The 111,563-nt window shown below is 62.9% G+C and carries 112 protein-coding genes and 1 tRNA gene (1 of these 113 running past the window's edge); 70 read left to right on the forward strand and 43 right to left on the reverse strand.

Annotated features, from left to right (window positions below):
* The first annotated feature begins 260 nt into the window (after positions 1 to 260).
* From FS665_RS06210 to FS665_RS06220, 3 genes are all read left to right on the forward strand, one after another.
* Positions 261 to 824: a GNAT family N-acetyltransferase gene (locus FS665_RS06210; RefSeq protein WP_145185004.1), complete on the forward strand. Its 564-nt coding sequence runs from the start codon at positions 261 to 263 to the stop codon at positions 822 to 824.
* An 11-nt stretch (positions 825 to 835) separates the two neighbouring features.
* Positions 836 to 1,375, forward strand: coding sequence for a hypothetical protein (locus FS665_RS06215; protein ID WP_145186385.1), 540 nt, complete (start codon positions 836 to 838; stop codon positions 1,373 to 1,375).
* Positions 1,376 to 1,469: 94 nt separating this feature from the next.
* Positions 1,470 to 1,766 (forward strand): lysozyme inhibitor LprI family protein, encoded by a 297-nt coding sequence (locus tag FS665_RS06220; RefSeq protein WP_145186388.1) that lies wholly within the window; start codon positions 1,470 to 1,472, stop codon positions 1,764 to 1,766.
* Positions 1,767 to 1,810: 44 nt separating this feature from the next.
* Here the strand turns inward: FS665_RS06220 and mnmH are convergent, their stop codons facing one another.
* Positions 1,811 to 2,932, reverse strand: a complete 1,122-nt coding sequence (mnmH, locus tag FS665_RS06225; RefSeq protein WP_145185007.1) for a tRNA 2-selenouridine(34) synthase MnmH — start codon at positions 2,930 to 2,932, stop codon at positions 1,811 to 1,813.
* A complete protein-coding gene (selD, locus tag FS665_RS06230; RefSeq protein ID WP_145185010.1) occupies positions 2,932 to 3,966 on the reverse strand; it encodes a selenide, water dikinase SelD in 1,035 nt (344 codons plus the stop codon). The genes mnmH and selD overlap by 1 nt, the downstream gene beginning before the upstream one ends.
* A gap of 186 nt (positions 3,967 to 4,152) precedes the next feature.
* Here selD and FS665_RS06235 point away from each other — a divergent pair, with 186 nt between their 5' ends.
* The 4 genes from FS665_RS06235 to phnE are packed head-to-tail and all read left to right on the forward strand — an operon-like array spanning position 4,153 to position 7,386.
* Positions 4,153 to 5,007 carry a putative selenate ABC transporter substrate-binding protein gene (locus FS665_RS06235; protein WP_145185013.1) on the forward strand — a complete coding sequence of 285 codons (855 nt, stop codon included), beginning with the start codon at positions 4,153 to 4,155 and terminating at the stop codon, positions 5,005 to 5,007.
* Entirely contained in the window at positions 5,004 to 5,801 is a 798-nt protein-coding gene (locus FS665_RS06240) for a phosphonate ABC transporter ATP-binding protein (protein WP_145185016.1), read from the forward strand. Before FS665_RS06235 ends, FS665_RS06240 begins: the two co-directional genes overlap by 4 nt.
* A complete protein-coding gene (locus FS665_RS06245; RefSeq protein ID WP_145185019.1) occupies positions 5,795 to 6,622 on the forward strand; it encodes an ABC transporter permease in 828 nt (275 codons plus the stop codon). Before FS665_RS06240 ends, FS665_RS06245 begins: the two co-directional genes overlap by 7 nt.
* Positions 6,619 to 7,386: a phosphonate ABC transporter, permease protein PhnE gene (phnE, locus tag FS665_RS06250; RefSeq protein ID WP_145185022.1), complete on the forward strand. Its 768-nt coding sequence runs from the start codon at positions 6,619 to 6,621 to the stop codon at positions 7,384 to 7,386. The genes FS665_RS06245 and phnE overlap by 4 nt, the downstream gene beginning before the upstream one ends.
* A gap of 14 nt (positions 7,387 to 7,400) precedes the next feature.
* Here phnE and FS665_RS06255 read toward each other — a convergent pair whose 3' ends face one another.
* Complete coding sequence (locus FS665_RS06255; protein WP_145185025.1) at positions 7,401 to 8,291, reverse strand: bestrophin family protein; 891 nt, start codon at positions 8,289 to 8,291, stop codon at positions 7,401 to 7,403.
* Positions 8,292 to 8,612: 321 nt separating this feature from the next.
* Here FS665_RS06255 and FS665_RS06260 point away from each other — a divergent pair, with 321 nt between their 5' ends.
* Complete coding sequence (locus tag FS665_RS06260) at positions 8,613 to 9,635, forward strand: diguanylate cyclase (RefSeq protein WP_306102574.1); 1,023 nt, start codon at positions 8,613 to 8,615, stop codon at positions 9,633 to 9,635.
* A gap of 11 nt (positions 9,636 to 9,646) precedes the next feature.
* On the opposite strand, the gene FS665_RS06265 is transcribed toward FS665_RS06260, so the two are convergent.
* Positions 9,647 to 10,270 (reverse strand): serine protease, encoded by a 624-nt coding sequence (locus FS665_RS06265; protein WP_256675024.1) that lies wholly within the window; start codon positions 10,268 to 10,270, stop codon positions 9,647 to 9,649.
* 389 nt (positions 10,271 to 10,659) lie between these two features.
* On the opposite strand from FS665_RS06265, the gene FS665_RS23880 reads away from it, so the two are divergent.
* On the forward strand, positions 10,660 to 10,782 hold the full coding sequence (locus FS665_RS23880) for a winged helix-turn-helix domain-containing protein (protein ID WP_145185031.1): 123 nt from the start codon (positions 10,660 to 10,662) through the stop codon (positions 10,780 to 10,782).
* A 14-nt stretch (positions 10,783 to 10,796) separates the two neighbouring features.
* Positions 10,797 to 11,729 (forward strand): Fic family protein, encoded by a 933-nt coding sequence (locus FS665_RS06275; protein ID WP_218570360.1) that lies wholly within the window; start codon positions 10,797 to 10,799, stop codon positions 11,727 to 11,729.
* A gap of 19 nt (positions 11,730 to 11,748) precedes the next feature.
* Here FS665_RS06275 and FS665_RS06280 read toward each other — a convergent pair.
* Positions 11,749 to 11,833, reverse strand: a tRNA-Leu gene (locus tag FS665_RS06280).
* Positions 11,834 to 11,940: 107 nt separating this feature from the next.
* On the opposite strand from FS665_RS06280, the gene queA reads away from it, so the two are divergent.
* The 6 genes from queA (at position 11,941) to FS665_RS06310 (ending at position 18,006) form a co-directional block, all read left to right on the forward strand.
* Entirely contained in the window at positions 11,941 to 12,990 is a 1,050-nt protein-coding gene (gene queA, locus FS665_RS06285; RefSeq protein ID WP_145185034.1) for a tRNA preQ1(34) S-adenosylmethionine ribosyltransferase-isomerase QueA, read from the forward strand.
* 14 nt (positions 12,991 to 13,004) lie between these two features.
* Positions 13,005 to 14,120, forward strand: a complete 1,116-nt coding sequence (gene tgt, locus FS665_RS06290) for a tRNA guanosine(34) transglycosylase Tgt (protein WP_178108308.1) — start codon at positions 13,005 to 13,007, stop codon at positions 14,118 to 14,120.
* Positions 14,121 to 14,162: 42 nt separating this feature from the next.
* Positions 14,163 to 14,498: a preprotein translocase subunit YajC gene (yajC, locus tag FS665_RS06295; RefSeq protein WP_056795769.1), complete on the forward strand. Its 336-nt coding sequence runs from the start codon at positions 14,163 to 14,165 to the stop codon at positions 14,496 to 14,498.
* Between the two features lie 65 nt (positions 14,499 to 14,563).
* Positions 14,564 to 16,426: a protein translocase subunit SecD gene (gene secD / locus FS665_RS06300; protein ID WP_145185041.1), complete on the forward strand. Its 1,863-nt coding sequence runs from the start codon at positions 14,564 to 14,566 to the stop codon at positions 16,424 to 16,426.
* 10 nt (positions 16,427 to 16,436) lie between these two features.
* The gene (gene secF, locus FS665_RS06305) at positions 16,437 to 17,345 is read left to right on the forward strand and encodes a protein translocase subunit SecF (protein ID WP_145185044.1); all 909 of its coding nucleotides are present in this window, start codon (positions 16,437 to 16,439) and stop codon (positions 17,343 to 17,345) included.
* A 118-nt stretch (positions 17,346 to 17,463) separates the two neighbouring features.
* Positions 17,464 to 18,006 (forward strand): glycine zipper 2TM domain-containing protein, encoded by a 543-nt coding sequence (locus tag FS665_RS06310; RefSeq protein WP_145185047.1) that lies wholly within the window; start codon positions 17,464 to 17,466, stop codon positions 18,004 to 18,006.
* A gap of 77 nt (positions 18,007 to 18,083) precedes the next feature.
* Here the strand turns inward: FS665_RS06310 and suhB are convergent, their stop codons facing one another.
* Entirely contained in the window at positions 18,084 to 18,902 is an 819-nt protein-coding gene (gene suhB, locus FS665_RS06315) for an inositol-phosphate phosphatase (protein WP_145185050.1), read from the reverse strand.
* Between the two features lie 151 nt (positions 18,903 to 19,053).
* Here suhB and trmJ point away from each other — a divergent pair, with 151 nt between their 5' ends.
* The 21 genes from trmJ to FS665_RS06420 all read left to right on the forward strand — a co-directional run bounded on the left by trmJ (position 19,054) and on the right by FS665_RS06420 (position 37,680).
* Positions 19,054 to 19,815, forward strand: a complete 762-nt coding sequence (gene trmJ, locus FS665_RS06320) for a tRNA (cytosine(32)/uridine(32)-2'-O)-methyltransferase TrmJ (protein WP_145185053.1) — start codon at positions 19,054 to 19,056, stop codon at positions 19,813 to 19,815.
* A 3-nt stretch (positions 19,816 to 19,818) separates the two neighbouring features.
* On the forward strand, positions 19,819 to 20,604 hold the full coding sequence (gene cysE, locus FS665_RS06325; RefSeq protein ID WP_145185056.1) for a serine O-acetyltransferase: 786 nt from the start codon (positions 19,819 to 19,821) through the stop codon (positions 20,602 to 20,604).
* Positions 20,605 to 20,782: 178 nt separating this feature from the next.
* On the forward strand, positions 20,783 to 21,274 hold the full coding sequence (gene iscR, locus FS665_RS06330) for a Fe-S cluster assembly transcriptional regulator IscR (RefSeq protein ID WP_145185059.1): 492 nt from the start codon (positions 20,783 to 20,785) through the stop codon (positions 21,272 to 21,274).
* A 45-nt stretch (positions 21,275 to 21,319) separates the two neighbouring features.
* On the forward strand, positions 21,320 to 22,534 hold the full coding sequence (locus FS665_RS06335) for an IscS subfamily cysteine desulfurase (RefSeq protein WP_145185062.1): 1,215 nt from the start codon (positions 21,320 to 21,322) through the stop codon (positions 22,532 to 22,534).
* A gap of 46 nt (positions 22,535 to 22,580) precedes the next feature.
* Positions 22,581 to 22,967 (forward strand): Fe-S cluster assembly scaffold IscU, encoded by a 387-nt coding sequence (gene iscU, locus FS665_RS06340; RefSeq protein WP_010452756.1) that lies wholly within the window; start codon positions 22,581 to 22,583, stop codon positions 22,965 to 22,967.
* Between the two features lie 35 nt (positions 22,968 to 23,002).
* Positions 23,003 to 23,326: an iron-sulfur cluster assembly protein IscA gene (gene iscA / locus FS665_RS06345; protein ID WP_145185065.1), complete on the forward strand. Its 324-nt coding sequence runs from the start codon at positions 23,003 to 23,005 to the stop codon at positions 23,324 to 23,326.
* An 8-nt stretch (positions 23,327 to 23,334) separates the two neighbouring features.
* The gene (gene hscB / locus FS665_RS06350) at positions 23,335 to 23,856 is read left to right on the forward strand and encodes a co-chaperone HscB (protein WP_145185067.1); all 522 of its coding nucleotides are present in this window, start codon (positions 23,335 to 23,337) and stop codon (positions 23,854 to 23,856) included.
* 42 nt (positions 23,857 to 23,898) lie between these two features.
* Positions 23,899 to 25,761: a Fe-S protein assembly chaperone HscA gene (gene hscA, locus FS665_RS06355; protein WP_145185070.1), complete on the forward strand. Its 1,863-nt coding sequence runs from the start codon at positions 23,899 to 23,901 to the stop codon at positions 25,759 to 25,761.
* Between the two features lie 3 nt (positions 25,762 to 25,764).
* The gene (gene fdx / locus FS665_RS06360; RefSeq protein ID WP_027913689.1) at positions 25,765 to 26,106 is read left to right on the forward strand and encodes an ISC system 2Fe-2S type ferredoxin; all 342 of its coding nucleotides are present in this window, start codon (positions 25,765 to 25,767) and stop codon (positions 26,104 to 26,106) included.
* Positions 26,107 to 26,116: 10 nt separating this feature from the next.
* A complete protein-coding gene (gene iscX / locus FS665_RS06365) occupies positions 26,117 to 26,317 on the forward strand; it encodes a Fe-S cluster assembly protein IscX (protein ID WP_145185073.1) in 201 nt (66 codons plus the stop codon).
* A gap of 89 nt (positions 26,318 to 26,406) precedes the next feature.
* A complete protein-coding gene (ndk, locus tag FS665_RS06370) occupies positions 26,407 to 26,832 on the forward strand; it encodes a nucleoside-diphosphate kinase (RefSeq protein ID WP_128322646.1) in 426 nt (141 codons plus the stop codon).
* A 28-nt stretch (positions 26,833 to 26,860) separates the two neighbouring features.
* Positions 26,861 to 28,006, forward strand: coding sequence for a 23S rRNA (adenine(2503)-C(2))-methyltransferase RlmN (gene rlmN, locus FS665_RS06375; protein WP_145185076.1), 1,146 nt, complete (start codon positions 26,861 to 26,863; stop codon positions 28,004 to 28,006).
* Between the two features lie 13 nt (positions 28,007 to 28,019).
* Positions 28,020 to 28,781: a type IV pilus biogenesis/stability protein PilW gene (pilW, locus tag FS665_RS06380; protein ID WP_145185079.1), complete on the forward strand. Its 762-nt coding sequence runs from the start codon at positions 28,020 to 28,022 to the stop codon at positions 28,779 to 28,781.
* Positions 28,778 to 29,785, forward strand: coding sequence for a RodZ family helix-turn-helix domain-containing protein (locus FS665_RS06385; RefSeq protein WP_145185082.1), 1,008 nt, complete (start codon positions 28,778 to 28,780; stop codon positions 29,783 to 29,785). The genes pilW and FS665_RS06385 overlap by 4 nt, the downstream gene beginning before the upstream one ends.
* Positions 29,786 to 29,788: 3 nt before the next feature.
* A complete protein-coding gene (ispG, locus tag FS665_RS06390; protein WP_145185085.1) occupies positions 29,789 to 30,898 on the forward strand; it encodes a flavodoxin-dependent (E)-4-hydroxy-3-methylbut-2-enyl-diphosphate synthase in 1,110 nt (369 codons plus the stop codon).
* 24 nt (positions 30,899 to 30,922) lie between these two features.
* A complete protein-coding gene (hisS, locus tag FS665_RS06395) occupies positions 30,923 to 32,212 on the forward strand; it encodes a histidine--tRNA ligase (RefSeq protein WP_145185087.1) in 1,290 nt (429 codons plus the stop codon).
* A gap of 39 nt (positions 32,213 to 32,251) precedes the next feature.
* Positions 32,252 to 32,890, forward strand: coding sequence for a tetratricopeptide repeat protein (locus FS665_RS06400; RefSeq protein WP_145185090.1), 639 nt, complete (start codon positions 32,252 to 32,254; stop codon positions 32,888 to 32,890).
* Positions 32,891 to 34,033: an outer membrane protein assembly factor BamB gene (gene bamB / locus FS665_RS06405; protein WP_145185093.1), complete on the forward strand. Its 1,143-nt coding sequence runs from the start codon at positions 32,891 to 32,893 to the stop codon at positions 34,031 to 34,033.
* 116 nt (positions 34,034 to 34,149) lie between these two features.
* Entirely contained in the window at positions 34,150 to 35,613 is a 1,464-nt protein-coding gene (gene der, locus FS665_RS06410) for a ribosome biogenesis GTPase Der (protein WP_145185096.1), read from the forward strand.
* Positions 35,614 to 35,752: 139 nt separating this feature from the next.
* Positions 35,753 to 36,901: a pyridoxal phosphate-dependent aminotransferase gene (locus tag FS665_RS06415; RefSeq protein WP_145185099.1), complete on the forward strand. Its 1,149-nt coding sequence runs from the start codon at positions 35,753 to 35,755 to the stop codon at positions 36,899 to 36,901.
* Positions 36,889 to 37,680, forward strand: a complete 792-nt coding sequence (locus FS665_RS06420; protein WP_145185101.1) for an amidohydrolase — start codon at positions 36,889 to 36,891, stop codon at positions 37,678 to 37,680. The genes FS665_RS06415 and FS665_RS06420 overlap by 13 nt, the downstream gene beginning before the upstream one ends.
* A gap of 65 nt (positions 37,681 to 37,745) precedes the next feature.
* Here FS665_RS06420 and FS665_RS06425 read toward each other — a convergent pair whose 3' ends face one another.
* Together FS665_RS06425 and FS665_RS06430 are read right to left on the reverse strand one after the other, a co-directional pair.
* Positions 37,746 to 40,301, reverse strand: a complete 2,556-nt coding sequence (locus FS665_RS06425) for a sulfite reductase flavoprotein subunit alpha (RefSeq protein ID WP_145185104.1) — start codon at positions 40,299 to 40,301, stop codon at positions 37,746 to 37,748.
* A 115-nt stretch (positions 40,302 to 40,416) separates the two neighbouring features.
* Entirely contained in the window at positions 40,417 to 42,708 is a 2,292-nt protein-coding gene (locus FS665_RS06430) for a TonB-dependent siderophore receptor (RefSeq protein ID WP_145185107.1), read from the reverse strand.
* A gap of 220 nt (positions 42,709 to 42,928) precedes the next feature.
* Here FS665_RS06430 and FS665_RS06435 point away from each other — a divergent pair, with 220 nt between their 5' ends.
* The 3 genes from FS665_RS06435 to FS665_RS06445 all read left to right on the forward strand — a co-directional run bounded on the left by FS665_RS06435 (position 42,929) and on the right by FS665_RS06445 (position 44,988).
* Positions 42,929 to 43,609: a Fe2+-dependent dioxygenase gene (locus tag FS665_RS06435; protein WP_145185110.1), complete on the forward strand. Its 681-nt coding sequence runs from the start codon at positions 42,929 to 42,931 to the stop codon at positions 43,607 to 43,609.
* Between the two features lie 3 nt (positions 43,610 to 43,612).
* Entirely contained in the window at positions 43,613 to 44,368 is a 756-nt protein-coding gene (locus tag FS665_RS06440; RefSeq protein WP_145185113.1) for a tetratricopeptide repeat protein, read from the forward strand.
* An 89-nt stretch (positions 44,369 to 44,457) separates the two neighbouring features.
* Positions 44,458 to 44,988 (forward strand): hypothetical protein, encoded by a 531-nt coding sequence (locus FS665_RS06445; protein ID WP_145185116.1) that lies wholly within the window; start codon positions 44,458 to 44,460, stop codon positions 44,986 to 44,988.
* Between the two features lie 50 nt (positions 44,989 to 45,038).
* Here FS665_RS06445 and FS665_RS06450 read toward each other — a convergent pair whose 3' ends face one another.
* The 5 genes from FS665_RS06450 to FS665_RS06470 form a co-directional block, all read right to left on the reverse strand.
* On the reverse strand, positions 45,039 to 46,202 hold the full coding sequence (locus FS665_RS06450) for a type III PLP-dependent enzyme (protein WP_145185119.1): 1,164 nt from the start codon (positions 46,200 to 46,202) through the stop codon (positions 45,039 to 45,041).
* 471 nt (positions 46,203 to 46,673) lie between these two features.
* Complete coding sequence (locus FS665_RS06455; protein WP_145185122.1) at positions 46,674 to 47,831, reverse strand: betaine/proline/choline family ABC transporter ATP-binding protein; 1,158 nt, start codon at positions 47,829 to 47,831, stop codon at positions 46,674 to 46,676.
* Positions 47,828 to 48,481, reverse strand: a complete 654-nt coding sequence (locus FS665_RS06460; protein WP_145185125.1) for an ABC transporter permease — start codon at positions 48,479 to 48,481, stop codon at positions 47,828 to 47,830. Before FS665_RS06460 ends, FS665_RS06455 begins: the two co-directional genes overlap by 4 nt.
* Positions 48,478 to 49,392, reverse strand: coding sequence for a glycine betaine ABC transporter substrate-binding protein (locus FS665_RS06465; RefSeq protein ID WP_145185128.1), 915 nt, complete (start codon positions 49,390 to 49,392; stop codon positions 48,478 to 48,480). Before FS665_RS06465 ends, FS665_RS06460 begins: the two co-directional genes overlap by 4 nt.
* 13 nt (positions 49,393 to 49,405) lie before the next feature.
* Positions 49,406 to 50,092 (reverse strand): ABC transporter permease, encoded by a 687-nt coding sequence (locus tag FS665_RS06470; RefSeq protein WP_178108302.1) that lies wholly within the window; start codon positions 50,090 to 50,092, stop codon positions 49,406 to 49,408.
* A 470-nt stretch (positions 50,093 to 50,562) separates the two neighbouring features.
* On the opposite strand from FS665_RS06470, the gene FS665_RS06475 reads away from it, so the two are divergent.
* Positions 50,563 to 52,146 carry a peptide chain release factor 3 gene (locus FS665_RS06475; protein ID WP_145185132.1) on the forward strand — a complete coding sequence of 528 codons (1,584 nt, stop codon included), beginning with the start codon at positions 50,563 to 50,565 and terminating at the stop codon, positions 52,144 to 52,146.
* A 131-nt stretch (positions 52,147 to 52,277) separates the two neighbouring features.
* Here FS665_RS06475 and FS665_RS06480 read toward each other — a convergent pair whose 3' ends face one another.
* From FS665_RS06480 to FS665_RS06495, 4 genes are all read right to left on the reverse strand, one after another.
* Positions 52,278 to 53,357 carry a polyamine ABC transporter substrate-binding protein gene (locus FS665_RS06480; RefSeq protein WP_145185133.1) on the reverse strand — a complete coding sequence of 360 codons (1,080 nt, stop codon included), beginning with the start codon at positions 53,355 to 53,357 and terminating at the stop codon, positions 52,278 to 52,280.
* Positions 53,358 to 53,408: 51 nt separating this feature from the next.
* Positions 53,409 to 53,750 carry a cupin domain-containing protein gene (locus FS665_RS06485; protein ID WP_145185135.1) on the reverse strand — a complete coding sequence of 114 codons (342 nt, stop codon included), beginning with the start codon at positions 53,748 to 53,750 and terminating at the stop codon, positions 53,409 to 53,411.
* A 29-nt stretch (positions 53,751 to 53,779) separates the two neighbouring features.
* Positions 53,780 to 55,186, reverse strand: coding sequence for an FAD-binding oxidoreductase (locus tag FS665_RS06490; protein WP_145185137.1), 1,407 nt, complete (start codon positions 55,184 to 55,186; stop codon positions 53,780 to 53,782).
* A gap of 63 nt (positions 55,187 to 55,249) precedes the next feature.
* Positions 55,250 to 56,050, reverse strand: a complete 801-nt coding sequence (locus FS665_RS06495) for an AraC family transcriptional regulator (protein WP_145185139.1) — start codon at positions 56,048 to 56,050, stop codon at positions 55,250 to 55,252.
* Between the two features lie 213 nt (positions 56,051 to 56,263).
* On the opposite strand from FS665_RS06495, the gene FS665_RS06500 reads away from it, so the two are divergent.
* A complete protein-coding gene (locus FS665_RS06500; protein ID WP_145185141.1) occupies positions 56,264 to 57,163 on the forward strand; it encodes a hypothetical protein in 900 nt (299 codons plus the stop codon).
* Positions 57,164 to 57,302: 139 nt separating this feature from the next.
* Here FS665_RS06500 and FS665_RS06505 read toward each other — a convergent pair whose 3' ends face one another.
* The 9 genes from FS665_RS06505 to FS665_RS06545 all read right to left on the reverse strand — a co-directional run bounded on the left by FS665_RS06505 (position 57,303) and on the right by FS665_RS06545 (position 68,883).
* Positions 57,303 to 58,271, reverse strand: coding sequence for a peptide ABC transporter ATP-binding protein (locus tag FS665_RS06505; protein ID WP_145185143.1), 969 nt, complete (start codon positions 58,269 to 58,271; stop codon positions 57,303 to 57,305).
* Entirely contained in the window at positions 58,271 to 59,239 is a 969-nt protein-coding gene (locus tag FS665_RS06510; RefSeq protein ID WP_145185144.1) for an ABC transporter ATP-binding protein, read from the reverse strand. The genes FS665_RS06505 and FS665_RS06510 overlap by 1 nt, the downstream gene beginning before the upstream one ends.
* A 10-nt stretch (positions 59,240 to 59,249) precedes the next feature.
* Complete coding sequence (locus tag FS665_RS06515; protein WP_145185147.1) at positions 59,250 to 60,176, reverse strand: ABC transporter permease subunit; 927 nt, start codon at positions 60,174 to 60,176, stop codon at positions 59,250 to 59,252.
* Between the two features lie 9 nt (positions 60,177 to 60,185).
* On the reverse strand, positions 60,186 to 61,196 hold the full coding sequence (locus FS665_RS06520) for an ABC transporter permease subunit (RefSeq protein ID WP_145185151.1): 1,011 nt from the start codon (positions 61,194 to 61,196) through the stop codon (positions 60,186 to 60,188).
* A gap of 74 nt (positions 61,197 to 61,270) precedes the next feature.
* Positions 61,271 to 62,866, reverse strand: a complete 1,596-nt coding sequence (locus tag FS665_RS06525) for an ABC transporter substrate-binding protein (RefSeq protein ID WP_145185154.1) — start codon at positions 62,864 to 62,866, stop codon at positions 61,271 to 61,273.
* 70 nt (positions 62,867 to 62,936) lie between these two features.
* Positions 62,937 to 64,316 (reverse strand): OprD family porin, encoded by a 1,380-nt coding sequence (locus FS665_RS06530; protein ID WP_145185157.1) that lies wholly within the window; start codon positions 64,314 to 64,316, stop codon positions 62,937 to 62,939.
* A 129-nt stretch (positions 64,317 to 64,445) separates the two neighbouring features.
* Positions 64,446 to 66,038, reverse strand: coding sequence for an ABC transporter substrate-binding protein (locus FS665_RS06535; protein ID WP_145185160.1), 1,593 nt, complete (start codon positions 66,036 to 66,038; stop codon positions 64,446 to 64,448).
* Positions 66,039 to 66,191: 153 nt separating this feature from the next.
* Positions 66,192 to 67,817, reverse strand: a complete 1,626-nt coding sequence (locus tag FS665_RS06540; protein ID WP_145185163.1) for an ABC transporter substrate-binding protein — start codon at positions 67,815 to 67,817, stop codon at positions 66,192 to 66,194.
* A 349-nt stretch (positions 67,818 to 68,166) separates the two neighbouring features.
* Entirely contained in the window at positions 68,167 to 68,883 is a 717-nt protein-coding gene (locus FS665_RS06545; RefSeq protein WP_145185166.1) for an SIMPL domain-containing protein, read from the reverse strand.
* 203 nt (positions 68,884 to 69,086) lie between these two features.
* Here FS665_RS06545 and FS665_RS06550 point away from each other — a divergent pair, with 203 nt between their 5' ends.
* The 4 genes from FS665_RS06550 to FS665_RS06565 all read left to right on the forward strand — a co-directional run bounded on the left by FS665_RS06550 (position 69,087) and on the right by FS665_RS06565 (position 73,430).
* On the forward strand, positions 69,087 to 70,343 hold the full coding sequence (locus tag FS665_RS06550) for an ATP-binding protein (RefSeq protein WP_145185168.1): 1,257 nt from the start codon (positions 69,087 to 69,089) through the stop codon (positions 70,341 to 70,343).
* On the forward strand, positions 70,343 to 70,903 hold the full coding sequence (locus FS665_RS06555) for a response regulator transcription factor (protein WP_145185171.1): 561 nt from the start codon (positions 70,343 to 70,345) through the stop codon (positions 70,901 to 70,903). Before FS665_RS06550 ends, FS665_RS06555 begins: the two co-directional genes overlap by 1 nt.
* Positions 70,904 to 71,073: 170 nt before the next feature.
* A complete protein-coding gene (locus FS665_RS06560) occupies positions 71,074 to 72,015 on the forward strand; it encodes an AEC family transporter (RefSeq protein WP_145185173.1) in 942 nt (313 codons plus the stop codon).
* A 56-nt stretch (positions 72,016 to 72,071) separates the two neighbouring features.
* Positions 72,072 to 73,430: an amino acid permease gene (locus FS665_RS06565; protein ID WP_145185175.1), complete on the forward strand. Its 1,359-nt coding sequence runs from the start codon at positions 72,072 to 72,074 to the stop codon at positions 73,428 to 73,430.
* A 47-nt stretch (positions 73,431 to 73,477) separates the two neighbouring features.
* On the opposite strand, the gene FS665_RS06570 is transcribed toward FS665_RS06565, so the two are convergent.
* The 5 genes from FS665_RS06570 to gatC form a co-directional block, all read right to left on the reverse strand.
* On the reverse strand, positions 73,478 to 74,521 hold the full coding sequence (locus FS665_RS06570) for a calcium/sodium antiporter (protein WP_145185177.1): 1,044 nt from the start codon (positions 74,519 to 74,521) through the stop codon (positions 73,478 to 73,480).
* 60 nt (positions 74,522 to 74,581) lie between these two features.
* Positions 74,582 to 74,956: a septal ring lytic transglycosylase RlpA family protein gene (locus FS665_RS06575; RefSeq protein WP_178108303.1), complete on the reverse strand. Its 375-nt coding sequence runs from the start codon at positions 74,954 to 74,956 to the stop codon at positions 74,582 to 74,584.
* Positions 74,957 to 75,066: 110 nt separating this feature from the next.
* The gene (gatB, locus tag FS665_RS06580) at positions 75,067 to 76,512 is read right to left on the reverse strand and encodes an Asp-tRNA(Asn)/Glu-tRNA(Gln) amidotransferase subunit GatB (RefSeq protein ID WP_145185179.1); all 1,446 of its coding nucleotides are present in this window, start codon (positions 76,510 to 76,512) and stop codon (positions 75,067 to 75,069) included.
* Positions 76,513 to 76,523: 11 nt separating this feature from the next.
* The gene (gatA, locus tag FS665_RS06585; RefSeq protein WP_145185181.1) at positions 76,524 to 77,975 is read right to left on the reverse strand and encodes an Asp-tRNA(Asn)/Glu-tRNA(Gln) amidotransferase subunit GatA; all 1,452 of its coding nucleotides are present in this window, start codon (positions 77,973 to 77,975) and stop codon (positions 76,524 to 76,526) included.
* 15 nt (positions 77,976 to 77,990) lie between these two features.
* Positions 77,991 to 78,278 carry an Asp-tRNA(Asn)/Glu-tRNA(Gln) amidotransferase subunit GatC gene (gatC, locus tag FS665_RS06590; protein WP_145185183.1) on the reverse strand — a complete coding sequence of 96 codons (288 nt, stop codon included), beginning with the start codon at positions 78,276 to 78,278 and terminating at the stop codon, positions 77,991 to 77,993.
* 205 nt (positions 78,279 to 78,483) lie between these two features.
* On the opposite strand from gatC, the gene mreB reads away from it, so the two are divergent.
* The 8 genes from mreB (at position 78,484) to tldD (ending at position 89,606) form a co-directional block, all read left to right on the forward strand.
* Complete coding sequence (gene mreB / locus FS665_RS06595; protein ID WP_003255163.1) at positions 78,484 to 79,521, forward strand: rod shape-determining protein MreB; 1,038 nt, start codon at positions 78,484 to 78,486, stop codon at positions 79,519 to 79,521.
* A 192-nt stretch (positions 79,522 to 79,713) separates the two neighbouring features.
* Positions 79,714 to 80,736, forward strand: a complete 1,023-nt coding sequence (mreC, locus tag FS665_RS06600) for a rod shape-determining protein MreC (protein ID WP_371921243.1) — start codon at positions 79,714 to 79,716, stop codon at positions 80,734 to 80,736.
* Positions 80,736 to 81,224 carry a rod shape-determining protein MreD gene (gene mreD, locus FS665_RS06605; protein ID WP_145185187.1) on the forward strand — a complete coding sequence of 163 codons (489 nt, stop codon included), beginning with the start codon at positions 80,736 to 80,738 and terminating at the stop codon, positions 81,222 to 81,224. The genes mreC and mreD overlap by 1 nt, the downstream gene beginning before the upstream one ends.
* 31 nt (positions 81,225 to 81,255) lie before the next feature.
* The gene (locus FS665_RS06610) at positions 81,256 to 81,888 is read left to right on the forward strand and encodes a nucleoside triphosphate pyrophosphatase (RefSeq protein WP_145185189.1); all 633 of its coding nucleotides are present in this window, start codon (positions 81,256 to 81,258) and stop codon (positions 81,886 to 81,888) included.
* A 54-nt stretch (positions 81,889 to 81,942) separates the two neighbouring features.
* On the forward strand, positions 81,943 to 83,400 hold the full coding sequence (gene rng, locus FS665_RS06615; protein WP_145185191.1) for a ribonuclease G: 1,458 nt from the start codon (positions 81,943 to 81,945) through the stop codon (positions 83,398 to 83,400).
* Positions 83,401 to 83,488: 88 nt separating this feature from the next.
* Positions 83,489 to 87,298 (forward strand): YhdP family protein, encoded by a 3,810-nt coding sequence (locus tag FS665_RS06620; RefSeq protein WP_145185193.1) that lies wholly within the window; start codon positions 83,489 to 83,491, stop codon positions 87,296 to 87,298.
* Between the two features lie 14 nt (positions 87,299 to 87,312).
* A complete protein-coding gene (locus FS665_RS06625; RefSeq protein WP_145185195.1) occupies positions 87,313 to 88,164 on the forward strand; it encodes a carbon-nitrogen hydrolase family protein in 852 nt (283 codons plus the stop codon).
* Positions 88,165 to 88,166: 2 nt separating this feature from the next.
* Positions 88,167 to 89,606 carry a metalloprotease TldD gene (tldD, locus tag FS665_RS06630; RefSeq protein WP_145185199.1) on the forward strand — a complete coding sequence of 480 codons (1,440 nt, stop codon included), beginning with the start codon at positions 88,167 to 88,169 and terminating at the stop codon, positions 89,604 to 89,606.
* Between the two features lie 76 nt (positions 89,607 to 89,682).
* Here tldD and yjgA read toward each other — a convergent pair whose 3' ends face one another.
* Entirely contained in the window at positions 89,683 to 90,204 is a 522-nt protein-coding gene (gene yjgA, locus FS665_RS06635) for a ribosome biogenesis factor YjgA (protein ID WP_027920225.1), read from the reverse strand.
* A 108-nt stretch (positions 90,205 to 90,312) separates the two neighbouring features.
* Here yjgA and pmbA point away from each other — a divergent pair, with 108 nt between their 5' ends.
* The 6 genes from pmbA to FS665_RS06665 all read left to right on the forward strand — a co-directional run bounded on the left by pmbA (position 90,313) and on the right by FS665_RS06665 (position 95,551).
* On the forward strand, positions 90,313 to 91,659 hold the full coding sequence (gene pmbA, locus FS665_RS06640) for a metalloprotease PmbA (protein ID WP_145185202.1): 1,347 nt from the start codon (positions 90,313 to 90,315) through the stop codon (positions 91,657 to 91,659).
* 115 nt (positions 91,660 to 91,774) lie between these two features.
* Positions 91,775 to 92,176 carry a FagA protein gene (locus FS665_RS06645; protein WP_145185205.1) on the forward strand — a complete coding sequence of 134 codons (402 nt, stop codon included), beginning with the start codon at positions 91,775 to 91,777 and terminating at the stop codon, positions 92,174 to 92,176.
* Complete coding sequence (locus FS665_RS06650) at positions 92,169 to 93,545, forward strand: lyase family protein (protein WP_145185208.1); 1,377 nt, start codon at positions 92,169 to 92,171, stop codon at positions 93,543 to 93,545. The genes FS665_RS06645 and FS665_RS06650 overlap by 8 nt, the downstream gene beginning before the upstream one ends.
* Positions 93,546 to 93,571: 26 nt before the next feature.
* Complete coding sequence (locus FS665_RS06655) at positions 93,572 to 94,033, forward strand: hypothetical protein (protein ID WP_145185211.1); 462 nt, start codon at positions 93,572 to 93,574, stop codon at positions 94,031 to 94,033.
* Between the two features lies 1 nt (position 94,034).
* Positions 94,035 to 94,646 (forward strand): superoxide dismutase, encoded by a 612-nt coding sequence (locus tag FS665_RS06660; RefSeq protein WP_145185212.1) that lies wholly within the window; start codon positions 94,035 to 94,037, stop codon positions 94,644 to 94,646.
* An 11-nt stretch (positions 94,647 to 94,657) separates the two neighbouring features.
* Complete coding sequence (locus FS665_RS06665; RefSeq protein ID WP_145186400.1) at positions 94,658 to 95,551, forward strand: ZIP family metal transporter; 894 nt, start codon at positions 94,658 to 94,660, stop codon at positions 95,549 to 95,551.
* A gap of 47 nt (positions 95,552 to 95,598) precedes the next feature.
* On the opposite strand, the gene FS665_RS06670 is transcribed toward FS665_RS06665, so the two are convergent.
* From FS665_RS06670 to FS665_RS06715, 10 genes are all read right to left on the reverse strand, one after another.
* Positions 95,599 to 95,871: an HPr family phosphocarrier protein gene (locus FS665_RS06670; RefSeq protein ID WP_145185215.1), complete on the reverse strand. Its 273-nt coding sequence runs from the start codon at positions 95,869 to 95,871 to the stop codon at positions 95,599 to 95,601.
* Positions 95,872 to 95,891: 20 nt separating this feature from the next.
* A complete protein-coding gene (gene rapZ / locus FS665_RS06675; RefSeq protein WP_145185218.1) occupies positions 95,892 to 96,746 on the reverse strand; it encodes an RNase adapter RapZ in 855 nt (284 codons plus the stop codon).
* Positions 96,747 to 96,748: 2 nt separating this feature from the next.
* Entirely contained in the window at positions 96,749 to 97,213 is a 465-nt protein-coding gene (gene ptsN / locus FS665_RS06680; RefSeq protein ID WP_145185221.1) for a PTS IIA-like nitrogen regulatory protein PtsN, read from the reverse strand.
* 12 nt (positions 97,214 to 97,225) lie between these two features.
* A complete protein-coding gene (gene hpf / locus FS665_RS06685; RefSeq protein ID WP_003255135.1) occupies positions 97,226 to 97,534 on the reverse strand; it encodes a ribosome hibernation-promoting factor, HPF/YfiA family in 309 nt (102 codons plus the stop codon).
* Between the two features lie 78 nt (positions 97,535 to 97,612).
* A complete protein-coding gene (locus FS665_RS06690) occupies positions 97,613 to 99,106 on the reverse strand; it encodes an RNA polymerase factor sigma-54 (protein ID WP_145185224.1) in 1,494 nt (497 codons plus the stop codon).
* 173 nt (positions 99,107 to 99,279) lie between these two features.
* Positions 99,280 to 100,005, reverse strand: coding sequence for an LPS export ABC transporter ATP-binding protein (lptB, locus tag FS665_RS06695; protein WP_145185227.1), 726 nt, complete (start codon positions 100,003 to 100,005; stop codon positions 99,280 to 99,282).
* The gene (lptA, locus tag FS665_RS06700) at positions 100,006 to 100,530 is read right to left on the reverse strand and encodes a lipopolysaccharide transport periplasmic protein LptA (protein WP_145185230.1); all 525 of its coding nucleotides are present in this window, start codon (positions 100,528 to 100,530) and stop codon (positions 100,006 to 100,008) included.
* Entirely contained in the window at positions 100,517 to 101,089 is a 573-nt protein-coding gene (lptC, locus tag FS665_RS06705) for an LPS export ABC transporter periplasmic protein LptC (protein ID WP_145185232.1), read from the reverse strand. The genes lptA and lptC overlap by 14 nt, the downstream gene beginning before the upstream one ends.
* An 8-nt stretch (positions 101,090 to 101,097) precedes the next feature.
* Positions 101,098 to 101,622, reverse strand: a complete 525-nt coding sequence (locus FS665_RS06710; RefSeq protein ID WP_145185235.1) for an HAD family hydrolase — start codon at positions 101,620 to 101,622, stop codon at positions 101,098 to 101,100.
* Positions 101,623 to 101,636: 14 nt separating this feature from the next.
* Positions 101,637 to 102,611 (reverse strand): KpsF/GutQ family sugar-phosphate isomerase, encoded by a 975-nt coding sequence (locus tag FS665_RS06715; protein ID WP_145185237.1) that lies wholly within the window; start codon positions 102,609 to 102,611, stop codon positions 101,637 to 101,639.
* A 247-nt stretch (positions 102,612 to 102,858) separates the two neighbouring features.
* Here FS665_RS06715 and FS665_RS06720 point away from each other — a divergent pair, with 247 nt between their 5' ends.
* From FS665_RS06720 to hisC, 10 genes are all read left to right on the forward strand, one after another.
* On the forward strand, positions 102,859 to 103,668 hold the full coding sequence (locus FS665_RS06720; RefSeq protein WP_145185240.1) for an ATP-binding cassette domain-containing protein: 810 nt from the start codon (positions 102,859 to 102,861) through the stop codon (positions 103,666 to 103,668).
* Positions 103,668 to 104,465, forward strand: coding sequence for a lipid asymmetry maintenance ABC transporter permease subunit MlaE (mlaE, locus tag FS665_RS06725; protein WP_145185243.1), 798 nt, complete (start codon positions 103,668 to 103,670; stop codon positions 104,463 to 104,465). The genes FS665_RS06720 and mlaE overlap by 1 nt, the downstream gene beginning before the upstream one ends.
* Positions 104,465 to 104,950 carry an outer membrane lipid asymmetry maintenance protein MlaD gene (gene mlaD, locus FS665_RS06730; protein WP_145185246.1) on the forward strand — a complete coding sequence of 162 codons (486 nt, stop codon included), beginning with the start codon at positions 104,465 to 104,467 and terminating at the stop codon, positions 104,948 to 104,950. The genes mlaE and mlaD overlap by 1 nt, the downstream gene beginning before the upstream one ends.
* Before the next feature lie 9 nt (positions 104,951 to 104,959).
* Positions 104,960 to 105,607 (forward strand): phospholipid-binding protein MlaC, encoded by a 648-nt coding sequence (locus FS665_RS06735; protein WP_145185249.1) that lies wholly within the window; start codon positions 104,960 to 104,962, stop codon positions 105,605 to 105,607.
* The gene (locus FS665_RS06740) at positions 105,604 to 105,906 is read left to right on the forward strand and encodes a lipid asymmetry maintenance protein MlaB (RefSeq protein ID WP_145185252.1); all 303 of its coding nucleotides are present in this window, start codon (positions 105,604 to 105,606) and stop codon (positions 105,904 to 105,906) included. Before FS665_RS06735 ends, FS665_RS06740 begins: the two co-directional genes overlap by 4 nt.
* A gap of 118 nt (positions 105,907 to 106,024) precedes the next feature.
* On the forward strand, positions 106,025 to 106,264 hold the full coding sequence (locus tag FS665_RS06745) for a BolA family protein (protein WP_133326357.1): 240 nt from the start codon (positions 106,025 to 106,027) through the stop codon (positions 106,262 to 106,264).
* A 23-nt stretch (positions 106,265 to 106,287) separates the two neighbouring features.
* Positions 106,288 to 107,553 carry a UDP-N-acetylglucosamine 1-carboxyvinyltransferase gene (gene murA / locus FS665_RS06750; protein ID WP_145185255.1) on the forward strand — a complete coding sequence of 422 codons (1,266 nt, stop codon included), beginning with the start codon at positions 106,288 to 106,290 and terminating at the stop codon, positions 107,551 to 107,553.
* A 103-nt stretch (positions 107,554 to 107,656) separates the two neighbouring features.
* Positions 107,657 to 108,292: an ATP phosphoribosyltransferase gene (gene hisG / locus FS665_RS06755; protein ID WP_145185258.1), complete on the forward strand. Its 636-nt coding sequence runs from the start codon at positions 107,657 to 107,659 to the stop codon at positions 108,290 to 108,292.
* A gap of 126 nt (positions 108,293 to 108,418) precedes the next feature.
* The gene (hisD, locus tag FS665_RS06765) at positions 108,419 to 109,744 is read left to right on the forward strand and encodes a histidinol dehydrogenase (RefSeq protein WP_145185261.1); all 1,326 of its coding nucleotides are present in this window, start codon (positions 108,419 to 108,421) and stop codon (positions 109,742 to 109,744) included.
* Between the two features lie 2 nt (positions 109,745 to 109,746).
* The gene (gene hisC / locus FS665_RS06770; protein WP_145185264.1) at positions 109,747 to 110,796 is read left to right on the forward strand and encodes a histidinol-phosphate transaminase; all 1,050 of its coding nucleotides are present in this window, start codon (positions 109,747 to 109,749) and stop codon (positions 110,794 to 110,796) included.
* 8 nt (positions 110,797 to 110,804) lie between these two features.
* Here hisC and FS665_RS06775 read toward each other — a convergent pair whose 3' ends face one another.
* Positions 110,805 to 111,563, reverse strand: the 3' portion of a protein-coding gene (locus FS665_RS06775) for an alkaline phosphatase family protein (protein WP_145185267.1). The gene runs 447 nt beyond the window's last position; only the last 759 of its 1,206 coding nucleotides appear in the window; its start codon lies off the right edge, out of view; it ends in the stop codon at positions 110,805 to 110,807.

The following is a 111,563-nucleotide window of genomic DNA, read 5'->3' on the forward strand; positions in this document are numbered from 1 at the left end:
GTTTCGGGCCAATTTAACCCGGGGAATTTGCGCGCGTACGCCCTGGCGCCTGGCGCGATATCGCGTCGTACCCCAAGGCGGTCGCGCGCTTCCGCCACAGGCGTCACCGGCCCGAAACAAACGTAGGAGCGAGCGCAGCTCGCGATGCGCCGCGCGGGCGGCGCTCGATATCCGCCCCACCACAACCCCCAAGACATACACCCGCAGCCCCCACATCACGTTAAACTGTCATCTCCCCAGCAATGGACAGGAGATCCGGCGTGACCCCACCCCGCAGTTTTCCGACTGACCTCTGCCTCGACAGCCCACGCCTGCAACTGCGGCCGATGCGCCACGCCGACGCCGCGCAATGGCTGACGATCATGGCCGACCCCGAGGTCATGCGTTACTGGCACCATGCCCCCTGGCAAAACCTGGCCGAAGCCGAAAGCGCCCTGGCCGCCGACCGCGAGGCCTACACCAACGGCGACCAGCTCAAGCTCGGCATGTACCGCCGCGACAACGGCGAATTGATCGGCATGGTCCAGCTGTTCAACATCGACGAAATCTCGCGCCGTGGCGAAATCGGCTACTGCCTGGCCAGCGCCGTGCAGGGCAGGGGCTACATGGACGAAGCGCTGACCTGCTTCATCGACTACATCGCCCACACCCTGCACATGCGCCGCCTCGAAGGCGAGATCGACCCACGCAACCAAGGCTCGGCGCGTACCTTGGAACGTCAGGGCTTCGTACTCGAAGGCACGCTGCGGGCGCGTTGGTGCGTGGCTGGCGAGCTGACCGACTCGGGTATCTATGGCCTGCTGCTGGAACCTCCCGTCGCATGAGCGTATCCCGCCTGCCTGGGTTCTACCTTACGCTTAGCCTTGCTCTGTACCTGCTTAGCCTGGCCTTCGACGGCGCCCTGATGAGCGCCGGCCGACACATGCCCGCCCTGCAGATGTTCCTGTACGGCCCCTGGGGCATTCCCTTCGGGATGTTCCAGTGGTTCGCCAATCCACTTTTGGCGGTAGCGATCCTTTGCCATCGGCGCTTTCGTCGGCTGGCGCTGCTGCTTGGGCTGGGCGCGTTGTACCTGGCCGCTAGCAGTTTTGCCATCGAGCGCCTGCCGAACAACATCAGCTACGAGTTCACCGATCGTACGGGCTTCGGTGCAGGTTTCTATCTGTGGTTGACGGCGATTGCCCTATTTTGCGCAGGCCAGGCGTGGCAGTGCTGGAAGGCGCGCAGTCGCGACGACGTTCTGGGTTGGAATTGGCTGGATGTCGCCTTGATCGCGGCGCTGGCAGCGACCGCTTACGCCGCCACGCAGATGCCAGCTATACAATTCGAACCGGGTAGGGTGTTGATGCCCTCGGCGCCCATCCAAACGTTGTGAGGAGTTTGCCGTGACTAGGTCACTATTTGCATTGCTGGCTGTCATCGCGCCGCTGGCACAGGCCGATGACCAATCATCGTCTTACCGCGAGTGCATGGACAACGCCTCCAGCACGCTGGCCATGAGCAGTTGCATCCAGGCCGAGACCCGACTTCAGGACCAACGCCTGAACCGGGCCTACAAGCAACTCACCAGCACACTCGAATCAGGGCCGAAAAAGAGCTTGCGCGATGTGCAGCGGCAATGGATCGCCTACCGCGACGCCAACTGCGCATTCCATGTAAAGGCCAGTGGCGGCAGCATGGCGCAGTTGGAAGGCGGGATGTGCATGATGAACATGACCCGCGAGCGTGCGGCGGAGCTGGAGCGGGTGCTCAGCCCCGGGCAGTGATCTGCAATGAAGCGGCTATGGGTTTACGTGGTTTACGCCAGCGCTCAGATTGACGGCGATTTTGCTTCGCGTTGGGCGCGGGCCTTGAGGTATTCGCGCACCTCCACGCCATCCCCGGCGAACTCGATTCGCTCAGCCTTGGCATCGCGCTGATACGCGTACATCGGGTCGTAGTATTCCTTGAGCAACCCTTCGATCCAGCCCCGGTGCAGGTCTACCGCGCCGGAGCGCAATTGCTCATCCAGGGCCTGGTTGAGCAGCGCTGACAGCCGCTGATAACGCTCACCGCCCAGACGTTTGTGAATGTTGCTCATGCTTTGCGTCATGCGTGCGGCAAAGCGCAGGCGCCCGTCCTGCGGGCCATGCACGTCGATGAATTCGGCGCTGAGGTTGATCACGTAATCACGCAAGATGCGCTCGACCCGGTTGTCGAAGCTGTCTTCCAGCCATACCAACGGATAGTGCTGCATGCCCTGGTACAGCTCCAGCGGCACGGTACAGCTGCCGACAATGCGCCCTTCGTCTTCCAGCACGAACTGGTCGATGCCGCGGGCGCGCTTTTTCAGCAGATCGATGGCCAGCTTGTTCTCGAAGTCGATCTGCGCCGGCTGTGCAGTGGCGCGTTTGCCGAAGCTGGAGCCTCGATGGTTGGCGTGACCTTCAAGATCGAGCACGTTGCTCAGTTGGTGCAGCACGTCGGTCTTGCCGGTGCCGGTCAGGCCCCCGACGAGCACGAAATCACACTGCGCGACGGCCTGCAGGGTGGTTTCCAGCAGGAACGTGCGCATGGCCTTGTAGCCGCCTTTGATGCGCGGATAGTCGATGCCTGCCTCATCGCGCAGCCACTGCTGCACAATCAGCGAGCGCAGCCCGCCGCGGGCGCAGTACAGGTAACCCTCGGGGTGCGCCTTGGCGAAACTGGCCCAGGCATGCAGGCGCTCGCGTTTGGTCGCGCCGCTGACCAGCTGGTGGCCGAGGGTGATCGCCGCGGCTTGCCCTTGCTGCTTGTAGCAGGTACCGACCTTTTGCCGCTCAATGTCGGTCATCAACGGCAGGTTGACGGTGCCAGGGAAGGCGCCTTTGGCGAATTCCACTGGCGCGCGCATGTCCATCATTGGCGTGTCGGCGAGAAACAGCTGGCGAAACTCGGTGCAGTCGTGGCGCATCAATGCACCTCGACCGCGTGACGCTGTCGCTCGACCAATTGGCCGATGGGCGACAGATGCAAGCCAAGTTCGGCAGCCACGGCAAGGAATTCGGCGTCACCCTGTTCGCTGACTGCCACCAGCAGACCACCGCTGGTCTGCGGGTCGCACAACAGGTGTTTCTGCTCGTCGCTCAGCGCGCCGAGCTTGTGCCCATAGCTGTCGAAATTGCGCAGCGTGCCACCAGGGATGCAACCTTCGGCCAGGTAGTGCTCGACGCTCGGCAGGCGCGGCACGGCAGCGTAGTCCAGTTGAGCGGTAAGCCCACTGCCTTCGGCGAGTTCTACCAAGTGACCCAGCAAACCGAAGCCGGTCACGTCGGTCATCGCCTTGACCCCGTCGAGTTTGCCGAAACGGCTGCCGGGCGTGTTCAAGGTGCACATCCAGTCGCGCGCCAGGCCCTGGTCCTGCTCGCGCAGCTTGGCCTTTTTCTCGGCAGTGGTGAGAATGCCGATGCCCAGCGGCTTGGTCAGGTACAGGCGGCAGCCTGCGGTTGCCGTGTCGTTGCGCTTGAGGTGGCGCTTGCTCACCACGCCGGTCACTGCCAGGCCAAAGATCGGCTCGGGGGCGTCGATGGAGTGGCCGCCGGCCAAGGGGATGCCCGCCTCGGCGCACACCGCCCGGCCGCCCCGGATCACCTCACGGGCAACCTCTGGCGGCAGGACATTGACCGGCCAACCGAGAATGGCGATGGCCATCAACGGATCGCCGCCCATGGCATAGATGTCGCTGATCGCATTGGTCGCGGCGATGCGTCCGAAATCGTACGGATCATCCACGATCGGCATGAAGAAGTCGGTGGTCGAGACCACGCCGCGTTCGTCGTCCAGGGCGTACACCGCGGCATCGTCACGCGAGGCGTTGCCGACCCACAGTTTCGGGTCCAGGGCCTGGGTACCGCTTTCGGCCAGGATGACGTCCAGCACCTTGGGGGAAATCTTGCAGCCACAGCCGGCGCCGTGGCTGTACTGGGTCAGGCGAATCGGCTCGCTCATGGTTACCTCGGCAGGTCAATTTGTTGCGCGATTGTAGCAAAGCTGGCCTTTGCGCCTGCGCCTCTTATAATTCCCCGCAGTTGCTAGCGGTAAGTGACAAGCTGCAAGCCGCAAGTCGAAGCATCGCCCATTGTCATTCTTGTAGCTTGAAGCGCATCGCTTGAAGCTGCTCCATGGAGAAGCCCCATGCTCGTACGTCCTCTGGCGCTTGCCGCCGGCCTTGTGCTGTCGTGCTGTGCGGTTGTCGCGCAGGCTGCCGATACCTTGCGCGTCAGCGCCATTCCCGACGAAGCGCCGACCGAACTGCTGCGCAAGTTCGAGCCGCTGGGCAAGTACCTGTCCGAGCAGTTGGGCATGCAAGTGAAGTTCGTGCCGGTGGCCGACTACCCGGCAGTGGTCGAGTCGCTGGCCAGCAATCGCCTCGACATGGCCTGGCTGGGCGGCTTCACCTTCGTCCAGGTCCACCTCAAGGACCCGACTGCCACGCCGCTGGTGCAGCGCGAGCAGGATGCGCAGTTCACCTCCAAGTTCATCACCGCCAACCCGGCCGTCACTAGCTTGGCCGACCTCAAGGGCAAGTCGTTCGCCTTCGGTTCGATCTCATCTACCTCTGGCAGCTTGATGCCGCGTTATTTCATGCTCAAGCAGGACAACATCAAGCCTGAAGGCTATTTCAGTCGCGTGGCCTACTCTGGCGCCCACGATGCCACCGTGGCCTGGGTCCAGGCCGGCAAGGTCGATGCCGGTGTACTCAACGCCAGCGTCTGGCAGAAGCTGGTCGATGCCGGCAAGGTCGACACCAGCAAGGTCAAGGTATTTGCCACTACCCCGACCTACTTCGACTACAACTGGACCGTGCGCGGCAACATGGACCCGGCGCTCAAGGACAAGATCAAGCAGGCGTTTCTCAGCCTCGACCCGGCCAACCCGCAGCACAAGGCGATTCTTGACCTGCAAGCCGCCAGCCGCTTCATCGAGACCCAGCCTGAGAACTACCTCGGCACCGAGCAAGCCGCGCGCGAGGCCGGCTTGCTCAAGTGACTATCGAGCTACAGGGCGCCGGCCTGCGCCATGGCCAGGTGCGCGCGCTGGACGCCATCAGCTTGCGCATTGGCCAAGGCGAACGCGTGGCCGTCATCGGCCCGTCGGGGGCTGGCAAGTCCAGCCTGTTGCAGCTGATGGCCACCGCGCTCAAACCCAGCAATGGGCAACTGCAGGTGCTCGGTGAGCAGCCCTGGGCCCTGTCTGCCGCAGCCCGCCAGCGCCTGCGTGCGCGCATCGGCCTGGTTCATCAGGCGCCGCCTTTGCCGCCGCGCCAGCGCGTGGTGACGGCGGTGTTGGCGGGCCGCCTGGGGCAGTGGGGCACCTTGCGCGGCTTGCTCAATCTGCTTTGGCCCACCGATGTGCCCGGGGCACGCCAGGTGCTTGCCGAACTGGGCCTGGCCGACAAGCTGTTCGTGCAGTGCGGGCAGCTCTCCGGTGGCCAATTGCAGCGGGTCGGTATTGCCCGGGCGCTGTATCAACGGCCGCAGGTGCTGCTGACCGACGAGCCAGTTTCGGCGATGGATCCGGTGCTGGCCGAACACAGCCTGGCGCTGCTCAATCGGCATGCGCTGGCCCACAACGTTACGCTGGTGGCCAGTCTGCATGCGGTGGACTTGGCGCTGGCCCATTTTCCCCGTGTGATCGGTATCCGCGATGGCCAGGTCGCCTTCGACTGCGCGGCCGAGGCGGTCAGCGAGCCGTTGCTGCAGGCGCTGTATGCCAATGAACACCTGGCTTCGCCCATCGCGCCCGAGGGCGCGGCGCTGACGGTACAGATCCCGCGATGCTGAAAACCGATGCGCGCGATCCAGCCAGCGTGCCCCGGCTGTTGCTGACCCTGTTGGCGATTGCTGTGCTGTGGCCCGGCTTGCACCTGAGCGAACTGAACCCTGGCGTGCTGGTGCAAGCGGACAACCGTCAGCAGATCGCCAGCTTCACCCGCGGCTTCTGGCCGCCGGCGCACAGCGGCGAATTCCTCCAACTGCTCTACGCATCCACCTTGCAGACCCTCGCCGTGGCCACTGCCGGCATGGCGCTGGCGTTGTTGCTGGCGATTCCCGCCAGCCTGCTGGCCAGCCGCGCGCTGTCGTTGCGCGCCGCTAGCGACGGCGGCCGCGCTGGCGCCTGGTCGCGCCTGCTGCGCCTGCCGGTGCGCGGTATGCTGATCTTTCTGCGCAGCGTGCCGGAGATCGTCTGGGCACTGTTGTTCGTGCGCGCCGTGGGCTTGGGGCCGACCGCCGGCGTGCTGGCCATCGCCATCACCTACAGCGGCATGCTTGGCAAGGTCTACGCCGAGATCTTCGAGTCGGTCGATCAACGCCCCGCACATGCCTTGCTGCAGGCGGGCAGCGGTCGGTTGACGGCGTTTTTCTACGGCATCTTGCCCAGCGCAGCGGCCGAGGTGGTGTCCTACAGCGTGTACCGCTGGGAATGTGCCGTGCGCGCCTCGGTGGTGATGGGCTTCGTCGGTGCTGGCGGGCTTGGCCAGCAGATTGATCTGTCCATGCGCATGTTCGCCGGGGGCGAGGTGGCCAGCATGTTGCTGGCGTTCCTGGTGCTGGTGATGCTGGCCGATCTGCTCAGCCGCTTCCTGCGCGGGAGGCTGGCATGAATCGGCTGATCAATGCAGCCGTGCTGCTGGGCATCCTGGCGGCGGTGCTGGCGTCATTCAGCTACCTCGAGTTGGACTGGCATGCCGTGATCGGTGACGGCGGGCTCGGGCAGATGGGCGAATACGCTGCGCGCTTCCTGCAGCCGGACCTGTCCGTCGAGCACCTGCAGGCGGTGGGCCGCGGCGCCGTGGAAACGCTGGCCATGTCCGGTATGGGCACCTTGCTGGCGATGCTCCTGGGCCTGCTGTTGGCGTTGCCGGCGGCGGGGCGTTTCGGTTGGCCGCTGCAGTCGCTGGCGCGCTTGCTGCTCAACGCCTTGCGGGCGATCCCGGAACTGGTGTGGGCGGCGCTGACAGTATTGGCGGCGGGCCTGGGACCGAATGCCGGCACCCTGGCGCTGGCGCTGCACACTGCCGGGGTGCTGGGGCGCCTGTTTGCCGAAGCGCTGGAAAACGCACCCGAAGCACCCGCTGCGGCGATCCGCCTGCAGGGTGGCGGGCAAGTCGCGGCGTTCTGCTTCGGAACCCTGCCGAACCTGTGGCCGCAGCTGCTCGCCTACAGCCTGTACCGCTGGGAGAACAATATCCGCATGGCCAGCGTGCTGGGCTTCGTCGGCGCGGGCGGCCTGGGGCAGCTGCTCTACACCACACTGAGCCTGTTCCAGGAGGCGCAGGCCAGCACGGTAATCATCGCCATGCTGGTGCTGGTCTTGCTGGTCGATGCCTGTAGCGACGTGCTGCGCCAGCGCTACGTGCGGGCTTGATCGACCCGCCGCCATTACTGCACCACTTCGCCACACTGGGCCTCGCGCTGCATCGACTCGAGGTTGCGCTCGATGGTTTCGCAGATCGCGTCCATCTTGATCTGGTGCTCACTGGTGCGAAACGGGCTTTGCAGGTCGGTGCCGATCCGCTCGATCGCCAGCAGCATGAAGCCCACCACGGTGGATGCCAGCGGCGTGAACCAGCCCAGCGATTCGACCAGTCCCACCGGCACGATCAGGCAGAACAGCGTGATGAACAGGCGCGGGAAATACACATACGGGTAGGGCAGTGGCGTATTGGCGATGCGCTCCATACCGCCTTGGGCATTGGACAAGTCGACCAGGGTCGATTCCAGGCGCGCCAGGCGAATGCTGTCGAGCCGGCCGGCCTGGTATTCGCGGGCCAGCAGCGCTGCCGAACCGCTGAGAATGTCGTTGGCGAAGTTGTTCGAGCGGTTGCGCCGTTCGAACTCACCAGGCGGGATGAAAGCCATCAGCTCATCGGGGCACGCCTCGCCCTTGAGGTGCGCCGCCAGGCAGTTCACATAGGCAATATGCCGGCGCAGCAGCGTTGCCTTGACCGGGTTGAGTTGATCGGCCGGATCATCGATCAAGGTCAGCGTCTGCCGGGCAAAGCTGCGCGAGCTGTTGACCAGCGCGCCCCACAACGTGCGCGCTTCCCACCAGCGGTTGTAGGCGCTGCTGTTGCGAAAGCTGACCAAGACCACCAGCGCGGAACCGAGCAAGGTCAGCGGGATCAGCGGCAGGCTGAATTGGCTGTCGAGAAACAGCATGAAGTCGATGGTGACCAGCACGTCCCAGAGCAACAGCCACAGCAGCGACCAGCCGATGTAGCCGAACGTCTTGACGACCAGGCGATATTTGCGGGCGATGACGTCTTTCACGCGAGGGGCCTCGAAGAATCGCGGGGATGATGGATCGGACGTCGAGGGCGGGGGAAGGTTCGCGCAGTGATGTTGCAAGAGGTTGGGCAGGGCAATCGGATGAACCTGAGGAGCTCCTCGCAGGTGACAGGATTGCATGCTCGGCTCGCATTTCGTCCGCCAGGTTTGGTGCCCGCGATCGAGTGATGGCACAATGCCTTCTCCGCCGAACCGTCAGGCGCTATCCGTCTGACTGCCTGTCCGGCGCCTCCAGGACAGCAATTTCTCGGTGATCCGGCGATGAACGAGCGCAGGGGCAGAGGCCTCTCTTTTGCCAAACGCATGTACCTGCCCCGTGCTATCGGTACGGGGCTGGGGTTTTTCTGCGTATCGATTGGCATCTACCCGCTGCAACCCAGTGGCTGGATATGGGCCTTGCTGATCGGCCATGGCTTCGTCTGGCCGCACCTGGCGTACCTGATCGCGCGCGGTTCGGCACAGCCGTTTCGTGCCGAGCAGCGCAACCTGTTGTTCGACGGGTTTTCCGGCGGTTGCTGGGCCGGGGTGATGGGGCTCAACCCATTGCCCAGCGTGATCATCCTGTCGATGATCGCCATGGACAAGATCGCTGCAGGCGGTTGGCGCATGCTGGTCAAGACCTTGATCATGCAAGCGACAGGCATTGCCTTGGGCTTGTGGCTCTATGCACCGCCGTTGTTCCCACAAACGACCCAGGCGCAGGTGCTGGCCTGCCTGCCCATTCTGCTGATCTATCCGATGGCTGTGGGCATGGTCTGTTACCAGGTCACCGTGCAGTTGACCAGGCACAAGCGCGCCCTGGCCCGTTTGAGCGAGACCGACAGCCTGACCGGCTTGAGCAATCACGGTGCCTGGAAAGGCATGCTGCTGCGTGAATTCGCCCGCTGTCAGGCAAATGCCGCCAGCAGCTATCTGGCCTTGATCGATATCGACCATTTCAAGCAGATCAACGACCGCCACGGCCACCTGGTGGGCGACAACATTCTGCGCGTGATCAGTGCCAGCCTGTCGCTGCATGTACGCAAGCGCGATGTCGCCGCGCGCTATGGGGGCGATGAGTTCTGCGTGATGCTGCCTGACACCAACGCCGAGCAGGCCTTGGAGATTCTCGAGCGGCTACGCCAGGCCATCGAGGCTTTCCGCGACGCGGCACTGCCGCAGCTGGCGTTGACCGTGAGCATCGGCGTCGCACCCTATCGCAGCGATCTGACCGACGCCGAAGCCTGGTTGCATGCCGCCGATATGGCGCTGTACCAGGCCAAGAGCGCGGGGCGCAATTGCCTGGTCGTAGCGGCAGCGGCCCGTCAGGCCGAACCTTCGGCCTGACGGGCGCGTCGTCATGGTTTGCTGGCCACCGCTACATAGCCCTTGACCGCAACCGGTGCGCCATTGCCCTTGCCTTTGTTGGCCAGGTATTGGAAGCGGCGCCATTCCTTGTCGATTTCGCTGTATGACATGAACACGCTGACCCGCGCCTTGTCGGCCAGGTCCGGGCGACTGCGCGCGTCGATTCCGTCCTTGGCGATGAAGGCGACATTCATCCCGACCACCTTGCCATCGTCGGCGAACACCGGGCCGCCCGACATGCCCTTGACCAGCGGGCCGTCGTGCACTGAGTAGAACACACTGCCTGGCGTGCCGTTCAGGCGTACCAGCGAGTCCAGGGTATGGCCTTTGCCCTGCACCGGCACCATGAAACTGTTGAAGCCGACCGCCGTCACCGACTCGCCCGGTACGAACTGGCGCCATTGCGGCACCTTGCTGGCCTTGTGCTTGAAGAACACCACATCGCCCAAGCCCTTGTGCACCACGTTCGGCAAGAACGGGGTGTGCTTGGCAGTCACGGCGTAGTCTTCATTCCATTGGATGGCACTGGCCATCATCAGCATCGGCAGGGGAGCGCCTGAGGTCACCACGAAAGCTTGGTCGTAGACGGGGTCTGAAACATAAGCGGTAGGCATTCCATTGCACCCACTCAGCAGCGTCATTGCTGCCACACAGGGCGCCAGTTTGTTCATGGGTCACGCATGGGTTATTGAACGGGATCGCAAATATGGCCAAGTGACATCATTGTGGCAATACTTTTGGCATATAACCGACGAGTGACAGCTTAATGCCATCATTTTGCGTAGGGCTAATTGAATTATGCGATGCGGGGGTTAGGGGTCAGTCGTTGGGATGGCGTCAAATTCGGCACACAACGGTTGCTGATTGGAGATGGATGAACTCAGCTCATTGTTGAGCTGCATCGAGCTGCATCGAGCTGCATTGAGCTGCATTGAGCTGCATTGAGTTGCATTGAGCTGCATTGAGCTGAGTTGAGCTCAGTGAGCTGTGAGTAGAGGGTGTCATGACGTTGCCAGATAAAATCTTGAGTGCATTGCGAGTAGCCCAAAGACTGAGCTCTCGCGAATTGAGCCAACAGGCAGGCGCAAGCTGGTCGACGGTAAAGCGGCACCTGAACCTTTACTGACGGCCGGTTATGTCGTGCGCGAGAAAGACGGGCGTACAACCCGCTACCGCCTGAGCAACGCATCAGCTATCCCCATTACAAATGAAGTAGCCGCAGTTGCCTCGATACCCTGGACGCGCGAAAGCCTCATGCTGCGTGAGTTGTTGCTTCGCCCACTGGCGATGCGAGACGCGGTGACGTATCAGCGAGACCTGGTCGACAGCTATAGGCCCAACCAGTCGTCGTGGCTAGGCGCAGACCTGGCAGTTGCCCTGGAAGCAGAGGGGCGCATGCGTGGGCAGCAGCCCGCAGGGACATACGCCCGTAAGGTGCTGGAGCCATTTCTGATCGATTTATCGTGGTCGTCTTCGCGCTTGGAAGGTAACCGCTACACGCTGCTGGATACCAAAAATCCGATCGAAGCGGCTTTTTTCCTGTGGGTCAACTTGGCGTATCTGCAGCCGTTCGAGGTCGGCAACAAGCGCACCAGCCGACTGGCAGCCAATATCCCGCTGATGCTTTACAACTGCTCGCCGTTGTCATTCCTGGATGTTGGGCGTGAGGATTATGCCTTGGCGATGAGGGGGGTGTACGAGCAGCGTGACATGGCCATGGCAGCTGACGTGTTCACCTGGGTCTATCGTCGATCGATTGCCAAATATGGCGTCATGCTTGAAGCGATGGGCGTACCTGACCCCGTCAGGTTGCAATACCGCGAGCTGTTGAATGAAGCCATCAATGCGGTGGTGCGTGAGGGTGTTACGGTCGAGCAGGCAATGGACGAGATGGCGCTTGCTGTTGCCACGCGCGCGGAATTCGCGCCGCTGCTGCGCAGCGAACTGGAGGTTCTGGGTTTGCATAACTGCGCTCGCTACCGACTGCCGCTCAAGCAGGTAAAGGCTTGGATCGACGCGGGGCCGCCCGGTGGGTTGAGGCGCAGATGGCGGCCAAAAAAAAACCGACCATAAGGTCGGTTTTTCTGGATTTTGGTGCCCCGAGGGAGACTCGAACTCCCACTCCTTTCGAAAACGGATTTTGAATCCGCCGCGTCTACCAATTCCGCCATCAGGGCTGTGGCGCGCAGTATAGAGAGGTCGCTGAGAGCGGTCAATCGGCTTTCATGGTGAATTTTCACACTTTGGGCTAAACTTCCCGGCCCTGTCGAACCCGAACATCATCATGCGCGTCGCCGATTTTTCCTTCGAACTCCCCGATTCCCTGATCGCCCGCCACCCTCTGGCCGAGCGCCATGGCAGCCGACTGCTGGTCCTCGATGGTCCGAGCGGGGCGCTGGCGCACAAGAAATTCCCTGATCTGCTCGAGTACCTGCAGCCCGGCGACCTGATGGTGTTCAACAACACCCGGGTGATTCCGGCGCGGTTGTTTGGCCAGAAGGCTTCGGGCGGCAAGCTCGAAGTGCTGGTCGAACGCGTGCTCGACAGTCATCGCGTGCTTGCCCACGTGCGCGCCAGCAAGGCGCCCAAAGAGGGTGCGGTGATCCTTGTCGATGGCGGCGGCGAGGCCGAGATGGTCGCCCGTCACGACACGCTGTTCGAGTTGCGCTTCACCGAAGAGGTGCTGCCGCTGCTTGAACGTGTCGGCCACATGCCATTGCCACCCTACATCGATCGCCCGGACGAGGGCGCCGACCGTGAGCGCTATCAGACCGTCTACGCCGAACGCGCCGGCGCCGTCGCGGCGCCCACGGCCGGTTTGCACTTCGACCAGGCGTTGCTCGAGCAGATCGCTGCCAAGGGCGTCGAGCGGGCCTTCGTCACCTTGCACGTGGGCGCCGGTACCTTCCAGCCGGTGCGGGTCGACAACATCGAAGACCACCACATGCATAAAGAGTGGCTCGAGGTCAGCCAGGAGGTGGTCGATGCCATCGCCGCTTGCCGGGCCAGGGGCGGACGGGTGATTGCGGTGGGCACCACCAGCGTACGCTCACTGGAAAGCGCAGCGCGCGACGGCGTGCTCAAGCCCTTCAGTGGTGACACCGACATCTTCATCTACCCAGGTCGGCCGTTCCATGTGGTCGATGCCCTGGTCACCAACTTCCACCTGCCGGAGTCCACGCTGCTGATGCTGGTCTCGGCCTTCGCCGGTTACCCCGAGACCATGGCTGCCTATGCGGCGGCGGTCGATAACGGTTACCGCTTCTTCAGTTACGGTGATGCCATGTTCATCACCCGCAATCCGGCGCCACGCGGCCCTGAGGATCAAGCATGAGTCGCACCTGTCGAATGTCGTTCGAACTGCTGGCCACCGACGGCAAGGCCCGTCGCGGTCGGCTGACTTTCCCCCGTGGCACGGTCGAAACCCCGGCGTTCATGCCGGTGGGTACCTACGGCACGGTCAAGGGCATGCTGCCGCGTGACATCGAGGCCATTGGCGCCGAGATCATTCTGGGCAACACCTTCCACCTATGGCTGCGTCCAGGCACCGAAGTGATCAAGAAGCACAACGGCCTGCACGACTTCATGCAGTGGAAAGGCCCGATCCTGACCGACTCCGGTGGCTTTCAGGTGTTCAGCCTCGGTGCGATGCGCAAGATCAAGGAAGAAGGCGTGACCTTCGCCTCGCCGGTCGACGGCTCCAAGGTGTTCATGGGCCCGGAAGAGTCCATGCAGGTGCAGCGCGACCTGGGCTCGGACATCGTGATGATCTTCGATGAGTGCACGCCGTATCCGGCCGAGCATGATGTTGCGCGCACTTCCATGGAACTGTCGCTGCGCTGGGCCCAGCGCTCGAAGAATGCCCACGGCGACAATACCGCGGCGCTGTTCGGCATCGTCCAGGGCGGCATGTACCAGGACCTGCGCATGCGCTCGCTGGAAGCCCTCGAGAATATCGGTTTCGACGGCCTGGCCATCGGTGGCCTGTCGGTCGGTGAGCCGAAGCACGAAATGATCAAGGTGCTCGACTACCTGCCTGACCAGATGCCGGCTGACAAACCTCGTTACCTTATGGGGGTAGGCAAACCGGAGGATCTCGTTGAGGGTGTGCGCCGCGGCGTCGACATGTTCGACTGCGTGATGCCCACGCGCAACGCGCGCAACGGCCATCTGTTCGTCGATACCGGGGTGATCAAGATCCGCAATGCGTTCCATCGCCACGATGATTCGCCGCTCGATCCAACCTGTGACTGCTACACCTGCAGCAACTTCTCCCGCGCTTATCTGCACCATCTGGACAAGTGCGGTGAAATGCTCAGCAGCATGCTCAACACCATCCACAACTTGCGCCATTACCAGCGCTTGATGGCCGGTTTACGCGAGGCTATTCAACAGGGTAAATTGGCCGCCTTCGTCGACGCCTTCTACGCCAAGCGCGGGCTTGCTGTGCCGCCTTTGGACTGACTGTTCGCATCCATTATTAGAAAATTACATTAGGAGTGCCCAATGAGCTTCTTGATTCCCGCCGCATACGCGGACGCTGCAGCCCCCGCCGCCGGCCCAGCCGGTACCGGCTTCGAGTGGATTTTCCTGGTCGGTTTCCTGGTCATCTTCTACCTGATGATCTGGCGCCCGCAGGCCAAGCGTGCCAAAGAGCAGAAGAACCTGCTGGGCAACTTGCAAAAAGGTGACGAAGTTGTCACCAACGGCGGCATCGCCGGCAAGATCGTCAAGGTTTCCGATGACTTCGTGGTCCTGGAAGTTTCCGACACCGTCGAGCTGAAGTTCCAGAAGGGTGCCATCGCGGCGACCCTGCCAAAAGGTACGCTCAAGGCTATCTGAGTTACCGGTTTCATTTTTTCCAGTCGGGGCGCGCAAAGCGCCCCGCGTCTTGAACGGGCGGCGTGATGCTGAACAAATACCCTCTGTGGAAATACGCACTGATCGTGCTGGTACTGGCGGTCGGTTTCATTTATTCCGCTCCCAACCTCTACCCGGATGATCCGGCGGTGCAGATCAGCGGTGCCAGTTCGGCGCTGCAGGTCAATCAGGCCGACCTCGACCGTGTCAGCAAAGCGCTGGTCGACGCTGGCATCACCGTCAAGGGCGCAAGCCTGGGTGAGAAGGGCAGTGGCTTGATCCGCCTGAACAACCAGGAAGATCAACTGCCAGCCAAGGATGTGGTGCGCAAGGCGCTGGGCGATGACTATGTCGTGGCGCTGAACCTGGCCCAGACCACTCCGCAGTGGCTGCGCAACCTGGGCGCCAGCCCGATGAAGCTCGGCCTGGACCTGTCCGGTGGTGTGCACTTCCTGCTGGAAGTGGACATGGACAAGGCCATGAGCGCCCGCATGAAAGTCTACGAGGGCGAGGTCAAGACCTTGCTGCGCAAAGAGCGCATCCGCTACCGCAGCCTGCCGCAGCAGGATGGCGCGGTGATGCTGGGCTTCTCCGACGATGCCACCCGCGAACAGGCGCGTGCCCTGATCCGCAAGAATTTCAATGATTTCGACCTGACCACCAGCGAGCGCAACGAGCTTGCCGTGCTGCGTCTGGCGCTGACCCAGGCGAAAGTCGCCGAGATCCGCGAATACTCGATCAAACAGAACCTCACCACCGTGCGCAACCGCGTCAACGAGCTGGGCGTGGCCGAGCCGCTGGTACAGCGTCAGGGCGCCAACCGCATCGTGGTCGAGTTGCCAGGCGTACAGGACACTGCCGAAGCCAAGCGTATTCTCGGCAAGACCGCCAACCTGGAGTTCCGCTTCGGCGCTGAGCCCGGTGCGTCCAAGGCCACTACCGAGGTGTTCGAGTTCCGCGAGGGCAATCGCTCCGCTGCCGTGGAGCGCGGTCTGATCATCACCGGTGACCAGGTCACCGATGCCCAGGCCAGCTTCGACGAACACGGTCGCCCGCAGGTGAACATTCGTCTCGATGGCCACGGTGGCGAGCTGATGAGCCGTGCCACCCGCAGCAACGTCGGGCGCAGCATGGCGGTGATCTTCATCGAGCAGAAGCCCGTCACCCGCTACGTCAAGCAGACTGTCAATGGCGTCGAAAAAGACGTCGCCGTGCAGAGCTTCCAGGAAGAGAAGAAGATCATCAGCCTGGCGACCATTCAGTCGCCACTGGGCAGCCAGTTCCGCATCACCGGCCTCAATGGTCAGGGTGAATCCTCTGAACTGGCCCTGCTGCTGCGTGCCGGTGGTCTGGCGGCGCCGATGTACTTTGCCGAAGAACGTACCATTGGCCCAAGCTTGGGTGCGGACAACATCACCAAAGGTGTCGACGCGTCGCTGTGGGGCATGTTGTTCGTATCGCTGTTCATCATCGCCATCTATCGCGGCTTTGGTGTGATCGCCACGATCGCCCTGGCCGGGAACATGGTGCTGCTGCTGGCGCTGATGTCGCTGCTCGGTGCAACCCTGACCCTGCCAGGCATCGCCGGTATCGTCCTGACCATGGGTATGGCGGTCGATGCCAACGTGCTGATCTTCTCGCGGATCCGCGAAGAGCTCAAATCCGGTATGTCGGTCCAGCGCGCCATCCATGAAGGTTTCAACCGCGCCTACACCGCGATCATCGACGCCAACCTGACCAGCCTGCTGGTCGGCGGCATCCTGTTCGCCATGGGCACCGGCCCGGTCAAGGGCTTTGCGGTCACCATGTCCCTCGGGATTTTCACCTCGATGTTCACCGCCGTCATGGTGACCCGCGCAATGGTCAACCTGACCTGCGGCGGGCGTGACATCAAGAAGCTGTGGGTTTGAGGGAGCTGCGATGAAAACCATCAACTTCATGGGCGTGCGCAATGTCGCGTTCGCCATTACCGTACTCCTCACCGTGCTGGCGCTGTTCAGCTGGTGGCAGAAAGGCCTGAACTTCGGCCTGGACTTCACCGGCGGTACGCTGATCGAGCTGACCTACGAACGCCCGGCCGATCTCAAGGCGGTGCGCGCCGAGTTGGTCGACTCCGGTTTCCACGAGGCCGTGGTGCAGAGCTTTGGTGCGACCACCGACCTGCTGGTGCGCATGCCCGGCGACGACCCGCAACTGGGTAACAAGGTCGCCGCCGCGTTGCAGAAGGCTGGGGGCGATAACCCGGCCACCGTCAAGCGTGTCGAGTTCGTCGGCCCACAGGTTGGGGAAGAGCTGCGTGACCAAGGTGGCCTCGGCATGCTGCTGGCGCTGGGCGGCATCCTCATCTACCTGGCCTTCCGCTTCCAGTGGAAGTTCGCCGTGGGTGCGATCATCTCGCTGATCCATGACGTGGTCGTGACCCTGGGTATCCTGTCGTTCTTCCAGATCACGTTCGACCTGACGGTGCTGGCGGCGGTGCTGGCCATCATCGGCTACTCGTTGAACGACACCATCGTCGTGTTCGACCGGGTGCGAGAAAACTTCCGCGTCATGCGCAAGGCGTCGCTGATCGAGAACATCAACGTTTCCACCACCCAAACCCTGCTGCGGACCATCGCCACGTCGGTTTCGACCCTGCTGGCGATCGCTGCGCTGCTGTTCTTCGGCGGTGACAACCTGTTCGGCTTCTCGTTGGCCTTGTTCATCGGCGTCATGGCCGGTACCTACTCGTCGATCTACATCGCCAACGTGGTGCTGATCTGGCTGAACTTGAACAGCGAAGACCTGATTCCGCCTGCGAAAAGCGAAGGTGTGGATGACCGTCCCTAACGGCTAGGCCACGCCGTTCGGCGACCCCAAGGCGCGAGTGTTGAACTCGCGCCTTTTTTTTTGCTCCAAGGCAGGGTGAAGGCGGGTGAGCCCCGCGGGGTAAGATCAGGAGGTTCATGTGAACAAATCAATGCTGGTAGGTGCTGTGCTGGGTGCTGTCGGTGTGACTGCCGGAGGTGCTGTCGCAACCTACAGCTTGGTGAACAAAGGGCCCGAATATGCCCAGGTCACCGATGTTCAACCGATCAAGCAGAAGGTCAAGACGCCCCGCGAGGTGTGCAAGGATGTTGCGGTGACGCGTCAGGCGCCGGTCAAGGACCAGCACCAGATCGCAGGTACCGTGGTAGGTGCCTTGGCAGGCGGCTTGCTGGGTAACCAGATCGGTGGTGGTACAGGCAAGAAGATCGCGACCGTGGCCGGTGCGGTGGGTGGTGGCTATGCCGGCAACAAGGTGCAGGAAGGCATGCAGCAGCGTGATACCTACACCACGACGCAGACGCGCTGCAACACCGTCAATGACATCAGCGAAAAGGTGGTGGGCTACAACGTCAAGTACACCATCGGCGATCAGGTCGGTCAGGTGAAGATGGATCGCGAGCCAGGCTCGACCATCCCGCTGGACAAGAATGGCAAGCTCGTCCTGAGCGACGCTGGCCAATGATCTGACACAGTCGTTGCAGGCCACCAAGCAAAAAAAAAGCACCCGAGGGGTGCTTTTTTTTCGCCATGGCTCTGCGCCTAGCGCTTCATGCTCTCTGGCAGGTGCGGCTGGATAGCGGTCAGCACGGCCTTGAAGCACTTGATGTTGCCAGCGACGATATGACCCTTGTCGAGGAAGTCATGGCCGCCGTTGAAGTCGCTGACCAGGCCACCGGCTTCTTGAATCAGCAGCACGCCTGCTGCCATGTCCCACTCGGACAGACCCGACTCCCAGAAGGCGTCGAAACGACCGGCAGCGACGTAGGCCAGGTCCAGGCTGGCGGAGCCGGCGCGGCGGATGCCGGCGGTCTGGCCGGTCAAGGCGCGGAACATCCCCAGGTAGTTGTCCATGTCGGCCATCTGGCTGTCGCGGAACGGGAAACCGGTACCCAGCAGGGCGCCATCCAGGCTCGTGCGCGAGCTGACGCGCAGGCGGCGGCCATTGAGCTGTGCACCACGGCCACGGCTGGCGGTGAATTCTTCCTGGCGCACTGGGTCGACGATCACGGCGTGCTCGAGGCGACCGCGGTACTTGCAGGCGATGCTGACCGCGAAGTGCGGAATGCCACGCAGGAAGTTGGTGGTGCCGTCCAGCGGGTCGATGACCCACAGGTAGTCCTTGCCTTCTTCACCGGTGCCAGCGTGCAAGCCGGTTTCTTCACCTTGGATGGAGTGGTTCGGGTAGGCCTTGCGCAGGGCGTTGACGATGGTTTGCTCGGCGGCGCGATCAACCTCGGAAACGTAGTCCTTGGCCTCTTTCTCGTCGACCTTGATGCTATCCAGGCGTTCGATGGAGCGGAAAATCAGTTCACTGGCGCTGCGAGCGGCGCGCAGGGCGATATTCAGCATAGGCTGCATGGGCGGGTCACCTGGAGATGTTAAAGAAGAAAGCCGAACATTCTAACAGAAAAGTTTGGCGGCAGAAGTGTCACATTTGCTTTCGTGGCGTTACGCTGGTCGGTTCTGTAAGATCGAACGTCCCCGCAACTGCATCTGTGAGCACAACACCTTGCTGCAAAATATTCGTGTTGTTCTGGTCAATACCAGCCACCCCGGCAACATCGGCGGCGCTGCACGTGCCATGAAAAACATGGGCTTGTCGCGTCTGGTGCTGGTGCAGCCAAAAGCGTTCCCGGCGGCCGAGGCGACCGCGCGTGCCTCCGGCGCCGATGACATTCTGGACAACGTCCAGGTGGTCGACAGCCTTGAGCAGGCGCTGGTCGGCTGTAGCCTGGTCATGGGCACCAGTGCCCGCGAGCGCAGCATTCCGTGGCCGTTGATCGACCCGCGTGAGTGCGGCGCGAAAGCCGTGGCGCACGCTGGCGGCGGTGAGCACATCGCCCTGGTGTTCGGGCGCGAGCACGCCGGCCTGACCAACGAAGAACTGCAGCGATGTCATTTCCACGTGCACATTCCCTCGAACCCCGACTTCAGCTCGCTGAACCTGGCTGCAGCGGTCCAGGTGCTCTCTTACGAGGTGCGCATGGCCTGGCTGGCAGCCGACGGTGCGCCGGCGAAAGTCGAGAAGTCCGACGCCAACGGCGACGAGTTGGCGACCATGGACGAGATGGAGCTGTTCTATGACCACCTGGAAAAAACCCTGGTGGACATCGGCTTCCTCGACCCCGAAAAGCCCAAGCACCTGATGGCGCGCCTGCGCCGTTTGTATGGGCGCAGCGCGGTCAATCGCCCGGAAATGAGCATTTTGCGCGGCATTCTCACCGAGACCCAGAAAGTGGTCCGTGGCGAGCCGCATAAACGGAAGGACTGACAGATGTTCGAACGTCTGCGTGAAGATATTCAAAGTGTGTTCCATCGCGACCCGGCAGCGCGCAACGCCTTCGAGGTGCTGACCTGCTACCCCGGTATGCACGCGATCTGGCTGCATCGGCTGGGCAACGCGCTGTGGCGGCGCGACTGCAAGTGGCTGGCACGCCTGGTGTCGAACTTCGGACGCTGGATGACCGGCATCGAGATTCATCCGGGCGCAACCATTGGCCGGCGCTTCTTCATCGACCACGGCATGGGCATCGTCATCGGCGAAACGGCCGAGATCGGCGACGATGTCACGCTGTACCAAGGCGTTACCCTGGGTGGCACCAGCTGGAATAAAGGCAAGCGCCATCCGACCCTGGAAAACGGCGTGGTGGTAGGGGCGGGTGCCAAGGTGCTGGGGCCCTTTACCGTGGGTGCAGGGGCCAAGATCGGCTCCAATGCGGTGGTGACCAAGGCCGTACCCGCCGGCGCCACCGCGGTCGGTATTCCGGGGCGCATCATCGTCAAGAGCGAAGACACCGAAGTCGAGGCCAAGCGCAAGGCCATGGCCGAGAAAATCGGCTTCGACGCCTATGGTGTCAGCGGCGACATGCCAGACCCGGTTGCCCGCGCCATCGGGCAGATGCTCGATCACCTGCAGGCGGTCGACGAGCGCCTGGAAGGCATGTGTGGCGCGCTGACCCGCATGGGCAGCGACTTCTGCGCCAAGGAGTTGCCCAAGCTGCCCGAGGATGAATTCACCGAACAGGCCCAGGCGGCCAAGCGCGACACTCAACCGCATTGATCGCGCCGCGTCGAGGCGGGCTGGGCAAAGGGGCGTGTGCTGGCGCCCCTTTGCTGCTACAATCGCGCCCGCCCCGCCGATGCATACCCGACCAAAGCAGTAGGTCTAATAGTTGACTTAAATGCTCGGGAATCGCATACTCGCACTCATCCCGTAACTCCCGTGGTACCCATTAGCCATGCGATTGACTACCAAAGGCCGATACGCTGTGACTGCCATGCTCGACCTGGCACTGCACGCGCAGCAGGGGCCGGTGTCTTTGGCCGACATTTCCGAGCGCCAGGGCATATCCCTCTCTTATCTGGAACAGCTGTTCGCCAAGCTGCGCCGTAGCAGCCTGGTATCCAGCGTGCGCGGTCCGGGCGGCGGCTATCAGCTGTCGCGCGACATGGCGAGCATCCAGGTGGTGCAGGTGATCGACGCGGTCAACGAGTCGGTCGATGCCACGCGCTGCCAGGGCCTCGGGGATTGCCATGCCGGTGACACCTGCCTGACCCATCACCTGTGGTGCGACCTCAGCCAGCAGATCCATGAGTTTCTCAGTGGCATCAGCCTGGCCGACCTCGTCACCCGCCGTGAGGTGCAGGAAGTCGCCCAGCGCCAGGACCTGCGACGTGTCGCAGGCCGTTCCGCCCAGCTGGACAAGATTGAGACGTCCGCCGTCGACTGACCCTTGGCAGTCACGAGCGACGCCACCGCCTGATAGGAGATACCCATGAAGTTGCCGATCTACCTCGATTACTCCGCTACCACGCCGGTCGACCCCCGTGTCGCCCAGAAGATGGCCGACTGCCTGCTGGTCGACGGCAACTTCGGTAACCCGGCCTCGCGCTCCCACGTGTTTGGCTGGAAAGCCGAAGAAGCGGTCGAGAATGGCCGTCGCCAGGTCGCCGAGCTGATCAACGCCGACCCACGCGAAATCGTCTGGACCAGCGGTGCCACCGAGTCTGACAACCTTGCAATCAAGGGTGTGGCGCACTTCTATCAGACCAAGGGCAAGCACATCATCACCTCCAAGATCGAGCACAAGGCGGTCCTGGACACCACGCGCCAGCTCGAGCGCGAAGGTTTCGAAGTCACCTATCTGGAACCGGGCGAAGATGGCATCGTCACCCCGGCCATGGTCGAAGCCGTGCTGCGCGATGACACCATTCTGGTGTCGCTGATGCACGTGAACAACGAAGTGGGCTCGATCAATGACATCGCTGCCATCGGCGAACTGACCCGCTCGCGCGGTGTGCTGTTCCACGTCGATGCCGCGCAGTCGGCAGGCAAGGTCGACATCGACCTGCAGAAGCTCAAGGTCGACCTGATGTCGTTTTCCGCGCACAAGGCCTACGGCCCCAAAGGTATCGGCGCGCTGTACGTCAGCCGCAAGCCGCGCGTACGTCTGGAGGCCATCATCCACGGCGGCGGCCATGAGCGCGGCATGCGTTCGGGCACACTGCCGACCCACCAGATCGTCGGCATGGGCGAGGCCTTCGCCATCGCCAAGCAGGAAATGGCCGCGGAGAACCAGCGCATCAAGGCCCTGAGCGATCGCTTCTTCGCCCAGGTTTCGGACCTTGAAGAGCTGTACGTCAACGGCAGCAAGACTGCCCGCGTACCGCACAACCTGAACCTGAGCTTCAATTATGTCGAAGGCGAGTCGCTGCTGATGTCGCTCAAGGACATCGCGGTATCCTCGGGTTCGGCGTGCACCTCGGCATCCCTCGAGCCTTCGTACGTCTTGCGTGCGCTGGGTCGCAACGACGAGCTGGCGCACAGCTCGATCCGCTTCTCGTTCGGTCGCTTCACCACCGAAGAAGAAGTCGACTACGCCGCGCAGAAAGTCTGCGAGGCCGTCAACAAACTGCGTGAGCTGTCGCCGCTGTGGGACATGTACAAAGACGGCGTTGACATCTCCAAGATCGAGTGGGCCGCCCACTAAGCAGTCGCCAGCAAGAGCGGCTCCCTGATGAGGAAGGAATTGCACCATGGCATACAGTGAAAAGGTCATCGACCACTACGAAAACCCACGCAACGTCGGCAAGATGAACGCCGAGGACCCTGATGTCGGTACCGGCATGGTCGGTGCACCAGCGTGTGGTGACGTGATGCGTCTGCAGATCAAGGTCAACGAGCAGGGCATCATCGAAGATGCCAAGTTCAAGACCTATGGCTGCGGTTCGGCCATCGCTTCCAGCTCCCTCGCCACCGAGTGGATGAAGGGCAAGACCCTGGACGAAGCCGAAACCATCAAGAACACCCAACTGGCGGAAGAGCTGGCGTTGCCGCCGGTGAAGATCCACTGCTCGGTACTCGCCGAAGATGCCATCAAGGCAGCCGTTCGCGACTACAAGCAGAAAAAAGGCTTGGTCTAAGCCGTCCGTTGCAAGCTAAGAGTCAAGGAGTTCCGATGGCTATCAGCATGACAGAAGCCGCCGCCAACCACATTCGCCGCTCCCTCGACGGGCGCGGCAAGGGTGAAGGCATTCGCCTGGGCGTGCGCACCACCGGCTGCTCGGGCCTGGCCTACGTGCTGGAGTTCGTCGACGAGCTGGCTGCCGAAGACGAAGTCTTCGAGAACCACGGCGTCAAGGTGATCATCGATCCCAAGAGCCTGGTCTACCTCGATGGCACCGAGCTGGATTTCGTCAAGGAAGGGTTGAACGAAGGCTTCAAGTTCAACAACCCCAACGTGCGCGGTGAGTGTGGCTGCGGCGAAAGCTTCAACGTCTGAGGCTGAACGTGGGTACTCCTTGTCATTACGCGTTGTTCGACCTCAAGCCATGCTTCCGCCTGGACTTGGACAAGCTGGCCGCTCGTTACCGCGAGTTGGCCCGCGAAGTCCATCCCGACCGTTTCGCTGACGCCTCCGAGCGTGAGCAGCGGGTCGCGCTGGAAAAATCCGCTGCCCTCAATGACGCCTATCAGACGCTACGCAGTGCGCCGCGTCGCGCTCGCTATCTGCTCGCCATCAGTGGTCACGACGTGCCGCAGGAAGTGACGGTCCACGACCCCGACTTCCTGTTGCAGCAGATGCAGTGGCGCGAAGAGCTCGAAGACTTGCAGGACGAAGCCGACCTGGATGGCGTGGCGCTGTTCAAGCAGCGCTTGAAGGCTGCGCAGGCCAAGTTGGACGACGATTTCGCCGCCTGCTGGGATGTGCCTGGCGAGCGCGACCAGGCCGAGCGCCTGATGCGCCGCATGCAGTTCCTCGACAAGCTCGCCCAAGAAGTGCGCCAACTGGAAGAGCGCCTCGACGATTAACCCGGTGTCGCCCGTGATGACGCCTAAGGTATTCAGATAAGCATGGCCCTACTGCAGATCGCCGAACCCGGTCAGACTCCCCAACCCCACCAGCGCCGCCTGGCAGTTGGGATCGACCTGGGTACTACCAATTCTCTGGTCGCTGCCGTGCGCAGCGGTCGCAGCGAACCCCTGCCCGACGCGCAGGGTAACGTCATCGTGCCTTCGGCAGTGCGTTACCTGGCTGGCCATCATGAGGTAGGCCTGGCCGCACGTGAAGCGGCGTCCAGCGACCCGTTGAACACCGTGCTGTCGGTCAAGCGCCTGATGGGGCGCGGTCTGGCTGACGTCAAGCAACTCGGCGAGCAGCTGCCGTACCGCTTTATCGGCGGTGAGTCGCACATGCCCTTCATCGACACCGTGCAAGGCCCGAAGAGCCCGGTCGAAGTCTCGGCCGATATCCTCAAGGTGCTGCGCGAACGTGCCGAAGCAACCCTCGGCGGTGATCTGGTGGGCGCGGTGATTACCGTGCCGGCTTATTTCGACGATGCCCAGCGCCAGGCCACCAAGGATGCTGCGCGCCTGGCTGGCCTCAATGTGCTGCGCCTGCTCAACGAACCCACTGCAGCGGCCGTGGCCTACGGTCTGGACCAGAACGCCGAAGGCGTGGTCGCCATCTATGACCTGGGCGGCGGCACCTTCGACATTTCCATCCTGCGCTTGAGCGCCGGGGTCTTCGAGGTACTGGCCACAGGCGGCGATACAGCGTTGGGTGGTGATGATTTCGACCATGCCATCGCTGGCTGGATCATCGAGCAGGCGGGCCTGTCCGCCGATCTCGACCCCGCCACCCAGCGCCAGTTGCTGCAAGCGGCCTGCGCTGCCAAAGAGGCGCTGACCGATGCCGACACCGTCACCGTCGGTCATGCCGCCTGGCAGGGCGAGCTGAGCCGCGCCGCGTTCGACGCCATGATCGAGCCGCTGGTGGCACGTAGCCTCAAGGCCTGCCGCCGGGCCGTGCGCGACAGTGGCGTCGAGCTCGAAGAAGTCGGCGCCGTGGTGATGGTCGGCGGATCTACCCGTGTGCCGCGTATTCGTGAAGCCGTGGGCGCACTGTTCGGGCGTACCCCGCTGACCTCCATCGACCCCGATCAGGTGGTCGCCATCGGCGCAGCGATCCAGGCCGACACCCTGGCCGGCAACCGCCGCGAAGGTGGCGAGCTGCTGCTGCTCGATGTCATCCCGTTGTCCCTTGGCCTCGAGACCATGGGTGGGCTGATGGAGAAGGTGATTCCGCGCAACACCACCATTCCGGTGGCGCGCGCGCAGGAATTCACCACCTACAAGGATGGCCAGTCGGCCATGATGATTCACGTGCTGCAGGGTGAGCGCGAGCTGATCAGCGATTGCCGCTCCCTGGCACGTTTCGAGTTGCGCGGGATTCCGGCAATGGTTGCCGGCGCCGCGAAGATCCGCGTGACCTTCCAGGTCGATGCCGATGGCCTGCTCAGCGTCGCTGCGCGCGAGCTGGGTTCGGGCGTCGAAGCCAGCATTCAGGTCAAGCCGTCCTACGGGCTTACCGACGGTGAAATCGCGCGCATGCTCAAGGATTCCTTCGAGCACGCAGGCTCCGACAAGCACGCCCGCCAGTTGCGCGAGCACCAGGTCGATGCCGAACGGCTGCTCGAAGCGGTGCAAGGTGCCCTGGAGGCCGATGGCGAGCGTCTGCTCAGCGCTGACGAACGCGACGCCATTGCCTTCCAGATGCAAGAACTACGTGATTTGCTGGCCGGCACCGATGGCGCTGCCATCGAGCAACAGACCAAGCGTCTGTCGCAGGTGACCGACGCATTTGCCGCCCGTCGCCTTGATTCGACGGTCAAAGCCGCACTGGCCGGGCGCAACCTGAATGAGATCGAGGAGTAACCGATGCCGCTGGTGACATTCCTGCCGCATGAAAAGTTTTGCCCTGAGGGGCTGACCGTGGAAGTGCCTGCCGGGACCAATATCCTGGAGCTTGCCCACGATCATCACATCGAGATGGAAAGCGCCTGTGGCGGGGTCAAGGCTTGCACCACCTGCCACTGCATCGTGCGCAAGGGCTTCGACTCGCTCGAAGAAGCCGATGAGCTCGAAGAGGACATGCTGGACAAGGCCTGGGGGCTGGAAGCGCAGTCCCGACTGGGTTGCCAGGTGGTCGTGGCCGACCAGGACCTGACCATCGAGATCCCCAAGTACTCGCTCAACCACGCTGCCGAAGCACCGCACTGAGGTTCGTTAGATGAGCTTGAAATGGATTGATGTACTTGAGATCGCCATTCAGCTTGCAGAAAGCAAGCCGGAAGTCGATCCTAAATACGTGAATTTCGTCGATCTGCACCGTTGGGTGCTGGCCCTGCCAGAATTCAGCGACGACCCTTCGCGGGGCGGTGAGAAAGTCCTCGAGGCCATCCAGGCGGCCTGGATCGACGAAGCCGACTAAGCGTGACGCTGCAGGTTAGGCAATCCCCTGGAACCCGCGTATAATTCGCGGGTTTAATTTTTCGTAACACTCATATTCTGGAGTTTTCCATGGCTGTTCAACGTACCTTCTCGATCATCAAGCCAGACGCCGTCGCCAAAAACGTCATCGGCAAGATCACCACTCGCTTTGAAGATGCCGGCCTGAAAATCGTTGCCTCGAAAATCAAGCAGCTGTCCAAGGCCGAAGCCGAAGGCTTCTACGCCGAGCACAGCGCTCGCGGCTTCTTCGGTGACCTGGTTGCCTTCATGACCTCCGGCCCAGTGGTCGTTCAGGTTCTGGAAGGCGAGAACGCCATCGCGCTGAACCGCGAGCTGATGGGTGCCACCAACCCTAAAGAAGCCGCGCCAGGCACCATCCGCGCCGACTTCGCCGAATCCATCGACGCCAACGCCGTTCACGGTTCGGACTCCGAAGCTGCTGCTGCTCGCGAAATCGCTTACTTCTTCGCTGCTACCGAGGTAACCACTCGCTAAGCGAAAGCTTACGGGTGAGGGTGAATCCATGACGACATCTACTGGCAAGATCAACCTGTTGGGGCTGACCCAGCCGGAAATGGAAAAGTTCTTCGACTCGATAGGGGAGAAGCGCTTCCGTGCCGGTCAGGTGATGAAATGGATTCACCATTTTGGCGTGTCCGATTTTGCGGCCATGACCAACGTTGGCAAGGCCTTGCGCGAAAAGCTCGAGGCCGTTGCCGAGATTCGCCCCCCGGAAGTGGTCAGTGAAGACATTTCCGCCGACGGCACCCGCAAGTGGGTGATCCGCGTTGCCTCCGGCAGCTGCGTCGAGACCGTCTACATTCCGACCGACGACCGCGGCACTCTCTGCGTTTCGTCGCAAGCCGGCTGCGCCCTGGACTGCAGTTTCTGCTCCACGGGCAAGCAAGGCTTCAACAGCAACCTCACCGCCGCCGAAGTGATCGGGCAGGTGTGGCTTGCGAACAAATCCTTCGGGACCGTCCCGGCCAAGATCGACCGCGCGATTACCAACGTGGTGATGATGGGCATGGGCGAGCCCCTGCTGAATTTCGACAACGTCATCGCCGCCATGCACATCATGATGGACGACCTGGGCTACGGTATTTCCAAGCGCCGCGTCACCCTGTCGACCTCGGGTGTGGTGCCGATGATCGATGAGCTGGCCAAGCACATCGACGTCTCCCTGGCCCTGTCGTTGCACGCGCCGAACGACGAGCTGCGCAACCAGCTGGTGCCGATCAACAAGAAGTACCCGCTGAAGATGCTGCTCGAGTCGTGCATGGGCTACATGTCGACCTTGGGCGGCAAGCGTGTGCTGACCATCGAGTACACCTTGCTCAAAGATGTCAACGATCAGCCCGAGCACGCTGCGCAGATGATCGAGCTGCTGCGCGATGTACCGTGCAAGATCAACCTGATCCCGTTCAACCCGTTCCCGCATTCGGGTTACGAGCGGCCCAGCAACAATGCGATCCGCCGCTTCCAGGACCTGCTGCACCATGGTGGCTTCAATGTCACCACGCGCACCACCCGTGGCGACGACATCGACGCCGCCTGTGGTCAGTTGGTCGGCCAGGTCAACGACCGCACCCGCCGCAGCGAGCGTTACATCGCCGTGCGTCAGTTATCCGCTGACGCCGAGCTGCAAGACAGCGCCGTGCGCCACTGAGTCCGGTCCTGACATGAGCCTGCGCGCCGCGCTGTCGATCCTTGCGCTTTCGCTGCTGGCAGGCTGCATGTCGGGCGGTGCGGGCGAGCCTTCGACCAAGCGTGCTGGGCCGAGTGCGGCGGGGCGAGCCTACGTTCAACTCGGGCTTGGCTATTTGCAACAGGGTATGACCGAGCGTGCCAAGGTACCACTGGGCAAGGCCCTGGCCCTGGACCCTGCTGACGCCGACGCCCTCGCGGGCCTTGCCCTGGTATTCCAGGCCGAAGGCGAGCCGGCATTGGCACAAACGCACTTCGCCAGAGCCCTGGCAGTGCGCCCCGGCGATACGCGAATTCGTAACAACTTCGGCAGTTTCCTATATGCTCAACAGCGTTTTGCCGAAGCCGAACAGATGTTTCGCCTGGCCAGTGCCGATACCCTGTATCCTGAGCGGTCACGGGTCTTCGAGAATCTTGGGCTCACAGCCCTGCGGCTCGATGATCGGGCCCAGGCGCATGCGTACTTGAGCAAGGCTCTGCAGCTCAATCGACACCAGCCAAGGGCATTGCTGGAAATGGCTGAGTTGTCTTACGAAAACAGGCATTATGTGCCAGCTCGGGATTACTACGATCGTTTCAGCCAATTGAGCGACCCGAGTGCCCGTAGCCTGCTGCTGGGCAGCCGCCTTGCCCGGACATTCGACGAGCAGGGCACCCTGGCCGAGCTGGGCCAGCAATTACAACGACTTTATCCCGGTACGCCGGAATATCAGCAATACCTGTCGGAGCAACGATGAAAGCCGCGCATCCCGAAGTAGCAGCAGCGACTGGCCAGCACCCCGGTGAGTTGTTGCGCCAGGCCCGCGAGAACCGCGAGTGGTCGCAAGCCGAAGTGGCTCGCAAGCTGAACCTCACCGTCACTTCGCTGAACCATCTGGAAACTGGTGCCTTCGACAAGTTGCCGGGCCATACCTTCGCGCGCGGCTATATCCGGGCCTATGCCAAGTTGCTCGGCATGGACCAAGCGCCTTTGGTCGAAGCCTTCGACCAGTACACCGGCACTCACGCCAAGGGCAGTGATGTGCATTCTCTGGGCCGCATCGAGGAACCTGTGCGGCTGTCGCATAACATCATGCGCGGTGTCACCCTGCTCCTGCTGGTCGCAGTGGTCGGCGGCAGCTTCATCTGGTGGCAGGACCAGGGCAGCACCAAGGGCAGGGACCTGGCCAAGATGGCGTTGGAGCATGTCGAGGTCGAAAGCGCCGACGGCACGACTCAAATCCACCCGCTCGATGAGCCTGAAGACCAGGCCGTGACGGCCGGCCAGCAAGCCGAGAGCGCGGCATTGCCCTTGCCACAGGCTAGCGCCGAGGCAGCCGACCAGAACAGCAGCCAATCCGCGCCCGCTGCCAGCGAGTCGGCGCCGGTAGCGGCCGAGCAAGCCCCGGTGCAAGCCCCGGCTGCAGCCCCTGCGCCTGCTTCGGCAGTTGCCCCAGCACCGGCAGCTTCCAGTGCGCCGGCTGCCGCCAGCGCACCGGAGGCGGCTGCCGCGCCGGCAGGCAGCGCCAAGGTTGCGATTCAGTTCACCGCCGATTGCTGGACCCAGGTGTCCGATGGCAACGGCAAGGTGCTGTTCAGTGCCATCAAGCGCAAAGGTGACAACCTCGAACTGACCGGCAAGCCGCCCTTTGCGCTGCGCCTGGGCTTCGCCCGTGGCGCCCAGGTCAGCTACAACGGCCAGCCCGTCGATGTTGCCCCGTTCACCAGTGGCGAAACTGCTCGCCTGAAGTTGGGACAGTAATTCATGCACGGCGAATCTCCGATCAAACGGCGCGAATCCCGCAAAATCTGGGTCGGCAATGTGCCGGTGGGTGGCGATGCCCCCATCGCGGTGCAGAGCATGACCAACACCGACACCAACGATGTGCTGGCCACCGTGGCGCAGATTCAGCGCCTGGTCGATGCCGGTGTCGACATCGTCCGCGTCTCGGTACCCGACATGGACGCGGCCGAAGCTTTCGGCAAGATCAAGCAGCTGGTCAGTGTTCCGCTGGTTGCCGACATTCACTTCGACTACAAGATCGCCCTGCGCGTGGCTGAGCTGGGTGTCGACTGCCTGCGCATCAACCCGGGCAACATCGGCCGCGAAGACCGTGTCCGCGCGGTGGTCGACGCCGCCCGTGATCTCGGCATCCCGATCCGCATTGGCGTCAATGCAGGCTCGCTGGAAAAAGACCTGCAGAAGAAGTACGGCGAGCCGACTCCGGCAGCGCTGGTCGAATCGGCCCTGCGCCATGTCGAACACCTTGACCGCCTGGATTTCCAGGATTTCAAGGTCAGCGTCAAGGCGTCCGATGTGTTCATGGCTGTCGAGGCCTATCGGTTGCTGGCCAAGCAGATTATCCAACCGCTGCACTTGGGCATCACCGAGGCTGGCGGTTTACGTTCTGGCACGGTGAAATCCGCAGTCGGCCTCGGTATGCTGCTGGCCGAAGGCATTGGCGATACCATCCGTATCTCGCTGGCGGCCGACCCGGTCGAAGAAGTGAAGGTCGGCTACGACATCCTCAAGTCGCTGCACCTGCGTTCGCGTGGCATCAACTTCATCGCCTGCCCGAGCTGCTCGCGGCAGAACTTCGATGTGGTCAAGACCATGAACGAACTCGAGGGGCGCCTGGAAGACCTGCTGGTACCGCTGGACGTGGCCGTGATCGGTTGCGTGGTCAATGGCCCGGGTGAGGCCAAGGAGTCGCACGTGGGGCTGACCGGTGGCACGCCTAACCTGGTCTACATCGACGGCAAGCCTGCGCAGAAGCTGACCAATGACAACCTGGTCGATGAGCTGGAGAAGCTCATCCGCCAGAAAGCGGCCGAAAAGGTCGAAGCCGACGCTGCGCTGATCGCCCGCGGCTGACACACAGATTCGAAAGGACTTTTCGTGAGCAAATCGCTGCAAGCCATCCGTGGCATGAACGACATTCTGCCAGAGCAGTCGCCGCTCTGGCGCTACTTCGAAGGTACTGTCGCGGGCCTGCTGGACACCTACGGGTACAGCCAGATCCGTACCCCGATCGTGGAATTCACCGAGCTGTTCAAGCGCTCGATCGGTGAAGTGACCGATATCGTCGAGAAGGAGATGTACACCTTCGAGGACCGTAACGGCGATTCGCTCACGCTTCGCCCCGAAGGCACCGCCGCCTGCGTGCGTGCCGTGCTCGAGCACGGCATCACCGGTAACGGCCAGGTGCAGAAGCTCTGGTACATCGGCCAGATGTTCCGCCATGAGCGCCCGCAGAAGGGCCGCTACCGCCAGTTCCACCAGATCGGCGTGGAAGTGTTCAACCTCGACGGCCCGGACATCGACGCCGAACTGATCACCCTGACCTGGCGCCTGTGGGGCCTGCTGGGTATCCAGGACGCGGTCAAGCTCGAACTCAACAGCCTGGGCACCAGCGAGGCCCGTGCTCGGTACCGTGACGCGCTGGTGGCGTTTCTCTCGGCGCGTCTGGAGCAGCTCGACGAAGACAGCCAGCGCCGCCTCAAGAGCAACCCCCTGCGTATCCTCGACAGCAAGGACCAGGGCACCCAGGCGGTGCTGGTGGGCGCGCCCAAGCTCGAAGACTACCTGGACGAAGATTCGCGCGTGCACTTCGAAGGCCTCAAGGCGCGCCTGGATGCCGCGGGCATTCCGTTCGTCATCAACACCAAGCTGGTGCGTGGCCTGGATTACTACAGCAAGACCGTCTTCGAGTGGGTCACCGACAAACTGGGCGCTCAGGGCACCGTCTGCGCCGGCGGCCGTTATGACGGCCTGGTCGAGCAGATGGGCGGCAAGCCGACCCCGGGGGTTGGCTTCGCCATGGGCATCGAGCGCTTGATCCTGCTGCTTGAAACCCTTGGCAAAGTGCCCGAGGCGATCAATCGCACCATCGACGTCTACCTGTGCGCCTTCGGCGAGCAGGCCGAGCTGGCGGGCTTGCACCTGGCCGAGGGATTGCGTGATCGTCTGCCGGGCTTGCGCCTGGCGGTGAATGCCGGCGGCGGCAGCTTCAAGAGCCAATTCAAGAAGGCTGACAAGAGCGGCGCGCTGTTCGCGCTGATCCTCGGTGACGACGAACTTGCCGTGCACACCATCGGCGTCAAGCCCCTGCGTGGTCAGGGCGAACAACAGAACATTGCCTGGGATGCTCTGGCTGAGCACCTGGAAACCGCGATCGCTCAGGCGTAACGCGGTTCAACAAGCGAATAGGCGAAAAGGAGTATTGGGGTGTCGAGTACCGATGATGATTTGGCAGGGATCAAGGACTGGTGGAACCGCAACGGCAAGCCGCTGCTGACCGGTGCCCTGCTGGCGGGTGTCGTGGTGTTGGGCTGGAATACCTGGCACAAGTACCAGAACAACCAGTCCCAAGGCGCCTCGCAGCTGTATCAGGCCCTGCTGGAAACCAGCCTGACGCCCACTGGCCAGCCTGACGCGACCAAGGTCGCTGAGCTGGCCGGCAAGCTCAAGAGCGAGTTTGGCGGTACCGCGTATGCCCAGTACGGCAGCCTGTTCGTGGCCAAGGTCGCGGTTGAAAGCGGCAAGCTCGACGATGCCGCTGCCGAGCTGAAAAGCGTACTGGACAAGCCCGCCGATGTGACCCTGGGCGAAATCTCCCGTCAGCGCCTGGCCCGTGTGCTGGCTGCTCAGAACAAGGCCGAAGACGCGCTCAAGCTGCTCGACGGCGACACCGAAAAAGCGTTCCTGGCCAGCCGAGAAGAGCTCAAAGGGGATCTGCTGGTGCAATTGGGCCGCGGCGACGATGCCCATGGTGCCTACCAAAAAGCCAAGGCTGCGCTGTCTGATGACGCCGCGGTCGGTGGCCTGCAACTGAAGCTGGATGACCTGGCCAAAGGGGATGCATAAGTGATCGGTTGGAAACACGCAGCAGTGCTGACCCTGGCCGTGCTGGCCGCAGGTTGCAGCAGCAACAGCAAGAAGGAACTGCCTCCGGCCGAGCTGACCAAGTTCACCGAAGAAGTGGTCTTGAAAAAACAGTGGAGCCGCTCGATCGGTGACGGTCAGGGCGAAACCTACAACACCCTGGTGCCGGCCATCGAGAACGACCGCATCTACGCCTCCGATGTCAACGGCGAAGTCTTCGCCCTCGACCGCATCACCGGCGACGTGGTGTGGAAGCAGGACCTCGAGTTGCCGGTGTCCGGCGCCGTCGGCGTCGGTTATGGCCTGGTGATGCTGGGCACCCTCAAAGGTGAGGTGATCGCCCTCGATTCCAGTACCGGTGAAGAGCGCTGGCGCTCGCGCGTGACCAGCGAAGTACTGGCCCCGCCTGCCAACAACGGTGATGTGGTTGTGGTGCAGACCCAGGACGATCGCCTGATCGGCCTGGATGCCGCCACCGGTGATCGCCGCTGGATCTACGAGAACACGCCGGCGGTGCTCACCCTGCGGGGTACCGGCGCGCCGATCGCCACCAACCGCCTGGCCGTCGCCGGCCTGTCGACCGGCAAGGTCGTGGCGGTGGATATCAGCAATGGCATCCCGGTATGGGAAAGCCGAGTGGCCATCCCACAAGGCCGTTCTGAACTCGACCGTGTGGTGGACATCGACGGCGGCTTGCTGCTGTCCGGTGGCACCTTGTACGTCAGCACCTACCAGGGTCGGGTTGCCGGCCTGGACCTGGAAAGTGGCCGCGTGCTGTGGCAGCGCGATGCCTCCAGCTATGTGGGCGTTGCCCAGGGCTTTGGCAGCGTTTATGTCAGCGAAGCCGGCGGAACCGTCGAAGCGGTCGACGAGCGCTCCTCCAGCGCGTTGTGGACCAACGATTCGATGGCCCGCCGTCAGCTGACCGCGCCCGAGATCTACTCGAGCTACGTGGCAGTGGGCGACTTCGAGGGCTACCTGCACCTGCTGAGCCAGGTCGATGGCCGCTTCGTCGGCCGTGAACGTATCGACAGCGATGGCCTGCGCGCCCGTCCACTTGTGGTCGGCGACACCATTTATGTCTTTGGCAACAGCGGTAAGCTCGAGGCACTGAGCATCCGCTGAAGCTATGCTTGAAGCCTCGAGGGGCTTCAGGCCGCGGCGTAGGACACGCCGCCCGAACTCCGGCCGCTGCTTGCAGCGGCCTTTGCATTTTCAAGAATTCAAGAGTGGAGAGCCGCATGGTTCCCGTAATCGCCTTGGTGGGCCGCCCGAACGTCGGCAAATCCACCATGTTCAACCGCCTGACCAAGACCCGCGATGCCATCGTCGGTGACTTGTCGGGTCTGACCCGTGACCGCCAATATGGCGATGCCAGCTGGCAGGGTCGTTCATTCATCCTGATCGACACCGGTGGGATCACCGGCGACGAGGTCGGCATGGACGAAAAGATGGCCGAGCAGTCGCTGATGGCCATCGAGGAAGCCGACTATGTGCTGTTCCTGGTCGATGCCCGCGCCGGCATGACCGCAGCCGACCAGATGATTGCCGAGCACCTGCGCAAACGCAACAAATCGGCGATCCTGGTGGCCAACAAGATCGACAACATCGACGCCGATGTCGCCCGCGCCGAGTTTTCGCCGCTGGGCATGGGCAACGCCATCCCGGTGGCCGGCTCCCAGGGCCGCGGCATCAACGCCTTGATGGAATCGGTGCTGGGCCACATCCCGCGCGACGAGGAAGAGCAGGCGCTGGATGCTGAAGTCGCTGAAGGCGAGGAAGCGGTACGTATTCCTGGCCCGAGTGAAAAAGATGGCATCAAGATCGCCATCATCGGCCGCCCCAACGTGGGCAAGTCGACCCTGGTCAACCGCATGCTCGGCGAAGAGCGCGTGGTGGTGTACGACCAGCCGGGCACAACCCGTGACAGTATCTACATCCCGTTCGAGCGTGATGACGAGAAGTACACCTTCATCGACACGGCAGGCGTGCGCAAGCGCGGCAAGATCCACGAGGAAGTCGAAAAATTCTCGGTGGTCAAGACGCTGCAGGCGATCAAGGACGCCAACGTAGTGATCTTCGTCATGGATGCCCGCGAGGGCGTGGTCGACCATGACCTCAACCTGCTGGGCTTTGCCCTGGAAGCCGGTCGCGCCATCGTCATCGCGCTGAACAAGTGGGATGGCATGGAGTCGGGCGAGCGCGACTACGTGAAGACCGAGCTGGAGCGCCGGTTGTTCTTCGTCGACTTCGCCGACATCCACTTCATTTCGGCCTTGCATGGCACTGGCGTGGGCCATCTGTACAAATCGGTCCAGGCTGCGTTCAAGTCTGCAGTGACTCGCTGGCCGACCAGCCGACTGACCCAGATCCTCGAGGACGCAGTCAGCGAACACCAGCCGCCGCTGGTCAATGGTCGTCGGATCAAGCTGCGCTACGCCCACCTGGGTGGGGCCAACCCGCCGCTGATCGTGATCCACGGCAACCAGACCGAAAAGATTCCCAAATCGTATTCGCGTTATCTGGAAAACACCTACCGTCGGGTGCTGAAGCTGGTCGGCACACCGATCCGCATCGAGTACAAGGGCGGTGAAAACCCCTACGAGGGCAAGAAAAACACCCTCACCGATCGCCAGGTCAACAAGAAACGCCGCTTGATGTCGCACCACAAGAAAGCCGAGAAGAAGCGCCGCGACAAGCGCTGACGCAATTAGAAGCTGCAAGCTGCAAGCCGCACGTAAAAGCAGACGGTGTTATCGCTGCTTTTTCTTGCAGCTAGGAGCTTGCAGCTTGCCGCTTCAAGCTTGTAGCTTTGAACCCTCAGTCCCCAGGAAAGAGGGCTCCATGAACCGCAGCAAACTGCCGAATGTCGGCGCGACCATCTTTACCACCATGTCGCAGCTCGCCGTACAAACCGGCGCGCTCAATCTCTCGCAGGGTTTCCCAGATTTCAACGGACCGCAGGCGCTGCTCGATGCAGTCGGCCGGCACGTGGCCGCAGGACACAACCAGTATTCGCCCATGAGTGGGCTGCCGGCGTTGCGCCAGCAGGTGGCTGCCAAGGTTGCGCGGGTGTACGGGGTCAACGTCGATGCAGATCATGAGGTCACCATCACCCCAGGTGCCACCGAGGCGATCTTCTGCGCCATTCAGGCGGTGATACACCCAGGCGACGAGGTCATCGTTTTCGACCCGTGTTACGACAGCTACGCACCTTCGGTGGAACTGGCCGGTGGTCGTTGCGTGCATGTGCAGCTGAGTGACGGCGACTTCCGCATCGACTGGCAGAAATTCACCGACGCCTTGAGCCCGCGTACCCGCATGGTGGTGCTCAACTCACCGCACAACCCGAGCGGCGCGCTGATCAGTGGCGAGGACCTCGACCAGCTTGCGGCGCTGATTGCCGAGCGCGACATCTACCTGCTGAGCGACGAAGTCTACGAGCACCTGGTCTACGATGGCGTGCGCCATGCCAGCGTGCTGGCCCACCCGCAGCTGGCCGGCAATGCGTTCGTGGTCAGCTCGTTCGGCAAGACCTACCACGTCACCGGCTGGAAGACCGGCTATGTGATCGCGCCGCCAGCCCTGACTGCAGAGCTGCGCAAGGTGCACCAGTACGTCAACTTCTGCGGTGTGACGCCCCTGCAATGTGCCTTGGCCGACTTCATGGCCGAGCACCCCGAACACATCGATCAGTTGCCGGCCTTCTATCAAGCCAAGCGCGACCTGTTCTGCGGCTTGCTCGAGCGCTCGCGGTTCGGTTTCACCCCTACCGCTGGAACCTATTTCCAACTGGTGGACTATTCGCAGATCCGTCCCGATCTGAACGACGTCGACATGGCCCTGTGGCTCACCCGTGAGCATGGCGTGGCGAGCATCCCGGTGTCGGTGTTCTACCAGCAACCCATTTCTGAGCAACGGCTGATCCGCTTGTGCTTTGCCAAGCGAGAGGAGACGCTGCGTCAGGCAGCGGAGAAACTATGCGCGATCTGAGTGCACTGCCCAACCTGAATGTCGCTTTGGTCCAGACCACCCTGGCCTGGCACGACCGCGAGGCCAACTACGCGCATTTCGACGTGCTGCTGGAGCAGGCGCGCGGCGCTGACCTGGTGATCTTGCCTGAGATGTTCACCACGGGTTTTTCCATGCAGTCGCACACGTTGTGCGAACCTGAAAACGGCCCGACCTACAAATGGCTCAAGGCCCAGGCCAAGCGCCTCGATGCAGTGGTCACCGGCAGCGTGATCATCCAGGCCGCCGATGGCAGCCATCGCAATCGCTTGCTGTGGGCCCGCCCGGATGGCGAGATTCTGCACTACGACAAGCGCCACCTGTTCCGCATGGCCGGTGAGCACAAGTACTACACCCCAGGCGAGCGCCAGGTGCAGTTCGAGGTCAAGGGCTGGCGGGTGCGTGCGCTGATCTGCTACGACTTGCGCTTCCCGGTCTGGAGCCGCGATGCGCAAGACACGGACCTGTTGCTGTACACCGCCAATTGGCCCGCAGCGCGGCGTCAGCACTGGAACCGCCTACTGCCTGCGCGGGGCATCGAGAACCTGTGCTATGTCGCGGCGGTCAACCGCGTCGGTACCGATGGCAAGGGCTTCGCCTACTCCGGTGACAGCCAGGTGCTGGACTTCCAAGGCGAGAGTTTGCTCAGCGCCGGGGAGGCGGACGGGGTATTCACGGCCGTGCTCAATGCAGCCGACCTGGCGGCCTATCGCACCAAGTTCCCGGCTAACCTGGATGCCGATACCTTCGAGCTGCATTGAAAGAACAACGGCTCGTCATGGGAGCGCCCCGGCAAGGATGCTCCCGCAAGAGCCGAGGCTGCTACTCAGTACACATCCCGTCGATAACGCCCGTCTTCGATCAGCCGCTGCACCGTTTCTTCCCCGAGCATGCCTTTGAGCGCCGCGTCCACGCCTGCCGCCATGCCGTGCAGGCTGCCGCAGACATAGACGTATGCGCCATCCGCCACCCAGCGCTTGAACGCCTCGGCCTGTTGGAGCAGTACGTCCTGCACATAGATCTTCTCGGCCTGATCGCGCGAGAAGGCCAGGTCGAGCCGGGCCAGCTCGCCGTTGTCCAACCAGCCCTGCAGCTCTTGGGCGCAGAGCAGGTCATGGGCGCGATTACGCTCACCGAACAGCAGCCAATTACGCGGCTCGCCGGCATTGACCCGGGCGCGGATCAGGCTGCGCAGGCCGGCAAGGCCCGTGCCGTTGCCGATCAGGACCATCGGTGCAGCGGTCTGCGGCAGGTGGAAACTGCTGTTGCGCCGCACCCGCAGGCTGACGCTGCCATCGAGCGGCAGGTATTCAGTCAGCCAACCCGATCCCAGGCCCAGATGCCCATCGGCGTGGCGCTCCTGGCGCACGATCAGCTCCAGCAGGCCGTCGCTGGCGATCGAAGCGATCGAATACTCGCGGCTGCCGATGGGCGCCAGGGCATCCACCACGGCTTGTGGATGCAATCCGACCAGGTGCTCGCGACGGCTCGGCAACTGCCGTCCGGCCAGGGCCTGGGCCAGGGTTAGCGGCAGGTCATCGATGCGCACCGCAGCCTCGCTGTCCAGCGCCATGCCTTTGAGAAACGCCTCGATGCGCGGCTTGCCGTTGAGTGGCAGCACCTCGACCAGGTCACCGGCTTCCCAGCTGACCGGCTGCTCGGCGCGCAGACCAAGCAGGTACACAGGACCGCCCAGGCTTCCGGGGTTGAGCAGCTGCCGCTGGACCAAGGTCCAGTTGCCGAAGCTCGCAGACTGCCAGGCGCTGATCGGTTGGGTACCGGTCAACTGGGCCAATTGCTGTTGCCAGCGTTGCAGCGCCGCTTGATCGGCGTTGTCTACCTCCACCGCACTGAACGCGGTGCTGGCACCACGTTCGCCGAGCCAGGCCTGCAAGCGCCGGGCAAAACCACAGAAATGCGGATACTGACGATCACCCAGGGCCAGCAGGGCATAGTTGAGCTCGTTCAGCGCCCAAGGTTGGCCGAGGACCTTGCGCTCGAAGCCACGGGCGCTGTCGGGCGCTTCGCCGTCGCCGAAGGTGCTGACCACGAACAGCGCCCGGCGTGCCTGGCGCAGGTCATGCTCGCCTACATCGGCCAAGGGACGCACCTGAACTGGCAAGCCGGCCGCCTGCAACTGCCCGGCGCTCTGCCAGGCCAGTTGTTCAGCGGTGCCGCTCTGGCTGGCGAAGCCGATCAGCCAGCTGTCACGGCTGACCTGCTGGCTGTCGACAGTGCCACGGGCGGCGCGGACCTGACGCTTCTTGCGGCGGCGGTCGAGGTACAACAGCCAGCCGGTGACGAAGAACAGCGGCATGCTCAAGCTGGCAACGGTGAGGATGATACGCCCTGGCAGGCCGAAGTATTCGCCCACATGCAAGGCATACACGCTCTGCAGCAGTTGCGCCTTGAAGGACTTGTCGGTGTAGCGGTCGTGACGTTTGATCTGTCCGGTTGCAGGGTCCAGCACCAGGGTGTTGAAGGCACGTGGGTGGGCGGCATCCTCGAGCAGATAGAACAGATTGGCCGGTTGGCCGCCAAGCGCTGGCAGGCGCAGGTTGTAGCTGGCAAGCCCAGGGCCTGCAGCCTGCTTGAGGTTGGCCCAGATGGCGTCGTAGTCGACGGTGCGCGCTGGCGCGTTGTTGTCGAGCGCTGGCGGTCCTTGGCGAGCGCGACCTTCGCCGCGCTTGTGCGCTTGCCCGGCGGCGGATTGATCGGCCAGCAGCGTGTTCAACCCTGAGCGGTACCACTCGTAGGACCAGAACAGGCCGGTGATCGCGAACAGCAGATAGATGACCAGGCACCAGGTGCCCGCTACGGCGTGCAAGTCCCAGTTGAAGGCCCGGCCCTTCTTGGCCCAGTCAAGGGTCAGCCAGGTGCGCCAGTTCAACGGCTTGCGCGGCCAACGCAGGTACAGCCCGGAAAGGCAGAAGAACACCAGCATCAAGGTGCACGCGCCGGTGATCTGGCGGCCGGTGTCGCCCATGGCAAGGAAACGGTGCAACTTCAGCATCAGGTTGAAGAAGCCCTGGCCGGCAGCCTCGCCCTTGAGGGCCCCGGTGTAGGGATCGGCGTAGCGCAACGCGCCGCGGCGCTCGCCGGGAGGCGGGGTGAAGAAGATGCGTGCGGCGTTGCCCTCGCGCACATCGACCCACAGCATCGACACCGTATCGCCCTGCGCGGCCTCGACCCTGCGTACCAGCTCGGCAGGCGGCAGCACGCCTTCGGCGCGCACCTCGACCGTGAGCACATCGGCGTTGAATGCACGCAGCAGTTCTTCCTGGAACGAGTACAGCGCTCCGGTGATGCCCATCACGGCCAGGACCAGGCCAGCGGTGATGCCGAACAACCAGTGCAATTGGAATAGCGTCTTTTTCATCACACCTTCTACCTTGTGTCGCTGGCACTGCCGGCGCGGCGTGCATTATGCCTGGATACGCAAAAGCCCCGCTCGCAGTTGAACGGGGCCCTGCTGCGCAGCTAGCGCTGCTGCATGATCAGAAGTGCACGCTGGTCGTCAGCAAAGCCGTCCTGCCGGCCGCCTGGTTGGCGAAATGCGTCGAGAAGGCCTTGTCGTAGTACACCTCGTCGGTGAGGTTCTGCACGTTCAACTGCAGGTCCACATGCCGGGTCAGCTTGTAGGCGACCATCGCATCGTAGCGGACATAGCTGTCGACCATCGTGGTGTTGGCCACGCTGCCGTACACATCGTCGACATAGAAGGCGCCGCCGCCGACGGTCAGCTTCGGTGTGATGGCATAGGTGGTCCAAAGGCTTGCGCTGTTGTTCGGCGTATTGGGCAACTGGTTGCCGTCATTGGCCTTGCCCAGCGGGCCGCCATCGACCTGCCGCGCTTGCATGTAGGTGTAGCCGGCGAATACTTGCCACTTGTCGGTGAGCTTGCCGCTGGCCGATAGCTCGATACCCTGCACCCGGGTTTCGCCGACGTTTTCGTAAGTGTTGGTGTTCACCTGAACGCGGGCGTTTTCCTTCTCCGTGCGGAACAGCGCGGCGGCCAGGGACAGGCGCTGGTCAAGCAGGTCCCATTTGGTGCCGATTTCATAGTTGGTGGTTTCTTCCGGCTCCATGTCACTGGCCAACAGATTGCCGTTACGGTCCGGGGTGCCGCCCAATGGGTTGCTCTCGGTGCCTTCGCCCAGCATCGCGCCCGGAGGGATAGCGGAGGTGGCATAGGAGACGTAGATGCTGCCGTTTTCGGCGGGCTTCCACACCAGGCCCAGTTGGCCGGTGACGAACTCACTGACGTCGTCGCCCTTGGCAGTGGTGGTACCGGCGGCATTGTGGGTCTTGTAGTCGGTGTCGAAGTGGTCGTAGCGCAGGCCCATGTTGAGCAGCCACTGCGGGCTCAGTTCGAGGGTGTCGAATACGTAGATCGCCCGGGTCTTGCTCTGGGTTTCGGTGCCGGCGTAGTTGCGCGCGATGCTGCCGCTCCAGGGGTCGTTCGGGTTGGGATTGCTCAACGAAGTGCAGTTATAGCCGCTGTTCGCGCCGATCAGGCCAGGGTTGCAGTTGGTGGTGGCAGCCGGCGTACGGGGGGTGGTGTCGGTGTTCACGGTGTAGGACGACCGATCGCTTTCTTCGCGGCTGAATTCGATACCGGTGGAGAAACTGTTCTTCAGCCCGCCCAGATAGAACTCGCCAAACAAGTCGGTCTGGTTGGTCGTGGTGGCGGTGTTGCCGACGCGGGTGTTGGCACGGCGCCAGACACTGCCGTTGTTGACGTTGCCCTTGCTGTCGTCAGGTTGGGTGAGGATATAGTCCTGCATGCTGTTGCCGTGACGCAGGGTGTTCTTCAGGGTCAGCGTGTCACTCAGGTCATGCTCGATGGCAAAGGTCGCGATATCGACCCGCGTCTTGCGAAAATCACGGTCGCTCAGGCCATAGAAGTTGTCGCGGTCGCCACCGTCATAGGGCTTGCTCGGGTGCGCCGAGGTACGTGCGGCGCTGCCAGCAGCCGGAAGGGCGTAGGGGATACCCGAATCCGGCAGGTCGTCGCTTTCCAGGTGGTAGTAGTCGAGGTTGACGCGCGTCGCGGTACCCAGGCCGAAGGCCAGGGACGGGGCGATACCCCAGCGGTCGTAGTTGACCTTGTCGCGACCGGCCACGTTGCTTTCGTGGGTCATCAGGTTCAGGCGACCGGCTACGCTGTCGCTGAACTGGTAGTTGCCGTCGAAGGTGTAACGCTGGGTCTGATCGCTGCCCCAGGTCCAGGCACCGTCGAGCGAGTTGCCCAGATGTGCGCGCTTGCTCACCAGGTTGATGGTGCCGCCTGCGGCGCCACGGCCGCCGATCGCCGAGTTGGGGCCTTTGGCGACCTCGACCGATTCGATGGCAAAGATTTCCCGGGTCTGCGCGCCGGTGTCGCGCACGCCGTCCAGGTAGGTGTCGCCCTGGGCATCGAAGCCACGAATGAACGGACGGTCGCCTTGGGGGTTGCCGCCTTCGCCAGCGCCGAAGGTGATGCCTGGCACCGTGCGCAAGGCATCTTGCAGGCTCAGGGCGTTGGTATCCTTGATCACTTGCTGTGGGATCACCGTCACCGAGCGCGGGGTGTCGACCAACGGTGCGGTGTATTTCTGCGAAGCCGCCCGCTCGACCTTGTAGTCGGTGCTGGCCTGTTCGGCCTTGCCGTTGACGCTGGTGGCATCGAGCGTGATGGCGCTGCTGGTGGCCGGATCGGCGGCATAGGCGCCCGATGCGCTGAGGGCGACGCCGATGGCCGAGACGATCAAGCGTGGTGAACTCACTGCGGTTGGTACATGACGCATCGTGGTAGGCCTTCCCCAAGGTATGAAGGCCGCGGATGTTAATGTAAGGAAATGTAAGGCACAATTGAGACTCGTTACCATTCGTTATTAATTTACAATCTTTACAAATTCTCTTTACGTTTTCTTCACGCTGAATCGTCTAAGGCGCGCTGAGGGCTTGTGCCGCGTAAAAGGGAATCAATATCATTGAGGCTTCTTCAAGCCGTCACGGTGTGCCGTCATGCTGCTTCACATTCCAGGCCTGTTCGACGCAAGCGAGCTGGCCCGTATCCGCGACGCCCTGGCGCAAGCCGACTGGGCAGACGGGAAAGCCACGGCCGGTTACCAGTCGGCAAAGGCCAAGCACAACCTGCAATTGCCCGAAGGCCACCCGCTGGCCAAGGAGATTGGCGGCGCGCTGATCGAGCGTTTGTGGCAGCACCCGCAGTTCATGTCGGCGGCGCTGCCGCACAAGGTCTTCCCGCCGCTGATCAACTGTTACCGTGCCGGCGACAACTTCGGTTTCCATATCGATAACGCGCTGCGTCAACCCAAAGGCAGTGCCGAGCGAGTGCGTACCGACCTGTCGTCGACGTTGTTTCTGAGCGACCCCGACAGCTACGACGGCGGTGAGCTGGTGATTCAGGACACCTACGGCGAGCAGCAGGTAAAACTGGCTGCCGGCGATCTGGTGCTGTACCCCGGCACCAGCCTGCACAAGGTCAACCCGGTGACCCGTGGTACCCGTCTGGCAGCATTCTTCTGGACCCAGAGCCTGGTGCGTGAAGACAGCCAGCGCACGCTGCTGTTCGAGATGGACAATGCCATCCGCCAACTGGGCGCCGATGTGCCCGAACATCCCGCGTTGCTGCAGTTGACCGGCACCTATCACAACCTGCTGCGGCGCTGGGCGGAGGTCTGAACAGTGAGTTTTCAGCTGCGTCGTGAAGAAATCATGGATGCTGCCCGCTTGCGGGCGATGCTCGATGAGAGCCCGGGCAAGGCAGCCCAGGCGATCCTGGCCGCAGCCGGGCAGGGGGTGGTCGAGGCGCAAGCGCTGCTGGGCCAGATTTTGCTCGACGGGCGCGGTATCGAGCAGGATGCCACCGTCGCCAGGCGTTGGTTCGGCATCGCGGCACAGGCTGGCAATGCCATGGCGCACAACATGCTCGGGCGCTGCCTGGAACATGGTTGGGGCGGTGCGGTGAACCTTTCCCAAGCGGCCATTCACTACGCCCGCGCGGCTGATGCCGGCCTTGACTGGGGGCTGTACAACCTCGGTAACCTGCTAGCTACCGGCCGTGGCGTGCCAGTCAATCAGGCGCAAGCGTTGTTGTGCTACGAGAAGGCAGCGCAGATGGGCCATGCCAAGTCGATGAATCTGTATGGCCGTTACCTGGAGCAGGGCATCGCTGTCACGGCGAGCCCCGTCCGTGCCGTGCGCTGGTACCGGCGCTCGGCCGAGGCTGGCGATTTTCGCGGCATGTTCAGCCTGGCGCTGGTGCTGGCCGAGCGCGGCGAGATGGTCGAGGCGGGGGCGTGGTTTGGCCGGGCACGAGAAGTTGGGCAAGCGAACCTGGGCTTTCTGCGCAGCGCATTGGCAACCTTGCAGCGAGCAGGGCCTGCGTTAATGGCATTCGCGCAACAGTATGCCGCCGAGCTCGACAAGCAGCCCGTCTGACGCCGCGTTCAAGCCAAGAAGCGCTTCCCGATTCGGCCGGGCGTGTCTACAAAGGACCATCACTTGCTCTAACGAGCAGAGGTACAGTGATGACTTACGTTCAGGAACGGTCTTTCATTGCGACTTTCACCAGTGTGACCCCCGGTTATGAGGGCTGGCTGGATTCGCTGGAGGGTTCACCCACCGAGCGCAGAAATCAGTGGCTGACCGTCAGGGCAGACACAGCCGGGTTTCAGACGCAGCAAGGCTTCTGGTTTGGTTACTATCAAGGTGATGTGGAGGGCTATCAGGTACGAACCGTTGCCTTCGATTCGTCCAATTCGCATTACGATCTGTGGGGCCTGAGCCTTCGCAACTCGGTTGGCTATTATGCCAAAAGCACTCACCCGATCAGTTGGCGAGTGCGCCTCGGCGGCGTCAAGATCGTGCGCCCTGAGGTCGGCCAGTACGATGACGTTACCTTGGCGGCGCCAGCCCGCGCGATGCTCAGCTGTGCTACCCGGCCTGCCTGGGATGACCATTACGTAGGGGTGGGAAAGAAAAACGTCTTGCAGTTCAGGATGGACATTCGCGAGGTCGGCGTCGCTCGCTTCGATAGCCCGGCAATGTACCGGGGGTGATCGACACGGTTGCGCATTATCAAAACGGGGCCTTTCGGCCCCGTTTCGCATTACAGGTAGTACGCTTTCAACGGCGGGAAGCCATTGAACTCCACCGCGCTGTAGCTGGTGGTGTAGGCGCCGGTCGACAGCCAGTACAGGCGGTCGCCGATGGCCAGGTTCAGTGGCAGGCCGTATTTGTAGTTCTCGTACATGATGTCGGCGCTGTCGCAGGTCGGGCCGGCGATGACCACTTCTTCGGCCTCGCCATTCTTCTCGGTCCAGATCGGGAACTTGATGGCTTCGTCCATGGTTTCGATCAAACCGGAAAACTTGCCGACGTCGGTGTAGATCCAGCGCTCGACTGCGGTGCGCGATTTGCGCGCGACCAGTACCACTTCGCTGACCAGGATGCCGGCGTTGGCGATCAGCGAACGGCCCGGCTCGAGAATGATTTCCGGCAGGTCGTCGCCGAAATCTTCCTTGAGGAAACGGATGATTTCTTCAGCGTAGGTTTCCAGGCTGTTGGTCCGGGTGATGTAGTTGGCTGGGAAGCCGCCGCCCATGTTGATCAGCTTCAACTCGATGCCGTCTTCTTCCTTCAAGCGCTCGAAGATCACCTTGACCTTGGCGATGGCGGCGTCCCAGACGCTGATGTCGCGTTGCTGGGAACCGACATGGAAAGAGATGCCGTAGGGCACCAGGCCCAGGTCACGGGCGAGGATCAGCAGGTCCATGGCCATGTCGGTCTGGCAGCCGAATTTGCGCGACAGGGGCCAGTCGGCAGTGGTCGAACCCTCGGTCAGGATTCGCACATACACCTTCGAGCCCGGCGCGGCCTTGGCGATGTTGCGCAGGTCGGCTTCCGAGTCGGTGGCGAACAGACGCACGCCTTTCTCGTAGAAGTAGCGGATGTCCTTGGACTTCTTGATGGTGTTGCCGTAGCTGATGCGGTCGGCGCTCACGCCGCGGCTCATCACTTTGTCCAGCTCGTAGATCGAGGCGATGTCGAAGCTCGATCCCTTGTCTTTGAGCAGGTCGATGATCTCGACCGCCGGGTTGGCCTTGACGGCGTAGTAGACCTTGGCGAATTCGAAGCCTGCACGCAGGTCATCGTAGGCCTGGCTGATCATCTGGGTATCGATGAGGACGAACGGGGTTTCCTGTTTGTCGGCAAACGCCTTCATTTTCTGGAAGGTGTCACGTGCGAAATAGTCTTCGACCTGGATCGACATGCTCAGGGACTCCATGGGCAAACTGAAAGATTAAGTGGCTGCAAACTGAACGTCCTCCGTATCCCCACTTTGGTTCGCCTACTCAGTACTTGAGCCGGATGGATCGTTTCCAGCATGGACGTTCGGCGCGCACTTTAGGGCGGCAAGCACGCAGAATCAACAGGCAATCCCGGCGTGATCGGCGCGGATCGCCGCCCTGTCACTTGAATAACCGACTCGCATGACCGGCTGATGTTCCCGGCGCCGATTCAAGCGTTAAATATTGTGGAATGGACGTGCGGGACGCACGCAAGGTGGGGCCCGCCCCAGCAGGGCTCGGACAATTCCGGCTGGGACGGGGCGACGCGCAGACGGGCCACGGGTGTTCATATTTATGGCCACGGCGTTCAGGTACGGGCGTACCGAATTTTCCTCATAAATTTTTCTTTACCGACGGGCGGATCGGCGATTTCATCATCGCTGCTGGCCTGCTCACGACGCCACGGTTTCGGCCGGTGACACGATGCTGGTCTTCGCGCCACGGGAACGCCCCGAGCTCAGGTAGGCGGCGATCGACTCCTGGGTCACCTCACCGAGGAACACCTGCTCGGCATCGAGCACCGGCAACCAGGCGCGGTTGAACTCATACATGCGCGACAACAGGATGCGCAGATGCTCGTCGTGCGCGGCGGTGGCATTGAACGGGCGCAGGAAATCGCCGCAGCTGCCTTGCTGGCGGTGCATGTCACGGCGACGCACGTAACCCAGCGCCTTGTTCTGCGCATCAGTCACCACCACGTAGCGGCGGTCGTGCTCATCGAGCAGCTCCAGGGCTTCGGCCACCGGCGTCTGCGGGCTCACCGACGGGGCATTGTCCGCGGCATCTTCGGCGCGCACCAGCAGCAGGCGCTTGAGGGTGCTGTCCTGGCCGACGAAGTTGCTGACGAAATCGTCCACCGGGTGCGCCAGCAGGGTATCCGGATGGTCGAGCTGCAACAGTTTGCCTGCACGGAAAATGGCGATCTTGTCGCCCAGCTTGATCGCCTCGTCGATGTCATGGCTAACCATGATCACGGTCTTGTTCAACGCCCGCTGCATCTCGAAGAACTCGTTCTGGATCATCTCGCGGTTGATCGGGTCGACCGCCCCGAACGGCTCGTCCATCAACAGTACCGGCGCGTCTGCTGCCAACGCGCGAATCACGCCGATTCGCTGTTGCTGGCCTCCGGACAGTTCGCGCGGGTAGCGCTGCAGGTACTGCTTGGGCTCGAGCTTGATCATGTTCATCAGCTCGCGGGCGCGCTCGCGGCATTTGTCTTTGTCCCAGCCGAGCAGGCGTGGGACCACGGTGATGTTTTCCTCGATGGTCATGTTGGGGAACAGGCCGATCTGCTGGATCACGTAGCCGATGTGGCGGCGCAGGGTGACTTCATCCAGTGCAGAGGTGTCTTCACCGTTGATCAGCACCCGGCCGGAAGTCGGCGTGATCAGGCGGTTGATCATCTTCAGCGTGGTGCTCTTGCCGCAGCCGGAGGGGCCGAGGAAAACGCAGATCTCGCCCTCGTTGACGGTGAGGCTGACCGAGTCGACGGCCGTGACTTGCTTGCCGTTGGCGTTGAAGGTTTTGCTGAGGTTCTGAAGTTCGATCATGAGCGCAGTCCTTCTGGAGTCAGGGCACGTTGCAGGGTTTGCAGGAGCAGGTCGGCGATGATTGCCAAGAGGCTGACCAGCACGGCGCCGACCAGCAGCATCGACATGTCGCTGCGGCTGATGGAGGTCAGGATCAGCACGCCCAGGCCGCCGGCGCCGATGGTTGCGGCAATGGTCATGACACCGATGTTCATCACCACCGCCGTGCGCACGCCGGCCAGGATGACCGGCACCGCGATCGGCAGCTCGACCATGCGCAAGCGCTGGCCGAAGGTCATGCCGATGCCGCGCGCGGCCTCACGAATGCCAGGTTCGACATTGGTCAGGGCCAGGTAGGTGTTGCGCAGGATCGGCAACAATGAATAGAGGAACACGGCGGTGATCGCCGGCATCGGCCCCAGGCCTTGGCCGAACTTGGAATAGAACGGCAGCAGCAGGCCGAACAGGGCAATCGAGGGGATGGTCAGCAGCACCGTGGCACTGGCTTGCAGTGGGCCGGCCACGGCGGGGAAGCGAGTCATCAGGATGCCCAGCGGCACGCCAACGAGGATCGCCAGGCCTACGGCGATGCCGACCAGCATGATGTGCTGGCCAGTCAGTTGCAGGACCTGGGCCCAGTCCAGATGGGCGAATGTGTCGAGCAAGCTCATGGCTGTACCTCGCTGTTCATCGGGTGCTCGCGCAGGAAGGCAGCGGCCACCACGCTAGGGCTCTGGTGCTCGACATCGACCTTGGCATTGAGCTGGCGCATGGTTTCGTCGTCCAACTGCTCGGCCAGCGGTTTGAGCAGGCTCGCCAGCTGCGGATTGGCGTCGAGCACCTGCTTGCGCACCACCGGCGCTGCGGTGTAGTCGGGGAAGTAGTGCTTGTCATCCTCGAGCAGCTTGAGCTTGAACGCGTTCAGGCGCCCGTCGGTGGTGTACACCAGCCCGGCGAACACCTGGTTGTTGTGCATCGCCGTATAGACCAGACCGGCATCCATCTGGCGGATGTTGGCGCGGCCGACCTGCAGCTCGTACAGCTGCTTGAGGCCGACCAGGCCATCCGGGCGATTGGCGAACTCGGTGTCCAGGGCAATCAGGTGCCGGCGGTCGCTTTCGGCGCGCAGCACGCGGCTCAGGTCACTGATGGTAGTGATCTGCGGGTAGTCCGCGGCCACCTGCTGCGGCAGGCCCAGCGCATAGGTGTTGCTGAATTTCGACGGCGTTAGCCACACCAGGTCCTTCTTGGCGTCCAGCGCCTTGACCTTGGCATAAGTGGCTGCCGCACTGGGCATGCGCTCGTCGATGTGGTTGTACGAGACCAGCGACACGCCGGTGTATTCCCACATCAGGTCGAGCTGCCCGGTTTCCTGGGCCTGGCGCGCAATGCTGCTACCCAGGCCCCCGGTGACGCGCACCTCGAAGCCGTTGGCGCGCAGGTATTGGGCAGTGATTTCGGCCAGCACGGTCTGTTCGGTGAACACCCGCGCGCCGATGCGGATCAGCGGTTTATCCGCAGCCTGGGCAAATCCTGCGTACAGCAGGGCCGCGCCCAGGAGCAAGGCGATTGTGTTTTTCATGGTTTCCCTCGTGTTATCCGGCCAGGCCACGTTCCAGCCAGCGCTTGCTGGAGAAACTCACCACTGCGTCGAGCAGCAGTGCCAGCAGCGCGGTACACGCCGCGCCCAGCAGTAGCTGCGGCTGGTTGTTCAGGGCGATGCCGGGGAAGATCAGGCTGCCCAGGCTGTTGGCTCCGATCAGGAAGGCCAGTGGCGCGGTGCCGACGTTCAGAGCCAGGGCCACCCGTACGCCGCCAACGATGATCGGCACGGCATTGGGCAGTTCGACCTGCCACAGCTGCTGGCGCGGGGTCATGCCGATGCCGGTGGCAGCTTCCTTGAGCGAGACGGGGACATTCTTCAGGCCTTCGTAGGTATTGCGCACGATGGGCAGCAAGGAGGCGAGAAACAGCGCGAAGATCGCAGGCCCGGCACCGATGCCGAGGATGCTCAGGGCGATGGCCAGAACGGCCAAGGGGGGAATGGTGTTGCCAACGTTGAAAAACTGCATGAAGCGTTCGGCTTTGTCGACCCGATGCGGTCGACTCAAGGCAATGCCAGCGGGGATGCCCACGGCCAATGCCGCCGCCATCGAAGCCAGCACCAGGACCAGGTGCGCTTGCAGGTAGAAACCAAGATCGTCGCGATAGCGCACGATCGTGTCGATGCCGATCCAATGGACCAGCAGGGCCAGGATGACGAGCACGGTGGCGCATCCCATCAGCCCTTTTCCGTAGCGTGTAGCCACAGGCGGACTCCTTGTGTTGTCGGCGAGCACACTTCTTCATAGCCGGCCGTGTGGGCGGCGGGTGGTGTGTTCGCGAAAAGCAGCCAGAGGCAACCGAAGGCTGCACTCAGACCATGAGCCGAACCCCGTCGGGCTCGAAAATGCTGATCAAACCGATCCCCAACCGAAGCGGTTTGCAGGGGAATGGACGTCTCCGAGGGGCTAAAGGTTCCCATCTCAGGCGGCGTTTGGCCAGCGTTAATCACTATGAAGTTGGATTACTGGCGCGAGAAATCAGCGGCTTTTGTGCTTCGAGGCGTTTAATTACCTGCTATGCAAGCTAGTCGCAGGGTGGTTGGTCTGGCGTGCGATCAGAGAGCCGCCGGCAACCCGAGATTTTGGTCCCGCGCTCAACTTCAGGTATGATACCGCCCCTTTTTAATCCCCCAGTCAGGCGATTTCCCATGACCAACCAGGCCGCCGAAGTCGCGAAGCGCCGCACTTTCGCAATCATCTCCCACCCCGACGCCGGTAAGACCACCATCACCGAGAAGCTGCTGCTGATGGGCAAGGCCATTGCCGTCGCCGGTACGGTGAAGTCGCGCAAGTCCGACCGCCACGCCACCTCCGACTGGATGGAAATGGAGAAGCAGCGCGGCATCTCCATCACCACCTCGGTGATGCAGTTCCCGTACCGCGAGCACATGATCAACCTGCTCGACACTCCCGGTCACGAAGACTTCTCCGAAGACACCTACCGCACCCTGACCGCAGTGGACTCGGCGTTGATGGTGCTCGACGGCGGTAAAGGCGTAGAGCCACGGACCATCGCCCTGATGGACGTGTGCCGCCTGCGCGACACGCCGATCGTCAGCTTCATCAACAAACTCGACCGCGACATCCGTGACCCGATCGAGCTGCTCGACGAAATCGAAGCGGTACTGAAGATCAAGGCTGCACCGATCACCTGGCCGATCGGCTGCTACCGCGACTTCAAGGGTGTCTATCACCTGACCGGCGACTACATCGTCGTCTACACCCCAGGCCATGGTCACGAGCGCACCGAAGCCAAGATCATCCAGAAGCTCGACTCCGACGAAGCGCGCGCGCACCTGGGCGACCAGTACGACACGTTTGTCGAGCAGCTCGAGCTGGTCCAGGGGGCGTGCCACGCGTTCAACCAGGACGAGTTCATCAACGGTCAGCTGACCCCGGTGTTCTTCGGTACCGCCCTGGGCAACTTTGGGGTCGATCATGTGCTCGATGCGGTGGTCGACTGGGCACCGCGGCCGTTGGGCCGAGTGGCCCATGAGCGCACCGTGGAGCCGGTCGAAGAAAAATTCACCGGCTTCGTGTTCAAGATCCAGGCCAACATGGACCCCAAGCACCGCGACCGCATCGCCTTCATGCGCATCTGCTCGGGCAAGTACGAAAAGGGCATGAAGATGCGCCACGTGCGCCTGAACAAGGACTTGCGCATCGGCGATGCGTTGACCTTCTTCTCCTCTGAACGTGAGCAGCTCGAAGAGGCGTTCGCCGGCGACATCATCGGTTTGCACAACCACGGCACCATTCAGATCGGCGATACCTTCACCGAAGGCGAGGCGCTGGGCTTCACGGGCATTCCGCACTTCGCGCCGGAGTTGTTCCGCCGTGTGCGCCTGAAGGACCCGCTCAAGTCCAAGCAGCTGCGTCAGGGTCTGCAGCAGTTGGCCGAAGAGGGCGCAACCCAGGTGTTCTTCCCCGAGCGCAGCAACGACATCATCCTGGGGGCGGTCGGCGTCCTGCAGTTCGACGTGGTGGCCAGCCGTCTTAAGGAAGAATACAAGGTCGAATGCGCCTATGAGCCGATCACCGTGTGGTCAGCGCGCTGGATCGCCTGCGATGACAAGAAGAAGCTTGAGGACTTCCAGAACAAGGCGATGGAAAACCTGGCCATCGACGGCGGCGGCCACCTGACCTACCTGGCGCCAACCCGCGTCAACCTGGCGCTGATGGAAGAGCGCTGGCCGGACATCAAATTCCGCGCTACTCGCGAGCACCACTGAGGCAGCCGCAGGCTGCCCAGCGCCAAGCTGCAAGCTGCAAGTAAAAGCACAGGCAGTCCGTCGTCATGGGAGCGGTCCGGTACAAAAACCGCGATACCCCATACCGGTCCGCTTTTTCTTGCAGCTTGCCGCTAGTTCCCCGCTTTGATGCTGGTCCAGATGCGGGTGCGGATGCGGTCGATCTTGGCTGGCATTGCCTCGAGGGCATATAGCTTGCCCATCACCTCTGCGCTGGGGTAGATCATCGTATTGCCTTTGAGCGCCGGCTCGACCAGCTCGTCGGCCTTGAGATTGCCGTTGGCGTACTGCACGTGGTTGCTGATGTTGGCCATCACCTCAGGCTGCAGCAGGTAATTCATGTACGCATAGCCGGCCTTTTCGTCGGGCGCATCGGCGGGCATGGCGACCATGTCGAACCACATCGGCGCACCTTCCTTGGGTATCGAATAACCCACCTTCACACCGTTATGGGCCTCATCGGCGCGGTTCTTCGCCTGTAGCACATCGCCCGAGAACCCCACCACCACACAGATATCGCCATTGGCCAGATCCCCGGTGTACTTCGAGGAATGGAAGTAACTGATGTACGGTCGCACCTGCATCAGCAAGGCCTTGGCCTTGTCGTAGTCGGCCGGGTTCTGGCTAAGGTGAGGCAAGCCGAGGTAGTGCAGGGCGATCGGCAGCAGCTCGGGACCGTTGTCCAGCACCGCCACGCCGCAGCTTTTTAGCTTGCTCATGTATTCGGGCTTGAAGATCAGGTCCCACGAGTCTAACGGTGCGTCATTGCCCAGCACGGCCTTGACCTTGTCGATGTTGTAGCCGATGCCGGTGCTGCCCCACAGATACGGGAAACCATACTGGTTGCCAGGGTCGTTGACCTCCAGCGCCTTTAGCAATACCGGGTTGAGGTTGTGCCAGTTGGGTAGTTGCGACTTGTCCAGGCGCTTGAGCGCCTTGCCCTGGATTTGCCTGGCCATGAAGTGGTTGGAGGGAAACACCACGTCGTAGCCTGAGTTGCCGGTCATCAACTTGCCGTCAAGGGTTTCGTTGCTGTCGTAGACGTCGTAGGTTGGCACGATGCCGGTGGCCTGCTGGAAGTGCTTCAGCGTGTCTGGCGCGACATAACTCGACCAGTTGTAGATCTTCACCGTCTCGGCGGCGCTGGCGATGCTCGCGGCGAGCATCAAAGGAGCGAACAGGAAAGTGCGCATGTCGGGATACCTTGCTTTGTCTGTTGTTATCGAAGGCAGGCGATCAGCGGATCAGAAAATCAGTACGTAAGTCTTGCGCACGGTTTCCTGGATGTCCCAGGTCCCCACGCTGTTGGCCGGTAGCATTAATGCGTCTCCGGCTTCTAGGGTCAAGGGGTCGCCGCCATCGGGGGTGAAGGTGCAGCGACCCTTGATGAAATGACAGAACTCCTGCTGCACGATCTGCCGCCGCCAGCGCCCGGGGGTGCACTCCCAGATGCCGGTCTCGACCCCATCGCTGCGCTCGACGCTGGTGACCGAGGTCACCGCCACCGGCTCGCCCAGCGGCACCGCGACTGGGCTGCTGCTCTCAAGGGTCGCGCGTTCTGTGTGTTTGAACTGGGTGATGCTCATGGCAGCTGGATCCTGTGTCGGGGGAGAAATCAGTGCATGAAACCTTCCATGAAGTCCGCCAGGCCGCTGGCCAGGCGCCGCCGCCAGGGCGGGCTGGCGGCATTGGCAAGGGTCCGGTCTTCGTGGACAAAGCTCTGGATGATGGCGTTGTAGCCCAACCAGCGGCAGGGTTCGCGCGGCCAGCTGGCCAGGCTGGATATCGGGCGGTTATCCAGCACCCAGGGTTGTGCGGTCAGCGCGTTGTGCTGATTGAGGATCAGCGCCGCCAACGTGCGCCCGCCCAGGTTGGTTGCGCCCACGCCTTCGCCGCCGTAGCCGCCAGCCAAGGCGATACCGCGCTGGCGGTCGCACAGCATGTGCGGACGAAAGCGCCGCGCCATGCCCAGGTTACCGCCCCAGGAATGGGTGATGCGGGCGTGCTTGAGTTGGGGGAACAGATCGCTGAACAGGTAGCGGCGCAGTTCGATCTCATGCGCTTGCAGGTTGAAGTCCTCGCGCAGGCGGCCACCGAAGCGGTAACCCCCGCGGGCACCGAACACCAGGCGATCGTCGGCGGTGCGCTGACCGTAAGTGACCTGGCGGCTGCTCTCACTGAAAGCCTGGCCTTCGGCCAGGCCAATTTGCGCCCAGGCCGACGCTGGAAGCGGCTCGGTGGCCACCAGCAGGCTCTGCACCGGGATCTGGTGCTTGCCCAGCGGCGGCAGGCTAGCGGCGTAACCTTCCACGGCGGGCACCACCCAGTGGCAACCGATGCGCGCCAAGGGCGTGCGTACCGCGCCGGGTTCCCAGTCGATGGCCGGGGTATTTTCGTAAATCGTCACCCCCAGTGCTTCCACCGCCCGGGCTAGGCCACGAACCAGCTTGGCCGGCTGCACGGTGGCGGTATGCGGGCTGTAGATGGCGCCGTAGGCATTGCTCATGCGTACATGCAGGTCGAGCTGCTCAGGCCGCAGCCAGCGGTAATCGTCCTCGCTCATGCCCTGGCGGTACAAGTCGTCCAGATAGGCGCGCAGGCTACGTTCCTGCTCGGGATAACGCGCCGCGCAGTACAGCACGCCGCCTTTGCGGTAGTCGCAGTCGATGGCTTCGCGCTGCAGCACCCGGTGCACCTCATCGGGAATGCCGTGCAGCAAATCGATGCTGGCTCTGCGCTGCTGCGGGGACAGGCTGGCGAGCAGGCGGTCTTCGCCCAGCACGTTGCCCATCAACCAGCCGCCATTGCGCCCCGAGGCGCCAAAGCCTGCGATGTTGGCTTCGATGATGGCGATGTTCAGCTGTGGAGCCTGGCGCTTGAGGTAATAGGCCGTCCACAACCCGGTGTAACCTGCGCCAATGATGCACACGTCCAGATCCAGGTCGTGACGCAGGGCCGGGCGGGCGCACAGCGGCTCGTCGAGCTGGTCCATCCACAGGCTGAGTGAGCGCAGGCTTTGCATCGAATCGTTTTCCACATCTGTCCAGGTCTGTGGCGATGCTAGTGGCGCGCTGCGGTCCGTGTCTTACGTGCGTGCACGCACAGAAATTTGCCTGAGGTAGGCCTTGGGCGTCAGCCCGGTGTGGGCGCGGAAGCACTTGTAGAACGCCGACAGTGAGTTGAAGCCGGCACTGAACGCCAGGTCGTCGATGGTCGCTGCCACCGCTTGGTGTTCCAGGCTGGCCATCAGGTGCTGCAGGCGCGCCTGATTCACGTAGCGGTAGAAGCTCTGCCCGAGTACCTGGTTGAGCAGGTAGGAAATCTGGTTGCGGCTATAGCCGCTGGCCTCGGCCACCTGTTGCAGGTCCAGCTCCGGGTCCAGGTACGGCCGCTGGCGCTTGAAGTAATGCTCCAGGTCCTGCGCCATGGTCGACAGCTGCCGGGGCGACAAGCCCAGGCGACTGGTCGCCGGACGTGGGCCGGCGGCGCGGGTACCCGTGGCTGCCCGCCGGACCAAGGTGGCGTATTCATGTACGCGCCAGATCAGGCCATCGACTACCGTGATCGCCTCGCTGGACTCGAACACCGCCAGGCCTTCACCGCCTTGCACGGTGACCTGGTATTGAATGAAGGCGGTACAGCCATCGACGCGGATGCGGTCGCTGTGGACGATCTCTTCGCCCGCCTGATGCGGCAGGCACGCACGCACGTAATCACGCAACTCGGCCAGGCGCAGCACGCGGTTTTGGAAGAAGTCGTGGTAGTGGACGTCGGGGTGGTACAGCGCGATGACGCCGTCCAGGTCGCGACGTTTCCAGCACAGGTGGTAGCGCAGCACTGTGTCGGCCGTGATCGGGGTCTGTGCGGGGCCATCGGGTAGGGTCATGCTGGGATGATGCCTGGCTGCTCGATCCGGGACAAGAATTGCAGAACACCTGATGCAGATTGGCGATTCGCGCATTTTGCACGGTAATAAATCAACTGAAATCGCTAAGTCGTTGATTTCGCTGATGGTCATTTTTTGTCACAGCTGGCACAGGCGCTGCAATGGTTACTGCGCGAATGGACCTCTCGCTAATAACCTACAGGCGATCACATCATGATTCCTTCTGCCGACTACCCCGTTGTCGATACCCAAAGCCGCTCAGGTGTGTCCTGGGCGGCGATTTTCGCTGGCGCCGCCGCTGCCGCTGCCGTGTCCCTGATCCTGGTACTTCTAGGTGCGGGGTTGGGCTTCGCTGCAACGTCGCCGTGGGCTGACGAAGGCGCGAGCGCCAAGGCGCTGGGCATTTCCACCATCGTCTGGCTGCTGCTTACGCAGATCATCGCCTCAGGCCTGGGCGGCTACATGGCCGGTCGCCTGCGGGTGAAGTGGGCAAATCTGCACGGTGACGAGGTGTACTTCCGCGACACCGCCCATGGTTTCCTGTCCTGGGCCGTCGCGACCTTGGTCGCTGCCGTGCTGGTACTGGGCACTGCCGGTAACCTGATCGGTGCTGGCGCCAGCGCCGCATCCCAGGCCGTGACCGTGACTGCCGCAGCAGGCGGCGCCGCAGCCTCCGGCGACAACGACAACTCGATGGGCTATTTCGTCGACAGCCTGTTCCGTGGTGATGGCCCGGCGCCGGTCAGTGACGATGCCGCCAACGGCGTAGCCGCACGCATCATCGCCAAAGGCGTTGCCGGTGACGGCGCATTGCCTGCCGAAGACCGCGCTTATCTGGCGCAGCTGGTCGCTCAGCGCACCCGTCTGACCCAGCCTGAAGCCGAAGCACGTGTCGACCAGGTCATGGCCCAAGTGCAACAACTGAAAACCGACGCCAAGCAGGCCGCCGACACCGCAGCCAAAGTCGCTGCCTGGACCACGCTGTGGACCTTCGTCGCCCTGCTGTGTGGCGCCTTCTTCGCCAGCCTGGCTGCACTGTACGGCGGCCGCCGCCGTGACCACGTGCAGTGGCTCGAAGGCGAGTACGCCACTCACCGCACCATTCAACGTTAAGCCGTCAAACAAGGAGAAACGACATGCGCTCGATCCTGCTATGGATGCTCGGGGTACCGATTCCAGTCATCATCCTGATCGCGATTTTCATGCACTGACCAGAAAGGGCCGCCAAGCGGCCCTTTTTGCATCCTTGTGATCAGAGAAATTGCTCGGCGTAGTGGCAGGCCACCTGGCGACTGCCCACGTGGCGAAACGCCGGCACTTCCTTGGCACACCGCTCAGTGGCGTACGGACAGCGCTTGTGAAAAGCACAGCCCTCGGGCGGGTTCAACGGATTGGGCAGTTCCCCGGCGATGCGGATCTTCGGCTTCAGCGGGTCCGGGTGAATGGCAGGCGTGGCCGACAGCAGCGCCTGGGTATACGGATGCAGCGGTCTTTCGTAGATATCCTCTTTGGGGCCCATTTCTGCCGGGCGCCCCAGGTACATCACCAGCACCTGATCGGCGACATGCCGAACCACCGCCAGGTTGTGCGAAATGAACACATAGGCGGTGTTGAACTCCTGCTGCAGATCCATGAACAGGTTCAGCACCTGGGCCTGGATCGACACATCCAGCGCCGAGGTTGGCTCGTCGGCCACCAGCACCTTCGGCTGCAGCATCATCGCCCGCGCCAGCGCGATACGCTGGCGCTGGCCACCGGAGAACATATGCGGGTAGCGCTGGTAATGCTCCGGACGCAGGCCGACCTGCTCCATCATCTTCTGCACCTTGTCGCGGCGCTCGGCCTTGCTCAGCGAGGTGTTGATCAGCAGCGGCTCGGCCAACTGGTCACCGATTTTCTGCCGCGGGTTGAGCGAGGCGTAGGGGCTCTGGAACACCATCTGCACGTCGCGGCGCAATTGCTTGCGCTCACGTTTGCTGGCGCCTGTCACCTCGGTGCCGGCAATCTGCAGCGAGCCGGAGGAGGGCTCTTCGATCAGGGTCAAGGCCCGCGCCAAGGTCGACTTGCCGCAGCCCGATTCGCCGACCACGGCCAGGGTCTTGCCCGCCTCCAACTCGAACGACACACCATTGAGCGCGCGGACCGTGGCGTGGCCCTTGAACAATCCGCGGGAGACTTCGTAATGCCGGGTCAGCTCCCGTGCGGTGAGAACGACGGCCATCACGCCACCTCCTGGTTCAATGGATAGAAGCACCGCGCCAGGCTCTGCGCCTTGGGGTCCAGCGCCGGGCGTTCGCGCCGGCAGTTGTCACGTACATAAGGGCAGCGCGGCGACAGCAGGCAGCCCTGCGGGCGGTCGTAGCGACCCGGCACGATACCCGGCAGCGTCGCCAGGCGTTCGGCGCCCAGGCTGTGTTCGGGAATCGCCGCCAGCAATGCCTCGGTGTAAGGATGGGCGGGGATGTCGAACAGCTCAGGTACCTGACCGACTTCAACCGCTTGCCCGGCATACATCACGCAGACCCGTCTGGCGGTTTCCGCCACCACGGCCAGGTCATGGGTAATCAGGATCAGCGCCATGTTGCGCTCTTGCTGCAGGTTCACCAGCAGCTCCATGATCTGCGCCTGAATGGTCACATCCAGTGCCGTGGTCGGCTCATCGGCGATCAGCAGCTTGGGCTCGCCGGCGATCGCCATGGCAATCGCCACGCGCTGGCTCATGCCGCCGGAGAGTTGGTGCGGATAGGCATCAAGCCGGCTTTCGGCGGCGGGGATTTCGACCTTCTTGAGCAGTTCCAGGGCGCGCTGCCGCGCAGCCTTGCCCTTCAGGCCCAGGTGCTGGCGCAGCACCTCCTCGATCTGGTAGCCGACCGTGTAGCTGGGGTTGAGCGCAGTCATCGGGTCCTGGAAGACCATGGCGATGTCCTTGCCCACCACGTTGCGCCGCTGCCGGCCGCTCAGGCGCAGCATGTCGGTGCCGTCGAAGGTCAGGGTGTCGGCGGTGATGCGCCCAGGGGCGTCGATCAGCCCCATCAGCGCCATCATGGTGACCGATTTGCCCGACCCGGATTCGCCGACGATGGCCAGGATCTCGCCGGCCTCCACCGCCAGGTCCAGGCCATCGACCACCGGTACGGCGTTAGCGTCGCCGAAGCGCACGTTCAGGTTGTTGATCTGCAACAGTGACATGGCGTTCTCCTCAGGCGGCGTTCTTGAGTTTCGGGTCCAGCGCATCGCGCAGACCGTCGCCCATCAGGTTGATTGCCAGCACACTGAGCAAGATGGTCAGGCCGGGCAGGCTCACCACCCACCAGGCGCGCTCGATGTAATCGCGCGCCGAGGCGAGCATGGTGCCCCATTCAGGCGTCGGCGGTTGCACGCCCAGGCCCAGGAAACCCAGCGCTGCGGCGTCGAGGATGGCCGAGGAGAAACTCAAGGTCGCCTGCACGATCAGCGGGGCCATGCAATTGGGTAGCACGGTGACGAACATCAGCCGAGGCAAGCCGGCTCCGGCCAGGCGTGCGGCGGTCACGTAGTCGCGGTTCAGCTCGCCCATCACCGCCGCCCGGGTCAGGCGCACGTAGGAGGGCAGCGAGACGATGGCGATGGCGATCACGGTGTTGATCAGGCCGGGGCCGAGAATGGCGACGATGGCCACGGCCAACAGCAGCGACGGCAGCGCCAGCATCACATCCATCAGGCGCATGATCGAAGGCCCCAGCAGCTGTGGGAAGAAGCCAGCCAGCAGCCCCAGCAGAATGCCTGGGATCAGTGACATCACCACCGACGACAGGCCGATCAGCAGCGACAGCCGTGCGCCCTGGATCAGGCGGGACAGCAGGTCGCGGCCCAGTTCGTCGGTGCCCAGCACGAACTGCCAGGTCCCGCCTTCGAGCCACACCGGTGGCGTCAGCAGGTAGTCGCGGTACTGCTCGCTCGGGTCATGGGGCGCGACCCATGGGGCGAACAGCGCGCAGAACACCACCACGCTCATGAAGGCAAGGCCCGCCACCGCGCCTTTGTTGCGCGCGAAGGCTTGCCAGAATTCTTTGTAGGGCGATGGGTAGAGCAGGCTCTGGTCCACCACGGCGGTCGGTGTCACGGTTTTCGGAATAGGGCTAGTCATGGCAAGGCCTCAGCGCTGATGACGGATGCGAGGGTTGGCCAGGCCGTAGAGGATGTCCACGACGAAGTTGACCAGGATCACCAGGCAGGCGATCAACAGGATGCCGTTCTGGACCACGGGATAGTCACGGGCGCCGATGGCTTCGATCAGCCATTTGCCGATGCCCGGCCAGGAGAAGATGGTTTCGGTGAGTACCGCGCCAGCCAGCAATGTGCCGACCTGCAGGCCGAACACCGTCAGTACCGGGATCAGCGCGTTGCGCAGCCCGTGCACGAATACCACGCGCGCCGGCGACAGGCCTTTGGCCCGGGCGGTGCGGATGTAATCCTCGCGCAGGACCTCAAGCATCGACGAACGGGTCATGCGGGCGATCACCGCCAGCGGAATGGTGCCGAGCACGATGGCCGGCAGGATCAGGTGCATCAGTGCGTCCTTGAACGCGCCTTCTTCATCGCTGAGCAGGGTGTCGATCAACATGAAGCCGGTCTTCGGCTCGATGTCGTAGAGCAGGTCGATGCGCCCGGAAACCGGCGTCCAGCCCAGGCTTACCGAGAAGAACATGATCAGGATCAGGCCCCACCAGAAGATCGGCATCGAGTAACCGGCCAGGGAGATGCCCATCACGCCATGGTCGAACAGCGAGCCGCGCTTGAGCGCCGCGATCACGCCGGCCAGCAGGCCGACCACGCCGGCGAACAGCAGCGCGGCCATGGCCAGTTCCAAGGTGGCGGGGAACAGGGTGAGGAATTCGCGCCAGACGCTCTCGCGGGTGCGCAATGACTCACCCAGGTCGCCCTGGGCCAGCTTGCCGACATAGTCCAGGTACTGGACCGGCAGCGGTTTGTTCAGGCCCAGGCGCTCCATGGCCTGGGCATGCATTTCGGGGTCGACCCTGCGTTCGCCCATCATCACTTCCACCGGGTCGCCGGGGATCAGGCGTATGAGCGCGAAGGTCAGCAAGGTGATACCGAAGAAGGTCGGTATCAACAGGCCCAGGCGCCGGGCAATAAAACTCAACATTGTCAGGGTTACCTCATCAACAGGTCACGCAGTGCCGCCGGTGCCCTTGTGGGGTCCCGGCGATCGTTGTTGTTCTACTTCACCCGGGTAGTGGCGAAGTTGTTATTGGTCAGAGGGCTGATCACATAACCCTCCACGTTTGCGCGCATGGCGGTGAACATCTTCGGATGGGCCATGCTGATCCACGGTTGCTCGTCATCGTACACTTTCAGTGCCTCGGCATAGAGGCTGGCGCGTTGCTCGTTGTCGATCACCTCGCGGGCGCGGCTGATCAACGCCTGAAACCTTGGATTGCACCAGCGCGCATAGTTCTCGCCGCTTTTCGCCGCATCGCAGCTGAGCAGCGGGCTGAGGAAGTTGTCGGGGTCGCCGTTGTCGCCGGCCCAGCCAGTCGACACCAGGTCCGCCTCGCCCTTTTTCGCGCGGCGCAGCATCTCGGCCCATTCCATCACGCGGATATCCAGCTTCAAGCCGATCTGCTTGAGGTCAGCCTGGAGCATTTCGGCGGACAGGCGCGGGTTGGGGTTGGTCGGGCCACCGCCGTTGCGGGTGAACAGGGTGATCACCGTGCCCTCTGGCACCCCGGCTTGCCTGAGCAGCTCACGGGCCTTGGCCAGATCGCGCGGCGGGTTGCTGTTCTCGGTGTTGTAGCCGATCAGGGTGGGTGGGTAAGGGTTTACCCCGACCAGCGCATTGCCCTTGCCGAACAATTGGTCGATGTGGGTCTGGCGGTCGAAGGCCATGTTGATGGCCTTGCGCACGCGCACGTCGCTCAGGTACTTGTGCTCGGTGTTCATCGAGATATAGCCGGTGACCAGGGCTTCGATCTCGGCGACCTTGAGTGTCGGGTCTTTCTTGATCAACGGCACGTCATCGGGCTTGGGATAGAGGGCCACCTGGCATTCGTTGGCGCGCAGTTTCTGCAGGCGCACGTTGCTGTCGGTGGCGATGGCGAACACCAGGGCATCGGCCGGGGGCTTGCCGCGGAAATAGTCCGGGTTGGCCTTGTAGCGAACCTGGGCGTCCTTGTTGTAGCGCTGGAAGATGAATGGCCCGGTGCCGATCGGCTTGCTGTTGAGCTCGGCGGTCTTGCCGGCCTTGAGCAGTTGATCGCCATATTCGGCCGAGTAGATCGAGGTGAAGGCCATGGCCATGTCGCGCAGGAATGGCGCCTCGGGGCGGGTGAGGGTGATGACCACGGTGTGCTCGTCGGTCTTGCTCACCGACTTGAGCAGGTCCTTGAAGGCCATGCTTTCGAAATAGGGGTAACCGACACTGGTCTTGTCGTGCCACGGATGGCTCGGGTCGAGCTGGCGGTTCAAGCTCCATAGCACGTCGTCGGCATTGAAGTCGCGAGTGGGCGTGAAGTACTCGGTGCGGTGGAACTTCACGCCTTGGCGCAGGTGAAACGTGTAGGTCAGGCCATCGGCCGAGATTTCCCAGCGCTCTGCCAGCGCCGGCTCGATATCGGTGGTGCCAGGCTTGAAGTCGACCAGCCGATTGAACAGCGCTTCGGCCGAGGCATCGGCGGTGACCGCCGTGGTGTACTGGACGATGTCGAAACCTTCCGGGCTGGCTTCGGTGCAGACCACCAAGGGCTTGGCCGCCAAGTGACCGGCGGCGCCGAGGATGATCGCTGCCAAGGCAGTGCGCAGCGTTAGCGATGTCATGGAAACTCCCTGCGTGCGTTGATTCCAGCGTAGCTGCCGTGGCCTGCAGCCATGCAGGCCACGGCGACGGTCAAAGAATGTTGAAGGGGATGGTGGTGACGATGCGCAATTCGTCCAGGCTACCGTCGGCCTGGGCCTTGCTGGCCCGGTGCGCGGTGTAGGTGGAACGGATGCTGGTGTCTTTCAAAGGCCCGCTCTGCACCGCATAGCTGGTGCCGATGCCCCACTCGTAGTGGGTTTCACCCTCCAGGCCGTTGACGTCGTAGGCGTTGCCCCGGTAATGGGTGCCGTCGATGCCCCAGCCGCGGGCATTGTAGAGGTTGAACTTCAGGCCCGGCACGCCGTACGCCGCCATGTTCAGCACATACGACAGCTGCAGGGATTTCTCATTCGGACCGTTGAAGTCCGACAGCAGCGAGTTGGCCAGGTAGATGCCGTTGGTTTCATGCAGGTAATCGAAGTACTCGTTGCCGTTGACCTGTTGCCACGAGGCCGTGAGGGTGTGCGCCTGGTGGGTCAGGCCCAGCGACACGCTGTAGGTGTCGTTGTCGATCTCGCCCATCTTCTTGCGGCCTTCGTCCACGGTCTTGTAGTAGTTCAGGCCGGTGCTCAGGGCAAGCACGGCGCTGTCGCCCAGCACATGGCTGGCACCGAAGTAGTATTGGTTCCAGAAGTCATCGACCTTGGTCGCGTAGAGGCTGGTGGTCAAACTCTTGAAGGGCTGGTAGTTGACCCCGGCGGTGCTGGCGCGATCGGTTTCGACCCCGGCGGCACCATATTCGCTGCGAAACTTGCTCAGGCTCTGTTCGGTTCGCGGCGAAACGCGGTCGAAAGTGCCCAGGTCGATGGACAGGTTGTCGAATTCGGCACTGTGCAGGAAGGCGCCCTGGAAACTCGAGGGCAGGGCGCGGTTGCCGATGTAGGCAAGCATCGGGGTATCGACCGATTGGCGACCGAGGGTGAGCGTGGTGTTCGACACGCGCGCCTTGACGTTGGCCAGGCCCATCTTGCTCCACTGACCGACGGGGTCACCGTCGCTGTGGGTCAACGTGCGGTTGTTGGGCCCGGCGATCGCCGCGCGGCCGCGCTCCAGGGCAATGGCGTTGTAGCCGGCGGCCTCGACGGCAAAGCCGATGGTGCCCTGGGTGAAGCCTGAGCTGTAGTTGAGGATGGTGCCCTGCACCCAGTTGTCGCGACTGTGGCTATCGTGGCGGCTGCCGTCGCTCTTGTAATAGCGCCACAGCGGCGCGCGCGTGGCGCGTTCGCGGGCGAACCAGTTGCGCGTGCTGCCGGACAGGCTCTGACCCTCGAGAAAACCCTCGGCCTGGTCCTGCTCGCTGGCCGACTTCAAGCTGATCGGAACGTAGTCCTGGCTCTGCGGATCGGCCTGGGCCACGGCGCACAGGGTGCCGATGGACAGGGCCAAGGTGGTCAAGATCAATGGTTTCAAGATAAAAGCTCCCTTTTCGTTCTTTTAGTTATTGCCTGGCCTCGTGGGCCGGGTTTTCTGCTGCGGTGTTGCCAGGGTCGCCCGCAATGGCCGGGCAAAAAGGGGGGCGTGCTGCCTACGCGAGCACGGTCAGTCGATGCCCACGCCGCTGAAATCGTTGCGCCCAAACGGGCTGACCTTGAAGTCAGTCACCTTCAGGCTCAGCGGCTGGTTGACCGTGGAGTGCGCCACCGGGGTGATCGGTACCTGTTGCTTGAGACGCTGTTGGGCCTGCTGGTAGAGCGCGCTGCGCTGTTCGCGGTCGGTGACCCGCTTGGCCTGCTTGATCAGGCTGTCGTACTGCTGATCGCACCAGCGCGAGTAGTTGTTGCTGCCGACGGCATCGCAGCTGTAGAGGGTGCCGAGCCAGTTATCCGGGTCGCCGTTGTCGCCGGTCCAGCCGATCAGGGCGACATCGTGCTCGCCGGTTTTCATGCGTTTGAGGTATTCGCCCCATTCGTAACTGACGATGCGCACCTTCAGGCCCAGCTTGTTCCAGTCGGCCTGCAGCATCTCGGCCATCAACTTGGCATTGGGGTTGTAGGGGCGCTGCACCGGCATGGCCCACAGCGTGATCTCGGTGCCTGGTGCGACACCGGCCTGCTGCAGCAGCTGGCGAGCCTTGTCCGGATCGTACGGCGCGTCCTTGAGGCTGTTGTCGTAGGACCACTGGGTCGGCGGCATCGCGTTGACCGCCAACTGCCCCGAGTCCTGGTACACCGCCTGGAGGATGGCCTGCTTGTTCACCGCCATGTCCATGGCCTGGCGCACCGCCAGGCGGTCGAATGGCGGGTGCTGGGTGTTGTAAGCGATATAGCCCAGGTTGAAGCCCGGCTGTTGCATCACCTGCAGCTTGGGGTCGGCCTTGAGCGCCGGCAGGTCGGCTGGGCGCGGGTGAAGGGTGACCTGGCACTCGTTACGCCGTAGCTTCTGGATGCGCACCGAGGGGTCGGTATTGATGGAAAACACCAGGTTGTCGATCTTGACCTGGTCGGCTGCCCAGTACTGCAGATTGCCTTTGTAGCGGATCTGCGAGTCCTTCTGGTAACGCTGAAACACGAACGGGCCGGTGCCGATCGGCTGCTGATTGATGTCGCTGGGTCGCCCGCTGGCGAGCAAATGTTCGGCATATTCGGCAGACAGGATCGAGGCGAAACTCATGGCCAGGTTCTGGATGAAGGCGGCATCGACCTGGTTGAGGGTAAAGACCACGGTCAAGGGGTCGGTCTTTTCCACGCGGGCAATGTTCTTGTCCAGGCCCATGCTGACGAAATACGGAAATTCCGTGGGGTAGGCCTGACGAAACGGCTGCTGTCTGTCGAGCATGCGCTGGAAGGTGAACAGCACGTCATCGGCATTGAAGTCGCGGCTGGGGGTGAACTGCTTGTTGGCGTGGAACTTGACGCCTTCGCGCAGATGGAAGGTGTAGCGCAGGCCGTCGTCGGTCACCTCCCATCGGGTCGCCAGCGCCGGGTGCACGGCAGTACCGCCGCGCTCGAACTCCACCAGGCGGTTGTACAGCGGCTCGGCGGCGTCATTGTCGGTGGCGCTGGTGTACTGGGCGGTGTCGAACCCGGCGGGGCTGCCTTCGGAGCAGAACACCAGGTTCTTTGCCTGAAGGGCGGGGGACTGGCTCAACAGGCCAATCGCGAGCAAGGTAGAAAGGCGGGTGATGGGGCGCATGGCGGTTCCTTTTCCAGCTGTCGCGACCGCCATCGGGGTAGCAATGGCGGCAACAGTTTCCCGACTCCGGCGCGGATAGCGCTGAAGCAGAGGTGCAGTGCTCGTGGCGGTGGAAGGCACCCGCGCCGGGTGGCGACGGGTGCCAACCTTGGTTTACTTGTCCACGCTGACGCCGTAGAAGGCGTTCAACGCGAACGGACTGATCTTGAAGTCCTTCACTTTGGCGCTCATCGGCTGGTAGACCGTGGAGTGGGCGATCGGGGTGATCGGCACCTGCTCCTTGAGGATGTGCTGGGCTTTTTGATAGAGCTCAGTGCGCTTGGCCTGGTCGGAAGTGGCCTTGGCTTGCTTGATCAGGTCGTCGTAGGGTTTGTAGCACCACTTGGAGAAGTTGTTGCCGTCGATCGCATCGCAGCCATACAACGTGCCCAGCCAGTTATCGGGGTCGCCATTATCGCCGCTCCAGCCGATCAGCATGGCGCCTTGCTCGCCGCCTTTGGAGCGCTTGATGTACTCGCCCCATTCATAGCTGACGATCTTGGCCTTGATGCCGATCTTGCCCCAGTCGGCCTGCAGCATCTCGGCCATCAGCTTGGCGTTGGGGTTGTACGGGCGCTGTACGGGCATGGCCCACAAGGTGATTTCGGTGCCGTCCTTGATGCCGGCTTCCTTGAGCAACTGCTTGGCTTTTTCAGGGTCGTACGGGGCATCCTTGATGCTCTGATCGTAGGACCACTGGGTCGGTGGCATGGCATTGACGGCCAGCTGGCCGGCGCCCTGGTACACCGACTCGATGATCTTCTGCTTGTCCACGGCCATGTCCAGGGCCTGGCGCACCTTGAGCTGGGCCATGGGGTTGGGTTCATTGCTGCCCTTGATCTTGTCCATCACGTTGTAGGCGATGTAGCCCAGGTTGAAGCCGGCCTGCTGGGGCATCTGCAGGTTCTTGTCGGCCTTGAGCGGTGCAATGTCGGCTGGACGCGGGAACAACGTGACCTGGCACTCGTTCTTCTTCAGCTTCTGCATGCGCACCGAGGCGTCGGTGGTGATGGCGAAGATCAGGTTGTCGATCTTCACGTCCTCAGGCTTCCAGTAGTCCTTGTTGCCCTTGAAGCGGATCTGCGCGTCCTTCTGGTATTTGCTGAACACGAAGGGACCCGTGCCAATGGGCTTCTGGTTGATATCGGCGGCTTTGCCGTCCTTGAGCAGCTGCGCGGCATATTCGGCAGACTGGATCGAGGCGAAGCTCATGGCCAGGTTCTGGATGAACGCGGCGTCCACGTCGTTGAGGGTGAACTTGACCGTGTGCTCGTCGAGCTTTTCGACCTTGGCGATGTTCTTGTCCATGCCCATGTCGGTGAAGTAGGGGAATTCGGTGGGGTAGGCCTTACGGAACGGGTGATCCTTGTCGAGCATGCGGTTGAAGGTGAACAACACGTCGTCGGCGTTGAATTCACGGCTGGGCTTGAAGTAGTCGGTGGTGTGGAACTTGACCCCTTCGCGCAGGTGGAAGGTATAGGTCTTGCCGTCGTCGGCCACCTCCCAGCTGTTGGCCAGCCCCGGAATCACGGCGGTGCCACCGCGCTCGAACTGGGTGAGGCGGTTGAATACCGTCTCGGCCGAGGCATCGAAGTCGGTCCCGGTGGTGTACTGGCCAGGGTCGAAGCCCGCCGGGCTGCCCTCGGAGCAGAACACCAGGTTGGAGGCGGCCTGTGCCAGCGGTGCGCCGGCCAGTAGACCTGCGCCTAACAGGAACGGAATGACTGCGTGTTTGAGCATGGTGGCCTCATTGTTGTCGTTGTGATCGAGGCGGCCTCGTGAGCCGACCTGCGGATACTTATGCAGGGGGTATTCCCAATGCAACACTCAGAAGGATAGTTGGCGTCAGAAAAGTAGTACGGGCGTACATGGATGTCGCATTCGTGTAACTTTTTCTGAAGTTGAACGTTTGCGCAGGCGAAATGATGGCTTTTTGCAGAACATTTCGAGGGAGAGGAATGTGTAGGACGCACCTTATTTGTGCGTAGGAAGAGTCTGACTTTCTATTGCAATGGTGTGTGAAAGCAGCCCGGCAGGGCCGCTCTCACTGGGGTGGGCCGACCTACAAGCGGTCGACGCCCTACGGACCTCAGGGCATCTGCACTTCGATAAGGCCGTCGGCATTCATGCTGACTTCACTGGTGCCGGCCTCGATGTCTGGCGCCGGTGCCGCCTCGTCAGCGCCCATCGCTTTCATTGCCATCGGCGCGCTGCGCAGGTACGGGCGAGGGTAGCCGGAGCTATTGAGGTTCAGGCTCACCACCTTGTAGCCGCTGCCGCCGAGCGCTTCGGTGGCCAGCTGCGCGCGGGCCTTGAAGGCGTTGACGGCGTCCTTGAGCAGCTCGTCTTCGCTGGCCTTGCGCGTGGCCGGGGCGATGGAGAAGTCCATGCCGCCCATCTTCAAGTCCTGCAACAGGTCGGCAGTGAGCTGCGAGAGGGCCGGGAAATCAGCGCTTTCCAGGCGCAGTTCGGCGCGCTCGCGCCAGCCAGTGATCTTCTGGCCTTTGGTGTCATAGACCGGGTAGCTGTTACGGCTGCCCTGGCTGATCTTCACATCCTTGGCCTGGCGCGCTTGCTGCACGGCCTTGTTCATGGTTTCGGTGATCTGCTTGGCGAGCTTGCCCGGGTCGGTATTCTGCGCTTCGCTGTAGAGGGTCACGACCATCAGGTCGCGCGCCACTTCCTTGCTGACTTCAGCGCGCAGCGATACCTGGTTGAAGCGCGGCTCGTCGGCCGCCAGGGCCGGCAGGGTGGCAAGCAGACCGCAAGAAAGGACCAGAGCGGCGCTGCGACGTGGCATATGCATGAAGAACTCCTTGGCAAAAGTGGGCGTGGCGTGTGGCTGTCCGTTCCACGCATGGCCTATAGGACCGGGATCAGTGTAGTGGGTTCACGCCTGGCCTCGGCAACCTGTGACAAACTGTGGCGCTTTGCCGCATCGCTGCAGCCAAGGCCCAGGCTTGGGTATACTTCAGCCGATTTTTTTCGCTGCATTTATCGGGAGAGCGCATGCTCGCCGCCGCACAACCGCTGTCCGCCACCCGCCAGAACCTCTGGCGCCTGACTGTCATTCGCGTTCTGGTACTGGCCGCCCAGGCAGGTTCGGTGGGCGTTGCCTACTGGACCGACCTGCTGCCGCTGCCTTGGCTGTCGCTGGCTGCGACGCTGGCGCTGTCGTCGCTGCTCTGCGCTTTCACCGCGCTGCGCCTGCGCCTGTCGGTGCCGGTCACCGAAACCGAGTACGCCCTGCAATTGGCCTGCGACCTGTTGATTCACAGCGCGTTGCTGTATTACTCAGGCGGCTCCACCAACCCGTTCGTCTCCTACTACCTGGTGCCGCTGGCGATCGCCGCGGTGACCTTGCCTTGGCTTTATTCGCTGATCCTCTCCGGTATCGCCCTGACCGCCTACAGTCTGTTGCTGGTGCAATTCTACCCGCTCGAAGGCTTGCCCATGGCGCGCGACAAGATGCAGGTGTATGGCATGTGGCTGAGTATCGCCTTGGCCGCGGCCGTGATCACCTTCTTTGCTGCGCGCATGGCCGAAGAACTGCGGCGCCAGGAGCAACTGCGTGCCGAGCGGCGCGAAGAGAGCCTGCGCGACGAACAACTGCTCGCCGTCGCCACTCAGGCCGCCGGCGCCGCCCACGAACTGGGCACACCGTTGGCGACCATGAGCGTGCTGCTCAACGAGATGCGCCAGGACCATACCGATCCGTTGTTGCAAGAAGACCTGCAGATCCTTCAGGACCAGGTCAAGTTGTGCAAGGAAACCCTGCAGCAGCTGGTGCGCGCTGCCGAAGCCAACCGGCGCCTGGCGGTGGTCGAGCAGGATGTCACCGCCTGGCTCGACGAAGCGTTGAACCGCTGGCACCTGATGCGCCCGGAAGCCAGTTATCGCTTCCAGCGCCTGCGAGATGGCCAGGTGCCGCGCCTGACACCGCCACCGGACCTGACCCAGGCGTTGTTGAACCTGCTGAACAATGCGGCCGACGCCTGCCCCGATGACCTGCAGGTGACCCTCGACTGGGACGCCCAGGACATCCTGATCAGCATCCGCGATCATGGCCCGGGCGTACCGCCGGCCATCGCCGAGGCGATCGGCAAACCCTTCATTACCACCAAGGGCAAAGGCTTCGGCCTGGGCCTGTTCTTGAGCAAGGCCAGCGTGACCCGTGCGGGCGGTTCGGTAAAACTCTATAGTCATGAGCAGGGTGGCACCCTGACCGAACTGCGCCTGCCCCATGGCACGCGAGGAGATGAATGATGAGCGAAGAAATCCAGGTCGAAGGCGAAGAGCTGCCGCACCTGCTGCTGGTGGACGATGACGCCACCTTTACCCGGGTCATGGCGCGTGCCATGAGCCGCCGCGGTTTTCGCGTGAGCACTGCAGGGTCGGCTGAAGAGGGCCTGATCCTCGCCCAGCAGGACCTGCCGGACTACGCCACGCTGGACCTGAAGATGGAAGGTGACTCGGGCCTGGTGCTGCTGCCCAAGCTGCTGGCGCTGGACCCGGAGATGCGCGTGGTGATCCTCACCGGCTACTCGAGCATCGCCACGGCGGTCGAAGCGGTCAAGCGCGGTGCGTGCAACTACCTGTGCAAGCCGGCCGATGCCGATGATGTACTGGCGGCACTGCTGTCCGAGCATGCCGACCTGGACACCTTGGTCCCGGAAAACCCGATGTCGGTAGACCGCCTGCAGTGGGAGCACATCCAGCGCGTGTTGAACGAACACGAAGGCAATATTTCTGCCACAGCGCGAGCGCTGGGCATGCACCGCCGCACCCTGCAACGCAAGCTGCAGAAGCGACCGGTACGCCGCTGAGCCTGCGCCAGGCGCTTCGTGAGCAGGCGCGCTTTCATCCAAGCGTGCCTGCTCACGAAGAGGCCGTTATCGGCAAGAACTTGCTGCAGGCTTGTGCAGATCCCCGCATTTCATGACGCGTTGGCGTATCATTAGCCGCCTGACGGCAACCTCTGCAGGATCGCTTGCGTATGCTCGCCCTACTCATCCAGACCTTGAACATCACGGCACCGGTGTTCGCCATGCTGTTCATGGGCGTGCTGCTCAAACGCATCCACCTGATCGACGACAACTTCAACCGGGTCGCCTCGCAGCTGGTGTTCAACGTGTGCATGCCGGCGCTGTTGTTCCTGGGTATCTACCATGCCGACCTGGCCACTGCGGTGCAGCCCAAGGTCATTCTCTATTTCATCGTCGCCACCTTTATCGGTTTCGCCGTGGCCTGGGGCATGGCCATATGGCGCAGCCCGGTGGCCGAGCGCGGCATCTACACCCAGGGCGCATTTCGCGGTAACAACGGCGTGATTGGCCTGGCCCTGGCCGCCAGCCTGTATGGCGACTACGGCATCTCCCTGGGCGCGGTGCTGGCAGGCTTGGTCATCCTGCTCTACAACTCGCTGTCGGCGGTAGTCCTGGCAGTCTACAGCCCGGACTTGAAGTCCGACCCGTGGAGCATCTGCAAGAGCATCTTCAGCAACCCGTTGATCCTCAGTGTGCTGGCGGCCACGCCGATGGCCTACGGCCAGGTCGCGCTGCCCAACTGGCTGCTGACCTCTGGCGATTACCTGGCGCAGATGACCTTGCCGCTGGCGCTGATCTGCATCGGCGGCACCCTGTCGCTTTCGGCCTTGCGCGACAGTGGCCGGCTGGCCATCGATGCCAGCCTGGTGAAGATGGTCTGGCTGCCGCTGATCGGCACCCTGGGGGCCTGGCTGTGCGGTTTTCGTGGCGCCGAGCTGGGTATCCTGTTCCTGTACATCGGCAGCCCGACCGCTGCTGCCAGCTACGTCATGGCCCGTGCGGCCAATGGCAACCATGAGCTGGCGGCGTCGATCATCGTGATCACCACGCTGATGGCGGCGATCACCACCAACATTGGTATTTTCATCTTGCAGTGGGGCGGGTGGATCTAGATCCTTGTCTGCACACAACAGCAATAACACGGCCTCACTGAGCTTAAGGACACTTCATGCAAGACCAGAGCACGCCCGAGCGATTGCAGCGCGGGCTGAAGAATCGCCATATCCAGCTGATCGCGCTGGGCGGGGCCATCGGCACCGGCTTGTTCCTGGGCATCGCCCAGACCATCCAGCTGGCCGGCCCGGCCGTGTTGCTGGGCTACGCCATCGCCGGCCTGATGGCCTTTTTCATCATGCGCCAGCTGGGTGAAATGGTGGTCGAGGAGCCGGTCGCCGGCAGTTTCAGCCACTTCGCCCACCAGTACTGGAGCGAGTTCGCCGGGTTCGTCTCCGGCTGGAACTACTGGGTGGTGTACGTGCTGGTCGGCATGGCCGAACTTACCGCCGTCGGCATCTATGTGCAGTACTGGTGGCCGGACTTCCCCACCTGGGCCACGGCGGCGATCTTCTTCGTGGCGATCAACCTGATCAACCTGACCCAGGTAAAGGTCTACGGCGAGATGGAATTCTGGTTCGCCCTGGTCAAGGTCGTGGCGATCGTCAGCATGATTGGCTTCGGTGCCTGGTTGCTGAGCAGCGGCAACGGCGGCCCTGACGCCAGCGTGGCCAACCTTTGGCAATACGGTGGGTTCTTCCCCAATGGGGTCGGCGGTTTGGTCATGGCGCTGGCCGTCATCATGTTCTCGTTCGGCGGCCTGGAGCTGGTCGGCATCACCGCCGCCGAAGCCGACAACCCGCGCCAGAGCATTCCCAAGGCGACCAACCAGGTGGTCTACCGGATCCTGATCTTCTACATCGGCGCACTGGCAGTGCTGCTGTCGCTGTACCCGTGGCAGAAAGTCGTGCAGGGCGGTAGCCCGTTCGTGATGATCTTCCATGAACTGGACAGCGACCTGGTCGCCACCATTCTCAACATCGTGGTCCTGACCGCAGCGCTGTCGGTGTACAACAGTTGCGTGTACGCTAACAGCCGTATGCTGTTTGGCCTGGCCAGCCAAGGTGACGCGCCGCGTCAGCTGCTCAAGGTCAGCCGCAGTGGCGTGCCATTGACCGCCCTTGGTGTGTCGGCTTTCGCCACCGGCCTGTGCGTGTTGATCAACTACCTGATGCCGGGCGAGGCGTTCGGCCTGCTGATGGCGCTGGCTGTGTCGGCACTGGTGATCAACTGGGCCAGCATCAGCATCACCCACCTGAAATTCCGCAAAGCCAAGCTGGCCCGTGGCATTACCCCGTTCTACCAGAGCTGGGGGCATCCATTGACCAACTACCTGTGCCTGGCGTTCATCGTGCTGATTCTGGTGGTGATGTACCTGACGCCGCCCATCCGCATATCGGTGATGCTGATTCCAGCGTGGATCCTGGTGCTGTGGGGCGCGTTCAAGCTGAAAAAAGCGCGCCAGGCACGCTGACCCCACGGGCCCGTCCGCAGCGCGGGCCCTTTCCCCCTCCCGGCGCGTCAGTGCTGTCGCCGCCACGCCCGCAGCGTAGTGAACAGCACTACCGCCGCCAGCACCGGCAGTGCGTAGAACAGCATCAGCCGCTCCAGCCGCCCGGCCAGTGGCATGCCCATGGTGAAGGCTGCCACGTGCAGCCCGTAGGCCAGATACAGGCATAGAAACACCAGCCCCTCGACGCGTGTGATGCGATAGCCGGAATAGAACACCGGCAAGCTCAACGCGGCGACGCCCAGCATCACCGGCAGGTCGAAGGCCAAGGCATTGGGTGAAATGCTCAGCGGCTCGGGCGTGAGCACAGCGGTCAGGCCCAGTACTGCCAGGAGGTTGAACAGGTTGCTGCCGATCACCGTGCCCACGGCGATCTCGCGCTCGCCGCGCAGCGCTGCGATCAGCGCGGCGGCGAGTTCCGGTAGCGACGTGCAAATGGCCACCACGGTAAGGCCGATGACCCGTTCGGACAGGCCCAGGTCGGTCGCCACCTCGATCGCGGCCTCCAGCAACAGGTGTCCGGCCAGGCTCAGCAAGACCAGGCCGAACAGCACCTGCAACAGCGTCGCCGCCCAGAACCGCCCAGCGTGCGCCGCCTGTGCATCCGGGGCAGGGTAGGTGCGCGCGTAGTGGCGCGATTGATGCCACAGCATGCCCAGGTATCCCCCAAGGCCAAGCAGCAGCACGAGCCCTTCAAGTCGCCCCAGATGGCCATTGGCGCAGAGGCCATAGACCAGGACACTGGCAGCGATCATCAAGGGAATATCCAGGCGCACCAGTTGGCGCGAAACGCGCAGCGGAATGACCAGTGCGGCAAGGCCGAGAATGACCAGGACGTTGAAGATGTTGCTGCCGACCACGCTGCCCACGGCGACATCCGGGGCGCCTTGGTACGCCGCCTGCAGGCTGACCGTCAGTTGCGGCGCGGTGCTGCCGAAGGCCACCAGGCTCAAGCCGATGATCAGCGGCCGCACGTGCAGGCGCTGGGCCAGGCGCAGGGCTGCACGCACCAGCAATTCGGCGCCGGCGACCAGCAACAGCAGGGCGATGCCCATTTGCAGCAGGCTGAAGGTGGGGAGGGTGGCCAGATCGAAAATGGTGACGCTCCTGTCAAATCAGTCACTCAAACCTTGTACTCGCACGCGCGCCGTTCCGCTACGCAGCATGCCGATTTTTTCCGCTGCAGCGCGTGACAGGTCAATCAGTCGGCTACGGGTATGCGGGCCACGGTCGTTGATGCGCACCACCACGCTACGATCATTGGCAAGGTTGGTGACCAGAACGCGGCTTCCAAAGGGCAGGCTGCGATGGGCAGCGGTCAGGCCCCGCTGGTTGAATGCTTCGCCACTGGCTGTGCGTTTGCCATGGTGGCGCGAGCCGTAATAGGACGCGGTGCCGGTTTGGTTGTAACCGCGGGGGTCGATATCGTGGCTGGCGCAGCCGGCCAGCAGAGAGAACAGCGCCACGGCGCCAAGGGGTTTTTTCAGCAAAACAGGTGCTCTCCTTGTGCGGCATCGCGGTGGATCCGCCGCCCCCGCACGAGGGGCGCTGGCGGCGAATCACCTGCGATCGAGGGCCAGGCCCTCAGCGCTTTTTCAGGTCAGCCTTCGAGCTTGGCTTTGAGCAGTTGGTTCACCTGCCCAGGGTTGGCTTTGCCTTTGGAGGCTTTCATGGCCTGGCCGACGAAGAAGCCGAACATCTTGCCGCGCTTGGCCTCGTCGGCGGCGCGGTACTGCTCGACCTGCTCGGCGTTGGCCGCCAGTACTTCGTCGAGCATCTTGTCGATCGCCCCGGTGTCGGTGACCTGTTTGAGGCCGCGGCTGTCGATGATGCTGTCGGCATCGCCTTCGCCGGCGGCCATGGCTTCGAACACAGTCTTGGCGATCTTGCCGCTGATGGTGTTGTCGCGAATGCGCAGCAGCATCCCGCCCAGCTGGGCAGCGCTGACCGGCGCCTGGTCGATCTCGACACCCAGCTTGTTGAGCAGGCTGCCCAGTTCGACCATGACCCAGTTGGCGGCCAGCTTGGCGTCGCCACCGCTCTTCACCACGTCTTCGAAGTAGTCGGCTTGCTCACGGCTGGAGGCCAGCACGTTGGCGTCGTAGGCCGACAGGCCGTACTGATGCTGGAAGCGTTCGACCTTCTGCGGCGGCAGTTCAGGCAGGCCGGCACGCACGGTTTCCAGGAAGCTGTCCTCGATCACCACCGGCAGCAGGTCGGGGTCGGGGAAGTAACGGTAGTCGTTGGCTTCCTCCTTGCTGCGCATGGAGCGGGTCTCGTCCTTGTTCGGGTCGTACAGGCGGGTTTCCTGCACCACCTTGCCGCCGTCCTCGATCAGGTCGATCTGACGCTGGATCTCGCTGTTGATGGCGCGCTCGATGAAGCGGAACGAGTTGACGTTCTTGATTTCGCAGCGCGTGCCGAACTCGGTCTGGCCTTTCGGGCGGATCGACACGTTGCAGTCGCAGCGCAGCGATCCTTCGGCCATGTTGCCGTCACAGATGCCCAGGTAACGCACCAGCGCGTGGATCGCCTTGACGTAGGCCACCGCTTCCTTGGCGCTGCGCATGTCCGGTTCGGAGACGATTTCCAGCAGGGGCGTGCCGGCGCGGTTCAGGTCGATGCCGGTCGAGCCGCTGAAGTCTTCGTGCAGGCTTTTACCAGCATCTTCTTCGAGGTGCGCGCGGGTGACGCCGATGCGCTTGATGGTGCCGTCTTCCAGGGCGATGTCCAGGTGGCCCTTGCCAACGATGGGCAGGTCCATCTGGCTGATCTGGTAGCCCTTGGGCAAGTCGGGGTAGAAGTAGTTCTTGCGCGCGAACACGTTGCGCTTGCCGATCTCGGCGTCGATCGCCAGACCGAACATGCACGCCATGCGCACGGCTTCCTGGTTGAGCACCGGCAGTACGCCAGGCATGCCCAGGTCAACCAGGCTGGCCTGGGTGTTCGGCTCGGCGCCGAAGGTGGTGGCGCTGCCGGAGAAGATCTTCGACTGGGTGGCCAGCTGGGTATGAATCTCCAGCCCGATCACAACTTCCCATTGCATGTGTGAATTCCTCAGAAGCCGTTAGGGGCGCGGGTGTGCCAGTCGGTGACTTGCTGGTAACGGTGCGCGACGTTGAGCAGGCGGCCTTCCTGGAAATACGGGGCCAGCAGTTGCACGCCGACCGGCAGGCCGTCGACGAAGCCGGCTGGCATCGACAGGCCCGGCAGGCCCGCCAGGTTGGCGGTGATGGTGTAGACGTCTTCCAGGTAGGCGGCGACCGGGTCGCTGCTCTTGGCCCCAAGTTTCCAGGCCGGGTTCGGCGTGGTTGGGCCAAGGATCAGGTCGACATCGGCAAAGGCGGCCATGAAGTCGTTCTTGATCAGGCGGCGGATCTGCTGGGCCTTGACGTAGTAGGCGTCGTAGTAGCCAGCCGACAGGGCGTAGGTGCCGACCATGATGCGGCGCTGCACTTCGCTGCCGAAGCCTTCGCCACGCGAACGCTTGTACAGGTCGGTCAAGTCCTTGGGTTCTGCGCAGCGGTAGCCGAAGCGCACGCCGTCGAAACGCGACAGGTTCGACGACGCTTCGGCAGGCGCGATCACGTAGTAGGCCGGAATCGCGTGCTGCATGTTCGGCAGGCTGATCGGCTTGACCACGGCGCCGAGCTTTTCCAGCTCCTTGACGCTGGCCTGGACCAGGTCGGCGATACGCGGATCGAGGCCAGCACCGAAGTATTCCTTCGGCAGGCCGATGCGCAGGCCTTGCAGCGAGCCATTGAGGCTGGCGCTGTAGTCGGCGACCGGTTCGTCGATGCTGGTCGAATCCTTGCTGTCGAAGCCGGCCATGCCTTGCAGCAGCAGCGCGCAGTCTTCGGCGGTGCGAGCCAGCGGGCCGCCCTGGTCGAGGCTGGAGGCATAGGCAATCATGCCCCAGCGCGATACCCGGCCGTAGGTCGGCTTGAGGCCGGTGAGGTTGGTCAAGGCGGCCGGCTGGCGGATCGAGCCGCCGGTGTCGGTGCCAGTGGTGGCCGGCAACAGGCGCGCGGCCACGGCGGCCGCCGAGCCACCGGACGAACCGCCGGGCACGTGCTCGAGGTTCCACGGATTCTTCACCGCGCCGTAGTGGCTCGATTCGTTGGCCGAACCCATGGCGAACTCGTCCATGTTGGTCTTGCCCAGGGTCACCATGCCGGCGGCTGCCAGCTTGCTGACCACGGTGGCGTCATACGGGGCCTTGAAGTTGTCGAGCATCTTCGAGCCGCAGCTGGTGCGCACGCCCAGGGTGCAGAACAGGTCCTTGTGGGCGATCGGTGCGCCCAGCAGGGCACCGCTTTCGCCGGCCGCGCGGCGGCTGTCGGCGGCGCGCGCCTGTTGCAAGGCCAGGTCTTCGGTGACGCTGATGAAGCTGTTGATCTGCGGGTCGAGTTGCTTGACCCGCGCCAGCAGCGCGGTGGTCAGCTCTTCGGAGGAAAACGACTTGTCGGCGAGTCCGCGGGCGATCTCGGCCAGGGTCAATTCATGCATGGCAGGCTCTTTCCCTTACTCGATGACTTTCGGAACCAGGTACAGACCGCTTTCGGTCGAGGGTGCGATGGCCTGATAGGCATCGCGCTGGTTGCTTTCGGTGACCTGGTCGGGACGCAGGCGCTGGCTGGCCTCCAGGGGGTGGGCGAGCGGCTCGATGCCGCTGGTGTCGACCGCTTGCATCTGGTCGACCAGCCCGAGAATGCTGTTGAGGGCATCGGTAATGCGTGGCAGTTCGCCGTCATTCAGGCCCAGGCGGGCCAGATGGGCGATCTTTTCCACGTCGCAGCGTTCAAGCGCCATGGGGATCTCCAGGGGGAAACAAAGAACGGAATGAGGTCCGGGGTGAGGAACATGTCAGCATTTTGGCGGTCCAACGGCCGCGATCATCTGCTGGCTTGCTCGGAAAAACAGCCAATTTAACATATTGGCTCCTTGCCCAAAATCCCTGCCATTGTTAGAGTTTGCCGCACTTTTTTACCCACGCTTTCCCCAGGGTCACTTTCCCATGTTCAAGAAACTGCGTGGCATGTTTTCCAGCGATCTTTCCATCGACCTGGGGACTGCCAACACCCTAATTTACGTGCGTGAGCGCGGTATCGTCCTGAATGAGCCCTCGGTTGTTGCCATCCGTACCCACGGCAACCAGAAAAGCGTCGTCGCCGTCGGTACCGAAGCCAAGCGCATGCTGGGCCGTACGCCTGGCAACATTGCTGCCATTCGTCCGATGAAGGACGGCGTGATCGCCGACTTCAGCGTTTGTGAAAAAATGTTGCAGTACTTCATCAACAAAGTTCACGAAAACAGCTTCCTGCAGCCCAGCCCACGCGTGCTGATCTGCGTGCCGTGCAAGTCGACCCAGGTAGAGCGCCGTGCCATTCGCGAGTCGGCCCTGGGAGCCGGTGCCCGTGAAGTGTTCCTGATCGAAGAACCGATGGCCGCCGCCATCGGTGCCGGCCTGCCGGTCGAGGAGGCCCGTGGCTCGATGGTCGTGGATATCGGTGGCGGTACCACCGAGATCGCGCTGATCTCCCTGAACGGTGTGGTCTACGCCGAATCCGTACGGGTGGGCGGCGATCGCTTTGACGAGGCCATCGTCACCTACGTGCGCCGCAACTACGGCAGCCTGATCGGCGAATCCACCGCCGAGCGCATCAAGCAGGAAATCGGTACTGCCTACCCAGGCGGCGAAGTGCGCGAAGTCGATGTGCGCGGCCGCAACCTGGCAGAAGGCGTACCACGCGCCTTCACCCTGAATTCCAACGAAGTGCTCGAAGCCCTGCAGGAATCCCTGGCGACCATCGTCCAGGCGGTCAAGAGCGCCCTCGAGCAGTCGCCGCCAGAGCTGGCCTCGGACATCGCCGAGCGTGGCTTGGTGCTGACCGGTGGTGGCGCCCTGCTGCGTGACCTCGACAAGCTGCTGGCCCAGGAAACCGGCCTGCCGGTGATCGTCGCCGAAGACCCGCTGACCTGTGTCGCCCGTGGCGGCGGTCGCGCCCTGGAGATGATGGACAAGCACGCGATGGACCTGCTCTCCAGCGAGTGAGTCGCGCCGCCCCTGAATGCCCGGTTTACAGGTAGCCCGCGCAGTGCTACCTGTAAGCGCTGGGCTGGCGTCCCCGAGGGCGTCGTTTCCGTCAACCCGCAACCAGACTGGTGCGTTGTCCCATGTCCAATGACCTCCTGAGTCGTCCACGAGGAACGGCCCATTAAACCGCTTTTCTCCAAGGGCCCTTCGCTGGGCGTTCGCCTGCTCGTACTGGTGGTGCTGTCGGTCGCCTTGATGGTGGTCGACGCGCGTTTCGACGTCCTCAAACCGGTGCGCAGCCAGATGGGCCTGGTGTTGATGGAATCGTACTGGATCACCGACTTGCCGCAGCGCATGTGGCAGGGCGTGGCTGGTCAGTTCGGCAGCCGTACCGAGCTGATCGCCGAGAACGAGAAACTCAAGACCGAAGCCTTGCTGCTGCAAGGGCGGCTGCAGAAGCTGGCAGCCCTGACCGAGCAGAACGTGCGCCTGCGCGAACTGCTCAATTCCTCGGCGCTGGTCAACGAGAAGGTCGAGGTCGCCGAGCTGATCGGGGTCGACCCCAATCCATTCACCCACCGCATCCTCATCAACAAGGGCGAGCGCGATGGCGTCTTTCTCGGTCAGCCGGTCCTCGATGCCCGTGGCCTGATGGGCCAGGTGGTCGAGCTGATGCCCTACACCTCACGCGTGCTGTTGCTGACCGATACGACCCACAGCATTCCTGTGCAGGTCAATCGTAACGGCCTGCGCGCCATTGCCAGCGGCACCGGCAACCCCGAGCGCCTCGAGCTGCGTCATGTCGCCGACACCGCCGACATCAAGGAAGGTGACCTGCTGGTGAGCTCGGGCATGGGTCAGCGTTTTCCGGCCGGCTACCCGGTGGCTACGGTCAACGAAGTGATTCACGATTCCGGCCAACCCTTTGCGATTGTCCGGGCCATCCCGACCGCTGCACTCAATCGCAGTCGCTACATGCTGCTGGTGTTCAGCGATCGGCGCAGCCCCGAGCAGCGTGCCACTGACGCGGCGCTGGCTCAGGAAGAGGCCGATCGCAAGGGCGAAGCGCAACCGGGCAGCACCGGCGAGCCAGCCGCCACCGCGCCAGCGCCTGCCCAATCGGCCAGACCGGCGACGCCTGCGCCTGCGGGGCAAACGCAGGCGACCCCGGCCGCAACACCGTCCAGCCCTGCCGCGACCCCCGCGGCGCCCGCCCAACCACGGAGGCAATGATGGCCAAGTCGCGCCGCAACAACGGTTGGGTCATCTGGCTGACGTTCGCCGTGGGGCTGCTGCTCAGCGTCTCGCCGATGCCGCAGTTCCTCGAGGTGTTCCGGCCCATGTGGCTGGCGCTGCTGGTGTCGTTCTGGACCCTGACGGTGCCGAACAAGGTCGGCATGACCACCGCCTTCATTCTTGGCCTGGCCGAAGACGTCCTGTACGGCACGCTGCTGGGGCAAAATGCGCTGATCCTGACCCTGATCACGTTCCTCGTGCTGTCGTTGCAACAGCGCCTGCGCATGTTCCCGCTGTGGCAACAGAGCCTGGTGATCCTGGTGATCTTCGGCATCGCCCAGCTGATCCAGTTGTGGCTCAGCGCCCTGACCGGCAACCGCCTGCCGACCCTGGCGCTGGTCTGGTCGGCGGTCATCAGTGCCTTGCTCTGGCCATGGGTCAGCTTCGCCCTGCGCGATGTGCGCCGGCGCTTGCACATCCATTGACACGCCGCGCCACTGACAGGGAGATGTCTGCATGAAACCACTCTACCTCGCCTCCGGCTCCCCACGCCGGCGGGAACTGCTCGAGCAGATCGGCGTGCCGTTCAGCGTAGTCAGCGCCCCCATCGATGAAACCGTGCTGCCTGGCGAAAGCGCTGTGGCCTATGTGCAGCGTCTGGCGTTGGCCAAGGCCGAGGCCGGGCTGGCCAGGCTGCTCAGTGAAGGTGCGCTCGCCCAGGCCGGTGCAGTGGTGCTCGGAGCTGACACGGCGGTAGTGCTCGATGGGCGCATTCTGGGCAAGCCGGACAACCAGGCACACGCCCTGGCGATGCTGGCCGAGCTCGGCGGCCGCGAGCATCAGGTCCTCACGGCGCTTGCCTTGAGCGACGGTGAGTCGCGCCACCTCCAGTGCGTCAGCAGCAGCGTCCGGTTTCGCCCCATCGCCGGCGCAGAGGCCGAGCGCTACTGGGCCAGCGGCGAGCCGGCGGACAAGGCCGGTGGTTACGCCATCCAAGGCCTGGGCGCGGTGTTCGTCACCGCACTCGAAGGCAGCTATTCGGCAGTGGTCGGCCTGCCGCTGTGCGAAACGGCCGAGCTGCTCGCCCGTTTCGGCATCGACTGTTGGCAGGTCCCGGCGCTTTTGCCTGAGGTAACAAAGCAGCGGTAGCCAGCCAGACGCCTGCGATCCATCATTACCCAAGACCTTTGACGAGAGCCTGCCATGAGTGAAGAGATCCTGATCAACATCACCCCGATGGAATCACGCGTGGCGGTGGTGGAAAACGGGGTGCTGCAGGAAGTGCACGTCGAGCGCACCTTGCGCCGCGGTATCGTCGGCAATATCTACAAGGGCAAGGTGGTGCGGGTCTTGCCGGGCATGCAGGCGGCATTCGTCGACATTGGCCTTGAGCGCGCAGCATTCATCCACGCGTCGGAAATCTCCCAGCGCGAAGGCTCCGCCGTCGAAAACATCACTGCCCTGGTGCATGAAGGCCAGGCCCTGGTGGTGCAAGTCACCAAGGACCCAATCGGCACCAAGGGCGCACGCCTGACCACCCAGCTCTCGATTCCCTCGCGTTACCTGGTGTACATGCCGCGCAGCAGCCACGTCGGCATTTCCCTGAAAATCGAAGACGAAGCGGAACGCGAACGCCTCAAGCGCGTAGTCAGCGACTGCATGGACAGCGAAAACATCAAGGACGCCGGCGGCTTCATTCTGCGCACCGCCGCCGAAGGCGCGCGCGCCGAAGAAATCCTGCAGGACATCCGCTACCTGCGCCGGCTCTGGGAGCAGATCGGCAGCCAGATCAGCACCTGTGGCGCCCCCACGGTCATCTACGAGGACCTCGGCCTGGCCTTGCGCACGCTGCGCGACCTGGTGAACCCGAAGATCGAGAAAATCCGCATCGACTCGCGGGAAACGTTCCAGAAAACCACGCAGTTCGTCATCGAGCTCATGCCCGAGATTGCCGATCGGCTGGAGCATTACCCCGGCGAGCGCCCGATCTTCGACCTGTACGGCGTGGAGGATGAAATCCAGCGTGCCCTGGAGCGCAAGGTGCTGCTCAAGTCCGGGGGCTACCTGGTGGTCGATCCGGCTGAAGCGATGACCACCATCGACGTCAACACCGGCGCATTCGTTGGCCACCGCAACCTTGAAGAAACCATCTTCAAGACCAACCTGGAAGCGGCCACCGCGATCGCCCGGCAGCTGCGCCTGCGCAACATCGGCGGGATCATCATCATCGACTTCATCGACATGGAAGACGAGGAGCACCAGCGCCAGGTGTTGCGCACCCTGGAAAAGCAGCTCGAACGCGATCACGCCAAGACCAACATCATCGGCATCACCGAGCTGGGCCTGGTGCAGATGACCCGCAAACGCACGCGCGAGAGCCTTGAGCAGGTGTTGTGCGAGCCCTGCCTGGCTTGCCAGGGGCGTGGCAAGCTCAAAACGCCTGAGACGATCTGTTACGAAATCTTCCGCGAGATACTACGCGAGGCCCGCGCCTATCAGGCTGAAGGCTATCGCGTGCTGGCCAACCAGAAGGTGGTCGATCGCCTGCTGGACGAGGAGTCTGGCAACGTGGCAGAGCTTGAAGCGTTCATCGGGCGAACCATTCGCTTCCAAGTCGAGTCGATGTATTCGCAAGAACAATATGACGTGGTGCTGCTCTGAGGGGTTTGGCTAAACGCCCCGCGCGGCGCCGGGTGGCAAATCTGGCACGTCGGGCCATCATGGATAAACGACCTGGAGGGCCACGGCCATGGGACGTCTGAACCGCGTTCTTGCCGCCATGACCCGTTGGGGGTTGGGGATCTGCGCGTTGCTCGCAGTTGTGGTGGCGTTGTATGTCAGCCTCGGCCGCGCGCTCATACCGCTGGTAGGCGAATATCGGGCGGAGGTTGAGGACAAAGTCGAGCAAGCGCTGGGCTTGCCCGTGCACCTGGGTGCCCTGGACGGGCGCTGGAGCGGGCTGGCGCCGGTATTGCGCGTGCGCGATCTGCAAATCGGCGAGGGCGCCTCGGCATTACGCCTGGATGAGGTCAAGGTAGTCCCGGACCTTTGGGCCAGCCTGACTTCGCGCGAAGTTCACCTGGCACACGTCGAACTGGCCGGCGTGCAGTTGATTCTGCGCGAAGACGAGCAGGGCGCCTGGGCGGTCGAGGGGCTGCCCCGGCAGGACGATACGCCGCTCGAGCCGGCCCAGCTGCTGCAGCGTCTCCGCCAGCTGGGCCGCATCGATGTGTTCGACAGCCAGTTGACCCTGCACCCGTGGCAACGCGACCCGCTTACGCTCACTTACGCCAGTGTCGGCCTCAAGGCCGGGCCGACGCGCCAGGCCCTGGACCTGCGTGCGACGCTGCCAGACGGCCAGCCGCTGGCGCTCAACTTGCGCAGCCAGGCCACTGCCGAGGCCTGGCGCGAGGGTGCGGTCAAAGCGTACCTGAGCCTGCCGCAGAGCGACTGGGCGAAGTGGCTGCCGCCGCGTCTGCTGGGCCAGTGGCACGCTGAAACGCTGCGTGCCGGCGGCGAGTTCTGGATCGACTGGCGCCAGCGCCAGTTGCAACGCGCCGTGGTCCGTCTCAACGCCCCGCAGTTGCGCGGCGCCCACGGCGAGCGCAAGGCGGTGACACTGGATAACCTGGCCGTGTCCGCCTGGTTGCAGCGCCGCGAGCAAGGCATTGGCGTGGTCGTCGACTCGCTTGCTGCCGACATCGGCAAGCAGCGTTGGGAGACGCACCTGCAAGCGGAGCAACAGTTGGGCGGCGACCCGGCCGGCGAAACCTGGCTGATCCAGGCAGATCGTCTTGACCTGGCGCCCTTGACCCCGCTGATCGACGCCCTTGCCCCCATCCCGGACACGCTCAGGGCCGTGGTCGACGGCCTCAAGGTCACCGGTGCGCTGCGCAATGTCCGACTAGAGGCCCGGCCTCACGCCGAAGGCAACCAGCGCCTGCAATTTGCTGCCAACCTGGAGCGTGTCGGCTTCGACGCCTACCATGGCGCGCCAGCGGCCGATAACGTCAGTGGCAGCATCAGCGGCGATCTGGGGCACGGTGAACTGCGCCTGGACACCGATGCCTTCATGCTCCACCTGTACCCGATCTTCGCCAAGCCCTGGCACTATCAAAAGGCCAACGCCCGGCTCACCTGGGCGCTTGACGAACACGGCTTCACCCTCGTTGCGCCCTACCTCAAGGTGCTCGGCGAAGAGGGCAAGATCGCCGGCGACTTCCTGATCCGCCTATTGTTCGACGAAGGCCGAGAGAGCTACATGGACCTGCGCGTGGGGCTTACCGAGGGCGATGGTCGCTATACCGCCAAGTACCTGCCCGAGGTGCTCAGCCCGGCGTTGGATGAATGGCTGCGCAGCGCCATCGTCAAGGGCAATGTCGATGAGGGCTATTTCCAGTACCAAGGCTCGTTGAACCATGGCGCTTCGCCGCAAGCGCGCAGCATCAGCCTGTTCTTCAAGGTCAACGACGCTGCGCTGGATTTCCAACCCGGTTGGCCGCAGGTGCAGCACGTCGACGGCGACGTGCTGATCGAGGACAGCGGCGTGCGCATCAAGGCGCGCAAGGGTTTGCTGCTCGATACCCAGGTCAGCGACGTGGCGGTGAACATTCCTCATGTCGAGGACGGTGAGCACAGCCGGCTGTTCCTGGACGGCGATTTCGATGGCAGGCTCGGCGATGGCTTGAAGATCCTCCAGCAAGCGCCGATCGGCACCGGCGAGATCTTCGCCGGCTGGGAAGGCGAGGGCCCGCTCAAAGGCAAGGTGAAGCTCGAGATACCGTTGGCGCATGGCGAGCAGCCGAAGGTCCGGGTGGACTTCGCCACAGCCGATGCGCGCCTGAAAATCACCCCGCCTACCCTGGAGCTGTCTCGCCTGAAAGGCGATTTCAGTTTCGATCTGGACAAGGGCCTGAGCGGCAAGGACATCAGCTTGCAGGCGTTCGGCAAGCCGGTGACCGCGCAGATCAGCGCCGAGGGCCAGCCCGGCGCCATGCAGACGCGCATCGACGCGAGCGGCACGGTGGCACTCAACGCCCTGACCGACTGGCTGCAGTTCAAGCAGAACCTGCCTGCCTCGGGCGAGCTGCCCTATCAGTTGCAGGTCAACTTGGGCAGCCGGGACAACAGCCTGAGTGTCGACTCCTCGCTCAAAGGCCTGGCCATCGATCTGCCTGCGCCGTTCGGCAAGTCTGCCACGCAGACGCGCGCCAGCCGCTTTGGCATGAACCTGCAAGGCGCCGAGCGACGTTTCGATGCCGCGTATGCGGACCTGGCGCGCTTTGCCTACGCGGCACCTGCAGAAAAACTCGATCAGGGTCGCGGCGAATTGCTCCTCGGCAGTGGTCAGGCGCTGTTGCCAGTAGGGCAAGGGCTGAGGGTCACAGGGCGGCTGGAGAGTCTGGATCTTGCACCTTGGCAGGAACAGGCGGCGCGCTTAGCCGGGGATGATCCAGGCGGTAACGCGCGTCAACTGCTGCAGAGTGTCGATCTCAGCATTGGCCAGTTGCATGCCCTGGGCACCACGCTCAACCAGGCGGTGGTACGCCTGGCCCGTGGTGGCCCGGCCTGGGATCTGCGGGTGGACAGCAAGGAAGTCATCGGCAATGCGCGTCTGCCGGATGCCAAGGCGGCGCCGATGACCGTGCGCCTGCAGACCCTGCGTCTGCCGGCGGCTGATCCGGCACAGGCGCAGGCCGAGCAGGGGCCAGATCCGCTGGCCTCGTTCGATCCGCACGATGTGCCCGCGCTGGATCTGAGCATCGACAAGCTGTATCGCGGCGATGATCTGTACGGCAGCGCTGCGCTCAAGCTGCGACCCACTGCCGGTGGCGTGTCGGCGCAGGATATCGCCCTCGATTTCAAAGGCCTTAAAATCGACGGTAACGGCGCCTGGGAGGGTACAACCGGCGCAACCAGCAGCTGGTACAAGGGCCGCCTGGCCGGCGGGAACCTCGCTGAGGTGCTCAAGGCCTGGGGCTTTGCGCCCACCGTGACCAGCCGCGAATTCCGCCTGGATGTCGACGGTCGCTGGCCAGGCTCGCCTGCCTGGGTCGATCTCAAACGCTTCTCCGGCAGCATGGACGCGGCGTTGCGCAGCGGCCAGTTCGTCGAGGTCGAGGGCGGCGCCCAGGCGCTGCGGGTATTTGGCTTGCTCAACTTCAACTCCATCGGGCGGCGCCTGCGCCTGGACTTCTCCGACTTGTTCGAAAAAGGCCTGGCGTATGACCGGGTCAAAGGCCTGCTGGTCGCCAGCGACGGCGTGTATGTCACGCGTGAGCCCATCGCAGTGACCGGGCCGTCCAGCAATTTCGAGCTCGATGGCACGCTGGACCTGGTGCGCGACCGCGTTGCGGCCAATTTGCAGGTGACCTTGCCGGTTACCAACAATCTGCCGCTGGCTGCGCTGATCGTGGGGGCACCGGCAGTCGGCGGCGCGCTGTTTTTGGTCGACCAACTGATCGGCGACCGCGTGTCGCGCTTTGCCAGCGTGCATTATCGCGTCGAAGGGCCCGTAAAAGAGCCTAAAATCACCTTTGTGAAACCTTTCAACCGATGAGTGTGGGAGTGCCCATGAAGGTTGCGGTCATCCAGATGGTCAGCCAGGACGACGTGCTGGCCAACCTGCAGCGTGCCAGCGCCTTGCTCGAACAAGCCGCACTGGGCGGTGCGCGACTGGCGGTGCTGCCAGAAAACTTCGTCGCCATGGGGCGCAAGGATGCCGCCGCCCTGGGCCGCGCCGAGGCTTTGGGCGAAGGTCCGGTGCTGCCCTGGTTGAAACGCACCGCACGTGACCTCAGGTTATGGATTGTCGCCGGTACCTTGCCGCTGCCGCCAAATGGCCAGCCGCAGGCCAAGGCACACGCCTGCTCACTGCTGATCGACGAACACGGTGAGGTGGTGGCACGCTACGACAAGCTTCACCTGTTCGATGTGGATGTGGCCGATAGCCGTGGCCGTTACCGGGAGTCGGACGATTATGCCCACGGGGCACGCGTGGTGGTGGCTGACACGCCGGTGGGTCGACTGGGGCTGAGCGTGTGTTATGACCTGCGCTTTCCCGAGTTGTACAGTGCGCTGCGCGGCGCAGGTGCCGAGCTGATCACCGCGCCTGCGGCCTTTACTGCGGTGACCGGCGCCGCGCACTGGGACGTGCTGATCCGCGCCCGCGCCATCGAAACCCAGTGCTATGTTCTGGCTGCTGCTCAGGGCGGCATTCACCCAGGCCCGCGGGAAACCCACGGCCATGCCGCGATCGTCGACCCTTGGGGGCGAGTCGTCGTACAACAGGCGCGCGGCGAAGCGGTATTGCTTGCCCAGCGCGACATCGATGAACAAGCGTCCATCAGGGCGCGCATGCCGGTCATCACGCACCGGCGCTTTTTCTCGCAGGACGCCTTGCGGCCTGCGCTCACCTCGGAGTGACTATGAGCCAGATGTTATCCACCGTCAGCGAGCAGCTCCTGACCCCTGGCGGCCTGACCCTCGACAGCCTGCAGAGCGTGTTGGGCGAGCTGGCAGGCCCAGGCATCAATGCCGCCGACTTGTACTTCCAAGGCCAGATTTCCGAAACCTGGGCGCTGGAAGACGGCATCGTCAAGGAAGGCAGCTTCAACCTCGATCAGGGCGTCGGCGTACGTGCCCAGTCGGGTGAAAAGACCGGTTTCGCCTACAGCAACGCCATCAATCTCGAGGCGCTGACCTCCGCTGCCCGTGCGGCCCGTTCGATTTCCCGTGCCGGGCAGAACGGCACGGTCCAGGCCTTTCGCAGCCAGGACGTGACGGCGCTGTACGCGCCGGAAAACCCCTTGGATGTGCTGAGCCGCGCCGAGAAAGTCGAGCTGCTCAAGAGGGTCGATGCTGCCACCCGTGCCCTCGACCCGCGCATTCAGCAGGTCAGCGTGAGCATGGCCGGGGTCTGGGAACGTATCCTGATTGCCGCTGCCGATGGCAGCCTGGCCGCCGATGTACGTCCACTGGTGCGCTTCAACGTGAGTGTCATCGTCGAGCACAATGGTCGTCGCGAGCGCGGCGGGCAGGGCGGTGGCGGGCGCACCGACTACCGTTTCTTCAACGAAGAGCGGGTCATGGGTTATGCCCGCGAAGCCTTGCGTCAGGCGTTGGTGAACCTTGAGGCGATTCCGGCGCCGGCGGGCACGCTGCCGGTGGTCCTCGGCTCTGGTTGGTCAGGGGTGCTGCTGCATGAAGCAGTCGGGCATGGGCTTGAGGGCGATTTCAACCGCAAAGGCAGCTCGGCGTTCAGTGGCCGGATCGGCGAGAAGGTCGCGTCCAGCCTGTGCACCATCGTCGACGATGGCACCTTGCAAGGGCGGCGGGGTTCCTTGAGCGTCGATGACGAAGGTACACCGACCGAGTGCACCACCCTGATCGAGAACGGCGTTCTCAAGGGCTACATGCAAGACAAGCTCAACGCCCGCTTGATGGGTATGGCGGTCACTGGCAACGGCCGGCGCGAGTCCTATGCCCACCTGCCGATGCCGCGCATGACCAACACCTACATGCGTGCCGGCGACAGCGATCCGCAGGAAATCATCGCCTCGGTGAAAAAGGGCATCTACTGCGCCAATCTTGGCGGCGGCCAGGTCGATATCACCAGCGGCAAGTTCGTGTTCTCGACCAGCGAGGCCTACCTGATCGAGGACGGCAAGATCACCGCACCGGTCAAGGGTGCCACACTGATCGGCAACGGTCCGGAAGCCATGAGCCGCGTGTCGATGGTCGGCAACGACCTGGCGCTGGACAGTGGCGTGGGCACCTGCGGCAAGGATGGGCAGTCGGTACCGGTCGGTGTCGGCCAGCCTACCTTGAAGCTGGACGCGATCACCGTGGGCGGGACTGGCGCGTGATGGCCCTGGGGACCGCTTTGCAGTCCGTTCGCGCCGGACTGGCCGCGATTGGGCCGCAAGGCGGCCCCCTGCAGACTCAGCGCAAGCCGCGCTGCATTTCGTCGAGGTCGCGAATGTACTTGAACACCTTGCGCGCAGCGGCAGGCGGTTTGTTCCGCGCCTTTTCGTGCTGGGCATGGCGGATCAGCGAGCGCAGTTGCTGGCGATCGGTTTCCGGGTATTCGTTGACGAAGCGTTCGAGGTCTTCGTCGTTGCCGTCGATCAAACGGTCACGCCAGCGTTCGAGGTTGTGGAAGCGCTCGTTGTACTGGCGGCTGGAACTGTCGATCTGCTCGAGCACCGCATGAATGGCGTCCAGATCCTGGTCGCGCATCAGCTTGCCAACGAACGACATGTGGCGTTTGCGGGCACCGTGGGCGGTGTGCTTGCTGGCATCGGCCAAGGCTTTGCGCAGCTCATCGGTGAGCGGCAGGCGAGCCAGGGTATCGGCCTTGACCGTGGTCAGGCGCTCGCCGAGTTCGACCAGCGCATGCAGCTCGCGCTTGATCTGGGTCTTGCTTTTTTCGCCGTCGAAGGCGTCGTCGTATGAATCAACCATGGTGGCAGTCCGCTAGAAATCGCCGCCATGATAACCAGTCGGGGGCCGCTTGTCCGGCCCGGTCGTAGAATGACCCTTGCCGAACGCAGCATTTGAGTGGAGAAAACCATGAGTGCAGTCCAAAGCGTAGGCCCGAAGGATCTGCCAGCGTTGCAGGAGCAGGTCGAAGCGATCATCGCTGAAGCGCGCAAGCAGGGTGCCAGCGCCTGCGAGGTGGCGGTGTCGCTGGAGCAGGGCTTGTCCACCACGGTCCGCCAGCGCGAAGTCGAAACGGTCGAGTTCAACCGTGACCAAGGGTTTGGCATCACCCTGTATGTGGGGCAGCGCAAGGGCTCGGCCAGTACCTCGGCCAGTGGTCCCGAGGCCATCCGCGAAACCGTGGCTGCCGCATTGGCGATTGCCAGGCACACCTCTGAGGACGATTGCTCGGGCTTGGCCGACGCCGCGCTGATGGCCCGCGAGATTCCCGACCTGGATCTGTATCACGATTGGGGCATCGAGCCGGAAAAAGCCATCGAAATGGCCCTGGCCTGCGAAGCGGCGGCATTTGATGCCGACCCACGCATCCTCAACGCTGACGGGACCAGCCTCAATACCCACCAGGGTTGCCGGGTATACGGCAACAGCCATGGTTTCATCGGCGCTTATGCCTCGACCCGGCACAGCCTGAGCTGCGTGATGATCGCCGAAGGCGACGGTCAGATGCAGCGTGACTACTGGTACGACGTCAACCGTCAGGGCGAGTTGCTGGCCGATCCTCGCAGCATCGGTGTACGCGCGGCCCAGCGCGCCGCCAGCCGCCTCGGTGCGCGGCCGGTGCCGACCTGCGAGGTGCCGGTGCTGTTCTCGGCAGAACTGGCGGGCGGGTTGTTCGGCAGTTTCCTGTCGGCCATTTCCGGCGGCAACCTGTACCGCAAGTCGTCATTTCTCGACGGGGCGATGGGCCAACGCCTGTTCCCCAGCTGGCTGACCCTCGACGAACGTCCGCATATCCCGCGGGCCTTGGGCAGCGCCGCATTCGATGGCGACGGCCTGGCGACCTATGCCAAACCGTTCGTCGATAACGGCGAGCTGGTGTCGTATCTGCTGGGTACCTACTCAGGCCGCAAGCTCGGCTTGCCGAGCACGGCCAACGCTGGCGGCGTGCATAACCTGTATGTCACGCATGGGGTGGAAGACCAGGCAGCGTTGATCCGGCGCATGGGGCGCGGCCTGTTGGTCACCGAGCTGATGGGCCATGGCTTGAACATGGTCACGGGTGACTATTCGCGCGGCGCTGCAGGGTTCTGGGTAGAGAATGGCGAGATCCAGCATGCCGTACAAGAGGTGACCATCGCTGGAAACATGAAGGACATGTTCCAGCAGATAGTCGCAATCGGCAGCGATATCGAGACCCGTAGCAATATCCACACCGGCTCGGTGCTGATCGAGCGGATGACCGTCGCAGGCAGCTGAACAGACGGTCCTGATCGAGACCCGGCGCACAGCCGGGTTTTTTATTACCTCTCGAAAGCTTGAAGTGATTCTGTTTATCAATCAATAATGAATATCATTATCCAGTAACACGGCAATGATGTTCATGAGACCCGTCCTGCGCGAACTGCCCTATCTTGAAAACTGGCGCTGGCTGAGCCGGCGTATCCGCTGCGCGCTCGAGCCCGACGAGCCGCGCCTGATCGAGCACTACTTGGCCGAAGGCCGCTATCTGGTGTGCTGCACTGAAACCTCGCCATGGACCGTGGCGCTCACTTCTTTCCGGCTGCTGCTCGATACTGCCTGCGATCGCATGTTGCCCTGGCATTGGCGCTGCCTGTGCCTGGATCAGGCCTGGCGACCCTTGCTGCAGATGCGCAACCTCGATCGGCAGAAACACAACCTGCGCTGGCAGCCCTACGCCCTGCAGTTGGCCAACTGCCAGCTGCTGCCTTCGATCTCCCCTGAAGAACTGATGCAAGGACACGACGATGACTGATACCCGAATCGAGCGCGACAGCATGGGTGAGCTGCAGGTGCCGGCGACGGCCTTGTATGGCGCCCAGACCCAGCGTGCGGTCGATAACTTTCCGGTCAGCGGCCAGCGCATGCCGGTGCAGTTCATTCGCGCGCTGCTGCTGGCCAAGGCGGCGGCGGCCCAGACCAATGTCGAACTGCAGCAGCTGACGGCCGGGCAGGGCCAGGCCATTGTCCAGGCGGTCGAGCAGTTGCTGGCTGGGGATTTCATCGAGCACTTCCCGGTGGACGTGTTCCAGACCGGCTCCGGTACCAGTTCGAACATGAACGCCAACGAAGTCGTGGCCACCCTGGCCAGCCGCCTCGCCGGCGAGCCAGTCAACGCCAATGATCACGTCAACTGTGGTCAAAGCAGCAACGACATCATTCCCACCACCATCCACGTCAGCGCCGCACTTGCCCTGCACGAGCAGCTGTTGCCTGCCCTGGAGCACCTGGTGCAAGTGACCGAGGCCAAGTCCCGGCAGGTGCATCCGTTCATCAAGACCGGTCGTACCCACCTGATGGATGCCATGCCCGTGCGCATGAGCCAGGTGCTCGATGGCTGGGCGGCACAGGTCAAGCACGCCCATGCCCAGCTCAGCGCCACCTTGCCGGCCCTGCAGGCCTTGGCCCAGGGCGGTACTGCGGTCGGCACTGGCATCAACGCCCACCCACGCTTCGCGGCAGGTTTCGCCCAGCAGCTGAGCGCCCTGACCCAGGTCGAATTCCGCCCTGGCCAGAACCTGTTCGCGCTGATCGGTTCCCAGGATACCGCCGTGGCACTGTCCGGCCAGCTCAAGACTACGGCCGTGGCGCTGATGAAGATCGCCAACGACCTGCGCTGGATGAACTCAGGCCCGCTTGCCGGGCTCGGTGAAATCGAATTGCAGGCTTTGCAACCGGGCTCCTCGATCATGCCCGGCAAGGTCAACCCGGTGATTCCAGAGGCCACGGCGATGGTCGCCGCCCAGGTCATCGGCAACGACGCGACCATTGCCGTGGCTGGGCAGTCAGGCAATTTCGAGCTGAACGTGATGCTCCCGGTCATCGCCCGCAACCTGCTCGAGAGCATCGAGCTGCTGGCCAATGCCAGTCGGCTGCTGGCGGACAAGGCGATCGCCAGCTTCAAGGTCAATCAAGACAAGCTCCAGGAAGCGCTGGCGCGCAACCCGATCCTGGTCACTGCGCTGAATCCGATCATTGGCTACCTCAAGGCTGCCGAGATCGCCAAGACCGCCTATCAGCAAGGCCGGCCGATCATCGATGTTGCCTTGGAGCACACCGAGTTGTCCCGCGAGCGCCTCGAAGCGCTGCTCAATCCGGAAAAACTGACTGCCGGCGGCCTCTGAGCCGCCGTGCATTGGAGATCGACGCCATGCAGCACTGGAAACGCACCACAGAGCATGCCAATCGGCTCTTTCAACAGGGCGAGTGGGTCGATGCACGCGAGCACTATCTGCAGGCGCTGGCCCTGGCGCAGGTGCTGTTCGAGCGCTGGCATGACGTCGATGAAGCGGTGGCGGCCTTGGTCATCGCCCATCACAACCTGGCCGACCTGCACCTGCGGCTGAATCAGCCCCACGAGAGCGCCGACTACCTGTGCGCTGCTCACTCGCACTTGTTGCATGCCAGCCAGGATACGCGCCTGGCGCAAGCACTGCGCGATGCAGCGCTGCGTCACAGCAGCCGCACCTACACCGAATTGCTGAATTTCATCGCCGAGTACGGCCAGTACCCGCGTACCGAACGTCTGCTCAACCGCCCAGGTGCCGAGGCCAGCGAGCTCGCTGCGCAGCCGGACCTGGCACCTTCCACCCATGCCTACGGGATCCATTGATATGCCGCATACCTTGCCTGCCCTGAGCTACGCCTACGATGCGCTGGAACCGCACATCGACGCGCAGACCATGGAAATCCATCACACCAAGCACCATCAAACCTATGTCAACGGCCTCAATGCTGCCGTCGAAGGCACCGAATGGGCGCAATGGCCGGTCGAGAAACTTGTGGCGGCGATCGACAGCCTGCCGCAAAGCCTGCGCGCAGCGGTGACCAACCACGGCGGCGGGCATGCCAACCACAGCCTGTTCTGGACCGTGATGTCGCCCAACGGCGGCGGTCAGCCCAAGGGCCAGCTGGCCACGGCCATCGACAGCGAGCTGGGCGGCTTCGAGGCCTTCAAGGAGGCGTTCACCAAAGCCGCCTTGACCCGCTTCGGCAGTGGTTGGGCATGGCTCAGCGTTACCCCGCAACGCACCCTGGTGGTCGAGAGCAGCGGCAATCAGGACAGCCCGCTGATGCATGGCAATACGCCGATTCTTGGTCTGGACGTGTGGGAACACGCCTATTACCTCAAGTACCAGAATCGCCGCCCTGAATACATCGGCGCCTTCTACAACGTCATCGACTGGGCGGATGTCGATCGCCGCTATCACGAAGCCTTGAAGTGAGCCGCAGCGGTATGCGCGCCGAGGTGATGTCTGTCAGCAGTGTGCGGTTGTTCCGGCTGGCACTGGGCACCTTGCTGTTGCTCGCCGGCAGCGCCTTGTTGATAGCCCGTGGCATTGCCTGGCTGGACCTGGAACCACGCATGTTGCGTGCCCTTGAAGGCGGCGCACTGTGCGCACTTGGCACGGCGCTGGGCGCGGTGCCGGTGCTGGTGATTCGCAACATGCCAGTGGCCGTGGCCGACACCCTGTTGGGCTTTGGCGCCGGGGTGATGTTGGCAGCGACGGCGTTCTCGCTGGTCATCCCCGGCCTCGGCGCCGCCCAGGCCATCGGGTTCAGCGCCTGGGGAGCGGGCGGGCTGATCAGTTGCGGGCTGCTGTTCGGTGCGCTGTGCTTGTTCCTGGTCGACTTGAAGTTTGGCAGCGCATCACCGCCAACCCTGGTCGGCGACGATCAACAACCGGTGATCGCCGCGCGCATCTGGCTGTTCGTGATCGCGATCATCGCCCATAACATTCCGGAAGGCATGGCCATTGGGGTATCGGCCGGTGGCGCCATGCCAGATGCGGACAGCCTGGCCATGGGCATTGCCCTGCAAGATGTCCCGGAAGGGTTGGTCATCGCGCTAGTGCTGGCAGGGGCGGGGATGGGACGCTTCAAGGCGTTTTTGATCGGCGCGGCCTCCGGGTTGGTCGAACCGTTGGCTGCAGTCATCTGTGCCTGGCTGGTGAACGTGGCGCAGTTGCTGTTGCCCCTGGGCCTTGCCTGCGCAGCCGGCGCGATGCTGTTGGTGGTGACCCAGGAAATCATCCCGGAATCACGCAGCAACGGTCATGAGCGGTTGGCCAGCCTCGGGCTGTGCATCGGTTTCTGCCTGATGATGGTGATGGACACTGCCATGTCCTGACCACTGTTCGCGGGCTTGCCCGCGAATGACCTGGCTTCGCAGCGTGGTCACTCGCCTTCGTCGAAGAAATTCTCGATCAAGGCCACCAGCGCTTGCATCGCCTCTGCCTCTTGCTCGCCCTCGGTCAGCAGATGCACGCAGGTGCCTTTGCCAGCGGCGAGCATCATCACGGCCATGATGCTCTTGCCATCGACCAGCTTGTCAGGTGCGCGGCCAACGCGCACCTGACACGGGTACTTGCCGGCTACACCGACGAATTTGGCTGCCGCCCGGGCATGCAGGCCCAGCTTGTTGATGATGGTGATTTCGCGGGCGGGCATCGTGCGGTAGATCCTGTTGGCTAGAGGTCGCGGTGGCGGACCTGGACGTTTTTCAATGACTGCTGCAACAACTGGCCCAGCCGCTCGGTAAGGTAGACCGAGCGATGGTGGCCGCCGGTACAGCCGATGGCGATGGTGACATAGGCACGATTGCTGGCGGCGAAGCGCGGCAGCCATTTGAGCAGATAGCTGGAAATGTCGTTGAACATCTCTTCGACGTCAGGTTGCGCGGCCAGGTAGTCGATGACCGGCTGCTCCAATCCGGAGTGCTCGCGCAACTCAGGCTTCCAGTAGGGATTGGGCAGGCAGCGCACGTCGAACACGAGGTCGGCATCGACCGGCATGCCACGTTTGAAACCGAACGATTCGACGAGAAACGCCGTGCCCGGCTCAGGCTGATTGAGCAGGCGCAGCTTGATCGAGTCGCGCAGTTGGTAAAGGTTGAGGCTGGTGGTGTCGATCTTGAGATCGGCCAGGTCAGAAATGGGCCCCAGCAATTCGCTTTCGACGCGAATCGCCTCCGCCAGCGAGCGGTCGGCGTTGGTCAGCGGGTGGCGCCGACGGGTTTCTGAAAAGCGTTTGAGCAGCGTGTCTTCATCAGCATCGAGAAACAGCACATCGCACTTGATATGCCGCCCACGGGCCTCGGACAGTAAATCCGGGAAACGCGACAAATGGCTGGGCAAATTGCGCGCATCGATCGACACCGCCACTTTTGGCTGCAGCAGCTCGGTGTTGATCAGCGCATTTTCCGCCAGCTGCGGCAGCAGCCCGGCGGGCAAGTTGTCGATACAGTAGAAACCGTGATCTTCCAGTACATCGAGGGCGGTACTCTTGCCGGAGCCAGACCGGCCGCTAACGATGATCAGGCGCATGTTCAGTGCTCGTTCTGTGCGTCCAGGACAACCTGGTACAGGGCCTCGCTGCTGTCGGCGGCACGCAGGCGATCACGAACCTCCTTGCGATCGAGCATGCTGGCGATCTGGCGCAGCAGTTCAAGATGGGCATCGGTGGCGGCTTCCGGGACCAAGAGGACGAAGAGCAAATCCACCGGGGCGCCATCAATGGCGTCATAGTCGATCGGCGCATCCAGGTGCATCAGAGCGCTGACAGGGGAGGAACAGCCTTCGAGTCGGCAGTGGGGAATGGCAATGCCATTGCCAAAGCCGGTAGAGCCCAGTTTTTCGCGCGCGATGAGCTTTTCGAAGACATCTTGCATGGCAAGCTCGGGCACTTGCTCGGCAATGACGGTGGCGACCTTTTCCAGGGCGCGCTTCTTGCTGCCGCCCGGCACGTTCACCAGGGAACGGCCGGGGGTCAGGATGGTTTCAAGTCGGATCATGGATGAGAGGGATCAGCGGGCAGCTGCACCTTGCAGCAGGCTTTGCTGTTTTTCCTTGTGTTTTTTCAGTTGGCGGTCGAGCTTGTCGGCCAAGGCATCGATGGCTGCATACATGTCTTCGTGTTCCGCGTTGGCAACCACTTCGCCGCCGGGAATCTGCAGGGTCGCCTCGACCTTCTGCTGCAGTTTCTCGACTTTCATGATGACCTGCACGTTGGTGATCTTGTCGAAGTGACTCTCCACCCTGGCAAGCTTTTCAAGCACGTAATCGCGCAGCGGCTGGGTGACTTCTACATGCTGTCCACTGATATTGACTTGCATACAGCTTCTCCTTTATTGCCCGTGCATAAAGGGGCAGGTGTTGCACCTACCCCACAAACGCTGTGGCACACCCAGGGGCTACATCAGTCGCTTGCGCTCGCTCGACGGTGCGATGCCGAGGGACTCGCGGTACTTGGCGACGGTGCGACGGGCGACCTGGATGCCTTGTGCCTCCAGTAAACCAGCGATCTTGCTGTCACTCAATGGCTTTTTCTGATTTTCCGCTGCAACCAGTTTCTTGATGATCGCGCGGATCGCCGTGGACGAGCATTCGCCGCCCTCGGCGGTACTGACGTGGCTGGAGAAAAAGTATTTCAGTTCGTAGATGCCGCGTGGCGTGTGCATGTACTTCTGGGTGGTGACCCGCGAGATGGTCGACTCATGCATGCCCACCGCTTCGGCGATGTCGTGCAGCACCAGGGGCTTCATCGCTTCGTCACCGTGATCGAGGAAGCCGCGCTGGTGCTCGACGATCTGGGTGGCCACCTTCATCAGGGTCTCGTTGCGGCTTTGCAGGCTCTTGATGAACCAGCGCGCCTCCTGGAGCTGGTTGCGCATGAAGGTGTTGTCGGCGCTGGTGTCGGCCCGGCGCACGAAGCCCGCATACTGCGCGTTGACGCGCAGGCGCGGAATCGCTTCCTGGTTCAGCTCGACCAGCCAGCGGTCGCTGTCCTTGCGCACGATGACGTCCGGCACCACGTACTCAGGCTCGCTCGATTCGATCTGCGAGCCGGGGCGGGGATTGAGGCTCTGTACCAGCTCGATGACCTGGCGCAGCTCATCTTCCTTGAGCTTCATGCGGCGCATCAGCTGGCTGTAGTCGCGGCTGCCGAGCAGGTCGATGAAATCGCTGACCAGGCGCTGGGCCTCAGCCAACCATGGCGTGTTGTGCGGCAGCTGGCGCAGTTGCAGCAGCAGGCACTCGCCCAGGTTGCGCGCGCCGACGCCGGCGGGCTCGAACTGCTGGATACGGTGCAGCACGGCTTCGACTTCGTCGAGCTCGATGTCGAGTTCAGGGTCGAAGCCTGCGCAAATTTCCTCGAGGGTATCTTCCAGGTAGCCCTGGCCGTTGATGCTGTCGATCAGGGTAACTGCGATCAGCCGATCGGTATCGGACATCGGTGCCAGGTTGAGCTGCCACAGCAGGTGGCTTTGCAGGCTTTCGCCGGCCGAGGTGCGGGTGGTGAAATCCCACTCATCGTCATCGTTGCTGGGCAGGCTGCTGGCGCTGGTCTGGTAGATGTCTTCCCAGGCGGTGTCGACGGGTAGCTCGTTGGGGATTCGCTCGTTCCACTCACCGTCTTCGAGGCTTTCAGCGCTGGTGCTGCTTTCCTGGAAGCTGCTCTCTTGAGTCTCGGCGACCGGCTTGTTCTCGGCGTTGTCGGCCATCGGGTCGCTATTGTCGAAGTCGTCGCCGTCTTCCTGGCGCTCGAGCATCGGATTGGACTCCAGCGCTTCCTGGATCTCCTGCTGGAGGTCCAGTGTGGACAGCTGGAGGAGGCGAATGGCCTGTTGCAACTGCGGGGTCATCGTCAGTTGCTGGCCCATTTTTAGGACGAGCGATGGTTTCATGGCTGGGGCTTAATACCTTGTTCGCCGGCGCGCATGCGCCATCCACTACACGAGGGCGCCGGAGCGCCAAATTCAAGCAAGTTTTATGCCTCAAATTGTAGCGTTTGCCTAGAGCACCGTAACAACTTAAGCCCAGCAGGGCGAGCTTGCCAGTGCTCCCGGCAGGTCTGGATTCAGAGTCGGAACTCGTGGCCCAGGTAGACTTCCTTGACCAGGTCGTTGGCCAGGATGGTCTCGGCGTCGCCCTCGGCGATCAGACGACCGTCGTTGACGATATAGGCCGTTTCGCAGATATCCAACGTCTCGCGGACGTTGTGGTCGGTGATCAATACACCGATTCCCTTGGCCTTGAGGTGGTGGATGATCTGCTTGATGTCGCCAACCGAAATCGGGTCGACACCGGCAAAGGGTTCGTCGAGCAGGATGAACTTCGGCGCGGTGGCCAGGGCGCGGGCAATCTCGACGCGGCGGCGCTCACCACCGGACAGGCTCATGCCAAGGTTGTCGCGGATATGGCTGATGTGGAATTCCTGCAGCAGGCTTTCCAGCTCTTTGCGCCGGCCTTCACGGTCGAGTTCCTTGCGCGTTTCGAGGATCGCCATGATGTTGTCGGCCACCGACAGCTTGCGGAAGATCGACGCTTCCTGCGGCAGGTAACCGATCCCGGCACGTGCACGGCCATGCATGGGCTGGTGGCTGACGTCGAGATTGTCGATCAGGACGCGTCCCTGATCGGCCTGGACCAGGCCCACGATCATGTAGAAGCAGGTGGTCTTGCCGGCGCCGTTGGGGCCGAGCAGGCCAACGATCTGCCCGCTGTCGATCGACAGGCTGACATCACGCACAACCTGGCGCCCCTTGTAGCTCTTGGCCAGGTGCTGGGCTTTGAGGGTTGCCATTTACTCGGCCTTCTTCTTCGGCTGGATCACCATGTCGATACGCTGACGTGGCTGCGTCACGTTACCACCGCGACCTGCGGTCGCCACCTGAGTCTTGGTGTTGTAGACGATCTTCTCGCCTTCGGTGGTGTTGCCTTCGTTCTCGACCTTGGCGCGGTCGGTGAGGATAACCGTGTCTTTTTGCGCCTGGTACTGGATGGTCACGGCCCAGCCTTTCATCTTCTCTGGCTTGGCGGTGCTCTGCTGCTGTTCGAAGTAGGCCAGGTTGCCCACCGATGTCACCACGTCGATGTCGCCGTTGGCGGCACGGGTCATGGTCACGGTATTGCCTTTGATCATCATCGAGCCCTGGGTGATGATCACATCGCCGGTGTAGGTCGCCACGCCTTGCTTGTCGTCCAGGTGCGCGTTGTCGGCCTGGATACGAATAGGCTGGTCACGGTCGGTCGGCAGGGCGAAGGCGCTCGCGCTTCCCAGTGCTGCGCTCAGGCTGAGCAAAAGGGGGAGGGTTTTAACGAGCCTCATACTGTCCTCTTACGTTAGAGAGCAAGTCCATCTTGCCTTCTTTCAAATACGCTTTCATTCCCTTGCCCGTGGTTGTGCCACCGGCGCCGTCGATTCTAACGGCTTGCTCGGTCTGCGCATATTGCTTCTGTGGGAATACGGTCATGCGCGAGCTGGTGATGACCATTTCGCGCTGCTTTTCATCGGTACGCTGGACCCGCACGTTGTCGATCAACTCGACCTCGGAGCCGTCGGGGTTGACCTCGGCGCGCAGGCTTTGCACGTGCCACGGGAATTCGGTACCGCGATACATGTGCAGGTCAGGGGTCGTCACCAGTGTGACCTCGGTGGCCTTGAGGTGTTCGACCTTGTCTGCAGTCATTTCGTATTGCAGCTTGCCGTCGGGCAGGTACTGCACGCTGTGGGCGTTGATCGCATAGTAGTCGATCGCGCTTTCATCGACCTGTGCCACCGGCTGGTCGAGGAAGCTCTCGGGGCTGACATTCCAGTAGCCGATGGCCGCCAGCAGTGCGGCGATCACCGCGAGCAACGCAATGTTGCGGGCTTTTTTGCTGAACATGGGCAACCTTACAGGTAGTTGGCGTTGGCAGCGTCCAGGGTGCCCTGGGCCTGCATGATCAGTTCGCAGAACTCGCGTGCCGCGCCCTCGCCGCCGCGCGCCTGGGTCACGCCGTGGGCGTGCTGGCGGACGAACGATGCGGCATTGGCCACGGCGATGCCCAGGCCCACCCGACGAATCACCGGCAGGTCGGGCAGGTCGTCGCCAAGGTAGGCGACCTGCTCATAGCTTAGGCCCAGTTCGGCGAGCAGGCCGTCGAGCACCACCAGTTTGTCTTCACGCCCCTGGTACAGATGGGGAATGCCGAGGTTCCTGGCCCGGCGTTCCACCACCGGCGTCTTGCGCCCGCTGATGATCGCCGTGGTCACGCCCGAGGCCATGAGCATCTTGATGCCGTGGCCGTCGAGGGTATTGAAGGTCTTGAATTCGCTGCCGTCCTCAAGAAAATACAAGCGCCCGTCGGTGAGCACGCCATCGACGTCGAAAACGGCAAGCTTGATCGCCTTGCCCCGTTGCAGCAGGTCGTGGTTCATCGGGTCAGTCTCCTTTACATCACGCCGGCGCGCAGCAAATCGTGCATGTTCAGGGCGCCGATCGGACGGTCGCCTTTGTCTGTGACCACCAGGGCGCTGATCTTGTGGTCTTCCATGATCTTCAGGGCTTCGGCCGCGAGCATCTCGGCCCGGGCGGTCTTGCCGTGCACGGTCATCACCTGATCGATCAGGGTGGTGTGCACATCGATGTTGCGGTCCAGGCTGCGGCGCAGGTCGCCGTCGGTGAAGATGCCCGCCAGTGTGCCATCGGCCTCGACGATCACCGTCATGCCAAGACCTTTGCGGGACATTTCAAGCAGGGCGTCCTTGAGCAGTGTGCCGCGCTGCACCTGCGGCAGTTCGGCGCCGGCGTGCATGACGTTCTCGACCTTCAGCAGCAGACGTCGACCCAGCGCGCCACCGGGGTGCGAAAAAGCGAAATCCTCGGCCGTGAAACCACGCGCCTCGAGCAGGGCGATGGCCAGCGCGTCACCCAGCACCAGCGCGGCAGTGGTCGACGAGGTCGGCGCCAGGTTGAGCGGGCAGGCTTCATGACTGACGCTGGCATCAAGGTTGACTTCGGCGGCCTGGGCCAGCGCCGAGTCAGGCTTGCCGGTCAGGCTGATCAGCTGGATGCCGAGGCGCTTGATCAGCGGCAGCAGGGTGACGATCTCGGCGGTGCTGCCTGAGTTGGACAGGGCCAGGATGACGTCGTCGCGGGTGATCATGCCCATGTCGCCGTGGCTGGCCTCGGCCGGGTGCACGAAGAATGCCGGTGTGCCAGTGCTGGCCAGGGTCGCGGCGATCTTGTTGCCGATATGCCCGGACTTGCCCATGCCGACCACCACGACCCGACCCTTGCTTGCCAGGATCAGCTCGCAGGCCTTGACGAATTTGGCGTCAATACGGGCCACCAGGCCTTCTACGGCCTCGAGTTCCAGGCGCAAGGTGCGTTGGGCGGAGTGGATCAGCTCGCTGGATTGGCTCATGTCGAAAAGCAGTGCCTGAGTAAAAGGCGGCGATTATAGCCGTAATCGGAAAAAGCCTCACCCATTGGATTATCCGAACATTTGCCGGCAAAGCCTGTCGTACGCCTGAACGAGGTGCTCCGTGGCCTTGGGGCCGCACCGCCTGCGGTGCTATAGTTCGCGGCTATTCGGCCTGCCACAGGTGCTTGTGCCTTCATGATGAAGGCGGGCGTCCATTAGTGCGAGGCTGCACTAGCAAGGAGTCTAGATGAGTGTGGATAGCGCCTACGCGGTCGAGTTGAAGGGGGTAACCTTCAAGCGCGGTTCGCGCAGCATTTTCAGCAATGTCGACATCCGCATCCCGCGTGGCAAGGTCACAGGGATCATGGGGCCGTCAGGTTGCGGCAAGACCACGCTGCTGCGCCTGATGGGCGCGCAGCTGCGTCCTGCCAGCGGCGAGGTGTGGGTGGCCGGGCAGAACCTGCCGAGCCTGTCGCGCAGCGATCTGTTCGACGCCCGCAAGCAGATGGGCGTGCTGTTTCAAAGCGGGGCCTTGTTCACCGATCTCGACGTGTTCGAGAACGTCGCCTTTCCGCTGCGTGTGCACACCCAGCTCCCGGACGAGATGATCCGCGACATCGTCCTGATGAAACTGCAGGCGGTGGGGCTGCGCGGCGCCATCGACCTGATGCCCGATGAGCTGTCCGGTGGCATGAAGCGCCGCGTGGCACTGGCCCGGGCCATCGCGCTGGATCCGCAGATTCTCATGTACGACGAGCCGTTCGTCGGCCAGGACCCGATCGCCATGGGCGTCCTGGTCCGCCTGATTCGCTTGCTCAACGATGCGCTGGGCATCACCAGCATCGTGGTGTCCCATGACCTGGCCGAAACCGCCAGCATCGCCGACTACATCTACGTGGTCGGCGATGGCCAGGTGCTCGGCCAGGGCACGCCCGATGAACTGATGGGGTCGGACAATCCGCGCATTCGCCAGTTCATGAAAGGCGATCCGGACGGCCCGGTGCCATTCCACTTTCCTGCGCCTGACTACCGCGCCGATTTGCTGGGAGCGCGTTGATGCGCAGAAAATCCTTACTCGAACGCGTGCGCCAGCTTGGCCGTTCGGCCATCGACGTGCTGGCGGTGCTTGGCCGCTCGTGTCTGTTCCTGTTCCATGCGTTGATCGGTCGCGGCGGCATCGGCGGCGGCTTTCAGCTGCTGACCAAGCAGCTGTATTCGGTGGGTGTGCTGTCGTTGGCCATCGTCGTTGTCTCGGGGGTGTTCATCGGCATGGTGCTGGCCCTGCAGGGCTACAGCATCCTGACCAAGTACGGCTCCGAGCAGGCGGTCGGGCAGATGGTCGCCCTGACCCTGCTGCGTGAACTTGGCCCGGTGGTGACGGCGCTGTTGTTCGCCGGGCGTGCCGGGTCGGCGCTGACCGCCGAAATCGGCAACATGAAATCCACCGAGCAGCTGTCCAGCCTCGAGATGATCGGCGTCGACCCGCTCAAGTACATCGTCGCCCCGCGTCTGTGGGCCGGTTTCATATCGCTGCCGTTGCTGGCGCTGATCTTCAGCGTGGTGGGCATATGGGGTGGTTCGTGGGTGGCGGTCGACTGGCTGGGGGTCTACGAGGGCTCGTTCTGGGCCAACATGCAGAACAGCGTTTCGTTTACCGACGACGTGCTCAATGGCCTGCTGAAAAGCCTAGTGTTCGCCTTCGTCACCACCTGGATCGCCGTATTCCAAGGCTACGACTGTGAACCCACCTCGGAAGGGATCAGCCGTGCCACCACCAAGACCGTGGTCTATGCCTCGTTGGCAGTGCTGGGTCTGGACTTCATTCTGACCGCCTTGATGTTTGGAGATTTCTGATGCAAAACCGCACCCTGGAAATCGGTGTCGGCCTGTTTCTTCTGGCCGGGATCCTGGCGCTGTTGCTGCTGGCCCTGCGCGTCAGCGGGCTGTCGGCCAGCCCGACCACCGATACCTATAAAGTTTATGCGTACTTCGACAATATCGCCGGTTTGACGGTCAGAGCCAAGGTGACCATGGCCGGTGTGACCATCGGCAAGGTCACCGCCATCGACCTGGACCGCGACTCCTACACCGGGCGGGTGACCTTGCAGCTGGACAAGTCGGTCGACAACCTGCCGACCGACTCCACGGCTTCGATCCTGACCGCCGGCTTGCTTGGCGAGAAGTACATTGGTATCAGCGTCGGCGGCGAAGACGACGTGCTCAAGGATGGCGCCACCATCCACGACACGCAGTCGGCGCTGGTGCTGGAAGATCTGATTGGCAAGTTCCTGCTCAACTCCGTTGGCAAGGAACCTAAAGAAGCGCAACCGGCTAATTAAGGAGTTTCCATGATTTCGATCCTGCGACGTGGCCTGCTGGTGCTGTTGGCCGCCTTCCCCCTGATGGCCCTGGCCGCGCAGTCGCCGCATGATGTGGTGCAGAGCACCACCAACGCGCTGCTCAGTGACCTCAAGGCCAACAAGGAGCAGTACCGCGCCAATCCCAACGCCTTCTATGAAGCGCTCAACCGTATCCTGGGCCCGGTGGTCGACGCTGACGGTATCTCCAGAAGCATCATGACCGTCAAGTATTCGCGCAAGGCTACGCCAGAGCAGATGCAGCGCTTCCAGGAAAACTTCAAGCGCAGCCTGATGCAGTTCTACGGCAATGCATTGCTGGAGTACAACAACCAGGGCATCACCGTCGACCCGGCCAAGGCCGATGACGGCAAGCGCGCCAGCGTTGGCATGAAGGTCACCGGCAACAATGGTGCCGTTTACCCAGTGCAGTACACCCTGGAAAACATCGCTGGCGAATGGAAAGTGCGCAACGTCATCGTCAACGGCATCAACATCGGCAAGCTGTTCCGCGACCAGTTCGCCGATGCCATGCAGCGCAATGGCAACGACCTGGACAAGACCATCGACGGCTGGGCCGGCGAAGTGGCCAAGGCCAAGCAGACCGCCGACAGCTCGCCGGAGAAGGCGGTCAAATGAGCGAGGCTGCTGTAACCATGGCCGAGCCAGGTGTCATGCGCCTGGCCGGCGAGCTGGATTACCGCAGCGGCCCGAGCTTGCGCAAGCAAGGCAAGGGCCTGATTGCCGCTTGCGCTGAAGCGCAGCTGGTGTTCGATTGCTCGGCCGTGTCGCGCTCGACCAGTGTCGGCCTGTCGCTGCTGCTGGCGTTCATTCGTGACGCCCAGGCAGCGGGCAAGGCCTACAGCGTGCGTGGCATGCCCGAAGACATGCGGGAAATTGCCGAGGTCTATGACCTCGATGAGGTGCTGGCGGGCTGATGGCTCGGCAGTCGAAGCAGGCCCCTCGGTCGCGTGCCCATTCGTTGGGCTTCGCAGGCGAGGGGCTTTTTTGTATGATGGCCGACCCGTGCGCATCGGGCGCCGATTGAGGTTGAGCATGCAGGCCGTAGAAGTTAAGAGCTTCCTAGAAGAGAAATTGCCGGGATCCCGGGTCGAAGTTGAAGGCGAAGGCTGCAACTTCCAGTTGAACGTGATCAGCGACGAGTTGGCTGGCCTGAGCCCGGTCAAGCGTCAGCAGGCGATCTATGCGCACCTGAACCCGTGGATCGCCGATGGCAGCATCCATGCGGTAACCATGAAATTTTTCAGCAGCGCAGCCTGGGCTGAGCGCACCTGAGCCAACTTGGCGGCGAGACACCAATGGACAAACTGATTATTACTGGCGGCGCTCGCCTTGACGGCGAGATCCGCATTTCCGGCGCGAAGAACGCGGCCCTGCCGATCCTGGCGGCGACCTTGCTGGCCGATGGCCCGGTCACCGTCGGCAACCTGCCGCACCTGCACGACATCACCACCATGATCGAGTTGTTCGGGCGCATGGGCATCGAGCCTGTGATCGACGAAAAGCTGGCCGTGGAAATCGACCCGCGCACGATCAAGACCTTGGTCGCGCCTTACGAGCTGGTCAAGACCATGCGCGCCTCGATCCTGGTGCTCGGCCCGATGGTCGCCCGTTTCGGCAAGGCCGAAGTGGCGCTGCCCGGTGGCTGTGCGATCGGTTCGCGTCCGGTCGATCTGCACATCCGTGGCCTCGAGGCCATGGGTGCGACGATCGAAGTCGAGGGTGGCTACATCAAGGCCCAGGCGCCTGAAGGCGGCCTGCGCGGCGCGCAGTTCTTCTTCGATACCGTCAGCGTCACCGGCACCGAGAACATCATGATGGCCGCCGCTCTGGCCAAAGGTCGCAGCGTGCTGCAAAACGCCGCCCGCGAGCCTGAAGTGGTCGACCTGGCCAACTTCATCAATGCCATGGGTGGCAACGTGCAGGGTGCCGGTACCGACACCATCACCATCGACGGCGTCGAGCGCCTGGGTTCTGCTCACTACCGGGTCATGCCCGACCGTATCGAGACCGGGACCTACCTGGTCGCCGCTGCCGTCACCGGTGGCCGCGTCAAGGTCAAGGACACGGACCCGACGATCCTCGAAGCGGTGCTGGAAAAACTCAAGGAAGCCGGGGCCGACCTGACCACTGGCGAAGACTGGATCGAGCTGGACATGCACGGCAAGCGGCCCAAGGCCGTCAATCTGCGTACCGCGCCGTACCCGGCATTCCCCACCGACATGCAGGCGCAGTTCATCTCGCTCAACGCAGTTGCCGAAGGCACTGGCGCGGTGATCGAGACGATCTTCGAAAACCGCTTCATGCATGTCTATGAAATGCACCGCATGGGCGCGCAGATCCAGGTCGAGGGCAACACCGCGATCGTCACCGGCGTACCGGCGCTCAAAGGCGCTCCGGTGATGGCCACCGACCTGCGTGCATCCGCCAGCCTGGTGCTGTCGGCGCTGGTTGCCGAGGGCGACACCCTGATCGATCGCATTTACCACATCGACCGTGGTTATGAGTGCATCGAGGAAAAACTGCAGATGTTGGGTGCCAAGATCCGCCGCGTACCGGGCTGATCGCCTGTTGCGCGAGCGCCGATGCTGCGCTCGCGCATAACGAATCAAATGCGGCCAGGTCACCGACCTGGCCGGCAGTAGCTGCTTAAGGACCGACGTTGCAATGTTGACCATCGCGCTTTCCAAGGGCCGTATTCTCGACGATACCCTGCCATTGCTGGCCGAGGCCGGTATCGTTCCGACCGAGAATCCGGACAAGAGCCGCAAGCTGATCATCCCCACCACCCAGGACGACGTGCGCCTGTTGATCGTGCGGGCTACCGACGTGCCGACCTACGTCGAGCATGGCGCGGCCGACCTCGGTGTGGCCGGCAAGGACGTGCTGATGGAGTACGGCGGACAGGGCCTGTACGAGCCACTTGATCTGCAGATCGCCTGCTGCAAGCTGATGACCGCCGGTGTGGTCGGCGCGCCCGAGCCCAAGGGGCGCCTGCGCGTGGCCACCAAGTTCGTCAACGTGGCCAAGCGTTACTACGCCGAGCAAGGCCGTCAGGTCGACATCATCAAGTTGTACGGCTCGATGGAGCTGGCGCCGCTGATCAACCTTGCCGACAAGATCATCGACGTGGTCGACACCGGCAACACCCTGCGCGCCAACGGCCTGGAACCCCAGGACCTGATCGCCACGATCAGCTCGCGCCTGGTGGTCAACAAGGCGTCCATGAAGATGCAGCACGCGCGCATCCAGAGCCTGATCGACACCCTGCGCCAAGCGGTCGAATCGCGACACCGCGGCTGATTCCTGCGCGCGACCTTCGCTGTCGCGCCCGTCTATCCGCGTCATAGCCACTTTTCTCGGGTGCCCGCGCGGATGGACTGGTAGCCTAGGGCGCCTGAGCTTTCGCCAATCATCGAGGCCCTCGCCATGACCGTGTCCACTGCTATTGCCCGTCTCAACGCTGCTGATCCGGATTTCGCCCGACATCTGGATCATCTGCTGAGCTGGGAAAGTGTGTCTGATGACGCGGTCAACCAGCGTGTGCTCGACATCATCAAGGCCGTGCGCGAGCGCGGTGACGCGGCGCTGGTGGAGTTCACCCAGCGCTTCGACGGCGTCGATGCCAAGTCGATCGACGACCTGATCCTCGACCGCGAGCGCCTGGAGCTGGCCCTGACGCGTATCACGCCGGTGCAGCGCGAGGCGCTGGAAAAGGCGGCCGACCGCGTGCGTAGCTACCACGAGCGGCAGAAGCAGGATTCTTGGCAGTACACCGAAGCCGATGGCACCGTGCTGGGTCAGAAGGTTACCCCGCTGGACCGCGCGGGCCTGTACGTACCCGGCGGCAAGGCTTCGTACCCCTCGTCGGTGCTGATGAATGCCATCCCGGCCAAGGTCGCCGGTGTCGCTGAAGTGGTCATGGTGGTACCGACCCCGCGCGGCGAGATCAACGAGCTGGTGCTGGCGGCGGCCTGCATCGCCGGGGTCGACCGGGTGTTTACGGTCGGCGGCGCCCAAGCGGTGGCAGCCCTGGCTTATGGCACGCAAAGTGTGCCCCAGGTGGACAAGATCGTCGGCCCCGGCAACATCTATGTGGCCACTGCCAAGCGTCACGTGTTCGGCCAGGTCGGCATCGACATGATCGCCGGGCCTTCGGAAATTCTCGTGGTGTGCGACGGCCAGACCGATCCCGACTGGATTGCCATGGACCTGTTCTCCCAGGCCGAGCACGACGAAGACGCCCAGGCGATCCTGGTCAGCCCCGATGCGGCATTCCTCGACCGCGTGGCGGCCAGCATCGACAAGCTGATGCCAACGCTGGAGCGTGCGGCGATCATCGAAAAGTCGATCAACGGCCGTGGCGCGTTGATCCAGGTGCGTGACATGCAGCAGGCCATCGAAGTGGCCAACCGTATCGCCCCTGAACACCTTGAACTGTCGGTCGCCGATCCACAGGTCTGGCTGCCGCAGATTCGTCACGCCGGCGCGATCTTCATGGGTCGCCACACCAGCGAAGCGCTGGGCGATTATTGTGCAGGGCCCAACCACGTGCTGCCGACGTCCGGCACTGCGCGGTTCTCGTCGCCGCTGGGGGTGTACGACTTCCAGAAGCGTTCGTCGATCATCTTCTGCTCCGAACAGGGCGCATCGGCGCTGGGCCACACCGCCTCGGTGCTGGCGCGCGGCGAGTCGTTGACCGCCCACGCGCGCAGCGCCGAATACCGTATCCGCAAGCAGACCGAGGGGAACTGAGCATGAGTCGATTCTGGAGTCCTTTCGTCAAGACGCTGGTGCCCTACGTGCCGGGTGAGCAGCCCAAGCTCGCGCGCCTGGTCAAGCTCAACACCAACGAAAACCCGTATGGCCCATCGCCCAAGGCCCTGGAGGCCATGCGCGGCGAACTGAGCGACAACCTGCGCCTGTACCCCGACCCCAACAGCGACCGCCTCAAGCAGGCCGTCGCTGAGTACTATGGCGTGACCCAGGCCCAGGTGTTCGTGGGGAACGGCTCGGACGAGGTGTTGGCGCACATCTTCCACGGCTTGTTCCAGCACGATCGCGGGCCGCTGTTGTTCCCCGACATCAGCTACAGCTTCTATCCGGTGTACTGCGGCCTGTACGGTATCGCCTTCGAGCAGGTGGCGCTGGATGAGCAGTTCCAGATCCGTGTCGCCGACTACGCCAAACCCAACGCCGGGATCATCTTCCCCAACCCCAATGCGCCGACTGGTTGCCTGCTGCCGCTGCAGGCGGTCGAGCAGCTGCTGCAAGCCAACCGCGACTCGGTGGTGGTGGTGGACGAGGCCTACATCGATTTTGGCGGGGCAACGGCCATCAGCCTGGTGGATCGCTACGACAACCTGCTGGTCACCCAGACCCTTTCCAAATCGCGCTCGTTGGCCGGTTTGCGGGTTGGCCTGGCAGTGGGTCATCCTGACCTGATCGAGGCGCTGGAGCGGATCAAGAACAGCTTCAACTCCTATCCGCTCGATCGCATGGCGATCGTCGGTGCTGCCGCGGCCTTCGAGGACCGGGAGTACTTTGAACAGACCTGTCGCAAAGTCATCGACAGCCGCCAGGCGTTGGTCGAGCAACTGCTCGCCAAAGGCTTCGAGGTGCTGCCCTCGGCGGCCAACTTCGTCTTCGCTCGCCATCCTCGACAGGATGCGGCGCAGCTGGCGGCACGCTTGCGTGAGCATGGGGTGATCGTGCGCCATTTCAAGCAGGCACGCATCGCCCAATTCTTGCGCATCACCATTGGCACGCCGGAGATGAACCAGGCGTTGATCGATGCGCTCGACTAAGTCGTCGCTCAGTAGCTCACATCTTCGATGACCAGCGGCTCGCTGGTGGCCGTGCGTACCGCAACCGGTACGCCTTCGAGCGCCAGCACATAGTCTGCCGCCTGGCTCATCCCTTGCGGGTCGGTCCATTCCTGCCGATCGGCCCGCACACTTGCTACCACCTGGCCATCCTTGTAGATCTCCACCGTGCCGTGCGACTGGCTGCTCCACAGCAGCTTGGCCTCGCCTTCGACAGCCCGCGCCTTGCGCACGCCGGTATCACCCAATAACGGAACCCCATCGAGTTGCCATTGCGGTAACAGGCTCAGGCCCATATGCCGCAGTACGGTCGGGGCGACCGAGGTTTGCGCGGCGTAGCTGTACAAGTTGCCAGGCCCGGGGTTTTCATGCGGGATCTGCGGCTGGCTCAGCTCGCTGTTCAAGGGCTTGTTGCTGGCGATGAACACGGTTTTTTCCTGTTCGGTCACGCCGCCGCTGCCTTTACCCCAGTAATCACGCCCGTGGTCGGTGCTGACCAGCACCAGCCAGTCTTCGCGGGGCTGGCTGCGCGCGCGTTGCTCGACTTTGTCCAGCAGGCGCCCGAGCTGCTCGTCGGTCCTGCGCAATGCAGCCTGGTAAGCCGGGCCGAAGCCGCTTTTCTGGCCAATCTGGTCGGCTTCTGCGAACTGCACGAAGGTGAAGTCCGCCGATGAATAGTCCAACACCTGCAGGGCGCGCGCTTCCACCTGATCGTCGCTCAGGCCGCTTTCGCGCATGTCATTGCCGTG

The sequence above is a fragment of the Pseudomonas sp. URMO17WK12:I11 genome (assembly GCF_007677725.1).
GTDB lineage: Bacteria > Pseudomonadota > Gammaproteobacteria > Pseudomonadales > Pseudomonadaceae > Aquipseudomonas.

Bases quoted from the DNA above. Each gene is read 5' to 3' on its own strand.
- FS665_RS06220 (WP_145186388.1), top strand. From the start codon at position 1,470: ATGGACAACGCCTCCAGCACGCTGGCCATGAGCAGTTGCATCCAGGCC.
- mnmH (WP_145185007.1), bottom strand. From the start codon at position 2,932: ATGCGCCACGACTGCACCGAGTTTCGCCAGCTGTTTCTCGCCGACACG.
- selD (WP_145185010.1), bottom strand. From the start codon at position 3,966: ATGAGCGAGCCGATTCGCCTGACCCAGTACAGCCACGGCGCCGGCTGT.
- FS665_RS06235 (WP_145185013.1), top strand. From the start codon at position 4,153: ATGCTCGTACGTCCTCTGGCGCTTGCCGCCGGCCTTGTGCTGTCGTGC.
- FS665_RS06245 (WP_145185019.1), top strand. From the start codon at position 5,795: ATGCTGAAAACCGATGCGCGCGATCCAGCCAGCGTGCCCCGGCTGTTG.
- phnE (WP_145185022.1), top strand. From the start codon at position 6,619: ATGAATCGGCTGATCAATGCAGCCGTGCTGCTGGGCATCCTGGCGGCG.
- FS665_RS06260 (WP_306102574.1), top strand. From the start codon at position 8,613: ATGTACCTGCCCCGTGCTATCGGTACGGGGCTGGGGTTTTTCTGCGTA.
- FS665_RS06265 (WP_256675024.1), bottom strand. From the start codon at position 10,270: ATGCCTACCGCTTATGTTTCAGACCCCGTCTACGACCAAGCTTTCGTG.
- FS665_RS23880 (WP_145185031.1), top strand. From the start codon at position 10,660: ATGACGTTGCCAGATAAAATCTTGAGTGCATTGCGAGTAGCCCAAAGA.
- queA (WP_145185034.1), top strand. From the start codon at position 11,941: ATGCGCGTCGCCGATTTTTCCTTCGAACTCCCCGATTCCCTGATCGCC.
- tgt (WP_178108308.1), top strand. From the start codon at position 13,005: ATGTCGTTCGAACTGCTGGCCACCGACGGCAAGGCCCGTCGCGGTCGG.
- yajC (WP_056795769.1), top strand. From the start codon at position 14,163: ATGAGCTTCTTGATTCCCGCCGCATACGCGGACGCTGCAGCCCCCGCC.
- secD (WP_145185041.1), top strand. From the start codon at position 14,564: ATGCTGAACAAATACCCTCTGTGGAAATACGCACTGATCGTGCTGGTA.
- secF (WP_145185044.1), top strand. From the start codon at position 16,437: ATGAAAACCATCAACTTCATGGGCGTGCGCAATGTCGCGTTCGCCATT.
- suhB (WP_145185050.1), bottom strand. From the start codon at position 18,902: ATGCAGCCTATGCTGAATATCGCCCTGCGCGCCGCTCGCAGCGCCAGT.
- cysE (WP_145185056.1), top strand. From the start codon at position 19,819: ATGTTCGAACGTCTGCGTGAAGATATTCAAAGTGTGTTCCATCGCGAC.
- iscR (WP_145185059.1), top strand. From the start codon at position 20,783: ATGCGATTGACTACCAAAGGCCGATACGCTGTGACTGCCATGCTCGAC.
- FS665_RS06335 (WP_145185062.1), top strand. From the start codon at position 21,320: ATGAAGTTGCCGATCTACCTCGATTACTCCGCTACCACGCCGGTCGAC.
- iscU (WP_010452756.1), top strand. From the start codon at position 22,581: ATGGCATACAGTGAAAAGGTCATCGACCACTACGAAAACCCACGCAAC.
- iscA (WP_145185065.1), top strand. From the start codon at position 23,003: ATGGCTATCAGCATGACAGAAGCCGCCGCCAACCACATTCGCCGCTCC.
- hscA (WP_145185070.1), top strand. From the start codon at position 23,899: ATGGCCCTACTGCAGATCGCCGAACCCGGTCAGACTCCCCAACCCCAC.
- fdx (WP_027913689.1), top strand. From the start codon at position 25,765: ATGCCGCTGGTGACATTCCTGCCGCATGAAAAGTTTTGCCCTGAGGGG.
- iscX (WP_145185073.1), top strand. From the start codon at position 26,117: ATGAGCTTGAAATGGATTGATGTACTTGAGATCGCCATTCAGCTTGCA.
- ndk (WP_128322646.1), top strand. From the start codon at position 26,407: ATGGCTGTTCAACGTACCTTCTCGATCATCAAGCCAGACGCCGTCGCC.
- rlmN (WP_145185076.1), top strand. From the start codon at position 26,861: ATGACGACATCTACTGGCAAGATCAACCTGTTGGGGCTGACCCAGCCG.
- pilW (WP_145185079.1), top strand. From the start codon at position 28,020: ATGAGCCTGCGCGCCGCGCTGTCGATCCTTGCGCTTTCGCTGCTGGCA.
- FS665_RS06385 (WP_145185082.1), top strand. From the start codon at position 28,778: ATGAAAGCCGCGCATCCCGAAGTAGCAGCAGCGACTGGCCAGCACCCC.
- ispG (WP_145185085.1), top strand. From the start codon at position 29,789: ATGCACGGCGAATCTCCGATCAAACGGCGCGAATCCCGCAAAATCTGG.
- der (WP_145185096.1), top strand. From the start codon at position 34,150: ATGGTTCCCGTAATCGCCTTGGTGGGCCGCCCGAACGTCGGCAAATCC.
- FS665_RS06415 (WP_145185099.1), top strand. From the start codon at position 35,753: ATGAACCGCAGCAAACTGCCGAATGTCGGCGCGACCATCTTTACCACC.
- FS665_RS06420 (WP_145185101.1), top strand. From the start codon at position 36,889: ATGCGCGATCTGAGTGCACTGCCCAACCTGAATGTCGCTTTGGTCCAG.
- FS665_RS06430 (WP_145185107.1), bottom strand. From the start codon at position 42,708: ATGCGTCATGTACCAACCGCAGTGAGTTCACCACGCTTGATCGTCTCG.
- FS665_RS06435 (WP_145185110.1), top strand. From the start codon at position 42,929: ATGCTGCTTCACATTCCAGGCCTGTTCGACGCAAGCGAGCTGGCCCGT.
- FS665_RS06445 (WP_145185116.1), top strand. From the start codon at position 44,458: ATGACTTACGTTCAGGAACGGTCTTTCATTGCGACTTTCACCAGTGTG.
- FS665_RS06450 (WP_145185119.1), bottom strand. From the start codon at position 46,202: ATGTCGATCCAGGTCGAAGACTATTTCGCACGTGACACCTTCCAGAAA.
- FS665_RS06455 (WP_145185122.1), bottom strand. From the start codon at position 47,831: ATGATCGAACTTCAGAACCTCAGCAAAACCTTCAACGCCAACGGCAAG.
- FS665_RS06460 (WP_145185125.1), bottom strand. From the start codon at position 48,481: ATGAGCTTGCTCGACACATTCGCCCATCTGGACTGGGCCCAGGTCCTG.
- FS665_RS06465 (WP_145185128.1), bottom strand. From the start codon at position 49,392: ATGAAAAACACAATCGCCTTGCTCCTGGGCGCGGCCCTGCTGTACGCA.
- FS665_RS06470 (WP_178108302.1), bottom strand. From the start codon at position 50,092: ATGGGATGCGCCACCGTGCTCGTCATCCTGGCCCTGCTGGTCCATTGG.
- FS665_RS06475 (WP_145185132.1), top strand. From the start codon at position 50,563: ATGACCAACCAGGCCGCCGAAGTCGCGAAGCGCCGCACTTTCGCAATC.
- FS665_RS06480 (WP_145185133.1), bottom strand. From the start codon at position 53,357: ATGCGCACTTTCCTGTTCGCTCCTTTGATGCTCGCCGCGAGCATCGCC.
- FS665_RS06485 (WP_145185135.1), bottom strand. From the start codon at position 53,750: ATGAGCATCACCCAGTTCAAACACACAGAACGCGCGACCCTTGAGAGC.
- FS665_RS06490 (WP_145185137.1), bottom strand. From the start codon at position 55,186: ATGCAAAGCCTGCGCTCACTCAGCCTGTGGATGGACCAGCTCGACGAG.
- FS665_RS06495 (WP_145185139.1), bottom strand. From the start codon at position 56,050: ATGACCCTACCCGATGGCCCCGCACAGACCCCGATCACGGCCGACACA.
- FS665_RS06500 (WP_145185141.1), top strand. From the start codon at position 56,264: ATGATTCCTTCTGCCGACTACCCCGTTGTCGATACCCAAAGCCGCTCA.
- FS665_RS06505 (WP_145185143.1), bottom strand. From the start codon at position 58,271: ATGGCCGTCGTTCTCACCGCACGGGAGCTGACCCGGCATTACGAAGTC.
- FS665_RS06510 (WP_145185144.1), bottom strand. From the start codon at position 59,239: ATGTCACTGTTGCAGATCAACAACCTGAACGTGCGCTTCGGCGACGCT.
- FS665_RS06515 (WP_145185147.1), bottom strand. From the start codon at position 60,176: ATGACTAGCCCTATTCCGAAAACCGTGACACCGACCGCCGTGGTGGAC.
- FS665_RS06520 (WP_145185151.1), bottom strand. From the start codon at position 61,196: ATGTTGAGTTTTATTGCCCGGCGCCTGGGCCTGTTGATACCGACCTTC.
- FS665_RS06525 (WP_145185154.1), bottom strand. From the start codon at position 62,866: ATGACATCGCTAACGCTGCGCACTGCCTTGGCAGCGATCATCCTCGGC.
- FS665_RS06535 (WP_145185160.1), bottom strand. From the start codon at position 66,038: ATGCGCCCCATCACCCGCCTTTCTACCTTGCTCGCGATTGGCCTGTTG.
- FS665_RS06540 (WP_145185163.1), bottom strand. From the start codon at position 67,817: ATGCTCAAACACGCAGTCATTCCGTTCCTGTTAGGCGCAGGTCTACTG.
- FS665_RS06545 (WP_145185166.1), bottom strand. From the start codon at position 68,883: ATGCATATGCCACGTCGCAGCGCCGCTCTGGTCCTTTCTTGCGGTCTG.
- FS665_RS06550 (WP_145185168.1), top strand. From the start codon at position 69,087: ATGCTCGCCGCCGCACAACCGCTGTCCGCCACCCGCCAGAACCTCTGG.
- FS665_RS06555 (WP_145185171.1), top strand. From the start codon at position 70,343: ATGAGCGAAGAAATCCAGGTCGAAGGCGAAGAGCTGCCGCACCTGCTG.
- FS665_RS06560 (WP_145185173.1), top strand. From the start codon at position 71,074: ATGCTCGCCCTACTCATCCAGACCTTGAACATCACGGCACCGGTGTTC.
- FS665_RS06565 (WP_145185175.1), top strand. From the start codon at position 72,072: ATGCAAGACCAGAGCACGCCCGAGCGATTGCAGCGCGGGCTGAAGAAT.
- FS665_RS06570 (WP_145185177.1), bottom strand. From the start codon at position 74,521: ATGGGCATCGCCCTGCTGTTGCTGGTCGCCGGCGCCGAATTGCTGGTG.
- gatB (WP_145185179.1), bottom strand. From the start codon at position 76,512: ATGCAATGGGAAGTTGTGATCGGGCTGGAGATTCATACCCAGCTGGCC.
- gatA (WP_145185181.1), bottom strand. From the start codon at position 77,975: ATGCATGAATTGACCCTGGCCGAGATCGCCCGCGGACTCGCCGACAAG.
- gatC (WP_145185183.1), bottom strand. From the start codon at position 78,278: ATGGCGCTTGAACGCTGCGACGTGGAAAAGATCGCCCATCTGGCCCGC.
- mreB (WP_003255163.1), top strand. From the start codon at position 78,484: ATGTTCAAGAAACTGCGTGGCATGTTTTCCAGCGATCTTTCCATCGAC.
- mreD (WP_145185187.1), top strand. From the start codon at position 80,736: ATGGCCAAGTCGCGCCGCAACAACGGTTGGGTCATCTGGCTGACGTTC.
- FS665_RS06610 (WP_145185189.1), top strand. From the start codon at position 81,256: ATGAAACCACTCTACCTCGCCTCCGGCTCCCCACGCCGGCGGGAACTG.
- rng (WP_145185191.1), top strand. From the start codon at position 81,943: ATGAGTGAAGAGATCCTGATCAACATCACCCCGATGGAATCACGCGTG.
- FS665_RS06620 (WP_145185193.1), top strand. From the start codon at position 83,489: ATGGGACGTCTGAACCGCGTTCTTGCCGCCATGACCCGTTGGGGGTTG.
- FS665_RS06625 (WP_145185195.1), top strand. From the start codon at position 87,313: ATGAAGGTTGCGGTCATCCAGATGGTCAGCCAGGACGACGTGCTGGCC.
- tldD (WP_145185199.1), top strand. From the start codon at position 88,167: ATGAGCCAGATGTTATCCACCGTCAGCGAGCAGCTCCTGACCCCTGGC.
- yjgA (WP_027920225.1), bottom strand. From the start codon at position 90,204: ATGGTTGATTCATACGACGACGCCTTCGACGGCGAAAAAAGCAAGACC.
- pmbA (WP_145185202.1), top strand. From the start codon at position 90,313: ATGAGTGCAGTCCAAAGCGTAGGCCCGAAGGATCTGCCAGCGTTGCAG.
- FS665_RS06645 (WP_145185205.1), top strand. From the start codon at position 91,775: ATGATGTTCATGAGACCCGTCCTGCGCGAACTGCCCTATCTTGAAAAC.
- FS665_RS06650 (WP_145185208.1), top strand. From the start codon at position 92,169: ATGACTGATACCCGAATCGAGCGCGACAGCATGGGTGAGCTGCAGGTG.
- FS665_RS06655 (WP_145185211.1), top strand. From the start codon at position 93,572: ATGCAGCACTGGAAACGCACCACAGAGCATGCCAATCGGCTCTTTCAA.
- FS665_RS06660 (WP_145185212.1), top strand. From the start codon at position 94,035: ATGCCGCATACCTTGCCTGCCCTGAGCTACGCCTACGATGCGCTGGAA.
- FS665_RS06665 (WP_145186400.1), top strand. From the start codon at position 94,658: ATGCGCGCCGAGGTGATGTCTGTCAGCAGTGTGCGGTTGTTCCGGCTG.
- FS665_RS06670 (WP_145185215.1), bottom strand. From the start codon at position 95,871: ATGCCCGCCCGCGAAATCACCATCATCAACAAGCTGGGCCTGCATGCC.
- rapZ (WP_145185218.1), bottom strand. From the start codon at position 96,746: ATGCGCCTGATCATCGTTAGCGGCCGGTCTGGCTCCGGCAAGAGTACC.
- ptsN (WP_145185221.1), bottom strand. From the start codon at position 97,213: ATGATCCGACTTGAAACCATCCTGACCCCCGGCCGTTCCCTGGTGAAC.
- hpf (WP_003255135.1), bottom strand. From the start codon at position 97,534: ATGCAAGTCAATATCAGTGGACAGCATGTAGAAGTCACCCAGCCGCTG.
- FS665_RS06690 (WP_145185224.1), bottom strand. From the start codon at position 99,106: ATGAAACCATCGCTCGTCCTAAAAATGGGCCAGCAACTGACGATGACC.
- lptB (WP_145185227.1), bottom strand. From the start codon at position 100,005: ATGGCAACCCTCAAAGCCCAGCACCTGGCCAAGAGCTACAAGGGGCGC.
- lptA (WP_145185230.1), bottom strand. From the start codon at position 100,530: ATGAGGCTCGTTAAAACCCTCCCCCTTTTGCTCAGCCTGAGCGCAGCA.
- lptC (WP_145185232.1), bottom strand. From the start codon at position 101,089: ATGTTCAGCAAAAAAGCCCGCAACATTGCGTTGCTCGCGGTGATCGCC.
- FS665_RS06710 (WP_145185235.1), bottom strand. From the start codon at position 101,622: ATGAACCACGACCTGCTGCAACGGGGCAAGGCGATCAAGCTTGCCGTT.
- FS665_RS06715 (WP_145185237.1), bottom strand. From the start codon at position 102,611: ATGAGCCAATCCAGCGAGCTGATCCACTCCGCCCAACGCACCTTGCGC.
- FS665_RS06720 (WP_145185240.1), top strand. From the start codon at position 102,859: ATGAGTGTGGATAGCGCCTACGCGGTCGAGTTGAAGGGGGTAACCTTC.
- mlaE (WP_145185243.1), top strand. From the start codon at position 103,668: ATGCGCAGAAAATCCTTACTCGAACGCGTGCGCCAGCTTGGCCGTTCG.
- mlaD (WP_145185246.1), top strand. From the start codon at position 104,465: ATGCAAAACCGCACCCTGGAAATCGGTGTCGGCCTGTTTCTTCTGGCC.
- FS665_RS06735 (WP_145185249.1), top strand. From the start codon at position 104,960: ATGATTTCGATCCTGCGACGTGGCCTGCTGGTGCTGTTGGCCGCCTTC.
- FS665_RS06740 (WP_145185252.1), top strand. From the start codon at position 105,604: ATGAGCGAGGCTGCTGTAACCATGGCCGAGCCAGGTGTCATGCGCCTG.
- FS665_RS06745 (WP_133326357.1), top strand. From the start codon at position 106,025: ATGCAGGCCGTAGAAGTTAAGAGCTTCCTAGAAGAGAAATTGCCGGGA.
- murA (WP_145185255.1), top strand. From the start codon at position 106,288: ATGGACAAACTGATTATTACTGGCGGCGCTCGCCTTGACGGCGAGATC.
- hisG (WP_145185258.1), top strand. From the start codon at position 107,657: ATGTTGACCATCGCGCTTTCCAAGGGCCGTATTCTCGACGATACCCTG.
- hisD (WP_145185261.1), top strand. From the start codon at position 108,419: ATGACCGTGTCCACTGCTATTGCCCGTCTCAACGCTGCTGATCCGGAT.
- hisC (WP_145185264.1), top strand. From the start codon at position 109,747: ATGAGTCGATTCTGGAGTCCTTTCGTCAAGACGCTGGTGCCCTACGTG.